This window comes from Posidoniimonas polymericola (assembly GCF_007859935.1).
Taxonomy (GTDB): domain Bacteria; phylum Planctomycetota; class Planctomycetia; order Pirellulales; family Lacipirellulaceae; genus Posidoniimonas; species Posidoniimonas polymericola.
In genome coordinates, this window is the sequence record NZ_SJPO01000005.1 from 115,344 (window position 1) to 230,686 (window position 115,343).

The window sequence follows — 115,343 nt, forward strand, 5'->3', positions numbered from 1 at the left end:
CGGGGTCGTCGTTGAACGAGCCCTCGTCGTCGGACTCTTCTTCCTCGTCGGGCGGGAACTCGTCGGCGTACTCGCTGTCGCCGAGGTCGTCGTCCCACTCCTCCTCGAAGTCGTCGTCGAACTCGTCGTCGAAGTCGTCGTCCTCGAAGTCGTCGAAGGGGTCGCTCGAACAGACCTCGCCCGGGGCCGCGGAGCCCCAGCGATCGCCGAGCGACTGCCAGCGGTCGCCCTGCTGCGGGGCGTCGGCCGGCCCCGTCACCTCAGAAAACGAGACCACGGCGGTCGCCAGAGGGTTCATCTCGGGCGCCACGCCGCCCAGCGGGGCGACTTCCATCGGGTTCCAAGAGTCAGACGCCTGGGTGACCATCACGCGATGCCTTGTTATTTTTAGGGTTCGGTTTTGCGGGTCCGCGTGCCGGCGGGCGACCGGCAGTTTGATAGAATCGTCATTTTGCCTTCTCGACGCCTGTCCGGCTATGCCCGACCCGGCCCCGGCGCTAAAAATTACCGCCTACAGGGCGTCAGAATCGGGCCAGCAACCAACTCACCGCGATATGCCAGAACCAGACACCCCCGACCTGCCCGAACCCCTGGACGTTATCGCCGTGGGCGCCCACCCGGACGACGTCGAGATCGGCTGCGGCGGCGTGGTGGCGAAGCTCGTCGAGCAGGGCTACCGGGTCGGCATCGTCGACCTGACCGACGGCGAACCGACCCCCGGCTCGCCCGGCCCGGAGGCCCGGCTGGCCGAGGCGGCCGAGGCGGCCCGCTGCCTGGGGGCCACGCACCGCGAGACGCTCGACCTGCCCAACCGGCGGCTGTTTGACGACTTCGACGCCCGGGTCGCCCTGGCGAAGGTGCTGCGACGCTGGCGTCCGCGGCTGGTGATCGGCATCAGCGACCGCACGCCGCTCGCCTCGCCGGACCACTGGCAGGCCCGGCAGATTGTTGACGCCGGCGTTTTCTATTCGCGGCTCACCAAGTGGGACGAGAAGTTCGACGGGCTGCCGCCGCACCGCATCGCGGCCCAGCTGTACTACCCGTTGTCGTTCTACTCGCTCGAGGCGCCGATCGACGGCAACTACTTTGTGGTCGACATCAGCTCGACACTCGAGCAGAAGATGGCCAGCATCCGGGCCTACGCCACGCAGTTCCCGCCGGAGAAGCAGGAGATCTTCGCCAAGGTCACGGCCATGGCGCAGCGGTTCGGCTCGGCGGCCGGCTACCAGGCCGGCGAGGTGCTCAGCAGCCCCCGCGCGATCGGCACCACCGACCTGATGGGCCTGGTGTTCGACGCCGGCCCGCGGCCCACCTGACCACCTTCCCCACGCCCCAACGAAAAGGAACGCCTGCCGCCGGGGCACGCGGCAGACTCCATGAGCGAATACCAAGCGATCAAAGAGGAGATGTGCGAGATTGGCCGGCGGATGTACGCCCGCCACTTTGTCGCCGCGAACGAGGGCAACCTCTCGGTGCGCGTCGACGAGGACCGGGTGCTCTGCACGCCGACCTTCTTCTGCAAGGGCGTCATGTCGCCCGACGACATTTCAACCGTCAACATGCAGGGGGAGCAGCTCGCCGGCAAGCGGAAACGCACCAGCGAGGTGCTGCTGCATCTGGAGATCATGAAGGAGCGGCCCGAGATCAGGGGCGTCGTCCACGGCCACCCGCCCCACGCGACCGCGTTTGCCGTCGCCCGCGAGCCGATCCCGACGGGCGTTCACCCCGAGGCCGACGTGTTCCTGGGCGAGGTGCCGATTGCCGACTACGCCACCCCGGGCGACGACCGCCTGGCCAGAACGATCCTGCCGTTCGTCCACAAGTGCAACACGATCGTGCTCGCCAACCACGGCACGGTGAGCTTTGATGTCTCCCTAGAGCAGGCGTACTGGTGGACCGAGATCCTCGACGCGTACTGCCGTATGCTGATCCTGGCCAGGCAGGTCGGCCGCGTCCAGCGGTTGTCCGACGCCGAATGCCGCGACCTGATCGAGCTGAAGCAGCGATTCGGCCTGTCCGATCCGCGGGCGGGCGAAGAGTTTGCCGACGCCGACCTGACCACCAGCCCGCTGTTCCGCGACACCTGGGCCCAATCGCGAGCCGACGCCCGGGCGTTCGGTCGGACCGACATTGAGGATGGTCTGGTCGACAAAATCGCCAAGCGGGTTGTTGAGCTCATGAAGCAGTAACCGAACTCCGCTCGTCACGCGAGGTTTGCTATACTTCTGGGTACCGGAGGTCCGTTTTGCTGATTCACTCTTCCCGGAGGCGAACGATATGATTGGTCGAATTCTCGTGGCGCTCGGCGGAACCGAGTACACGCTAGTGGCCATCGACACGGCGGTCGCCCTGGCCAAGCAGCACAACGCCGAACTAACCGGTGTAACCGTTATGAACACCGAGCGGCTGCGGCGGATCGGCCCGGTGCCGATGGGCGCCGGGGACATCGCCCAGCAGCTCCGCGACGAGCGGGTCGCCCTGAGCCGTGAAGCCGCCGAGCTGGTTATCTCCCGGTTCCAGCAGGCCTGCACCGAAGCGGGCGTCAAGCACAGCGTGCTGCATGAGGAGAACGACGAGGCGGCCCACTACCTGATCCAGCTCTCCCGATACCACGACCTGGCCGTCATCGGACTCAAAGCGGCCTTCGACTACGGCGTCGAGGGAACCGCAAGCGACCCGGTCAAGCTGCTCGACCGACTCATCACCGGCGGCGTGCGGCCGATCATCGCCGTGCCCAACACGCCGTTCGACGCCAAGCGGGCGCTGATCGCCTACTCCGGCAGCATGGAGTCGGCCCGCACCCTGCGGCACTTCCTCAACTCCGACCCCTGGCCCGGCGTCGAGACCCGCATCGTCACCTTCGGCAAAGACAACGAGGAGAACCAGGCCCTGCTGTCCGACGCGGTCGCCTACTGCGCGTCGCACGGCCGCACAGTCGAGGCCGAGGTGATCGACGCCTCGCCCAACAAGGGCCTGCTCGAAGAGGCCGACCGCTGGGACGCCGACGTTATCGTCCTTGGCAACAGTCACAAGAGCCTGCTGATGCGGCGCGTCCTCGGCGAGACCGTGCTGCACATCGTCCAAAACTCCGAGAAGGCGCTGTTCCTCGGCCAGTAAGAATCCTCCCTCCCCCTCCGGGGGAGGGCCGGGGTGGGGGTGAAGCGCGCCGCCGGCTTGCCCAACCTATCCGCGGCGCAGCCGCGTGTAGTCCTCTCCCCTCGTGGGGAGGGGATTCTCGACGACTACCCGAACATCTCGTCCAACTCCCGCAGGTAGTCGAGCGCCTCGTCGAGTTCGGGCGCCTCGGCGCCGGGCTGGCGGCCGGCTCGGTCGCACTCGCCCAGGGCGATCAGGTCGTGGTAATGCTCGCTGTCGCGGAGGCGGCGTTTGGCCCGTGCGCCCAGCGTGCCGTCAACCAGCTTGTGGCACAGCATGTGGTGCTCGATCAGCCAGGCGGTCCGCTCGGTGACGAAGCCGTCGAGCGCCTCGAGCCCCGCGGCGACGTGGTCGTACGGGTCGATCGCCTTGCCGACGTCGTGCAGCAGGGCGGCCGCCAGGAACTCCTGGTCGTAGGCGTGCTCGTCCCGCGCGTGATCGAACACCTGCAGGCTGTGGTACAGCGCGTCCCCCTCCGGGTGGTAGTCGGGGTTCTGCTTAACGTTCTCTAGCGGCAGCAGCAGCGACTCGTACAGCTGGTAGACGTCGACCTCGGCCTCGATGTCGGCGACCTCTGCCTCAAGGTCCACGCCCGGGTACTGCTGGGCCAGGAACTGCTCGAGCTGGGGGACGCTGGCCCGTTCAATCGGCTTGCCGGTGATCGAGCTCTTGAAAACGTAGTGCGCCTGGTCGGACGCGTAGAGCGTCAGCTCGAAGTCGAACCCGCTGCGGACGTGCACGTGGGTGTAGACCTGCTCCTCGCCCTGCTTGCGGACCAGCTTCTTCTCGACCGCGTACGTCAGTCCCTCCTGCTCCAGCAGGTGGGTGACCGACTCGACACTGTCGGCGAACAGGTGCAGGTCGATGTCCGAGCCCTCACGGGTGTGGCCGGTCAGCACGCTGCCGATCAGCCGCGGCCGCCAGCGTTCGAGCCGCCGCATCATCGCCAGGGCCGCCAGCCGCATCGCCCGCAGGTTCTCGGTGCGGGAATCCCCCTCGTAGAGCCGGGCGAACGACTGGATCTGGTCCCGGATCTCGGCGTTGCTGGGGAGGTCGGACGGCTTGACCCATCCCTTGGTGAGCTGGCGGGCGGCCTTCATCTTGGCCCGGTAGTACTCCGACTCCTGTCGGTCGTACATCAGGCGTGCGGCCTCCCAGGCAATCTGGCGGCGCAGTTTCGAGTTTCGCATTCAGAGCGGCGTCGTGAGCCCAGTTGACCGACGCGGGGCATAGCGTAGGCACAGCGTTACCGCTGGCGTGATCACCGGCCACGGCGGGTCCGGTCAGAGCAGTTTAGCAGGCGGTGCGGCCGGGAGAAGCAAGATCGTGGCCGGCGGCCCGTTTTTTTGCCGGCCCCCTCTTGCCGAACCTGCCGACATTTGGGATGGTCTAGGGCTCAGCAGAGATGCACGCCGCCGTGGCGGAATTGGCAGACGCGCATGGTTCAGGTCCATGTGCCCGCAAGGGCGTGGAGGTTCGACTCCTCTCGGCGGTACTCAGCTGCGAGCGGCCAGCTCGTGTTGTCAGCTTCTGGCGGCAAGCCTTGGGAAACCCAGGATTTGCCGCCAGGAGCTTTTTTTATGGATCCGCCGCGGCAAAACGGCGGGCAGGAACGTGCGCGTCGTGAGCGCAGCGGCCTCCGCAGCAGAACCCGGGAAGCGCTGCGGCTCTGCCGCCTCACCGTGCCGCCCCAACCGTGCCTCGTTGAACGCGCCGCGCGTGCCTCAGGCCTGTTGAGCGACGCGACTGCTCAGTTGAACAGGTTCGGGTTCTCGGCGTCGAAGTCGGCGTCGGTCAGGCCGGGGTTGAGCACGACGTCTGTGTGGAAGTAGCTCTCTTCGAGCTGCGGACCGTCACCTTGGTTCATCGGCCAGCTGTAGGCGTCGTAGCCGGTCGGGATGCGGTGCTCGTGGTCGACGAAGATCCGTGCGATGTAGAAGCGGAAGTTCTTCCGCGGCACCGGGTGCTGGACCTGGATCATTGTGCAGGGGCGCCCGTCGACGGGGACCACGGCGTACTTGGTCTCGCACTCGCCGTACTTGACGTCTTCCTTGGCGATCCGCAGCAGCTCTTCGGTCAGGTACTTCATGCCGGTCAGGGTGATCGGGTACCGCTGCCCGTCTAGCGCCATGCGGCCGTCGACCGGCAGCCAGACCTTGCCGATCTTGCGTTTCCAGCCGCTCCCCTCGAGCGCCACGAGCTTGTGCTTGTTGGTCGCCGAATTGTACAGCACCTCGCGGCCAGCAAACGGCTGGACAAACTTCACGTACACCGAGAACGGGTCGTGCCGCACCTTGAGGGCGATCCGCTGTGCCGGCGTCACTTTGCCGTCGATCCGCTCCTGCTTGGTCAGCGTGGCCGAGTAGCCGCGGATGTTGTTATTGATCTCAGCCAGCCCCTGCTCGGCCAGCCGGATGCACGGCATCAGCGGGTGCTCGCCCGGCAGCTCGTAGATGTCGAACGGCGATCCCTCCAGCCCTTCGGGTCGCGTCGCGCCGGCCGGCAGCGAGACCGGCGTCACGTGCGGGTCGACCCGCGGGCTCGACGCAGGAGCCGCCGGCATCGCCGCCTGGGCCAGCTGAACCGGCGCCTGAGCTGGCGGCGCCTGAGCCGGTGCGGCCTGCTGGGCGGGGACGCGGTACACGGGCTGGGTGATCTGCTGCGCCGCAGCGGGCGCCAGCGGCGCCATCGCCAACACGGCAGTAAGCAGGTAGCGGGCGGCGGGGGTCATGCGGGGGGTCTCCGTACGTAAGCAAGGTGGGCCGGCGTCGCCTGCCTCGTTTCTTGTCTTGGGCCACACGGCCGGACAGAGGCTTCACTACGCACCCTATGGCTGGTCAGGTTCACCAACTATCGTAGACGAAGCCCGAGAATCGCTGAAAGAGCGAAAAGCCCCGGGCGCCGGCACGATCATCCGCAACCGCACCGTCCCACAACATTCCCATGGATAGCAGCCCGATCCGCATTGAGCCCATTGTTTCGGAGTTTTTCGCCGAAAACGCGTACATCGTCTGGCGGCAGGGCGACTCGCGAGCGGTGGTCGTGGACCCCGGGTTTAGCCCCGAACTGATTATCGAGTTCCTCGGTCGCGAGCAGCTCACCCCGGACGCCATCCTGCTCACGCACGGGCACTCCGACCACATCGCCGGCAACCAGGCCCTCAAGGACAGCTGGCCCGACTGCCCGCTGATCATCGGCCACGGCGACGCCTACAAGCTGACCGACCCCCAGGGCAACCTGTCCGCCAACTACGGCGTCGCTTTGGTCAGCCCGCCCGCCGACCAGACTGTCAGCGAGGGTGATAGCATCGAGGCCGCCGGCATCCAGTTCGACACCCTCGAGACCCCCGGCCACTCGGCCGGCCACGTGGTGTTCCTCTACGAGTCCGAAGGCCGAACCCACGTCCTCGGCGGCGACGTGCTGTTCCAGGGCAGCGTCGGACGCACCGACTTCCCCGACGGCAGCTTCGACGACCTGCGGGCCTCGATCCACGACAAGCTGTTCCCGCTGCCCAGCGACACGGTCGTTTACCCCGGGCACGGCCCGACCACCACGATCGGCGAGGAGAAGCAGCACAACCAATTCGTCGGCCGCTCGGCCGGTTACGACCTCTAGAGAATCGAGTCCCCCACGATGCGCGTGCTGCTGATCTCCGCCGACCTGATGATTGCTTCGATGCTGGAGGGCGCCGCGCGCGGCGCCGGGGCCGAGCTGGTAGTAGCTAGCGTCGCGGTGGCGGCCGAGCAGCTGTCCGCCGCGCCGTGCCGGCTGGCGATCATCGACCTGGCGAGCGCCGCCGACGTGCCCGCCCTGATCGAGTCGCTCCGCGCCGCCGCGCCCGAGGTCAGGCTGCTGGCGTTCGGCCCGCACGTCCACAAAGCGAAGCTAGAGCAGGCCCAGCAGGCGGGCTGCGAATTTGTGATGAGCCGCGGCCAGTTCCACAACTCGGCCGGCGCGATCTTGGCCGAACTCGCCAAAGCGAATTGAGGAATCGCCGGCCCTCAGGCCCGAGGGTCCAGCTCGTCGACCTGCACGCCATCCACGTCGCGGCGGAGCAGCAGGTACACCGCCACCGCCGCCGACCAGGTGTAAGCCGCCAGCACAATGACCGGCAGCCGCGCCGCGAGTGTCGTAAACCAGAACGCCGCCAGACGGTCGGCGGGCGTCGGGTCTGTGGTCACGGCCGGCAGGCACTCGAGGGCGACCCACGACAACGCCTGGGCCACTGCCGACGAGGCAAGCGAAATGGGAGCCGCCACGAACAGGGCGGTCAGCAGGTACCCTAGCAGCCGCACCGGCCGCTGGGTCACATACGCGAACGCCCGACTGGTCGCGTCGAAGGCGTCGGTCTGCTCGACGGCGGGGCACGCCATCAGGATCAGCCAGTTCACAGCCAGCAGCACCAGCAGCACCGCGCCGACCGCGGCAAGCGCAAGCGGGATCGGCAGCAGCAGCGCCGACAACACCCCGAGCACCGGCACGCGCATCGCCAAGCCGTGCAGCCAGAGCGGGATCATCAACGCGGCCACCGCAAGCCCTACCGCGAGCAGCGGCAGGCAGCGAGTCAAGAGCTGGCGGGCCGAAGCCGCCATCGCCGCGAACAATGCGGCGGGGGGCCGGTGGGTCAGATCGGCGGCCGCGATCTGCGAGATGGCGCCCCCAACGAGCGACCACCACACGACCAGGCCAACCGCCCGGGCGACGCCGAGAATCCCTCCATCAGGAGCGAGCGTCAGGCCCGCTATCGCGCCGGTCAGCCACCGCCAGTAGGCGAGCGGTGTTAGGAGTACGCCCTCGAAGGCTCCCCCCCAGCTCACAAGATGCACACCACTCGACGCCGGCCCTGGGACGAGCCCGCTCGGGGGCGTCACGAGCACCGCTCCGACCGTCACCCCGACCGCGGCCAGCAGCAGCACCCGCAGCCGGAACGCGGGCGCCAACGAGCGGGCCATGAACCGCCACGGGAACAGCCCCTGGGATTCGTCCCCAGCGGGCCGTGCCTCGGGGGTGCGCGGCGTCTGCGGCGACTGCTCCACGGCGTCAGGTCCCTGCGTTAGTTGTTCCACTCGGGCGGCTGCTCGTCCGCTTCGGGGTCGGGGACCGTCGGCAGCGAGTACCCTTCGTCGAGCCACCGCCCCAGGTCGATCAGCTTGCAGCGTTCGCTGCAGAACGGCATCGCGGGCGTTTTTTTCGGCGAGAAATCGTTGTTGCAGACCGGGCAGAGCATGCGTTTCGCGGGGTTTGCGGTGGTCGGCGATTGGAGACGCTAGGACTTGTCCGACTTGCCTCTTGACGCGGGCTTCGATTCGGTCTTCGACTCAGTCTTCTTGGGGGAAGGCTTCGAGTCGCTCTTGGAATCGCCCTTGGAGGACTGGCTCTTCTTGTCCTTCTCGGCCGCCTTCTTGTACGAGTCGCTGCGGTAGTCGGTCTCGTAGAAACCCGAGCCCTTGAACACCACCGCCGCGCCGGTGCCGAACAGGCGCCGCAGCTTGAGCTTGCCGCACTCCGGGCACTTTTTCTTAACCGGGTCGTTGATCCCCTGGAACAACTCGAACTCGTGGTCGCACGCGTCGCACTGGTAGTCGTACGTTGGCATGGGCGTGAACTCTAGGCCTCGGAATAGGAACGGAACGGCGACCTACGCGTCGCCAGCCGCGGGGCCAGACGAAACGATCACCTGGCTCGCTCGCACGACGCGGTCGTGCATCTTGTAGCCGGTCTGGACGTCCTGCAGCACCGAGCCGGCCGGCACTTCGTCGGAGGGCTGCTGGAGGATCGCCTCGTGGAAGTCGGGGTTGAACGGCTCGCCGGCGGCGCTAATCGCCTCGCACTTGTGCTGGGTGATCGCGGTGAGCAGTTGCTGGCGGACCAGCTTGATCCCCTCGAGCAGGCCCCCCGTCGAGCCGCCTGCGGGGCCCTCTTTCTCGGCCGCGTCGATCGCGCGGTCGATGTTGTCGAGCACCGGCAGCAGGTCGCGCGCCAGCGGCAACGCGGCGTACTGACGCTCTTCCTGCATCTGCCGCGCGCCGCGGGTGATCTGGTTCTGCACCTCGGCCTGCAGCCGCAGGATGCGGTCGTTGGCGGCGGCCAGCTTGTCCTCGACGGTCGGCTCGATGTCGTCCGCCTGGATGTCTTCCACGGTGACGTCCAGGCCTTCTTCGGTGGGCTCTTGTTGTTCTGCCATCTTGCGGCTCCTTTACTCCCCTACTTAGATTCCTCTGCCTGGGCGGGCTCGTCCTCGTGCTTGAAGTACTCCTTCAGCTGACCGAAGAACGTCTTCCGCTCGGGGGCCACGTTCTTGTGCTCCAACTGCGCGAGCTCCCGGAGCTTCTGCTTTTCTTCCTTCGACAGCTTCTTGGGAACCTCGATCGTAACCTGCACGAGCAGGTCTCCCAAGCCTCGGCGACGCGGGTCGGGCATCCCCTTGCCGGGCATGCGGAATACCTCGCCGGACTGCGTGCCGGGCGGCACCTCGAAGTCGGTCTTGCCCTGCAGCGTGGGGATCTCCACCTTGCTGCCGAGGGCGGCCTGCGTGTAGCTGATCGGCACCCGGCAAACCAGGTGCTGGCCCTCCCGCTCGAACAGCGGGTGCTGCAGCACCGACACAAAGCAGTAGCAGTCGCCCCGCGGGCCGCCGGCGGGGCTCGGCTCGCCCTCGCCAGAGATCCGCACCCGCATGCCGTCGTCGACGCCGGCGGGGATCTTGACCTTGGTGACCACTTTGCGGAGCTTCTGGCCGGCGCCGCGGCAATCGCCACAGGGCCGTTTGACGGTCGAGCCCTCGCCGTGGCAGGCGGGGCAGGTGGTCTGCATGCGGATGATGCCGGCCGACTGGATCACCCGCCCGGCGCCGCCGCAGTAGCCGCAGGTCTCGCGCGAGCTGCCGGCCGCCGCCCCCGAGCCGCTGCAGGTCTCGCAGGTCTCGTGGCGTTGGAACTCGACCTCCTTCTCGCAGCCGTTCGCGGCCTCGTGCAGCGTGAGCGTGACATCGCACCGCACGTCGCGTCCCGGCCGGGCGCGGCCGGGGCCGCCGCCACCGGCGAACATGTCGCCGAAGATATCGCCGAACGCCGAGAAGATGTCGTTGACGTCGTGGAAGTGGCCGCCGCCCCCACCGCCGGCACCGTTCACGCCGGCGTGGCCGAACCGGTCGTAGCGGGCCCGCTTCTCGTCGTCAGAGAGCACCTCGAACGCCTCGGCGCACTCCTTGAACCGTGCGACCGCCTCGTCGTCTCCCGGGTTCTTGTCCGGGTGGTACCTGATGGCGAGCTTGCGGTAGGCGCTAGAGATTGTCCCGCCGTCGGAGGTCCGTTCGACGCCGAGCACTTCGTAGTAGCAGCGTTGGGTTGCCATCATTTCTCGTTTCGGTTCGTCGCGTTTTGACGCCGTCGCCTACTTAGCGCCAGTCGGAGGCAGAAACCGGACCTCGTAGCTTCCATCTTCAAACAGCCGCAGGTGGCTGACGGCGTTGTATGACCGGTACGCTTTCTGCGGCGAACCCTCAGGATGGAAATAGATGGATATCGAGTCGACTCTCTTCGCATCGGTCTCAAAACCGACTATCGCGAAGCTCGTCTGCGGGTTGAGCGGAATCGTGACGTGATCCGTCCCCTTGGGACTGGCGTAGGCGCCACGATTCTCTTTGGGATCCAGATCTTGTGACTTGATATATTCCAGCACGGCCGACACCGTCGATCCAACGCGGGCCGACAGGACCGCTTCGGCCGGCGAGCCGCGCCCGACGTGATGCGGCGTCACCGTCGGGGCCTCGCCCCGCGCGGACTGACGCGACGCGACGCTGATCGCGACGATTATTAGGACGCCCGTCGTGAAGCCGTTTACGCCCATCGAGAGGTCTTTCTCATTTGGCCGAGGTCGATCGGACTGCGACATTTAAAGACCGGGCCACCCCAACTGGAGTGGCCCGGTCGTCATGGCATAACTGTTGTAGCCGAGCCTTAGTGCACGCTGCCGATCACGGCCCGCTTGTCGTCGTCCTTCGAGTCGAAGTTCGTGACCAGGGCCTCGGTGGTGAGCATCAGGCCGGCGATGCTGGCCGCATTGGACAGGGCCGTCTTGACCACCTTGGCGGGGTCGATGATGCCGGCCTTGACCATGTCGACGTACTCGCCCTTGTTGGCGTCGTAGCCGAAGTTCTTGCCCTTCTGGGCGATCTCGTCGGCGACCACGCTGCCGGGCAGTCCGCCGTTGCTGGCGATCTGCTTGAGCGGGGCGTCGAGCACGCCGAGGATGATGCTGACGCCGATCTTCTCGTCGCCCTTGGCCGCGGCCTTGGCGGCCTCAACGGCCTCGCGGCAACGCAACAGCGCCACGCCGCCGCCCGGCAGGATGCCCTCTTCGACCGCCGCACGCGTGGCGTGCAGGGCGTCTTCGACGCGGGCCTTCTTCTGCTTCATGTCGGCCTCGCTCGAGGCGCCAACCGACACAATCGCGACGCCGCCGGTCAGCTTGGCCAGCCGCTCCTGCAGCTTCTCACGGTCGTAGTCGCTGGTGGTCGACTCGATGCCCTTGCGGATCTGCTCGATCCGCTTCTGGACCTCGGCGGCCTGGCCGGCGCCCTGGACGATCGTGGTGGCGTCCTTCGTGACGCTGATCTTCTTCGCCCGGCCGAGCTGCTCGAGCGTGACGCTCTCGAGCTTCAGGCCCAGGTCCTCGCTGATCAGCTGGCCGCCGGTCAGCGTGGCGATGTCGGCGAGCATCGCCTTGCGGCGGTCGCCGAAGCCGGGGGCCTTCACGGCGCAGACGTTCAGGATGCCGCGGAGCTTGTTGACCACCAGGGCCGCCAGGGCCTCGCCCTCGACGTCCTCGGCGACGATCATCAGCGGCTTGCCCTTCTGGCTCACCTGCTCCAGGACCGGCAGCAGGTCGCGGAGGCTGCTGATCTTCTTCTCGAACAGCAGGATGTACGCGTCGTCGAGGGCGCACTCCATGCTGGCGGTCTCGTTGACGAAGTACGGCGACAGGTAGCCCTTGTCGAACTGCATGCCCTCGACCAGCTCGAGCGTGGTCTCGGTGGTCTTGCCCTCTTCGACGGTGATGACGCCGTCCTTGCCGACCTTCTCCATCGCGTCGGCCAGGAGGTCGCCGATCACGCGGTCGTTGTTGGCGCTGATGGCGCCGACCTGGGCGATCTCTTCCTTGTCCTTGACCGGCTTGGAGAAGTCGTTGAGGAACTCAACCGCGGCCGCGACCGCCTTCTCGATGCCACGCCGGACCGCCATCGGGTTGCTGCCCGCGACGATGTTGCGGGTGCCCTCGCGGAGGATGGCGCGTGCCAGCACGGTGGCCGTGGTGGTGCCGTCACCGGCGAGCGAGGAGGTCTTGTCGGCGACCTCGTGCACGAGCTTGGCGCCCATGTTCTCAAACGGGTCCTCGAGCTCGACTTCCTTGCTCACGGTGACGCCGTCCTTGGTGACCGTGGGGCCGCCGAACGACTTATTGATGATGACGTTGCGGCCGGTCGGGCCCATCGTGACGGCGACCGCGTCGGCCAGCTTGTCGACGCCCGCGAGCATCTTAGCCCGGGCGGCGTCGTCGAACATGAGTTGTTTAGCCATTGGGAGGCTCCTGCTTGAGTGTTTTGGGTGAGCGGAAATCGCGGCGCCTGCCGCGGTTCGCTCCCTCCCCCGCGGGGGAGGGTCGGGGTGGGGGTGCAGCTAGTGCTCAGGCTGCTTGGGGCAAACCCGATTCTCTGGGCGCCCCCACCCTAGCCCTCCCCCAGCGGGGGAGGGGACCAGTGGACTAAACAGCGACCTTCGCCAGGATGTCGCTCTCGCGGAGGATCTTGTACTCGACGCCGTCGACTTCCACCTCGGAGCCGCCGTACTTGCCGTAGATCACCTCGTCGCCGACCTTGACCGAGAGCTCGCCGCGGGCGCCGCTGTCCAGCAGCTTGCCGATGCCGACCGCCACGACCTTGCCGCGCTGCGGCTTCTCACGGGCGGCGTCCGGCAGGACGATGCCGCCGGCGGTCATCTCTTCGGCGTCAACGGGGTGAACAACAACGCGGTCGTCGAGCGGACGCAGGTTAGGGGTCTTCGCCATGAGTTGGTTTCCTTACGTGTATGTGGGGTATTCGTTGTTGGTTGAGATTCGTCCTCGCGGACGACGCTAAGGGGTAAGCGGGGTGGCTTACATCATGCCGGGCATGCCGCCCATACCGGGCATGCCGCCGCCCATGCCACCCATACCGTGGTCGTGGTCGTGGCCGCCGGCCTCTTCCTCGGTCGGGATCTCGGTGATGAGCGAGTCGGTCGTCAGCAGCAGGGCCGCAACGCTGGCGCCGTTGAGCAGCGAGGTCTTCACGACCTTGGCCGGGTCAATGACGCCCGCGGCAACCAGGTCGCAGTAGTCGTCCTTGTCGGCGTTGTAGCCCTCGGTCTTGCCCTTGAGCTGACGCACACGGTTGACGACCACGGCGCCGTCAACGCCGGCGTTCTCGGCGATGTAGCGGAGCGGGTACTCGAGGACGTTCTTGACAATCTTGGCGCCGAGGGCCTCGTCGCCGGACAGGTCGAGCTTGTCGATGGCCTTCTCAGAGCGGAGCAGCGCTACGCCGCCGCCGGGCACAATGCCCTCCTCCAGCGCGGCCTGGGTAGCGGCGCGGGAGTCGTCGAACAGGGCCTTGCGTTCCTTCATCTCGCTCTCGGTCGCGGCGCCGACCTTGATCTGCGCCACGCCGCCAGCCAGCTTGGCCAGGCGTTCCTGCAGCTTCTCGCGGTCGTAGTCGCTGTCGGTGTTCTCAATCTCAGCACGGATCTGATCGGCCCGGCCGCTGATGGCCTCTTTGGTCCCGCCGCCGCTGACGATCGTGGTGTTGTCGCCAGAGATGATGACCTTCTTGACCTTGCCAAGGTCGGAGAGCTGGACCGCTTCGAGCTTGATGCCGAGGTCCTTGAAGATGGCGGTGCCGCCGGTCAGGGTGGCGATATCGCCCATCATCGCCTTGCGGCGGTCGCCGTAGCCGGGGGCCTTCACCGCACAGACGCTGACGATGCCACGCATCTTGTTGACCACCAGGGTGGCCAGCGCCTCGCCGTCGACGTCCTCGGCGATGATCAACAGCGGCTTGCCAGCCTTCGAAACGGCCTCTAGGACGGGCACCAGGCTCTTGGCGTTGGAGATCTTCTCCTCGCTGATCAGCACCAGGCAGTTCTCGAGAACCACCTCCATGTCGTCTTCGTTCGTGACGAAGTGCGGCGACAGGTAGCCGCGGTCGAACTGCATGCCCTCGACCGTGTCGACGGTGGTCTCTGAGCCGCGGCCTTCCTCGACCGTGATGACGCCGTCCTTGCCGACGCGGGTGAACGCGTCCGCCAGGATCTTGCCAATCTCTGGGTCGTTGTTGCCGGCGATGCTGGCGATCTGCTGCAGGCTCTTCTTGTCCTTGACGTCAATCGGGTCGGCCATCTTGGTGATCGCCGCGCTGACCGCTGCGACCGCCTTGTGGATCCCGCGGCTAAGCGCCATGGCGTCGGCGCCGGCGGCGATCATCTTCAGGCCCTCGCGGAAGATGCCCTCGGCCAGCACCGTGGCGCTGGTGGTGCCGTCGCCCGCGACGTCGTTGGTCTTGCTGGCCGCTTCCTTAACCAGTTGAGCGCCCAGGTTCTCGAACGGGTCGTCCAGGTCGATGTCCTCGGCAACCGTGACGCCGTCCTTGGTCACCTTGGGCGAGCCCCATCCCTTGTCGAGCACCGCGTTGCGGCCCCGTGGGCCGAGCGTGCTGCGGACCGCCTTGGCCAGCTTCCCAACGCCCGCGGCGAGCGCCTTCCGGGCGTCGTCCTCGAAAACCATCTGCTTTGCCACTGTTTGACCTCCTGAGGGTGTTTCTGGGCCCCACGCGCGGGGCCGGAGTCTTCTTCTGCCGCTTGGCCCTGAAAACCAAGCCGCCTGGGCAAGGCTCTGAAGGCAAGGGCGTAGTGAGCGGTAGCATCGACGCTCTATGTCGCCCCGGCGGCGAATCACAGCTAATCGTCGACCAATATTGGCAGGCGCAGCCTGTCCGCTTAAGGGAATGCAATCACCGTGCCAGCGGCCAAGAACCATTTGCAAACATAACTGCCACAACAACTTACAACGACCTCCACATCCGACCCCTGCCCCCAGGCAGCATGCGATCTGCCAAACTGGCAGCACCCGTCGCGAGACCCCGCCGCAACGTACGCCTGCCTGCCATTTCCGCCGGAATCGGCCTCGGGACCGTAAACGTTGTCGCTGTGGCCGCAGATAGGGCGATGTCTGTCCTAAGCGAGATGGCGCAAACCGCCTATACTCTCATCGATTGGGCGCCCGCCCCCGTCGGGTGAACGCCCCACCATGAACGCTCCCCCGAGGTGTATTCGTGCAGGTACTGCGAGACTGCTTCCACCCCGACAACGTGCTGCTCGACGTGCCGGCGCACGATCTGCCAACGGTGTTCCGCGTGGCGGTGCAGCACCTGGTCGACACGGGCCGCGTCGACGAAGACCGCGCGGCCGACGTCCAGACCGCCCTGCTCCGCCGCGAGGCCGAGGCCTCGACCGCCATCGGCCACGCGGTCGCGGTGCCGCACGTCTACCTGCCCGCCATCAAGGAAGCGGCCGTGCTGTATGTGCGGCTCGAGCACCCGATCAACCTCGGCGCGCCCGACGGCGTGCCGACCCAACACCTGTTCTTCCTGCTCGGCCCGCCGGACGCGACCTCGGCCCACCTCGACACGCTGGCCAGCGTTGCCCGGCTGATGGCGGACGACGAGTTCCGCTACGAGGTCGGTAAGGCCCGCACCACCGACGACCTGGCGGGTTCGCTAGAAGGCTACCTGCAGCGGACAACCATTACCGCCGAGGAAGAACCGCCCGGCGCCGTTGGGCTCGAGTGGACCGGCCGCCCCGCCGGAGGGCTGATTCAGGACATTGCCCGCAAGGCGCCGTGGTACGCACGCGATTTCATCAACGGGCTCAACCCGAAGTGCATCGGGTCGACCGTATTCCTGTTCTTCGCCTGCCTGGCGCCCGCCCTGACCTTCGGCGGCCTGCTGGCGGGCGGCACCGGCGACCAGATTGGCACGGTCGAGATGATCGTCGCGACCGCGGCCAGTGGGTTGATCTACGCCCTCCTGGGCGGGCAGCCGCTGATCATCCTCGGCTTCACCGGACCGGTGCTGGTGGTGACCGTCAAGCTGCACGAGCTCTGCCAGGCGTGGGACGTCGAATTTCTGCCAACCTACGGGTGGGTGGGGCTGTGGACCGCCGGCTTCCTGCTGCTGATGTCGTTGCTCGACGCCAGCTTCCTGATGCGGTTCTTCACGCGGTTTACGGACGAAATCTTCTCGGCGTTGATGTCGCTGATCTTCATCCAGTACGCGTTGCAGAAGCTGGCCGCCGAGTTCCAGGGCCTGGAAGCCAACGAGCACCACGACACGGCCTTGTTGTCGCTGCTGCTGGCGCTAGGCACGTTCTACATCGCGATGAGCCTGTCGGGCCTGCGCCGCAGCGACTACCTGCTGCCATGGATGCGTGAGTTCCTGGCCGACTTCGGCCCGATGATTGCGCTGGCCAGCATGGCGCTGGTCGCCTTCTGGATGGACGAGGTCTTCCTCGACAGCCTCAAAGCCCCCGCCGACGGCTTCGGGACCACCAACGGCCGCGACTGGCTGGTCGACCTCACCGCGGCGCCGGGCTGGGTCCGCTGGGCCGCCGCCGGCCCCGGGCTGCTGGTCGCGGTGCTGATCTTCCTCGTGCAGAACATCACCGCCAGGCTCGTAAACAGCCCCGACCACAAGCTGCGACACGGGCACGGCTACCACCTCGACCTGGGCGTGCTGGCGATCGTTACCGCTGTATTCTCGCTATTCGGACTGCCGTGGTTCGCGGCCGCCACGGTGCGGTCGCTCAACCATGTGCGTAGCCTCGCAACCTTCGAGGAGGTCGCCCGCCGCGGCGGCTCGCCCCACGAGCGGATCATCCATGTCCGCGAGAACCGCGTTACCGGCATCGCCATCCACCTGCTGATCGCGTTGTCGCTGCTGCTGCTGCCCTGGCTGCAGTACGTGCCGCTGGCGGTGCTGTACGGCGTGTTCCTGTTCATGGGCGTGGTGTCGATGGCGGGCAACCAGTTCTTCGAGCGGGTCAGCCTGTGGGTCAAGGACCCGGACCTGTACCCGATGACCCACTACATCCGCCGGGCGCCGATCTGGGTGATCCACTCGTTCACCGGCGTGCAGTTCGTCTGCCTGGGCGTGCTGTGGGTGATCAACCTCAACAAGAACCCGGCGATCAGTATCCTGTTCCCGGTGTTTATTGCCCTCCTGGTGCCGGTCCGCTTCGCCTTGAACCGGGTCTACCGCCGGCCCCACCTCGAGGCGCTCGACGCCGCCGAGGAGCCCGAGGACGAGACCACCCATTGGGCCGCGTAGAGTTAAGAACCGACTGCAGGTACCTGCAGCATTCGGCGTTCTGCTTCTACAAAAAAAAAGGGCCATCCGGGTTTTCCGTGGGTAACCTCGGAAGATCGCGGTTTTCTGACCTCAACACGTACAACAACGGGGGGTCGCCCCGACGCCATCCCCCTCGCATCAGCCGCGGCCGAGAGGTGACGGCCGATGCGAGGGCGACGACGACGGGGCTCAAGCGCGACCTGGATTCAGGAAAACCCCAGGAAAAACAGCTCGGTGAGCCCCTCCCGTCTTCGCCGTTGCGTCGGTCCTCACCGCTCGATGGGATCGACGCGACGGCGACGTCGGGTGGGGCGGCCCCCCTCTTGTCGAGCCCGAGCCGAGGGAATTCCACCCACGGAAAACCCGGATGGACCCAAAAAAAGCCGCGTGGGCAGCGCCCACGCGGCTTCAAAGGTTTCAAGTTGCACTGCGGATGCTAGACCTCTTCGGAGTCGTCGCTCTGCAGGGCCAGGGCGAGCTCTTCCTCAGTGATATCCTCGGACTCGAAGCTGGTGAACAGCAGCTCTTCGTCGTCGCCCGACTCGTCGTCAAGCTCGGCGAAGAACAGGTCGAGCTCACTGGCGTCCACCGCGGCGGCAACCGGGTCGGCCACCGTGGCAGAGCGGCTGAGGAACTGCGGCGCCTGCACCGGCCGAGCCGAAGACTGAGCCACCCACGTGTTCACCCCGGTGTCGACGACAGAGTCGACCACTGTGTCGACTACCGTGTCGACCGTCACAACTGGCGAGGCGGGGTTGGATGTGTCTCCCGCGGCGACAGGGTCGGAAACCGGCGCGGTCTGTAGCACGCGGTAGACCGGCACCCACCGGGCGTTGACGCCGGCGCCGATCTTCTGCATCTCAACTTCGACGCCCATGATCGCCAGCTGCTCGGGCGAGAACGGCACCTGGTGGTAGACCTTGCCAACCAACTCGGTCGAGTTCGTGCCAATATCGATCGGGTCGCCCTTGGGGACGTAGTTCTCACGCCACAGCGAGTAGTCGGCCGAGTCGACGCGGCCGTCGCGGTTGCCGTCGGCGGCCAGGTTTGAGCCCGTGGCGCCATAGGTCGACCGCCACAGCTGCTTGTCGTCCAGGTCGACAACTCCGTTGCTGTCAAAGTCGCCCTCGAGGACAAACAGCGCCTCGGTCGAGGCCTGGAACACGTAGTCCTCGACCTCGCCGATCGTGGCGGCGCCCGAGTAGTTCAGGCCGCCCACACCCCAGCGGAACCGGGCCGCCAGCGGGGCGCCCTCGGCCACGTCCGGAGCAGTAATGGTCGGCAGGCCGATCTCGCCGTCCGAGTCGAGCGTGACGCCCGCCACCCAGGTCCCCGGGTTGAGGTCGATGTCGTCGTAGACATGTTCGCCCGGGTCGTCCCAGTCGCCGTCGTTGTTGAAGTCGATCCAGGCATTGAGGAAGTAGCCTACGCCGGCGGTCTTGATGGTGAAGCCGAATTCCTCGCCGTCGCTGATGACGCCGTCGCCGCCGAAGCGGGGCACGACGCCGTCCTCGTCGTTGACGGTGTCGTCGTTGTCGTCGCCGTCGGCGGCGGCGGTCGGCTGACCATCAATCTCGCCGTCCACCGCGTCGCCCAGGTGGACGCCGGCGATCACCTGGTGCCAGGCGCCGCCTTCGGCCGCCAGGGTTGGGTAGTTGGCGAGGTCGCCGAAGTCGCGGCCCGCCAGGCTGACCACGCCAAAGCCGATGCCCGAGCTCACCACGCCGTTCTGAACCACAACAGTCCGCGAGCCCTCGCCGGGGTCGAGCGTGCCGTTGCCGTTGGCGTCGTTGAACGGGGCGGTCTGTACAAACGGCGAGGTGACGTCCACCGCGATCAAAACCGTGCCGGCCGTTTGAATCGACAGCTCATACACGCCGCCGCCGTTAGTGGTGGTGCGGCGTTCGCCGTCGTCCAGCGCGCCGTTGCCGTTGGCGTCGACGTAGACCGTCACGCCCGCCACGCCGAACTCGGTGTTTTCCTTGACGCCGTTCTGGTTGCTGTCGTGGAACACCAGCCCGGTCACCGAGGCGGGGCCGTCCCCAGTGGGATCGCCGTCGCCAACCTCAAACACAAAGTCGAACGACTCGCCCGTCAGGTTCGTCGGCGACGTGTACTCCAGGTAGGAGCCGCCGTCCGGCGAGACCACGGTGAATCCCGGCTGGTCCGCGACTCGGAACCGCACGAACTCCGGCGCGGCCAGGCCGCTCATATCGATCGCGTAGTTGCCGTTGGCGTCGGTCATGGCGAACGGCTCGGTGCTGAACTGGAACGAGCCGTCGTTGTTCAGGTCGGCCCAGACCAGCACGCCTTCCTTGGCGACATCACCCGCGGCGGGGCTGTAGACCAGATCAGAGTTGGCGTCGGTGTAGACCTGACCGGCAAACGTGGCCGACGAGCCCGAGCTGAGCAAGAAGTTGATGCCCCGCACGTCGTCCTCGACGCTGCCGCCCTGGTACAAGAGCGGCGTGCCAAACTCGTCGGTGAGGACGTCGTACATCGTCGTTGGGTCGAACGCGTAGATCGGTGAAGTGAACGCCCCAAAGTCCGCGACCTCAAGGTCGTACGTATCCATCTGTGGGGTGAACACGACGTCGGTGCGGATGTTGCTCGCGCTGACGAAGAAGTAGTTGCCGCCGAGGTCCTGCTCGACCGTGACCAGCTGGCCGAACTGGTCATAGATTTCTAGCAGGGCGTTGACATCGGTCACCCCACCGTCGGCGTCCGTAACTCGGTGCGACCAGTTGCCATTGATCTGGATGGTGACCGGCTCATCTTCGGGATCCAACGGGGTCCCCGTAATCTCACCCGTCATGCCATCGAGCGTGTACTCGATCTCCCCGTCGGGGTCCAGCACCGTAAGGCCGCCGTTGGGATCGGTCGGGTCGGTCGCGAGCAGGATGAATTGGCTAGCGTTTTGCCCAGTCGGGGTCGGATCCCAGTTGAGAATCACAGCAGCGTCACCGTTGGCGTCAACCAGCTCGGGGGTCGTGCCGGTGTAGGCGGCGACATCCAGGCCGGTCTCGTCGAAGAAGGTGATCTCCTGGCCCGCCGAACCGAGGCCCGAGACCATCGCCGTCAGCGCATTGCCGCTGGCGTCGAACAGGGCGCTCTCATACGAGAACGTATCGACGATGCTGAGGACGTTCTCTTCAAAACCAGAGAGCGGGTTCTCGGCGGTGACAAACTCGGGCGAGCGTCCCTGGTGGTCCCAGGCATAGAAATAGTCATCGGTAACGCGCCACTCGCCTTGGTACTTCGGCATGAAGTACGTTGGCTCGGGATCGGCCAGATCGGGCACCGGCACATTGGCATCGGTGTCGAGGACCGTCCGGCCCTCGCCGTCCACGACCTTGATAACGTAAGCAATCACATCGCCGGTGCCCGCGTCTCCTTCGTCGGTCGGCGGCACGACGTCGAAGTAGTAGTTTCCGTCGTCGCCAGTGATAAACGACTTATAGGGGGTGGATTCGACCGACGAGCCTCCCGAGCCGTCAGCGATCTCGCGGAAGAGCTGCACCGTGACGTTCTCGGCGAACGCCTCCTGTGTGAAGTCGAGCTCCCGCTCGACCTCGCCGAGCCGGTTGAACTCGATCCCGCCGTTGCCGAGCGATTCCGAGGCGATCCCGACCAGCTGCGGGATGAACTCGCCCGGGTTGAGCGGGTCCTCGACCTGAATCAGAGCCGTCGTGCCGTTGCCCGAATTGATATAGGGGATGTTCAACCGGCTGAATGTTGCGTTGTCGAGCCGGTCGTCGTTAGTCGGCGTGATGTTCGTCGGGTTGTAGATATCCTGCTGTACCTGGACCCAGCGGTCGAAGTTGAACAGGCCGTCCTGGATCACCTCGCTGGTGTCCCCGTCGCCATCGGCGTCGCGGAGGTCTTCGCGAAACTCATCCACGCCAACAAAGCCCTGGATCCGCTGCGTCGCGGGGTCGAGCGGCGAGCCGTGGAAGATCACCTCGTAGTCGATAATGCTGTCGGCAAGGCCGAAGCTCTCGAAGTGGACCTGCCAAGATCGCTCGGGGGCGCCGGGGTACGGCTCGCCCGTAGAGGGGTCGATGGCGACCGTGTTGTCACTCCGCTCTCCCCAGTGGCGGTTGGTCGAGAAGGTGGCCTCTTGGCTCAAGTCGCCGCCTAATGGGACGCCCACCAAGTTGGAAGCGATATTAAACTGGTAGCCGCGGCTGCCGCTGTCGAGGTCGAAGTAGTTGGTCAGCTCAGACTGCGTTCCATCGGGCGAAACCAGCGTGATCCGCATGTCGTCGACGCTGCCGAACACGCTGCTCAAACGCAGCTCAACCCACTCGACCACCATGTTGCTGTTGAACCCCTGCGACGGGTCGGTCGTCAGTGTCTCGGGAACAATGATCGGCAGGAAGTCGGCGCCGAAGCTGAAGGTGTTGCCGTCCGGGAATGCGGGGGTTTCCGAGAAGGCCGGGTCGATGGCCGTGGTCTGCAGCGACGAATCGAGTCGGCCCGGAACGACGAGGTACCCCGATGCCTGCGAGCCGATCTCCTCAAAACCGATCGGCTGATCTGCTGGCTGCTGCTTGCCGGTCGACCAGGTGAGCTCGTCATCAAGGTACTCGGTCCACTGCGAAGCAAGCTTGACCGCCAACTCGGCGTCCACCGTGCCGTGACCATAACCGACGGCGGTGCCGTATTGGCCGCGTCCGAGGCTGACCGTAAACCCGGCGCCGTTGGCGAACATGCTGGGGTCCATCATGTTGGTCAGGATGACCGGCGACGGGTCGGTCGCCGAACCCAGGGTAATGTAGTCGGGATCGATGACCGGGTTGTAGGCAACAGTAAGTGCGCTTCCCACGGACGAATCGATGAAGTCGCGTCCGGTGTCGGTGCGGCTGTCGTCGAACAACTCGAGGTAGTTGATCGTGCCGTCCTGGAGATAGACGAGGCCATCGGTCGAGTCGGGCGTGTGGAAGAACTCGTTCCGGTTGGTGATCCAGGTATTGTTGATCGTCACCCCGTAGGTGCCCGAAAACAGCCCGTCGCCCAGGTCCTCGAACTGCGCGTTCTGCCGGGCGGAGCGGACCAGGATGTTCTGGACGTCGCGGTACGAGAGGTTCGGGTTGGCCTCGAGCATCAACGCGATAACACCGGAAACCATCGGCGCGGCGGCGCTGGTGCCGTTCATTTTCGACGTGTACGACGGGTCCGCGAAGCGGTCGAAGATTAGGTCGTACGGCTCTTGCAGGCCGACGGTCGGGCCGTTGAAGCCCTCCTTGATGACGTCGGGGTTGAAGAGGATCGAGTCGGGGTCGAAGACTGGACTGGTAATGTCGAAGTTCGGATTGTAAATGTCGGTGGTCCAGATGCCGCTGCCAACGGTCAACGAACCGCCGATCTCCTGCACGTTCGAGCCGGTGGGGCCCGCTACCAGCACCGACGGCGATGCTTCCGGGTACGCCGTATAGGTGCCATCGACATTATTGTACTGGCCGTCGTGGTCGACGCCCGTCACCGCGATCGTGAAGCGTGAGTTCGAGAGGCCATCGTAGCCCGCGTAGTCCCAGATTCCGACGTCAACGAACAACGGGCTGGTGAAGCTGGGCGCCGCATCGTTGCCCGATGAGAAGACATGGATGGCGCCAAGCCCACCACGGCCTTCGGTCGCGGAGGTACGCAACGCCGCGAGAACTGGGTCGAAGGGCCCGAATGTGCCGGGAGCTCCGAACGCGGTTCGAGTACCGGGGCTGTAGCCCCAGCTGTGGTTGTAGATGTCGATCTGGTCGTTGCCGTAATAGATAGCCCGTACCACATCTTCGGGGGCGTTGGGGTACAGCTCGGTGATCAAGGTGATCGGGACGATGGTTGCGTCGTATGCGATGCCGGCGCCGCCGATGCCGTTGTTGCCCACCGCGGCGATGATGCCGGCCACCGCGGTGCCGTGGGCGTCTCCGGGGACAAAGAGGTCAGGACCACCCGCCGGCGGCAGGGCCGAAAACGGGGGCAGCTCGCCTGCTTCGTAGTCGAACAGGGCGTTGTAGCGGAGCGTGGGCGAGATGTTCGCGGCCAAGTCGGGGTGGTCGAGCTGCACGCCCGAGTCCACCACCGCAACGGTCACGCCCTTGCCGGTGTACCCCAGGGCCCACGCGCCGGCGACGTTGAGGTCCTGGCCCGGCACACCGTAGATGTCCTGCTCGACGCCGTCGCCGACAATCTGGCCGGTGTTGATCAGGTGCCACTGGTAGCCGAGGTAGGGGTCGTTGGGCAGCACGCCCGAGGCGCTCGAGGCGGCGGCTACAGCCTCGGCGATTGAGGCCATCTCGCTCTCCGAGACGCCGAGCGCCGCGTACGGATCGACAACCGGATCGCCGGTCATCAGGTGGCGGTCTTCGAGCCGCTCAAAATTCCAATTTTTGGCCCGGCCCTTGGTGGGGGCGCTGATGAGCTTCGAAGATGCCTGCAAGCCGATTCGTCGGTTGATCGTCACGTTTGGTTCCCTGTTCGCGTTGCCTTACGCGTGCTGCAATGCCGCTGCGGCCGAGGTTGGGTTCCTCGGCGTGAGTGGCTTCTCTGGTTCCGGGGTTGCTGCGCTACGCCACCCAGTGCTTCTGCCCAAAGAGTCTTATTGGGACGACTTGTCACTCGGAAGAGTTTCAGTCAACTAGGCGGGACGCACTGTTTAGGCCGTTTTGACCGGCTGTGCGCAACCCCTGCATCCTAATTGCCCTCGAAATAAGCGTCAAACATATTGCGACCCAAGGGTTTAGACCAAACCAGCCCCGCCCGCGGTCGCCCGTGCATTCAACGCCGCGTGGCGTCGGGCGGGCTGGGGAAAATCTGCCGGATGTTCCGGAACGACTGATTCGACCGGTATTTCTGGTCCGATAGTCTCTTCCGAGCGCCCGATCCAATCGGACAGGGCGTCCGGACCGTGGCGGGGGCTGAGCTCCAACAGACCAGCCCGCGGATGCGGTTCCTAAGCATGAACTATGCGATCCTGCCGATCGAACGGCGGGACACGACTCTGGGGGGGAGATCCATGACGATTCGCGTCACTGTTGCGTCCATCGCCGCGGCGATTGTGACCGCCGTGCTGGCTTGCCAGCCTACCGAAGCCCAGGTCCCCTATGGGGGGCCGCAGGGGTTTTATAACAGCGGGCCATCCCAGATGATGGACGCCCACGGCGACCCGGCCGTGATCCCGGCCCAGTACTGTCAGGGCGGCTGCCCTCCCGGCTACGGTGGCGGAGGCGGTTACGGCGACCCGGCGGCCAACTACTGCCCGATGACCGAGCAGTGCGGTCCGCACTACTTCGACTTCAGCGCTGAGTACCTGATGTACCAGCGGTCGGACTACGGCTCGCTAGAGAACCAGTCGCTGATGACCCTCAACGTGCTGCCGGGCGGCACCGAGGTGCTGAACATCGGCGACATCCCGTCCGACTACCAGTCTGGCTTCCGCCTGACCGGCCGGTACGACATCGGCGCGCTATCGGTGATCGAGGTCGGCTACACCGGCTTCTTCGACATGGGCGGCGGGGCCTCGTTCACGGACCCGGCTCCAGTCGACGCCACTACCGGCAACCTGTACTCGCTGTACAGCGACTTCGGGCAGAACCCGGTCGGCGCCGTGGGCGTTAGCGGGGCGACCTTGGCCGAAACCGACCAGGCGGTCAGCGCGTACACCACCATCGAGACCGTCCTGCAGAGCGCCGAGCTCAGCTACCGCAGGTACTGGGTTGGCCACAGCCCACGCGTGACCGGCACCTGGCTGTACGGATTCCGCTGGACCCGCCTGAAGGACGAGTTCAACTTCGCCACCCAGGCCAACGGCACGTACGTGAACTACATCGAGGCCGAGAACGACCTGGCGGGCTTCCAGCTCGGCGCCGACGCCTGGATGACGGTGATCCAGGGCCTGCGGATCGGCCTGGAGGGGAAGACCGGCATCTACGGCAACCAGGTTGATATCCGCAACCGGGCCAACACCAGCCCGGCGGCCACGGTTTCCATCGACGAGCGGTTCAGCAACGAGCAGGTCTCGTTCTTGGGCGAGGCCCGACTGATGGCGGTGGCCGACATCACGCCGTGCATCTCACTCAAGGCTGGCTACGAGGTGCTGTACATGTCCTCGGTAGCGACCTCGGTGGACAACTTCAACGCGGCGTCGCCTTACGCTGAGGGCCAGGGAATCCCGCGGCAATCGCTCTTCCAGGCCCAATCCGACGCCATGTTCCACGGCTTCCACGCCGGTTTCGAGTACGTCTGGTAACGGGGAGTTCGGCGGCGGTGGCCGCCGGATTGTCGGGCGGGGACGCGAACCCGGCTCTGCCGGGCCGTGTCCACCAGGGCGGAAAGGCCGCAATCGGGCGGCCTGAGGGGCGGAATCTGGGCCGTTTTGACGCCCCGATCCGCCTCGCGTAGCCCGCTTCAAATCTAGGCAGCCCCATCCGGGCGTTTATACTAGAGGCAGACGCGGAACACGGAGTTCTCCCCCCTTATCACCCCGCCAGGCGACAACTCACCTCGTGAAGGATCTCGAACGCCAACAGGGCGTAGCTAGCGAACAGGTTGTGCTGGTTGGCGTGCAGCTCGCAGGCCAGCCCCACGAAGAAGAGCCCCTCGAAGAATTGACCGGTCTGGCCGAAGCGGCCGGAGCCGACGTGGTGGGCCTGCTCACCCAGAAACGCGAGAAGCCCGACCCGCACAGCTACTTGGGGCGCGGTAAGCTCGAGCAGCTCACGCACATGGTCTCGGGCACCGAGGCCGATATCGTGATCTTCGACAACGACCTCTCGCCCGCCCAGACCCGCAACCTGGAGCAGGCGACCGGCGTCAAGGTGCTCGACCGGACCGAGCTGATCCTCGATATCTTCTCCACGCGGGCCCAGACGCTCGAGTCCCGCCTGGCGGTTGAGCTGGCGCAGCTCGAGTACTCGCTGCCGCGGCTCAAGCGGATGTGGACCCACTTGTCGCGTATGAAGATGGGCGTCGGCATGCGTGGCCCGGGCGAGAAGCAGCTCGAAACCGACCGCCGATTGGTCGAGAAGCGGATCTCGGACCTGCGCGGCGACCTCGACAAGATCCACCAACGCCGCGAACGCGAGGTCTCTGCCCGCAACGACCGGATGACGGTTTCGCTGGTGGGCTACACCAACGCCGGCAAGAGCACGCTGCTCAACGCGCTGACCGACTCGACGGTCATGGCCAAGGACCAGCTGTTCGCCACACTCGACACCCGCACCCGCCGCTGGCGGCTGCCGGGCTGGGGCCCGGTGCTGCTGAGCGACACAGTCGGGTTCATCAAGAACCTGCCCCACAAGCTGATCGCCAGCTTCAAGGCGACCCTCGAAGAGGCCCGCCAGGCGAACCTGCTGCTGCACGTCGCGGACGCGAGCAACCCGGCCGTGCTCGACCAGATCCACGCCGTGTACGACGTGCTGCTCGAGCTTGGCATCGAGCAGAAGAACACCATCCTCGTGCTCAACAAGGCCGACCTGGTCGAGGACGCTCACCAGCTGCACGTGCTAGAGGAACGCTACCCGGGCGCCGTGAAGATCAGCGCCCACACCGGCGAGGGTCTCGACCGGCTGGCCGCCGCCGTCAGCGAGACCCTCAGCGAGAACTTCCTGGACGTCGAGGTCGAGTTTGACGTCGCCGATGGCGGCACCCTGGCCTACCTGTCGCGTAACGCCGAGGTGTTCAGCCGGGCGTACTCCAACGAGCGGACCACGGTCCACTGCCGGATCCCGCGGGCCCTGCTGCGGCCGCTGGAACGCGAGGGGGTAATTGTCCGGGAACACGAGGGCGAGACCCCCGACGCCGAGATCCGCTCGCTCCCTTCGCAGCTTGACGACTCGATCGACGACGTCGCATGACACGCCGACGGCTAGACGGCGTCCAGGCGATTGTCACCGGCGCGTCGGGCGGCATCGGGCGGGCGATCGCGTTAGCCCTGGCGGAACGCCGCGCGGGCCTAATCCTTACCGCTCGCCGGCCCAACGAGCTTCAGGTAGTCGCCGCCGAGGCCGAGCGGCGCGGAGCCCCACCGCCGACCGTTGTTGTCGGCGACCTGACCGATGCCGGCCTGCGGCAGCGGCTGGCCGATGCGGTCGAGCTGACCGATAAACCGCTCGACCTGCTGGTCAACAACGCCGGCGTCAGCGCCCACGGGTTGTTCGCCGACGCGTCGCCGGAGCGGCTGGCGACTATTGTCGACGTCAACTTTACCTCGACCGCCGAGCTGACCCGGCTGGCGATCCCGCTGCTCACGGGCGCCGACGACCCGGCGATCCTGAATGTCGGCTCGATCCTCGGCCACCGTGGCATCCCCCACAACAGCGAGTACTGCGCCAGCAAGGCGGCCCTGCGGGCGTGGAGCGAGGCCCTGCGGGCGGAGCTTGCCGGCGTGGGGATTGACGTCGTGCTGCTGACGCCGGGCACCACGAACACCGATTTCTTCAGCCACCTGATCGACCGCCAGCAGGACGAGCTCCCCTGGGGCACGCCGCAGGGCATGCCCCCCGAGGCGGTCGCGCGGGCCGCAATCCGCGGGCTGGAGCGGCGACGGCGGGAGATCATCCCCGGCTGGCGGGCCAAGGTGTTCGTGCTCGCTGCCCGGCTGGCGCCGGGGCTGATGGACCGGGCGATGCGCCGCTATGGTGGTTAGCTTTGCCACCCGCCACTCCCCGCGCCGCGACTCATGCCCACGCTCGATGTCCTCTACGATGACGGCCCCTGCCTGGTGGTCAACAAGCCGTCCGGCCTGTTGACCCAGGCGCCACGCGGCATCGACAGCCTCGAGATCTGGGTCCGCAACTTCTGGAAGTCCCGCGAGGAGAAGGCCGGCGACGACAACATCTACGTCGGCATCATCCACCGGCTCGACCGGCCGGTGTCCGGCGCGACGCTGTTCGCCCGGCACGTGCGGGCGGCCCAGCGGCTGTCGGCCCAGTTCCAGCAGCGGACAGTCAGCAAGACCTACTGGGCCGTGGTCGAAGGCTGCCCCTCCGACGACGAGGGGACCTGGACCGACTGCCTGCACAAGCGGCACGGCATGGCCCAGGCGATTGTCGTCCCCGAGGACGACCCCCGCGGCAAGCACGCCGTGCTGCACTACCGGGTGCTGCAGCGGTGGGACCAGCAGACGCTGCTCGAGATCACGCTCGAGACCGGCCGCACCCACCAGATCCGCGTGCAGGCGTCCTCGCGGGGGCTGCCGGTGCTGGGCGACGAGCAGTACGGCGCGACAAGGCTGTTCGGACCGGAAACCGACGAGCCCCGTGATCGGGCCATCGCGTTGCACGCCCGCGAACTGGGATTCCGACACGCCATGCGTGACGAGCAGGTGCAGATCACCGCGCCGTTGCCGTCTGCCTGGGAGGCGTTGGAACTCGCCCCGACACTGCTGTAGCGTCGGAGCCGAAGGGGCGGATCGCCCGCCTACATGTCGTCCAGCACTTCGCTGTACGCGCGGCCGCTGCGACGCAGCGCGGCGCGGTATTTGTTGCGGGCGTCGATGTAGTTCATGCCGAGGTAGAAGTTCCAGGCGATCGAGCCGATCGCCGCCAGGGCGACTGTGCCGTACCACCACGGCTCCGAGCGGCTTTTCTGGTCCGTCACGTCGGTTGCCACGGTTGTCGTGGGCTGCTGTTGGGGCGTGGGATACGGGGCTCCCATGTTGCCCGCTCCCATATTGCCCGTTCCCCAGTCGGCCGGGTTGTCCCCGGGTGCGGCTGGCGGGTAGGAGGCATTCTGCTGCTGGTAGTTGCCGGCCCCGCCGTACTGTGCGGTCTGCGGCGGCGTCGTGTTGGCCGCCGGAGTGGTCGGCCAGCTGGGCCAGGGGGAGTCACCGGCCTGGCCTTGGTTGGTCGGCTGCCCGCTACTGGCGTTCTGGCTATTGGCGTTCTGGCTGCTGGGGTTCTGGGGCGAGCCGATTGGTGCGAACCGCTCGTCGTACGAGTCGTCGCGCTGCGAGCTGAAGTCGGTGTACGCCTGACCATTGCCGCCGCCCTGCGTCGACGCGTACTGCGACAAGTCCTGCGTGCCGCCCCGGTTCGGCTGCTGCTGATTGCTCGGCGGATAGGGAGACTGGTTCGTGGGCGCCTGATTCTGCCAGTTGGAGTTCTGCGGCGGATTGGCGCCGAGCGGCGGCGGTGCGGCGCCGCTGTTCCAGTTCTGCTGACCGGTGGCCTGCTGATTTGGGTTGACCGACTGGCCCTGCGTCGGAGAAATGCCGCTGACCGAACCGTACGGTTGATTGCTGGGCGTGTTTGACTGCGCGGCTGCGGGCGGGTAGGTCGGCTGACCGTTCTGACTATTTGTGGGCTGGTTGTACGAGTAGGGGGTGTAGCCGCTCCCGGGCTGAGGCGCGGCGCCGACAGCGGCCGTCTGATTCACGCCGGGGTTGATCAGGCTCTTGAGCCCGTCGTTGGCGTTGGCGATGGTCCCCTCGACCATCTGGCCGCCGTTGCGGAAGGCGCGGCCGGTCTCGTCGACTAGCTTCTCGCCAACCTTGGTGAGCTCGCTGCCGATGCTCTTCCGCTGCTGGTCGACCGTGGTGCTCCAGTCGTTGAAGCCGGCCTCCAGTGAGTTCGGCGCCGGGTACTGCTGTGCCGAGTAGTTCTGCGGCGGGTAGGTCTGCTGCCGCACCGTGTGCCGGATCGGGGCAAACTCTTCGTCATCGAGCGCCGGGTCGTTGGACGAGTCGTCCAGCACGGGCGGCTTCAGCACGCCGTGCCGCTGCGGCTGGGCGGCGCCCTCGCCCAGCTTCACCACGACGCTGCTGACGTGCTTGACGTTGTCGGGCACGTCGCTGCGGAAGGTGCGAGTGTCGCCGTCCAGCGCCGACTGCATCAGCTCGGGCTCGACGGTTACCACGTACTCGTGGCCGCCGTGCGGGTCGCCCTGCGGACGCCACTCGTAGGTGATCCCGGTTGCGGCGAGCGCGGCAAACAAGATGACGCTAGACATGCGATTCTTTCCGTTGAAGCAGCCAAGTTTGGGAACGATCCCGGGCGCGAATCCTTCGGCCTACGCGACAACTTATCACAGCAGGCCGCCACCGCTAACACCGATTGCGCGGCTAGGGGCCCTTCGGCGACCGGGCAACACACGCCCGGGGCGACTCTAGCGAAGCCAGGCAGATTAGAGAGAGCCCCGCGGGCGGTGCTAGCGTCGCTTCTTGGGCTTGGCTGCCGACTTGGCGGCGGGCTTCGCCGGCTGCGGCTCCGGCCGAGCCGAGGTGATCGACAGGCCGCCCTCCTCCTCGAGGCTCTCCAGCTCCTTGCGGAGCATCGTCAGCAGCGCCTGCAGGAACGCCACCAGCATCGGGCCGACCAGGATGCCGATCGGCCCCAACGCGGTGACCCCGCCCAGCACGCTGAGCAGCGCCAACAGCGGGTGCAGTTTCGACTGGCCGTGCAGCACGATCGGCTTGATGACGTTGTCAACCGTCGAGACGATCGCCGCGCCGTAGATCGCCAGGCCAATCGCGGCGCCGGTGTGCCCCTGAACGAATAGCACGATCGCCACAAAACCCCACACGGCCATCGCGCCGACAAACGGCACCATCGCCAGCACCATCGTGAGCACGGTGAGCAGGAAGATCGGCCCCTCGTCCATCGCAAAGTAGTAACCGATGCCGGCCAGCAGACCCTGCACAACCGCCGACAGGACGGTCGCCACAACCACCGCCCGGCTCACTTGAGCGAACTGCTCGAGCAGCTCCTCCTCGTAGGCGTCGTCGAGCGGCGAGAGGTGCATCATGGTTTTCACCATGTGCGGCCCGTCGACGAAAAAGTAGAACACCGACACCGTCATCACCAACAGGCCAAGAGCGATTGAGCCGACCGCCTTCAGGCCAACCAGCAGCGAATGGGGGCCTTCCTCGCCGGCGATCGACAAAGCCTGTCGCTTCAGGCGGTTGAATTCATCGGTTGTCAGCGGCTTGCCAACAACCTGCTTGTAGGCGTCGGCGATCTTGGTGAGGCGTGCGCGCTCTACCACGCCGACTGCCTCATCGGCGTTGTACTCCTCCGACTCGGGGTCCGGCTGTGGCTGGCAGAGCTTGTCAAAATCGGCGTTCCAGAGCTGACCGAACACTCCTAGCCGCGACGCTGGATCGATCCGTGGATCGGCGCCTGGCTCCCCCGACGAGACCGCCGTAAGCGGCGCGATCTCGGCGTACGCCTGCAACCCAAACAGAACGCAGGGAACCAACACCGCCAGCAGGATCACCGCGGTCGTGCAAAAGGCCGGCAACGCCTTCTTGCCGGGCAGCTTGTGCACAAACCACTTGAACAGCGGCTCGAACACCACCACCAGCACGGCCGCCAGGAACAGCGGCACCACAAACAACGCCATCACCTGGAAAAACAACACCGCGGTCAGCACCAGCACGCCTACCAACGCGATCAGCGAGACAACGCGGGGGATCGCTCGCGGGGCGGCGGTCTCTTTGGCAGGCTTAGATGGGTTTGTCATACGCGGGGCGTTCCTGGTCGGCGTTCTCGTCAGCCCGAGAGGCGGGTAAGCTTATGGGATACTTTGCCACGCGTCGCGTGGATTGCAAAGTGCAGGCCGACCAAGCCCCCCTCGAACGACCTCCCCAGGAACCCAATGGCCGCCGGCCCTTCGCCCCACCCCGTGGACAACCGTCCCGCTGCCCCGCACCAGCCGCCGATCCGCTGGGTCAAGCGCGGGATCGAGGCGACCGTGCTGGCGGTAGTGCTCCTGGCCTTCGGGCAAACCCTGAGCGACGCCGCCCGCGGCCTCTCTGCTTCGCCGCTGCGGCCGAGCCTCCCGGTGGCGGTCCTGTCGGCGCTGGTCTACGCCGCGTCGATGCTGCCGATCAGCCTGTACTGGCGGCGGGTGCTCGCCGCCTGGGGCCAGCCGGCGGCGCCCGGACCGGTGCTCCGCGCGTACTACATGGGCAACCTCGGCAAGTATGTTCCCGGCAAGGCGATGGTGGTCGTGCTGCGGACCCGAGCGGTGCGGGCGCTCGGCGGGCAAACAGCCCCGATCGCCGCGAGCGTGTTCGTCGAGACCCTTACCCTGATGGCGGTAGGGGGCGTGCTGGCGGGGCTGTTGCTGCTTGTCCCCGGCCTCGCCATGGAGCAGCCCTGGTGGACCAAGCTCCTGGCGTTTGGGCTCGCCGTCGGCTCGGCGGGGCCGATCTGCCCGCCGGTCATGAACCGGTTGATCGCGTTCATCCAGCGGCGCCGCAACCCGGACCAGGCCGAACCGCCGCGGCTCACCTGGCGGCTGTTCAGCGTCGGCTGGCTCGCCGCGGCGGCCAGCTGGGTTGGCATGGCGCTGAGCCTGTGGTTGGCGGTGCGGTCCGTTGTCGACACGTTCCCTCCCTCGGGGGTTAACCTGCTCGCCTGCCTGCTCGCGGTGACGCTGCCGGTCGTGGCGGGTTTCCTCTCGCTGATCCCCGGCGGGCTGTTGGTGCGCGACGGACTGATGGTCGCCCTGCTTGCCCCAGCCGCAGGACCCGAACCGGCGCTCGCCGCAACCGTGCTGGTCCGCCTGGCCTGGATTGGCTCCGAAGCCCTGGTTTGTGGTATCCTAGCAGCAGCGGGAGTCGCACGTCGCAGCCAGTAGAGCCGCGTCCCAGTCCCCGCGTGCCCGCCGTGGTGGCCGTTCATGCCTGCCGCAAACTCCCCATCCCAACCGACCAGGTGGTTGTATGACTAGCGTCAGCATTGTTGTGCCGGTCTACAACGAAGCGGAGAGCCTCCGCGAGCTGCTCCGTCAGATCAGCGAGGTCGCCGCCGCACGCGATTACGTGGTCCAGGTAGTGTTCGCCGACGACGGCTCGACCGACGGCTCGTGGGAGGTCATCGATGAACTGGCGGAGCAGGACAGCCGCGTCCTGGGCGTGAGGCTGCGGCGGAACTTCGGCAAAGCGGCCGCGCTGAGCGCCGGCTTCGAGGCCGCCGTGCACCCGTTTGTCGTCACGATGGACGGCGACTTGCAGGACGACCCGGCCGAGATCCCGCGGCTGCTCAAGCAGATTGACCGCGACCAGGGCGGCGCGTACGACGTCGTGAGCGGCTGGAAACAGGTCCGCCACGACCCGCTGCACAAGACCGCGCCCTCCAAAGTGTTCAACTGGCTGGTCAGCAAGTCGACCGGCGTCAAGCTCAACGACCACAACTGCGGCCTCAAGGCGTACCGCCGCGAGGTGCTCAACGAGGTCTGCCTGTACGGCGAGCTGCACCGGTTTGTCCCCGTGCTGGCCGCCGCCCGCGGCTTCAAGGTGACCGAGAGTGTCGTAAACCACCGCGAGCGGAAGCACGGCGCGTCGAAGTACGGCGCGTCGCGGCTGGTGAAGGGTCTGCTCGACATCCTCACCGTGCACTTCATCACCGGCTACGCGCAGCGGCCGCAGCACATGCTGGGTGGGTTCGGGCTCGGCTCGTTCCTGCTGGGCCTGCTCGGCCTCGTCTACCTGGCCTGCCGCTGGGTGCTGAGCCGCGTGATCGCCGGCTGGGAGCCGATTGCGCTGCACGAGAGCCCGGCGATGTACTACAGCCTCGGCTTCTTGATGATCGGCACCCAGTTCCTAGCGATCGGCCTGCTGGGTGAGATGATCACCGCCCGGCTGAGCCGCAGCGAGGACCACTACTCGATCGCCGAGTTCACCGACCCCAAGAAGAGCGAACCCCAGAAGTCCGACGCCAACGCCCCCACACCCGGCAACGCGTGATGCAAGAGACCCCAGGCGGCTCCCCAAACTCCCCCCTCCTCGCCGACGCGCGGCTGCGTTGGTCGCTCTACACGCTGCTGATCGCGGTTGCGATCGGACAGTGGTCCGGCCGCATCCTGGCGGTCAACTCGGTCGACAACGCGCGGCTCGAGTCGTACCGCATCAGCCAGCGGCTGAACGACTTCCGACAGGACCTCGCCGACCGCGGCCTCTCCGCAGCCGAGATCGAAGAGACCTCCGCCCGCAAACGGGTCGAGCTCGAAGAGAAGCTCGCGCTGCAGCGGCCGTTCCTCAGCAGCAACGACCGCAGCCGCTGGGTGGCGATGCGGGCGTTGGTCGAGGGGGGCACATTCGCTATCGACGACTACGTCAGTCAGCCGGGCTGGGACACCATCGACAAGGTGCGGCATAAGGACCAGAGCGGCGAGCTGCACTACTACAGCAGCAAGCCGCCGCTGCTGTACATCATGCTGGCCGGCGAGTACTGGCTGATCAACAAGGCGACCGGCTGGACCCTGGGCGACGAGCCGTACGCTGTGGGGCGGCTGATGCTGCTGACCTTTAGCGTGGCGCCGTTCGCGCTGATGCTGACGCTGGTCGCGGCGCTGGCCGAGCGATTCTGCGAGTCGCTCTGGGCGCGGCTATACGTCGTGGCGTGCGCGTCGTTCGGCACGATGCTCACGGCCTTCGCGGTGGTGCTCAACAACCACCTGTTCGCGGCCGTATCGGCCGCGCTGGCCGCCTACGCCTGGGTGCGGGTCCGCGAGTCGTCGGCGCCGCAGCTCCGCTGGTTCATCCTGGCCGGCCTGGCCGCGGCGTTCACGGCGGCCAACGAGCTGCCGGCGCTGGCGATGCTGGTCGGCATCGGGCTGTCGCTGCTGGTACGCTGGCCGCGTGCGACGCTGGTCGCCTACGCGCCGGCGGCGCTGCTGGTCATGGTCGCCTTCTTCGCCACCACCTACTACGCCCACGGCTCTCTCAAACCGCCCTACATGCACCGCGACGAGGAGAATGTCGAAGACAACTGGTACCGCTACCCCAACAGCCACTGGAACGATCCCCAGGGGATGGACGCCGGCGAGCAGTGCAAGGGCGTCTACACGCTGCACGCCCTGGTCGGGCACCACGGGCTGTTCTCGATGACGCCGATCTGGCTGCTGGCGGCGGCGGGCGCCGGGGCGTGGCTGATCACTGGCAGCGGCCTGCGGCGGGAGCTGGCGTTTGGCGTCACCGGCCTGACGGTTGTCGTGCTGGTGTTCTACCTCGGCCTGCGCCCACAAGTAGACCGCAACTACGGCGGGATGACCAACGGCCTGCGGTGGATGTTCTGGTTCTCGCCGCTGTGGCTGGCGGTGATGAGCCCCGCGGCAGACTGGGCGTCGCGGACGGCGGTCCGGCGGGCTGGGGCGATGGTGCTGCTGGCCTTCTCCGCCCTCTCGGCGGCGTACCCGACCTGGAACCCGTGGACGCAGCCGTGGATCTACAACTGGATGCAGTGGTGCGGGTTCGAGCTGCTGGGCTAGGCGGGTCTCCGCCCGACAACGATTAGTTCGACGCGCCCGCGCCGGCCGACTGGACCAGCAGCAGGGAGTCGATCTCGTCGTCGCTCAGCGGAGCGAAACCTGCCGGCGAATCGCTCTCGGGCTTGGGGTTCCCAAGCATCTCGAGCATCCGCCGCTCTAGTTCGTCTGTGGACTGAGTGTCGCTCATATCGCGGCTTGCATCGCTTGCGGTAGAAGAATTCCCCCCCTGGACGGACGCGTCCCCAACAGCGTTGAGGGCGGTCCGATTACGAAAGCATACGGCCCCCCGGGGATAGGGGCCGCGTGCATGGGGTCAAATGCGTGTTTTATGCGCGCGGGCCCCCATGACAGGCGGCACGACCGGCACGACTGGCCGTCGAGGCAATTGCCAGCCTAGGCGGGCCGTTGCTACCGCCGCACCACGGCGTAGACGTCGAGCTCGTCGGCGGTCTCGCCGATTTCGACCGCCTCCGCGGCGGCGTCCTCTGGGTCGTCCCAGCGGTACTCGATCTCCTCGAGGTCGACCCGCGGCGTTGAGAGGGGAGCCTCGCGCTCGATAACCGACTCGACCACAACCTCACTGCGTGGGGCGAGCTCCTCGTAGACCGCGTCGAGTTCCTCGAACTCTTCGACCCGCTCGACCGGCGTCAGGTCGAGGTAGTGGGCCTCGATCGGCTCGGGCTCGGGCGACTCGACGACCTCCTCGACCACTTCTTCAAGGATCTTCTCGACGATCTCCTCAGCGACCACTTCATCGACAACCGGCTCCTCGGCCTCGGGCACCTCTTCTACGACCAACTCGTCGTAGCGGCTCGGCAACCGACGGACATCGGCGTTCAGGCTCTTGAAGATCTCCCACACGTGCTCGTGGCAGGTGAACACGAACAGCTGGTGCCCCGCCTTGGCGAAGTCGATCATCACCTTGGCGGCGGTGCGGGAGCGTCCCGCGTCGAAGTTCACCAGGATGTCGTCTAGCACCATCGGCAGCTGGATGCCCTGTCGGGCGTACATCGCCACCAGCGCCAGCCGGACGCTGAGGAACAGCTGCTCGCGGGTGCCGCGGCTGAGGGCCTCGACGCCGATCGACTGCCCGTCGGCGTTGTCGACCAGCAGGATATCGTTGGCCAGCGGCGTCCACACGCGGGTGTAGCGGCCACTGGTCAGCTGGTTCATGTAACGCGAGGCCTCGACCAGGGTCTCCGGCTGGCGGTTGGCCTCGTAATCGCTGCGGATCAGCTCGAGCATCTGGCCAATGACCGCCCGCTCGCGCCACCGCTCGCCGGCCTGGGCGAGCTGGGCCTCGACCTCGCCGAGCTCCATCCGCCTGTCGGCAATCGTGACGTCCTCGCCGAGCAGCTTCTGCTGCTCCGCCAGTGCGCCCTCTTGGGTCTGCAGGTCGCGGAGCTCGGCCTCGATCGTCTCGTGCTGTTCGGTGAGGGACTGCCACTCGCTCTCGAGCTGGCCGATCTTCTCGGGCGCCAGCATCGGGGCAAAGTCGTCCTCGACGCCCAATCGGCCGATTGCGGCGGAGATCTCGCCGGTGACACGCTGGCGGCGGTCGCGCAGCTCGGCCGCTTCGGCCAGCTTGTCGGCCAGCCGGCGGTAGGCGTCCTCGTCCTCGCAGCGAGCGGTGCGGAACAGCGAATCACGGCGCCCCTCGAGGCTCTCGATCTCCGCGACGCGGCGTTGCTGCTTCTCCCTGAGCGACTTGCCCCGCTCCATCAGCTTCTTGCGGTGGTCGATGCGAGACTGCTGCAGGCGGCGTTCGCTCAGCAGGGCCTCGAGCTGCTCGAGCGGCGTCGCGTCCTCCACCACTAGGTCGGCCTCTTCGGCCAGCGAGGTGATCCGCTGCGTGACCCGCTCGTACTCACGGGCCCGGCGGTCAACCTCATCCTGGCGGTTCTCGGCCTTGAGCTGCCACTCGGCGAGCTGCTCGTACTGGTGCGCCATCGCGACCAGGTCCTTCGGCGAGATTGAGTCGGGCAGGCCGAGGCTCGCCAGTGCGGCCGACCAGCGGGCCAGCGCGTCTGCCAGCCGGTGCTTGGCGGCGTCGTGCTCGGCCTCGGCGGCGGCGACCTCCTCGTTGGCCTGGCGGCGCTGGGTCTCGATCGGCAGGGTCCGTTCGAGCTCGGCCAGGTGCCGCTCGGCGTGCTGCAGCTGCAGGCTGGCAGAGCCGTCGGCGATCTTCAGCTCGGCGCCAACCGCCTTGAGGTCCTGCTCGGCCTCCTTGATCTGTTTGGCCGCGACCTCCATCTGCCGCTCACAGCCGTCGAGCTCCTCGGCGGCGTTGTCTTCGCGGTAGTATTTGTAGAGCCACACGCTCACCGCCAGCACGAAGCCCAGGAAGGCAAAGAAGCCGCCGCCCAGCTCCTTGAACGCGGTGTCCGCGTGGGTGAGCCACCACCAGCTTATGATCACGCCGACCATGAACAGGCCGCCCATGAAGAAGAAGCCCTCCAGCGGGATCACCTGGCGGTCTTCCAGCTCGAAGCTCTGCTCCTCGAGTTCGCGGGCGTGGCGTTCGGCCAGCTCGAGCTTGTTCTCGGCCTGCTGGCGGCGGCGGAGCCGGGCGACCAGCTCGCCCGCCTCGTTGATGTCGGACGGCAGGCCCATCTTGCCGCCGGCCGCGACGGCGGTCTCGATCTTGGCCTGGTAGTTGCGCTCGCTGCTGCGGCGGCGGTCGAGGCTCTCGCGGGCCTCGGCCAGGTTCTTCTCGGCCTCGGCGATCGCGCGGCCCTGCGGCTCCAGCTCGTCGACCGTCTCGCGGGTTAGCACCGGCGCCTCTTCCGGGTCGTGCGACCACAGGGCGGCCAGGCGTGCGTTCTCGCTGTGGATGCGGGCGGTGAGCTGATTGAGCTCGGCGTCGCCGTGGTCGGCCTCGCGTTCGAGGGCCTCGATCCACTCGCCCTGTTCGCTCAGCGCGTCCAGCCGGCAGCAGCTCCGCATCAGCACCTCGTTGACACCCAGCTCGTCGGCCTCTTGGCGGATCTGGCGACGCTGGCCACGGAGGATGTCGCGCTGGCGGGCGTGTTCCTCGATCTCGCCGTTGAGCGCGTCGAGCTCTTCGATCGCGTTGTCACCCAGCACGTGCAGGTCGGCGTAGCCGAGCAGACGCTCGTCGATGCGGGCCCGCTCGGACCATTGCGGCTTGAGGTTGATGGCGATCTCAACGCGGCGGGCGGCGCGTTCGGCCTCCTTCAGGCGGCTCCGCGCGTCGCCGACCCGGGCGCCGATCTCGTCGATCTCCACGGCGATCTTCGACCACCGCCGGCCCTGGGCGGAGAGGTCGCTGATCGACTTCATCAGCTCGTCGCGGCGGCCGATCAGGTCGCCTATCACGGAGGTCGCCTCGGGCGACTCGAGCAATTGTTTGCGAGAAGACCGCAGCCCCTGGATCACGTCGTACAGCGAAACCCGGTCCAGCCCCGAGGTAAGCCGGTAGATCGCCTTGGCGACCTCGTCGCCGCTGAGGGCGCCGATGGTCTGGATCTCGTCTAGTCCAACGGAGAAAACGTTGGTGTAGGTCGGCTCGTCGACGCCGTCGAGCGCCTCGCGGAGCAGGCGGTCGCCCTCGGTCTCGCCGTCGGGCCTGAACACGGTGACGCGGCCGCGGTCGTCCTTGTCGCGTTCGGCGTAGCGGGTCGCCTCGAAGACGCCGGCGTCGCTGGTGAAGCCCATCCGGCCGCCCGGCTTGCCGCCCTCGCGGGGCGGCAGGTACCGCTCGCGGCGTTCTGCCGAGACGCCGTACAGCATGGTCCGCATGAACTGCATCAGCGTGGTCTTGCCGGCCTCGTTGGGGCCGTAGAACACGGTGATCTCCGGCGACAGCTTCTTGAGCCGCAGGTCGTGCCAGACGCCGAAGCCGTCTACGTGCAGGTCGGTGATTCGCATGGAAGGGTCGGGGGTCAGGGTGAGGGAGGGCGGCCGGGCCGCGCCCCTGGCTTCCTATTCGGTTAACAACGCCACGCCAAGCTTCTCCGCGCGGTCAAGCAATTCCTGCTTGTCCTGCGGGCGGATGGTCGCCAGCTTGGCGAGCGTCGCGTCGGGGAGTGGTTTGGGCAGCATGTCCCGCATGTCGAGCACGAAGGCCTCGCTGTTGCGGAGCAGATTAAACTGCCGCAGCAGGTCGCCGAGGATGGTCTCTTGGTCCATCCACTCGTGCGGGGCGACAAACCGGTCCTGGCAGATAACTTCGTAGCTCCAGCAGGCGGGCTGCTGGCGGCCATCGAACTTCTGCAGGTCGTCGAGCAGCTCTTGGCAGAGCCCGTCCGCCCGCAGCTTGGCGAGCAGTGGCCCGGCGCCCCGGAGCTTCCACGACACAAGATGATCAATGTCCTGGGTCGACTTGCGGAGCTTCTCCAGCCGCTCGCGCATCCGGCCGCGGAGCTGTTCGGACGAGGTGCCGTCGGTGAACTCGATAGTCTCGTTGGCCCACCGAACCACGTCGGTCGAGACGAACTTAGTCTTCGCCTTGCGGGTCTCGTCGACCTGCACGACCGCACAGCCGGCGGGGCCGGCCTCTTCCGGCGAGCGGCCCTGCGGGGTGCCCGGAAAGTGGGCCACGCCCGGCTCGTGGTCGACCGTCGCGCGGCGGTGGCGGCCGCCGAGCGCCATGTAGTGGACGCGGTCGCCCTCCTTGCCGGGGGCGTCGCTCGTGCCGTGGGCGACGCCGACCGTGAACAACCCGTGCGCGTCGCGGTGGAAGCCGCTGGCGTTGACCACGCCGTCCTCGTCGCAGCTCATCCCCTGCACCTTGGCGATGACCTTGCCGTCGCGGACGAGGTCGTGCTGGCCGACCTTGCCGACCGGGAACATGTGCACGTTCTCCGGCAGCGGCGTGCTGGGGGGCCACAGCTCCGGGCGGTCGACGCGGCCGCCGGCCCAGAAAACCGGGATGCCGCGGGCCTCGAGCCGGCGGAATTGTTCTAGCAGGAACACCACCGACCGCGGTCCGGCCAGCGGGATGTCGACCACGTCGCCCGCGAGCAGCAGCGCGTCGGCGTTTTCGGTGAGCGCGGTCTCGAAGACCTGCTCCGCCGCGTGGTACGGCGCGTCGCGCAGCAGCTCGCGGAGGTGTTCGGGGATGCTCGTCAGCCCAGAAAGCGGCTGCTCGAGGTGCAGGTCGCTCGCGTGAACGAACCGCATTGGCTTGTGCGACATCGACGCCTCCCTGCGTGCGTTTGTGGCCGGTTCGGCTGTTCGCTATCCCTGCGAGCGCGCATGCCTGACCAATGAATCCCCCGCAGTTTACCCCTTGGCTCCCGATCCACCAACTTCAAAAGACCGGTTCGCACGAAGGTTCGCCGAGAGAATCTCAGGCGGCTGCCCGAGTGCTAGCACCCTGCGGCCGAACAAACAGGCCACAGCCGGCCGCGCGAGTGCACAATCTGCTCGACCCGGACACCGTAGAGCCGAGACAACAGCTCCTCCGTGACCACCTCCGCGGTCGGCCCGGCCGCGGCGATCTGCCCCTGGTCCATCACCAGCGTCTGCTCCACGCCCGGCATGATCTCCTCGACGTGGTGGGTCACCATCAAGAGCGAAGGGGAACGCTCGTCCCGCAGCTGCGACTCGAGCCACGCCAGGAACCGTTCGCGGGCGCCGGGGTCCATTCCGGCGCACGGCTCGTCGAGCACCAGCAGCCACGGGTCGGTCATCCGGGCGCGGGCGACCAGCACCTTCTGCCGCTCGCCCTGTGACAGCACCCGCCACGGGGAGTCGACGATGGCGCCGCAGCCGATGTCGCGGAGCACCTGCTCGGCCTGCTCGTAGTGGGACGAGGTTGGGTCGACCTGTCCGATCAGCCGCAGGCCGATCTGGCCGATAGCGCCCGACGCCGCGATCTGCAGCGCCGACTGGTCAGGGGGGACGCGCGCGAGCATCTCGACGCCGACCCAGCCCATCCGGCTGCGGAGCGCGGTCAGGTCCGCCAGCTCCTGGCCGCCGCGGAGCACCTTGCCCGAGGTCGGCCACTCGTAGCCGCAGGCGACCCGCAGCAGGGTGGTCTTGCCACAGCCGTTGGGGCCCAGCACGGCCCAGTGCTCGCCCGGCATCAGCCGCCAGTCGACGCCGGTGAGGATGGGCGTCTGGCCCTGTTGGTAGCCGACGCCGCGGAGTTCAATCAGAGGGTTCATGCGCTGTCTTCAGTCGGGCCGCGGTGGTGCGAGCGAACAGCCGCATCCGGCGGCGCCTAGTGTGTTCTTCCAGAATCCTCGGCGTTCGCCGGCTCTTGGAACGGAACTTGGCTGTCCCCCTGTATTGTGGGTTTCTTCCGGGGGCGACAACCCAGCCTAAATTCCATTGGGGCGCCACGGCATTGGTTCGCCCTGGGCGCCACGCAATGGCCACAGCGGAATCAGCGGCACAGATTCTGGCCCTCTCGGTCAGGTTTCAGAGTATGCGAACCCGACACACCGGAGGACAGGGGGCGCCCGATAGAAGCCCTGCCGCCGCTAGAAACCCACCCTACCCAAGAACTCCCAAGCGTAGTTTCCCGCCGCAGGGCTCCTCGAATCGTGCTGAGAGTTAAGTTCGAGAGTCAACCACTTTGCTCAGCAGTCGACCAGGCGAACACGAATGAGTTCAAAGAACATCGTCCCGATCAATGAAGAGCGCGCCTTCGAGGTGCAGGAGCTCTTCTTCTCGGTTACCGACCTCAAGGGCGTCATCCGGTTCGGCAACGAGGTCTTCACCCGAATCTCCGGGTACGACGAGCCGGACCTGATCGGCAAGCCCCATAACGTCATCCGGCACCCGGATATGCCGCGAGCGGTGTTCAAGCTGCTGTGGGACTACCTCGAGTCCGACCGCCCCATCGCCGCGTACGTCAAGAACATGGCCAAGGACGGGCGGTACTACTGGGTGCTGGCGACCGTCATGCCGATCCCGGGGGGCTACCTCTCGATCCGGCTCAAGCCGACCAGCCCGCTGTTCGCCGCGGTTAAGGGGGTCTACGCCGAAGCGCTGTCGCTCGAGCGGACCGTCGAGAAGGAGACCGGCAACCGCAAGACCGCCATGGAGGCCGCTACCGGGCTGATCCTCGAGAAGCTCGCCGCCCATGGTTTTGCCGACTACGACGCCTTCATGAGCGAGGCCTTGTCGCAGGAGCTGGTCTGCCGCGAGGCCCAACTCCGCGAGGTGGGCTACACGGCCCCAACCAGATTCGGCGCCGCCAAGAACGCCTACGGGGCGCTCGAAGAGCAGTGCTGCATGCTGGCGTCGAAGCTGACGGCCGTCTTCTCCTCGACCGGCACCTTCAAGCAACTGAGCGAGGAGCTCTCCAAGAAGTACCAGGCAATCCAAGAGCTCGGCCCGTCGCTGCAGTTCCTGGCCCTCAACGCCCGCATGGCCGCGTCACGTCTCGGCGACCAGGGCGTGGTCCAGGCCGCCGTGGCGGACGCGCTGGGCGCCAAGAGCAAGCAGGCGGAGGGTTTCATCCACTCGCTGATCGAGCGGATGACCCCGCTGCAGCACGCCACGAACAAGCAGGTGTTCGACATCGCGGTCGCCCGGTTCGAGGCCGACATGGCCCACGCCTTCGCCGCCGAACTCAAGGACGCCCCGCCCGACTCCCACTGCCTGCGTGTGCGTGAGAGCCTGACCGCGGTGACCGACGAGCTCGCGAAGCGGTGCGGCGCGGTGATGGAGTCGATGCAGCTGCTCGACTACGAGACTCACAAGGCCCAGATCGACGTCCAGGAGCTGATCACCCGGATCGTCGAGATGAAGGCGATCCAGCTGAACGGCAAGATCGAGGCCGCCGCCAGCGACGCCAAGAGTGACTTCTCGGTGATCTTCGAAGAGGCGTCCCGCTACATCGAGGGGGGACGCACCGACTGCGGGGTCCTGCTCGACGTGCTGGAGGTCAGCAGCGACGAGATCAACTCGTTCCGTCAGCTCGAGCCCGAGCTGCAGTCCGACCTCCGCACCATGTGCGACACGACCGAGCGGGCCGTCAGTGGCGGGCTAGAAGCCGTGCCCGCGTAGCACAAGAACAGGCCCCACCGACCCGCCGCAGCGGCGGGCCGGTGAGCCTAATGGCAAACGCTACAAACGCCGGCGGCGGGCAGCCCCAACGAGGCATCCAAGCAGACCGAGGACCACCGCGCCCGGCTCGGGGACCGAGCGGAGGTTGGCGTCGAGCGCCGTGGTGATCAGCAGGCCATCAGCGGCGGTCAGATTGAGCGAGGTCAACACGCCGCTCAGGTCGATGTCGCTGGTGGTGTCGTCCTCGTAGATGGTCGCGTACAACGCCAGCGCATTGAGCAGCGTGCCCCGGTTGCTCGCGTGGTAGTTGACGTCGCCGTAAAAGTTGGCCGGCCAGTTGAGGTCTTCCCACGTGTCGCCAGCGGGCGCAAAGCGCGCGCTGCCGTCGCCCTCAACAGCGTTGATGTTGTCGGTCGACATTTGATAACCGTCCCGCAATTCTTGCTGCATCTGCGCGGGGCCGCCCGGGAACGCCGGGGCGCCCCCAGTGTAGTAGCTGTGCCCGTAGCCCCGGGCCCAGGTCTCGTACATCACGGCCTGGGCGCCGGGGCTGTGGTCCTTGACCTTCTGGTACAGCGCAAGAGACGAACTCAGGTGCAGCGGCAAGTCACCGATATGGGTCGGCTGGGTCGAGAAGTCCTGCAGCACGACATAGTCCCAATCCTGCCCCGCGGCGATCCCGGAAGTGATGATCGTCGTGTTGGAGTTCAGGTGGTACTGCAGGCTTTGGCCGTTGACCGACGCGTTGCGGTTGTAGGGGGCAACATGGCCCGCGGCGACCGCGACGTCCGACAGCACCAGCGGCACCGAGCGCGAGCTGCCGCAGCAGGTCGCGTTGGTGAAACTGTTTCCGTAGTAAAGAATGTTGAGCGGGTCCGCTGCCGCGGCCAGACCGGCCGACAGCAGCGCACCCAGCCCGAGCGACAGGGCGACGCCCCACCGCGAGGCAAACCGAGTAGCCATTGGGGTGTTCCTGGTTGAAGTCATCTACCTAGCAAGCACAAGGAAACACCGCTACCGACGGCGACGCAGCGACAAGAGCCCACCAGCGGAAAGCAGGGCCAGCGAGCCCGGCTCGGGCACCGTCGCGACGTCGACCTTGATGGCGCCGAGGTAGTAGAAGCCGGACCCGTTGTCGTTGGCCGGGCCCGGCTCAACGAGGATGGTGATCTCGCCGGCAGCGTCGGGGACGATCCCGCCCACGATCGCAACCTCGGACTCGTTGTTCGAGGTGTTGAGAAGCCCCACTCCGTTGCTAGCGCCGGAGACGCTGTACATGGTCTCGCGGTTGTCGCCGACGTTCATCCGTGAACCGAAGAAGGTCAGGTCGTACGCCGTCGCGCCCGAGCTATCCAGACCGGTCAGGAGAACCGTGCCCTGCGGGGTCAGCGGGTTCGTACCGAACGCGCCGGTGTGTCCGAACAGGTTGTCGCGGGTGGTCTGCACATCGAACTCGGCCGCGGCGCCGGTAGCGGCCTGCGTGCCGTTCTGGTTGGAACCATTAAAGAAGCCCGACGCAGAGATGCCGATGCCGGTCCCGACGCCGGCCGAGTCGACGGAGTTCGGCAAGCTGAGGACCGTCGGGGTGATGTTGTTGACGTTGCCCGCGGTAAGCTGCGCCGAGTCACCGAAGTCGATATACACCGGCGCGGCGATCGCAGCAGACGACGCGATGATGAGGGACGAAAGAACAGCAAACAGTTGCACCTTCATGAGACTCTACTCCCTTGCTTTCGGACGAAAATGCCCCCGCACCGCGCAGCACCGGCTGCGCGACTTCGCAGGAACACACACGAGAATGAACGAGAAGAAAACGAATCAGCGCGGCTCAGCGATGGCGCGCCCAAAGCCAACAATCCTCGAAACGAGTAGATAAGCCGGCCCGTGTCCGGGCGGTTGATGCGTCACCCCAGGGCGGCGCAACGGTCGCAGTATGGCAATGAGACCACCCGCATGCAAGCGCTTTCAGGATTGCGCCGAACGAGTGCGCAAAAACGTGACTCTTGCCGCCCTCGAGAGGCGTCCTGGCCCTGGCTGTCGGGCTTTTCGCGGCAACTCCGCAGCGTTGCGGTCATACACGCTGCTGCAATCGCTCGTCATTTAGAGCGGCTTCGGAACTTCACAACCGCAGCCGGTCGCGCGGCTCAAGCCCTCAGGCCAGCCAGCGGCCCGGTGCTGTCGCCGAACGCTGGAACCGGGGCGTTGGCCGCCTGCAACATCGACACAAACAGGTTGGCGGCGGGGGTCTCGCCCTGCAGCTTGAGGTGCCGCCCGGTGGCGATCGCGCCGCCGGCCTGGCCGGCCACTACGCACGGCAGCCGGTCGTGGTTGTGGCGGCGGCCGTCGCCGATGCCCGACCCGTACACAATCGCGCAGCGGTCGAGCAGGCGGCCCTCCCCTTCGCGGATCGAGGCCAGCCGCTCGACGAATTGCCGGAATTCGTCCAGCAGGTAGGCGTCGATCTGCTGCATCTGCTTGGCGGCCTCCTCACCCCGGTCATGGGTGATCTGGTGGTGGCCCGAGCGGACGCCGATCGCCTCGTACGCGCGGTTGGTGCCGGCGTTGGCCAGCATGTAGGTGGCGACCCGCGTGGCGTCGGTCTGGAACGCCAGGGCGATCACCTCGTACATCAGCCGCATCCGCTCTCCCAGGCCCTCCGGGTCTTCCTTCGGTACGCCGTTCTCGGGGACCTCCAGCGGCGGCATCTCGACAGTCTTCTCGATCCGCTTCTCGACCTCGCGGACGCTCTGGAAGTACTCGTCGATCTTGCGGCGGTCCGTCTGGCCGAGTTGGCCGCGGAGCCGCTGCGCGTCGCCCGAAACAAAATCGAGCACGCTCTGACGCCGTTCCAGCCGCTCAGCGACTTCCGGCGCGTCGGCGCCACCGCCGAACAACCGCTCGAACGCCCGACGGGGGCTGATCTCCTTGCCGCTCGGCTGGGTCGGCGACCGCCACGACACGTTCGACACGTACGCGCAGCTGTAGCCGGAGTCGCAGCGGCCGTTCTTCTGGTTCGGCTCCAGCCCCAGCTCGAGGGACGGCATCCGCGTGTCGCGGCCGATGTGCCGCGCGGCGACCTGGTCAACCGACTCGCCCAGGTAGATGTCGGCGCCGCCGGTCTTCTTGGCCTGCGCAGCGGTCAAGTAGGTCGCCGCGCAGCGGGCGTGGTCGCCGGGGCCGTCGCCGTTGGCCCGGGCGTAGTGGTGCGCCAGATTCGAAATCATCAGCACGTCGTCGCGGACCGGCTCGAGCGCGGCAGTGGTCTTATTGAATTTGAACTCACGGCCCTCGCCCTCGGGCGTCCAGAACTCGCCCGCCACGCCGTTGGGGGCGAACACCCAGGCCATGCAGACCGGCAGGCCGCCGGTTGGCGCCGCGGTGGACGACGCCATCGCCTCGAGCCAGGGTAGGCCCAGCGTGGCGCCGACGCCGTGGAGGAAGGTCCTGCGGGAGAGGGGCGTCATGACGGCTCCTTGCGGTTGACGGGGGCGGCGGGCGATTCGATCCGCCGCTGCCGGAACGGGCGGCTCAGCACCACCTCGCGGACCAGTTGCGAGAACTGGTAGTTGTCTGCTTTGATCGACTCCACAATACCCTCAACCGCGATGCGGTCGTAGTACTCCAGCCCGCGGCCGAGCGCGAAGGTCAGCATCTTTCGCGTGACGCACTCGGCGAAGGCCTCGTCGCGGGACTCGAGGATGCTGATCAGCTCCAGGGCGTTGCTGAACGATTCGCCGGTCGGCAGGTCGCCGGCGGCGTCGATCGGCTGGCCCTTGTCCTTGTCACGCCACTGCCCGATGGCGTTGTAGTTCTCTAGGCCGAAGCCGACGGCGTCCATCACCCGGTGACACGACGCGCAGGTGGCGTCGGTGCGGTGCAGCTCGAGCTGGTCGCGGAGCGGCAGGTCGGGGCTGTTGGCCTGGGTCTCGGCGAGATCGGGCACGTCGGCGGGCGGAGCTGGGGGCTCGTCGCCCAGCAGGTTTTCTAGCACCCACGCGCCCCGCCGCGGCGGTGAGGTCCGGTTGGGGTAGCTCGTTAGCGTCAGCACGCTGGCGTGCGTCAGCAGCCCACGACGCGGCTGGCCCGTCAGCGGCACCCGCTGAAACGAGTCGCCGCGGACCCCTTCGATGCCGTACAGCTTGGCGAGCGAGCGATTCACAAACGTGTAGTTGGCGGTGATCAGCTTCAGCACGCTCTGGTCTTCCCGGACGATCGACTCGGCGAGCATGAGGGTCTCGGTCTGCATGTCCTCCTTCAGCTTGCTGTCGACGCTGCGGAACACCTTCCGGTCGATCGGCAGCGACTCGAGCTTGCGCAGCCCCAGCCACTGGCCAAAGAACGACTCGATGAACCGCGACGACCTCGGGTCGTCCAGCATGCGGTTGATCTGCGAGACCAGGTCGGCCTCGCTGTCGAGCTTCGCGGCCCCGGCGGCGTCGAGCAGCTCGTCGTCCGGCGTGCTCCGCCAGAGGAAGTACGACAGCCGCGAGGCGAGCGATGCGCTGTCCACCTGGGCGGTTTCCTGCTCTCCCTCCTGGCCGGCCGGTTGGGGCGGCGCGAGGTCGACGCGGAACAAAAAGTTCGGGCTCACCAGGGCGGCCTGCACCATCGTGGCGACCGCCTGCTCGAAGGTGGCGCCGCCTTCGATCCGCTCGACCGCGTAGCCGGCGTACGACTGCACCTCGTCCTCGCTGACGGCCCTGCGCCAGCAGCGGGGCAGCACGGACCTGACGATGCGTTCGACCGCGCCGCGCGGCGAGTCCCCCTCGGCGGGTCGATCGAACAACAACGCGCGGGCTGCGGGCGGCCAGGCGTCGGGCGACGGGTCGCGTTCCCGGTGCAGCTCCATCCCGTTAAGTTTCAGAGGCTCGAGGTCCGCGGCCGATTGCGTCGACGACTCGCGCAATTTGGGCACAGCGTATTCAACCAGTATCGGGTGGCGGCCGGCTTGGAGAGTGATCTGGTCACCGACCAGCTGTCGTTCACCGTCAGCATCCTCGGAGATGGTGTACACGCCGAGCTCCTGACCACCGCAGCTCAGCCGCACCGCCGCCGAGCTTTTCCCCTCCGGCAGGTCGCGTTTCAGCAGCACACACTTGATTCGGTAGACGCCCGGCGAGGTTGCAACGATCGTGGTGGACACCGTGGCGCCCGGGGTGATCAGCAGCCCCCTCTTTTCCTCCTTGGGTTGCCCGTCGACCTGCAGGTGCTCCCAGGGGATCCAGTCGTGGAACCCGCGACTGCTGCTAATGAACAACCTGGCGGTGAGCTCTTCGGCCGCGGCCAGGTACTTTTCGAGGTGCAGCGGCGAGACGGTGAGCACGTCGCCGTTGTTGTCGAAACCGTAGCCGGCGTCGTCGTCCGGGAAGGAGTTCGCCAGTCCGAGGTCGAGGCCGAACAAGTCGCGGATCGTGTTGTCGTACTCGTCCTTGTTGAGGCGCCGGGCCGTGACGCGCCCCGGGTCGACCGGCTTGGTCGGGTCGACGTACGTCAGCAGCGACTCGAGCTGCCCAACAAACGCGGCGCGGTCTTCGTCGGAGACCTCCTCGCACCCATTGGGCGGCATCGCTCCGGCGCGGACCTGCTTCAGCACGCGGCCCCAGGTGTGACGGTCGCCCAGCACCTGGCCGACGCCGACAACGTGGTCGAGCATGACGCCCGACTCGGCGTAGCCTTCGCTGTGGCAGTCGATGCAGTTCTGCTGCACAAAGGGGAGCACCAGTTCCGAGTCGGGCAGCGGCTCGGCGTTCGCGCGGGCAGCGGCGATCGCGAGCGTCGCGGAAAGGGCCGTGACCAACATCCGCCAAGGTTGTGAATTGCTCGGAGTCACCGGAGGGCCTTCAGCGGAGCAGGCAATGGTAAGAGACGCTCTCAGCCTCGCGGGAGGTGAGCAGGGCGCGGGTGTGTCGGAGTAGTAGCGCCGGGTGGGGTAGGTCTACGATAGCCGATCGCGCCAGCGGATAGCAAATCCAAACCCGCTGATTTCGCCGGGGCCAGGCGATTGCCGCCGTGTCGCATTCGAACACCGACGCCCGGCAAGGGTGTCGGTTGCCCGGCCGCTTTGCGCAAAGAAACACCCGCCTCGCCAGACGCCGCATCAACTGGGCGGTCTAGAGCTTGTGGGACGACTGGAACTCGCGGATATCTGCAATATTGCCCAGTACAATCAGCGTGTCACCGGTCTCGAGTGGGTCGTCCGGGTTGGGGTTAAAGACCATCAAACCGTCGGCTTTTCGGATGCCGACCACCAGCAGGTTGTGCCGCTGCCGCGCAGCGACCTCCCTGACCGACTGGCCGGCGAGCGGGCTGCCAGCGACGATCGTTATCTCCTCGAGCCCGGCGTCGATCCGCTCGTGGTTGGTAAAGTGCTCCATCATCTCGGCCGCGTACGGGCGGGTGACCATCGCCGCCATGCGTCGCGCGCCGATCACCGCGGGCAGCACAACTTCGTTGGCTCCCGCCTGGCGGAGCTTTTTCTCGGTCGACGGCAGCTCGCCCCGCGCGATAATCCGCAGGTCGTCCGAGAGGTTCCGCGCGGTGAGCGTGAGGAACACGTTGTCGGCGTCGCCGTGCAGCGCGACGATCAGCGTCTTGGCCCGCTGGACGCCCGCGTCGCGGAGCGTCTCCTCGTCGGTGGCGTCGCCGGCGATCACCAGGTAGCCGGCGTCGGCGGCGTCGCGGGCGGCTTCCGGCTCCTTCTCGACCACCACGAAGTCCGCGCGGCGGCGGAGGAACTCCTCCGCAAGAGTCTGCCCTATCCGGCCGAAGCCGCAGATGATGTTGTGGCCCGACAGCTGCTGGATCTCACGTGTCATCCGCATGACTCCCAATGCTTGGTTGATCTGCCCCGCGATCATCGACTGGATGAACACGCCCAAGGTGTAAGCGACCGTGACGCTACTGGTCATGATGATCGCGATGGTCAGCAGCTGCACCTCTGGCGACACCGTGGAGCGTTCGCCGTAGCCGACCGTCGAGGCGGTAATCACGAAAAAGTAGAACGACTCCAACCAGCCGGCGTTGGTCACCAACTTGTAGCTCACTACCGACGTCACCAGCAGCACCGCGAGCGCTGTGAGACCACGACGGATGCGGAGCAGGACGGACAAGTCAGCGAAGGCCGGGGCTGGGGCGCGTAGTGGAGCCTGCCGCGGACCAGGCCCGGGCAGGCGGAACCGATTTGCTGAGCGACGACCTCAGCGACGCCTTAAGTGTGGTAGTCGGCGTTGAGTCGCACGTACTCCGCCGTCAGGTCGGTCGTCCAGAAGCGGGCCGACTCGGCGCCCTCTGACAGGATCAGCACCAGGCCGGTGTCGCGGTTGTCGCGGATCGATGCGCTGACCTCCTCGGCGTCGAACTTGACCGGCACGCCGTGCTCGTACACAAGCAGGCCGTTGATCAGCAGGGTCACGCTCTCGGGCTCGAACGGGATGCCCGCGTAGCCGGCCGCCGAGACGATGCGGCCCCAGTTGGGGTCGGCGCCGGCGATGGCGGTCTTGACCAGCGGGCTGTCGGCGATGGTCTTGGCGATCTGCACGGCGTCCTTGCGACTTTTGCAGCCGTGCACCTCGACCGTCACCAGGTGGGTGGCGCCCTCGCCGTCGGCGGGGATCGATTGGGCCAGGTCTTCGCACACCTCGAGGATCGTCGCCCGCAGGATCGACAGCGACTTGCCCTCAACAACCGGGCCGCCGGCGGCGCCGTTGGCCAATAACAGCACGGTGTCGTTGGTGCTGGTGTGACCGTCGACGCTGATGCAGTTGAACGACTCGTCGACCGCCTCGGAGAGCGCGGGGTGCGCGTCCTCGGGCCGGATCGCGGCGTCGGTCATGATCACACCGAGCATGGTCGCCATGCTCGGGCCGATCATCGCCGCGCCCTTGGCCAGGCCGACCACGCTGACCGGCACGCCGTCGAGCTCGAACGAGCGGCCGCGGATCTTGGGAACCGTGTCAGTCGTCATCATGCCCCGGGCGGCGAGCGTCAGCGAGTCGGCGCCTGAGCCGAGTTGCTTCGAAACGTCGGTGATGCCCTGCTTGATCTTCGCGAGCGGCAGGTGCTCTCCGATAATGCCGGTGGAGAGGACCAGGGCCTGCTCGCCGGGGAAGCCGCACGCCTCGCCGAACCAGTCGGCCATCTGTTTGGCGTCGGCCATGCCGCGTTCGCCGGTGCACGCGTTGGCGTTGCCGGAGTTGATCACCACGCCGCGGAACGCGTCGCCGGGGGTGCGTTGCCGGTCGAGCTGCACCGGCGCCGCGCAGACCAGGTTGCGGGTGTACACGCCGACGCCAACCGCCGGCCGGTCCGAGACGATCAACGCCAGGTCTTCGGCCTGGGCGTTCCGCTTGATGCCGCAATGCAGCCCAGAGCCCTGGAAGCCCTTGGGGAACTGATAATCCATATCGGGGGCGCCTGTTCGCGGGGCTACGTGAGACCTAGCGTCTCGTCTTGCCCGCTCATGAGATTGAAGTTCTGCACGGCTGCCCCCGCCGCGCCCTTAATCAGGTTGTCGATCACGCTCACCACCACGGCCCTGCCACGCGCGACGCGGGCAGTAATGTGGCAGTTGTTGGTGCCGGCCACGTGCTTGGTGGCCGGCAGCCCGTCTATAACTTGCACGAACGGCTCGTCGCGGTAGAAGTCGCGGAGCGCATCCATCAGCTTGTTTTGATCGACGCCATCGGCGAGCGTGGCGTAGCTGGTGCTGAGGATGCCGCGGTCCATCGGGACCAGGTGCGGCGTGAACAGCACCTCGACGCCCTGGCCCGCGGCGTCGGTCAGCACCTGATCGATCTCCGGCATGTGCCGGTGGGTCCCGACGCCGTAGGCGGCGAAGCTCTCGTTGCACTCCGGGAAGTGGAACGCCGGCTTCGGGTCGCGCCCGGCGCCGCTGACGCCCGACTTGCTATCGACGATGATACCCTCGGCCGAGACGAGCCCCGCCTTGAGCAGCGGCGCGAGCGCCAGGATGGCGGACGTTGGGTAGCAGCCTGGATTGGCGACCAGCTCCGACTCGCGGATCCGCGAGCGGTACAGCTCGGGCAGGCCGTAGGCGACCTTGCCAATCCGGTCTGGGTCGGGGTGGGTGACCTTGTACCACTGCTCGTACACCTCGCGGCTGGTCAGCCGGTAGTCGGCGCTGAGGTCGACCACCTTCAGCCCGGCGTCGAGCAGCTGGGCGATCAACGCGGCGCTGGCCGCGTGCGGCAGGCACGCGAAGGCGTAGTCGGCCCGCTCGCCGATTTCGGCCAGCGAGAGCGCCTCGAGCCGTAGGTCGAACGCGCCCCGCAGCGAGGGGTGCACGTCGGCCACGTAAGGCGCGTCGGTCTGGCGGGTCACCAGCGCGGTGACCTCCATGCCGGGGTGCCGCGCAAAGAGCCGCAGCAGCTCGAGGCCCGTGTACCCTGATGCGCCGATGATCGCGACTCTCGCCATGCTGGCGTGTGCCTCTCTGACAGCGGATATCCGAAACAGTCCTCGATTATAACAAGCCGACCGGTCCGCCGCAGCCCGGCTGCAACCCGAATCGCCACGCCCGAGCCGCGTGAACCCGGAAGGCCCGTCGACCTAACGTGGCCCCTCGATCAGCCGAGCCTGGATCACGCTGAGGATCCCCCGGGCGACCTCCTCCTTAGGCCCCACAAAGTGGCCCAGCACGTCGCCCGTGGGGGTCAGCACCTCGACGTCGTTGGTCTCGGAGTTCATGGCGGCCGCGCCGTTCGACACCATCAGGTCGCAGTGCTTGCGTTCGAGCTTGGCGAGGGCCCGCAGGCGGTGGTCTTCGGTCTCGAGGGCGAAGCCTACCACCCACCGCTGGCCCCGCTCCGGGTGGACCTTGTCGGCCGCCAGCGTAGCGACCACGTCGTCCGTTTCGACAAGCCGCAGCTCGAGAGGTTCGCCGGTCTTGGCGATTTTGTGCTCGGCCACCAGGCGGGGCCGGTAGTCGCAAGGCGCCGCGGCGCCGATCAGACCGTCGGCCGCTTCGAACTCGTGCTGCGCGGCCTCGAGCATCTCCTCGGTCGAAACCACCGGCACGACCCGCGCCGCCGCCGGGTAGTCGACCTCAACCGGACCGCTCACCACCACAACCTCGTGGCCCAGCTCCAGCGCCGCCTGGGCGAGGGCCGCGCCCATCCGGCCGCTGCTGGCGTTCGTCAGGTACCGGACCGGGTCGAGGTACTGCCTGGTCGGGCCGGAGGTGATCAGGATGCGGGCCATGGCGAGCGCGGCGTGAGTTGCGAGGAGCGAGGACCCGGCTGCTAGCGCCGCCCGCGCTCCGCGTTCCGCTCCGGTAGGTCGTTGAGGGCCGCCTGGATGGCGGCGACGATCTCTGCGGGCTCGGACATGCGTCCGGCGCCCTGGTCGCGGCAGCTCAGCCAGCCGCTACCGGGGCCGATGACGCCCGCGCCGTCGCCGCGGAGGGTCTCGACGTTGCGCTGCACGGCCGGCTTGGCCCACATCTCGGTGTTCATGGCGGGCGCGAGCAGCAGCGGTCCCGTCAGCGAGAGGGTGAGCGTTGAGAGCAGGTCGTCGGCGACGCCGTGGGCCGCCTTGGCGAGGTAGTCCGCCGTGGCCGGCGCCACACACATCAGGTCCGCGCGGCGGGCCAGCTCGATGTGCGGGCCGAGCGGCATGTCGTCGGCGCCGAACGATTCGCAGTAGACCTTGCGGCCGGTCAGCGCGCAAAAAGTCGCCGGGCCGATGAACTCGCGAGCGGAGCGGGTCATCACCACCGTGACGCCCAGGCCGTCCTGCACCAGACGGCTGACGACCGCCGCGGTCTTGTACGCGGCAACGCCGCCGGTCACGCCGATCAGGATCTCATGAGCCATCGCCATACCGCCAACACCTGGCAGCCTACAGACTGTCCAGGTCGAACTCGGGCGCCTCGTCGGGGCCCGGGTCGTGGTCGACGACGGTCTTCACGCGGTTGGAGGAGTCGAGGAAGATCTTGTCCTGCAGGATCTCCTGCACGACGATCTCCATTTTCTCGGTCGTGTCCATGTCAACCAACGGACGCGCGCCGCTGTTGAGCGCGACCAAGCGTTTCTGGATCAGGGTCGACAGCTTGAAACGCCCGCCGACCTTGTTGACGATCTCTTCTTCTTTTAGCGCTTCGATCATTCGATATCCCTTGGTCTGTCGGTCGCGGCTTGCCGGCCGCTACGACTTAGTTCTTACACCGCCGCCGCTTTGTTCATACACCGCCGCCGGACGTGTGTCGTGGATTGGGTCAGCCGTCGGTTCGGTCGGACGGCTTGAGCCCCTGCTCTTGCAGCACCGAGCAGATCTCCGCGACCGCCCCCTCAATTGTGTCGTTCACGATGCGGAACCGGTACTCTCCGGCTCGCTGCATCTCCTCACGCGCCACCGCCAGCCGCCGCTCGATCGCCTCCTCGGCGTCGGTCTTGCGAGCCCGCAGCCGACGCTCGAGCTCGTGCATCGAAGACGGCTCGATGAAGATGGTCAACGCCTGAGGGTACTGCTCCAATACCCGGCGGGTCCCGTCGACGTCGATCTCCAGCATAACCCAGACGCCCCGATGCAGCCTAGGGAGTACTTCCTCGGCGAGCGTGCCGTACCAGTGCCCGCGGCCGAACACCTCGACCGACTCCAGGAACTCGCCGGCGTCGAGCCGGCGGCGGAACTCGCTTGATCTCAGGAAGTGGTAGTTTCTGCCGTCGACCTCGCCCGGCCGGGGGGGTCGGGTCGTGGCCGAGATGCTCGGCGCCAGCCTGCCGCGGAAGTGCGACAGCACCAGCGGCACGATGGTCGACTTGCCGACCCCCGAGGGGCCGGAGATGATCACGAGTTTTCCGGGCTGCTCTGACATAGCAATCTGCCTGTGCGGTAGGGCAGCCGGCCAGCAGGCCTGCGGCCGACCGCTACTCGACGTTTTGAACCTGCTCGCGGATCCGCTCCAGGGCGGTCTTGATCTCGACCACGCGTTTGGAGATCTCGGTGTCGTTCGCCTTGGAGCCGATGGTGTTGGTCTCGCGGCCCATCTCCTGGGCGATGAACTCCAACTTCTTGCCGCTGATCGCCGGGTCTGCCAGGGCGGCGTTGAACTGCTCGATGTGGTGCCGCAGCCGCACCACCTCCTCGGAGATGTCGCTGCGGTCGGCGAACAACGCGACCTCGCGGAGCAGGTCGCTCGGCTCGACCGTCACGTTGAGGTCGGACATCGCCTTGTTGACCCGCTCGGTCAGCCGGTCGCGGTAGCTGCTGGTGACCGACGGCGACCGCTCCTCGATGCCGGCGAGCTGCGCGGCGATCACGCCGCAGTTGGCCGACAGGTCGTCGGCCAGGGCCTGGCCCTCGCGGAGCCGCATCTGGCAGACCTCGTCGATTGCCGCCAGGACGATCGGCTCGATCTGTGGCCAGGCGGCGCGGGCGTCGACGCCGGCGGAGCCCTGCTCGGACACCACGCCGGGGAGCGTCAGCAGCGCGTCGAGCGGCACCGCCGCGCCGGCGACGCCGATCACCTCGAGCTGCTTGTGGTAGCCCTGCAGCACCTCGGCGTTGATCCGGAAGTCGTCGGCCTGGTTCAGACGAGACACCCGCAGGTTCATCTGCACGGTGCCGCGGCGGAAACGCGAGCGGATGGCGGCGTCGATCTCCGGCTCCAGCGCGCTGTAGCCCTCGCTTGCGCGGAGGCTCAGCTTGTAGTGCCGGCTGTTGATGGTCCGCACCTCGACCGCGACGGCGAGCCGATCGGTCTGGCCGTGGGCCTCGCCAAAGCCGGTCATGCTGGCGAGTGCACGGCTCGAGTCGTCGGCGCCGGGTCGGTCGTTCTTAGACACAGAGGATCTCCCGAGGGCCGGTGGGCTACTCGCCCTCGGCGGGCGTGTCGGCGTCGGCAGCCGGCTCAGCGGCGGGCGCTGCGCTGTCGGCGGCGTCGCCGGCAGCGGTCTCGTCGCCGGCGGGGGAGTCATCGCCCGCGGCCCCCATGCCGTTGCCCGTGAAGTCGATCGTCGAGGTTGCGGTGGCGGGGTCGGCGTTGCCGAGCGCGTCGCCGCGGTGCGACGCCCAGTACGAGGCCGCCACGCAGGTCACGATCCAGATGGACGCGGCCCAGACCGTGATCTTGGTGAAGGTGTCGCCGGCCTTGGCGCCGAAGGCGCTCGAGCCGCCGGCGCCGCCAAAGGCGCCCGCCAGCCCACCGCCCCGGCCACGCTGGATCAGCACCAGCAGGATCAGGAAGACCGCCATCAGGAGGAGCACGATCAGGAACAGGTTTTCCATAACTACTTTGTCCGCGTTTGTGTTGAACCTAATGGCGGGTTGTCCAAGCCTTAGCCGGCCGCCTTTGCGATCCCGATGAAGTCCTCTGCCTTGAGAGCCGCGCCGCCGATCAAGCCGCCGTCGACGTTCGGCTGCGAGAGCAGCTCGGCCGCGTTGCCGGGCTTCATCGAGCCGCCGTACAGGATCCGCACCTGGCCGGCAATCTCGGCATTGTAGCGATCGGTGAGCAACTGGCGAAGATCGGCATGCACCTCCTCCGCCTGCTCCGGCGTGGCGACCTTGCCGGTGCCGATTGCCCAGACCGGCTCGTACGCGATCACGACGCTGGGGACCTGCTCGGGCGTGACGCCCTCGAAGGCGGCCTCGAACTGGCGGCGATTGACCGCGGCGGTCTCGCCGGCCTCACGCTCCTCGAGCTTCTCGCCGACGCAGACGATCGGAGCGATGCCGGCCTCGAGCGCCTTGAGGGTCTTCTTGTTGACCTCCTGGTCGGTCTCGCCGAGGACGTGCCGTCGCTCGCTGTGGCCGAGGATCACGTACTCGGCGCCGACGTCGTTGAGCATCGCCGCGCTCAGCTCGCCGGTGAAAGCGCCGTTGTCCTCGAAGTACATGTTCTGGGCGCCCAGCGCCACTGCCTTGCCGGCCAACGCCTGGGCGACCGGCGCCAGGTAGACGCTCGGCGGGCAAACCAGCAGGTCGACGTCCTTCAGGTCGGTCGCCTGCTCGGCGATCGCCGTGGCCAGGGCCACGCCGGTCGAGCGGTCGGTGTTCATCTTCCAGTTACCGGCGATTAGGTAGCGTCGCATGGCAGTGGGGTGGTTGAGTTGAAGTGGTTGCCTGTGAATTGACTTGGTTGCCCTCGATCAGAGGGCCGCGGCCGCGCTCGGCTAGATCGTCTTGCCGATCGCCAGGGCGACCTTCTTGAGCTGCTCCATGAGCTCGGCGTACTGATTAGGCAGCAGCGCCTGCGGGCCGTCGGACATCGCCTCCTCGGGGCAGTTGTGAACCTCGATGTGGATGCCGTCGGCGCCGGCGGCCAGCCCGGCCAGGGCGCAGGCCGGGATCAGCTCGGGCCGGCCGGTGGCGTGGCTCGGGTCGACGATGATCGGCAGGTGGCTCATCTGGTGCACCTGCGGAACCGCCGCGACGTCGAGCATGTTGCGGCAGGCGTTGTCGAAGCCCTTCACGCCCCGCTCGCACAGCACGACGTCGGTCGTTCCGTTGGCGATGACGTACTCGGCGCTCATTAGCAGGTCCTTGACCGTGGCGGCCATGCCCCGCTTCATCAGCACCGGCTTGTGCGTCTTGCCGACCTCGGTCAGCAGCACAAAGTTCTGCATGTTCCGGGCGCCAAGCTGGATCATGTCGGTGTACTCGGCGATCAGCTCGACGTGCCGCGGGTCGATCGCTTCGGTGACGACCGGCAGGCCGTGCTTGTCGCCGATCTCGCGGAGGATCTTCAGGCCCTCTTCGCCCAGGCCCTGGAACGCGTACGGGCTGGTCCGCGGCTTGTAGGCGCCGCCGCGAAGGATGTTGGCCCCCGCCTTCTTGATCTCACCGGCGATCTCGTCGAGCCGCTCGGCCGACTCGATCGCGCACGGGCCGGCGATCATGCCGAGGTGCCCGCCGCCGACCTTCGTCACCGCCTTGCCCGACCCGACCTCGACAATCGTCGGCTGCGGGTGCGCCTCGCGGCTGGCCAGCTTGTAGGCCGGCATCACCGGCACCACCTTGGCCACGCCGGGGATCGCCTCGGGGCCGATCGCCTGGAGCTTGTCCTCGTCGCCGATCACCCCGATCACGGTGCGGTAGGTGCCGCGGCTCAGGTGGGTGGCCAGGCCTAGGCCCTCTACCCGCTCGACAACGTGGTCAATCTGAGCGTCGGTGGCCGATTCTTTCAGGATGATAAGCATGTTAGCGGAGCTGGTTTGTCGGATTGGGGTTGGTTGGCCCGGGGTCGGATCAGGCCGAGAATCGATCAGGATTGACTAACAAGACTCAGGGCCCAGTTCTCGGGGCCCCGCGGGCGGGGGCCTGCTGTAAGCGGAGCCAGAACCGGCCTGTGGCCGCCACTCCCCAAATCCGAGCCCCCTACTTTAATCGATGGGCTCGGCCTGTGGATAGGAGCCGAGCACCTCTAATTGGGTCGCCTTCTTCGCGAGCGACTCGAGCGCCCGGCGGACCCGTACCTCGGCCTGGTGGCCTAGGAACTCAACGAAGAACAGATAGCGGCCGCGGCTGCCGGGGATAGGGAACGACTCGATCCACGTCAGATTGAGCTTCTGACGCTTGAAGATCGCCATCACATCGGCCAGTGCGCCGGGCTCGTGCGGCACCTCAAGCCACAGGGAAGTCTTGTCGCGGCCGGTCTTGGGCGGCGTTTCACCCCCAATTACGGCGAACCGCGTCACGTTATCCAGCTGGTCCTCGATGTTCTCGGCGAGCATCTTCAAACCGAGCGGTCCGGCGGCCGATGCACTGGCGATCGCCCCGACCGCGGGGTCCTCTTTCGCCATTTTGGCCGCCTCGGCCGTGCTGGCGACCGGACGCGGCTCGGCGCCTGGCAGGTGCTGGGCCAGCCAGTTGCGGCACTGCGAGAGCGCCTGGGGCTTGCTGCAGACCGTGGTCAGCTTGGCCCGCGGGCCGCTGCCCAGCAGGCAGTGGTGGATCCGCAGCGGCAGCTCGCCGCACACAGTGACCCGAGTCTTGGCAAAGCAGTCGAGCGTGTCGGTGACGCGGCCGTCGGTCGAGTTTTCTAGCGGCACGACGCCAAAGTCGCTCGAGCCGCGGTCGACCTCCTCGAACACCGCCGCGATCGAGCCGACCGGCGCCAGGTCCGCCGCAGCTCCAAACCGGCGGATTGCCGCCTGGTGGCTGAATGTGTGCTCCGGCCCGAGGTAGGCGATCCGCACGCCACGAGGACCGACACGGCAGCCCGCCATGACCTCGCGGAAGACGTCCCGCACGTAGTCGGCGGGCAGCTTGGTAGCCCGCTCGGCGAGGGCCTCGATCGCGGCGTCCTCGGCCGCGAGCCGCTCCGATGGAGAGAGCTCGCCCGCCCCCGCCTGGTCGGCAGCCAGCTGCCGACGCTCGGCCAACAGCTTCAGCAGCTCGCGGTCGAGTTGGGCCATTTGTCGCCTAGGCCCCGGGGGGCGACTCGGGGATGTCTTCTTCTTTGCCATGAGCGGGAGTTCGGCGCTGCGGGCCGGGTCCCAAAGCGTGAAATGGTTTTTGGTTAGGAACCGGGCCTGCCAAAATGACATCCCCCGGGGAGGCGTGCTGGCAGGCCAGGCCGGCCGTGACTGCGACATTGGCAGCTACGCCCCGGCCGGAGCCCGGTCGCAAAGTCCTCTCGTAGGGCGTCCGATTTGACACAAGTATTTTTCGGCAGGGGAGTTATGTCAACTGCAACCAGTTCCACCACGCCACGGCATGGCCTTTGCTACTTTTCGTGGGCAGGCTGCTCGTGCGGCCCCACCTAAGCAATAAGCGGCCCAGCGGGCCGGCGTGTAGAAGAAGGCCAACTGGGTTTTAAGTAGGAGCATTTCTCATGGCTGAAGGCGAAAAAATCATCGGCATCGACCTCGGCACCACCAACTCGGTGGTCTCCGTAATGGAGGGCAAAGAGGCCAAGGTCATTCCCAATCCCGAGGGCAACCGGCTCACGCCGAGCGTCGTCGCGTTCACCGACAAGGGCGAGGTCCTGGTCGGCGAGCCCGCGCGTCGGCAGGCAGTGACCAACCCGACCAAGACCGTCTACTCGATCAAGCGGTTCATGGGCCGCCGCCACGACGAAGTGGCCAACGAAGAGAAGATGGTCCCGTACGAGATCACCGGCGGAGCCAGCGATTACGTCAAGGTGAAGGTCGGCGACAAGGAGATGACCCCGCCGGAGATCTCGGCCAAGGTCCTCCAGAAGCTGAAGGAGTCCGCCGAGGCGTACCTGGGTCACAAGGTCAACAAGGCCGTGATCACCGTGCCGGCGTACTTCAACGACTCGCAGCGTCAGGCGACCAAGGACGCCGGTCAGATCGCCGGCCTCGAGGTCGCGCGGATCATCAACGAGCCGACCGCCGCGTCGCTCGCCTACGGGCTCGACAAGAAGGCGCAGGAAACGATCTGCGTGTTCGACCTCGGCGGCGGCACGTTCGACGTGTCGATCCTCGAAGTTGCCGACGGCGTGTTCCGCGTCATCGCCAGCAACGGCGACGGCCACCTCGGCGGTGACGACTTCGACGAGGAGCTGATCAACTTCGTCGCCGAGGAGTTCCAGAAGGAACAGGGCATCGACCTCCGCAAGGACACCATGGCCCTGCAGCGTCTGCAGGAGGCGTGCGAGAAGGCCAAGAAGGAGCTCTCCAGCGCCCAGAGCACCGACATCAACCTGCCGTTCATCACCGCCGACGCCAGCGGGCCGAAGCACCTGCAGATGAACATCACCCGCTCCAAGTTCGAGCAGCTTGTCGACAAGCTCATCGAGCGTTGCCGCGGCCCGGTGATGCAGGCGCTCGAGGACTCGAAGCTCGACAAGTCGAAGATCGACGAGGTCGTGCTGGTCGGCGGATCAACCCGCATCCCCAAGGTGCAGGAGTTCGTCAAGGAGATCTTCGGCAAGGACCCCCACAAGGGCGTCAACCCGGACGAGGTTGTGGCGATCGGCGCCGCGATCCAGGGCGGCGTGCTGGCCGGCGACGTGCAGGACATCCTGTTGCTGGACGTCACCCCGCTGTCGCTCGGCATCGAGACCCTCGGCGGCGTGATGACCAAGCTGGTCGAGAAGAACACCACCATCCCGGCCGAGCGCAAGCAAGTCTTCAGCACCGCCGACGACAACCAGTCCGCGGTCACCGTGCGTGTGTTCCAGGGCGAGCGTGAGATGTGCGCCGACAACCGGCTGCTCGGCCAGTTCAACCTGGAGGGCATCCCGCCCGCGCCGCGGGGCGTGCCGCAGATCGAGGTCAAGTTCGACCTCGACGCCAACGGCATCCTCAACGTCGCGGCCAAGGACCTGGGCACCGGCGTCGAGCAGACCGTCAAGATCGAGCAGTCTTCTGGCCTCAGCGAAGAGGAGATCAAGAAGATGCAAGAGGACGCGGCCGCCCACGCCGACGAGGACAAGAAGAAGCGTGAGCTGGTCGAGGCCCGCAACAACGCCGAGTCGCTCGCCTACCAGGTCGAGAAGACCCTCAAGGACCAGGGCGAAAAGGTCAGCGACGCCGACAAGAAGCCGATCGAGGACGCCGTCACTAAGGTCCGCGAAGCGGCCAAGGGCGAGGACGTCGCGGCGATCAAGTCGGCGACCGAGAACCTCAGCACCGCCAGCCACGCCATGAGCGAGGCGATGTACAAGGCGGCCGCCGAGGCCGGCGGCGGCGGCGCCCCCGGCGCAGCCCCCGAGGCCTCAACCGAAACCGCCGACGACGACACGATCGATGCGGAGTTCGAGGTCAAGGAAGGCTAAGGGCTACGCCCGAGAGTTCGATTGCTACCCACAGGGAGCGGCCAGCGATGGCCGCTCCCTTTTCTTGTGCGCTGCCTCGTTCTTGCGAGCAGGTCCGGAGGGCCGACGGTGTCTAGCCAGGGGCGCGAGCCCCTGGATCATGGCGGCGGGTAGCGCAAGGCCCCAGCGGGGCGGCAGCGACCAGGGCTCACTCTAACCGCTTTCACCCCTTCGGAGCTTATTCTCATCATTGCCTCTTTCACTAGGGGCCATCGCCCCTGGCTACGCGATGGCGTCCCTCCGGAACCGCCCTGGGTAGGCCGGGAAACGACAGAAAACCAAATGCAAAACCAGCCGCCTGCGCTCGTCGAGCACAGGCGGCTGGTTGTCTGGATGCAAGATTGTCACGTGCCTACCGACGCCGCGCGAGGCAGAGGCCCCCAAGCGACGCGACGAGCAGCGCTGCGCTGGCGGGCTCGGGGACGGGAACGTAGTCGAACAGCGCGGCCGACGCCCGCATCGAGACAAAAGTGTTCGACCCGGAAGACTGGGACAGCGTGTACCGCTCGTTGGCGTCGAGATAGCCGGACCCGACAAGCACCCACTCGTCGCCCGTGGTGTTCTGGTCGAGTGTGGTTGAGAACACGACGCCGCCGCCGGAGTTGGTGAGCTCGAAGGTGGTGTCGCCGCCGCTGACGTTCTCGGTGTACGGCCAGGTAGCGTAGACGTTGTAGTCGCCTGAGGCGCCGGCGAGTGCGCCCGTAGCGACGTCGCCGTCGTCGTTGAGCGCCGTGCCGGCGGCGAGCGCCAGGTTGTCGCCGTCGGAGCCGGGCGTGTAGAAGTACCGGTAGGTGTCGAGCTCGGCTGTGCCGTTGCCGCCGAAGATGCTGTCGCCGCCGGTCAGGCCGACTGCGGCGCCCGCGGCGCTCTGGCTGGCAGTGGTGGTGTCGCCGCCGAACGCGAAGCTTGGGTTGTAAGTGAGGACGCCGTCGTCGAGGCCATCGGTGTCGATTTCGACGAGGTAGGCGGCTTGAGCGCCGCCAGAGAAGAGGAGCGCCGCCAAGAGGGCGGGCACAATGTGGGGTCGTCTCATTAGTACTACTCCGATCAGAAGATGCATCCGTGGGACCGGACCGAGTCCGCTCCTCCCACCCCTGAGGATAACCGAAACAGCAGCAATCTTCCAACTTCACACTTTCGCATTCGCGCACAGAGCTATCAGGTCGAGAGCTGCCATTGCGTCCATCTACCCGCGAGATCAGTCACGGGGCTGGCTTGCTGTGAATGGTCGAAGTAGCATCGCCGCGATCATGCACGACGACGACACCCTCACTGCCTATCATGAAGCGGGCCACGCCGTGGTGGCGTACGCGCTTGGGGCGGCTGTCGAGCAGGTGCGGCTCGGCGGTTTCGATGACCCAGACGACTTGCCGCATCGGTTTGGCGATGTGCGGGTCAACTGGGGCCGCGTCGACCCCCGTATTGCTGGCACCCGTGGTGCTGGGACCCGTGGTGCTGGGAAGGGGGCCGATTGGCAGCTGCAACGCGAACTGCTGACGGTCCTCGCCGGGCCCGTGGCCGAGATGATCTACCGCGGCGAGCCGGCCCACCCTGCCCTGCACGGTCCGAGCCAGGGCGACTGGGCCCAGGCGTGGGAGCTCTGCCGGGTAGCGGTTCCCCACCCCGAGCTCCGCACCCGGCTGCTCGAGACGCTCACCACATCGCTACGGCAGGCGATAGAGCGCGAGGCGTGGTGGGCCGCGGTCGCCGCGGTTGCCGATGAGTTGCTCGCCCACGAGACGCTCGACCAGGAGCAGACCGAAGAGATCCTCGGCTTCTGGATTGGGCGGATGTAGGCCGGCGACAAGCGCGTCTTTGGGGAACGTCTTTCGCCGCAGATTTCTAATGAAAGTAGCCTATTGATCGGTTCCAATAGACGACCGGGCACGGCCCTTAGCAACGATCGCGCAGCCGAGGAATTTTGTCCTCTGCTTGTCCCTAATGCGCGCTTAGAATGGACAAAACTCGCCGCGCCCCACAGAGACCGATTCATGGAAGCCATTACCCAAAAGCGATTTACGAGAACGCTCACGGATAGCCCCCCCGACTTTTGTCCCTATCAATGCGTTTTGGCAAATAGCGGACAAAAGTCGCTTCACTGGGCGTGGCTGCGGTCGCTGCTGGTGCTGACCGCCGTTTGCACCGCGTGCCAGCGCAGCGAGGCGCAGCCCGCGGCGGCAGTGCAACAACCTGCGGTCAGCAGCCCTGCCGCCGGGAGCGTCCGCCCCGGCATCAACGACCGCTACCTCGACCCCGACCTCGACCCCGACGAGTGGGTCGAGCGGTTTGAGGTCGAGAGCCGCGAGGTGTTCCGCGCCCGGCACGCGGTCGCCGCGGCATGCGGCCTGCGGCCGGGCGACAAGATCGGCGACATCGGCGCCGGCACCGGGCTGTTCACGATGCTCTTCGCCAAGCAGGTCGGACCGACCGGCAAGGTGTACGCGGCCGACATCGCCGAGAAGTTTGTCGAGCGGATCGGACGCATCGCCGAGGACCAAGGGCTCACGCAGATCGACGCCCTGGTGGTTGGCGACCACGACAGGCGGATGCCGTTCGCGGAAGTTGATTGCCTGTTTGTGTGCGACGTCTACCACCACTTCGAGTACCCGCAGGTGACCGACGCCGCGCTGCTCCGCGCAGTGAAGCCGGGCGGTCGGCTGATCCTGGTCGACTTCGATCGGGTTGAGGGGGAGTCGAGCGACTTTGTGATGGGGCACGTGCGGGCCGGCAAGGAGGTCTTCCGACGCGAACTCGAGGAGGCCGGCTTTGTGTTTGTCGGCGAGAAGTCAATCGACGGGCTCTCGGAAAACTACTGCCTAGAGTTCCGCCGTCCCGAAGACGGCCGATAGCATGAAACTTTCAGGTCGTTCCGATTCGACGCCCCGGTTCCTTGCCCGGCTTGGTCTGTTGGTTGCCGCGTTTTCGGCCCCCGCCGCGGCGGACGGAGCCACCGCAGCGACCTCCGACGGTCCGGTGCTGGTCCGCGACTGGGGCTACCAGCTGCAGGGCGGGCCGGGCGAAGAAGGCCTGCAGCCGGCAGGCCTGGCCGCCGCGCCGCACGACCTGATCGTGATGGATTTTTCGGCCTACGGCGATGAGGGATCGAAGTTCACCGCGCAGCAGATCGCGGACGTTAAGCACAGCGTCGGCGGCGATGGGTCGCGCAGGGCGGCGGTTGCGTACGTTTCGATCGGCGAGGCCAGCGAGTTCCGCAGCTACTGGGACGCCGGCTGGACCGCGTCCGGCGCCGCCGACAGCCCGCTGACCGCCGCCGCGCCGAACTGGCTGGGACCGACCAACCCCGATTGGCCCGAGTCGCGGAAGGTCCGGTACTGGGACCCGGCCTGGCAGACGGCAATCTTCAACGAGGGCGGAACGGGCTGGCTCGATCAGGTAGTCTCGCAGGGCTTCGACGGCGCCTACCTCGACATCGTCGACGCGTACTACTTCTGGGGCAACGAGGCGCAGCCCGCCGACGCCCGCCCTGGCGATCCGCTCAATGGGCAAGCCGCCGCGCGGCGGATGGCAGAGTTTGTTGTGGCCATGACGGCCCACGCCCGCCAGACCAACCCGCAGTTCTTTGTCATCCCGCAGAACGGCGAGTTCATCCTCAGCGACCTCGCCAATGGCCCCTCCCCGCAACCCGCGGACGGCCAGTTGCGGGCCGACTACCTGGACGCGATGTTCGCCATCGGTATCGAAGACATCTACTACCGCGGCGACGCGGACGTCAACAACCCACTTAACGTTGACGCCGACAAGGTGCAGGTGCTGAAGGACGACTTCCTGGCCGCCGGCAAGGCGGTGTTGGTGGTCGACTACCTCAGCACGCCGGGGTCGGTTGCCTCGTTCGAGTCGCTCGCCCGGTCGGACCAGTTTGTGCCGTACGCGGCGCCGACGCGAGATCTCGACCGGCTCGGGCCGCCGGCGCCCTCGTTGGCGGCCGACTTCAACCAGGACGGGGTGATCGACGCCCAGGACCTGGCGGTGTGGGCCGCTTCGTACGCGGCCACGGCCGGTCTCGACGCCGACGCGAATCACGACGGCCGCATCGACGCGGCCGACTACACCGCGTGGCGCGACGCGGCGGCCGCTTTGAATCCGGCCCTGACTTCGACCCCGGAGCCGAGCGGGACTGCAATTCTGGTCGTGTTACTCGCACTGTGGCCGCGCCAAAAACTCAGGAGAATCGCCCTAACCCTTTGCCAGAAAAGCACTTGCCGGCGCCGGCCAACCGCCGGTTGGGACTCCAGCCGCGCCGCACGTAACGGGCGGCGGCGGTTGCCGTATGAGGGTGCAGTCGTAGTATCGGGCGGTAGTGATTCGTAGCCAATTGCCTATAATACCGGGCTTAGCTAGCAGCACTCCCATGCCGCGCCACCAACGCCTACCGACCTCACCTACCTGTCAGCGGTGCGTGCTTTGAGCAGATGGTTGGCAAGCCGAGGCCCCCACGCCACGCGACGCCGAGCCAGGTGACGGAACGCCGAACAGCAGAGAACCAACTATGCAACCTAGCGTCACGAGGCAACCTAGCGTCACGAGCCGCGCTACCCAGCTCGCCACTTCCCCGGGCGGGTCGATGACCTCGGCGGCCGAGTCCGCCCCGAGCCTGGTGCACGCGCTCTCTGCCATGAGCGAGGCGGTCCCCACCAACATCGCCTACACCTTCCTTGCTGACGGCGAGCAGGACGAGCAGCACATCACCTTTCGCGAGCTCGACTGGCGGGCGCGTTCCATTGCAGCGCGGCTGCAGCAGTTGGGCGAGTTTGGCGATCGGGCGGCGTTGGTGTACGAGCCGGGGCTGGAGTACATCGCGGCGCTCCTGGGCTGCTTCTACGCCGGGTTCGTCGCGGTGCCGATCTACCCGCCCGACCCGATGCGGATGCAGCGGACCCTCAGCCGCCTGCACGCCATCATGGACGACGCGCAGGCCAAGTTCGTGCTGACCGGCCGCAGCGAGTCCCAGCGGTTTGGCGCCGCGACCGCCGGCGCCGGCCAGATGGTCGTTACCGACGACATCCCCACCGAGGACGGCGCCGACTACCGCTCGCCCGAGTCGCTCGGCCACACGATCGACGGCGACACGCTCGCCTTCCTGCAGTACACCTCCGGCTCGACCGGTCGGCCCAAGGGCGTGATGCTGACGCACGCCAACCTGATGTTCAACTTCGAGCACATCAAGAAGTTCGACGAACCCGACGCGGTCGCCGTGTCGTGGCTCCCGATGTACCACGATATGGGCCTGATCGGCCTGGTGCTGCAGGTGCTGCAGAGCGGCCGGCGGACGGTGCTGATGTCGCCGCTGTCGTTTGTGAAGCACCCGGCGCGGTGGCTCATGGCAATCTCCAAGTACCGGGCGTACGCCACCAGTGGGCCGAGCTTTGCCTACGACCTGTGCGTGCAGAAGATCAGCGACGAGGAGCTCGCCGAGCTCGACCTCAGCTGCTGGACCCTCGCCTGCAACGGCGCCGAGCCGGTGCGGCCCGACACGCTCGAGCGGTTCGCCAAGCGGTTTGCCCCGGCCGGCTTCCGGGCCGAGACCTTCTACCCCTGCTACGGCCTGGCCGAGGCGACCCTGATCGTCAGCGGCGGCGACAAGCACGCCGCCCCAATCGTGCGGACCTTCGACGCCGAGCTGCTGACCAAAAACCGCGTGCGGCGGGTCGACGCCTCATCAGAGAGCGCCCGTGAGATTGTCGGCTGCGGCGTCAGCGTCGACGACCAGGAGATCGCGATTGTCGACCCGCAGACCTTGACCCGCTGCGAGGGCGATCAGGTAGGCGAGATCTGGGTCCGCGGCCCTGGCGTGGCCAAGGGCTACTGGGGCAACGAAGAAGCCACCGAGCAGACGTTCAACGCCCGCATCGCCGGCGCCCCAGCCAATGGTGACGAGGGCCCGTTCCTGCGGACCGGCGACCTCGGCTTCCTCGACGACGGCGAGCTGTTCGTCACCGGACGTCTGAAGGACCTGATCATTATCCGCGGCCGCAACCACTACCCCCAGGACCTCGAGCGGACGGTCGAGGGCTGCTGCGCGTCGCTGCGACGGGACCACGGCGTGGCGTTCGGCGTCGAGGTCGACGGCGAGGAGCGGCTGGTCATTGTGCAGGGCGTGCAGCGTCCCCAGAAGCTCGACCTGGAACAGGTGATGGCCGACATCCGCGCGGCCCTGATTCACGAGCACGAGGCCGCGCCGTACGCGGTGCTGCTGGTTAAAGGCGGCGAGATCCCCAAGACCAGCAGCGGCAAGCTGCAGCGGCGGGCCTGCAAGGAGCTGTACCTGGCCGGCGAGCTGGCGGTCGCCGCCCAATGGCGCGCCGACGACCAGCCCAGCGAGGCCGCCGAAGCCGAACCAGAGGCGGCCGCACCTCAATCGGCGGCGGCGCCCAATGGCGTTGGTCGTCGCGTGTTCGACGACGTCGAGTCGATCATCCGCGAACTCAAGAACGGCTCGACGCCCGCCAAGATCAGCGAGCAGTCGTTGTTCTTCGCCGACTTGTCGATCGAGTCGATCGACCTGGTGATGCTCAACGAGATGGTCGAGCGGCGGTACGAGCAGCAGTTCCCGTTCTTCGACTTCATGGCCGACCTCGGCCGGCAGAACCAACGGGACGTGTCGATGGGGCAGTTCGTCGAGTTCATCACGGTCAATCTGCCGAGCGACGCGGCGAACAACTAGCGAGCCCAACAGAACCACGCGCGGCGGAACCGCGACGCTTCCTCACCGTCAGCTTTCCTCCTAAACCGACCGTATGCCGCACACGCAAGCTACCGACGCGAGGCTGTTCTATCAGCAGGTCGGCCCCGCCGGCGCGCCGGACGTGGTGCTGATCCACGGCGTCACCGGCAACATGGCGGTGTGGATGCTGAGCGGGTTGCTGCAGAAGCTGTCGACCCAGTTCCGGGTCACCGCGTACGACATGCGGGGCCACGGCCACAGCGACACGCCCGACGCCGGCTACACCACCCGGCACATGAGCGACGACTTCGCCGCCCTGCACGAGGAGCTGGGCCTCGGCCCGGCGTACGTGCTGGGGCACAGCTTCGGAGGAGCGGTGGCGTTGCACGCGGCCGAGCGGTTCGCCGACCGCGTGCGGGGGCTGGTGCTGTCGGACCCGTTCGTCCCGGCCCTGCACTACCTGCAGAAGGACCCCCGCAAGTGGAAGGGCTACCTCAAGTACAAGATCAACGCGGCGACCGCCGGCATGTTCATCGGCGGCGACCTGTGGAACCTCAGCGCGATGCTCGAGCAGGCCGCGAACCTCTCGCCCCGACGCCGGGCGATGTTTGTCAAACGCGCCGGTCAGGGCGCGCTCGACCGGCTGACGCGGCTGCACCCCACAACCTGCGGCGTTGACGTGGCCGACCCGGCGGGTCTTGAAGAGCCGGACCTCAGCGGCATCGAATGCCCGGCGGTCTGCCTGTTCGGCGAGCACTCGCCGTTCATGCCGATGGGCGAGCGGCTGGCCGAGCTGCTGCCGGCCGCCACGACCGACACGGTCCCCAAGGCGCAGCACTTCGGCTTTGAAGAGAACCCCGCCGAGTTCGTCGACCGGGTCGAGAAGGCTTTGTGCGGCATGGCGGGCCTGGAACCCACGGCGCCGTCGAAGCCGTTGGCCGCGGCCCGGTCAAACGTGATGACCAACTCGCAACAGGTTTAGGCCGCGGGCGGAGCGGCTCGAAAGCAAAGGACGCGACTCGTGGGCAGCGGAACGGCGAACCAGCAACGGCTTCTCCTGGCGGTAGTCGCCACCGCGGTCGCCACGCCGTTCCTGATTATCGGCGCCATCCGCACGATGGACGGCATCCACACTTCGGCGCTGCACTGGCTCGACGAGGCCGAGCCGGCCCGTATCGAGTACGAGATTTTTACGCAGCAGTTCGAAGGGGGCAACTTTGTCCTGATCTCGTGGCCCGGCTGCACACTCGACGACCCGCGGCTCGCCAAGCTAGAGTCGACCCTCGACCACTACTCCAAGGCGACGGCGCCCAAGCCCCCGCTTGTCGAGCGGGCGTTCTCCGGCAGCAGCGTGCTCGAGGACCTGCTGCGGCCCGACCTGCAGCTCACACGCCCGCAGGCGATCGCACGGCTCCAGGGCTCCCTGATCGGACCCGACGGCGAGAGCACCTGCGTGGTGGCGGTGCTGTCGGAACGGGGCGGCCAGCAGCGGGCCGAGGGCTTCGCGTACCTTGTCGCGACCTCCGAGAAAGTCACCGGCGTCGCCAGAGAAGAGCTGCGGATCGCGGGGCCGTCGGTGGACGCCTACGCGGTGGACATCGAGAGCGATCGGAGCGTTGACTACTACGCCGCCCCCTCGGCGTTCATCTCGTTTCTCGTCTGCTGGTGGTGCCTGCGGTCGCTAAGGTTCTCGGTCGCCATCCTGGCGGTGGCTGGCTTCGGCGAACTCCTGATGCTCGGCTCGCTGCACTACTTTGGCGTCACGATGGACGCCGTGCTGATTGTGCTTCCGCCGCTGGTGTTCGTGCTGACGGTCTCGTCGGGCATCCACCTTGTGAACTACTACTACGATCAGGTCCGCGCCGGCGCAGGCCCGGACGCGCCGCGGCTGGCGGTCCGCCACGGCTGGGCGCCGTGCGGCATGGCCGCGCTCACCACGGCGCTCGGGCTCGGCTCGCTGCTGGTCAGCCGCATCGTGCCGGTGGCGACTTTCGGGCAGTTCGCCGCCGGGGGCGTGGTGGTCGCCGTGCTGCTGCTGTTCTTCTCGCTCCCCGGGGTGATGTCACGCTGGCCGGCGGCGCCCGAGGACGTCGCGTCGGGCTCGGCGACCAGCACGCTGGTGGTCTACCTGGTCCGCATGGCTCAGGTCGTGTGCCGGCACGCGACGCTGATCACCGCGGGCGGCATGGTGTGCCTGATTGTCGGCGGCGTCGGCCTGGCCCAGCTGCGGACCTCGATCGGCGTGGGCAACCTCTTCCCGCAGAGCCACCGGGTGGTGCAGGACTTCCGCTGGATGGAGGAGCACGTCGCGCACCTGGTGCCGCTGGAGGTCGTCATCCGCTTCCCGTCGGACGACGGGCTGCGGATGATCGACCGCCTGACGCTGCTGAACGAGATCGAGGCCTCGGTCCGCGGGGTCGCGTCGGTAGGCGGCGTGATGTCGGCCCTGACGTTCTGCCCGGAGGTTCCGACCACGCGCGGCAGCAATTCGGTGGTGCGGCGGGCTCAGTTCAACGCCCGGCTCGAGGCGAACCGCGGGCAGCTGGTTGAGAGCCACTACCTGCACGAGTCTGACGACGGCGGTCAGGACTGGCGGATCAGCGCGCGGGTATCCGGGATCCAGGACCTCGACTACCAATTGGTGCTCAACGAGCTCCGCGAGCGGGTCGACCCACTGCTGGACGAGTACGCCACGCGGCACGACTTCCGGCCCAGCGCCAGCTACACCGGCACGATGCCGTTGGTGTACGGCGCCCAGCACGCGCTCTTGCAGGACATGTTCTACAGCATGCTGCTCGCCTTCGTGCTGGTGTGGTTGGTGATGAGCCTCATGCTGACCGACGGCTCGGCGCGTGGCGCGGCGCGGGTCGCCTCGCTGCCGAAGGGGCTGTGGCTCGGGGCGCTGGCGATGCTGCCCAACCTGTTCCCAATTGTCGTGGTGTTTGGCGTGATGGGCTGGCTCGACTGGCCCGCCGACATCGGCTCGACCATGACCGCCTGCGTCGCACTCGGCATCGCCGTGGACGACACGCTGCACTTCCTCGCCTGGTACCGCCGCGAGACCGCCAAGGGCGACTCGCCTCAGCTCGCCATCCGGCACTCGTTCCAGCACTGCGGTCGGGCCATGATCCAAACCACCGTGATCTGCGGGTTCGGTATGCTGGTTTTCGGCCTGAGCGGCTTCCTGCCGACCCGGCGGTTCTCGCTGCTGATGTTCACGCTCCTGAACTCTGCTCTGCTGGCGGACTTAGTGTTCCTGCCGGCGATCCTCGCCAGTCCACTCGGCAGCGTGTTCGCCATCCGGACCAAACCGGGGAGCGACTCCCCCGAGGCGGCCGTGCTCTGAGAAAACACGGGCGCAAGTGCTTGAAGTTGGCATCCCGCCCGCCAAGAATACTGAGAGCCGCCCACCAACCGTTACCACTGCTCGCCCCTCAACCGCGCCTGCGTGTATGAGCATCACCACCTTCACCGAAGAAGAAACCCGCGCGATCGCCAACCGCCGGACCCTGCGGCGGTTCCTGTTCTTCCCGGTGCAGGTGCTGGCGATGGCCGCGATCGCGTACCCCTGGCCGGTCGACCACTGGGCGGTGCAGGCGTTCTGGGTGCTGGTGACCAGCTACCTGATGTTCTGCTGGACCAGCTGCTTCCACGAGACGGCCCACCAGACGCTGTTCCTATCGCACCGCGTCAGCATCGGGCTCGGCCGGCTGCTCGGCTGGCTGATGCTGGTCCCGTACACCGCCTACCGCGAGACCCACATCCGCCACCACGCGTACCTCAACAAGCCGACCGACTGGGAGCTGTGGCCCTACTCGGACCCGAACGCGTCGCTTGCGTTCCGCCGCGTATTTGTGTGGCTCGACCTGCTGCTCGGAGCCTTCACGGCGCCGGTGGTCTACGCCCGCATCTTCTTCCACCCCGACTCGCCGCTGAAGCCCGATCAGAAGCAGGCGGTGCGGTGGGAGTACGTCGGGATGGCGTGCTTCTGGTCGGCCGTGCTCGGAGTGGTCGGCTACTACGGCGCGTGGTCGACCTTCCTGCTGGTCTATGCGCTGCCGTACTACCTGGCCGGCGTCTACCAGAACGGACGCAAGCTTACCGAGCACCTCGGCATGATCAGCTACGACCCGCTGCTCGGCACCCGCACGGTGGTGGGAGACAACCTGGGGACCCGGCTCTGCACGTTCCTCAACTTCGACATCTTCGTGCACGGTCCGCACCACCGCCACCCGCGCGTGTCGCACGACCAGCTGGAGGAGATCACGAGAGAGTACGTGGCCGCCGCCGAGAATGAGTCGCTGCCCGTGTACCGCACCTACAGCGCCGCCTTCCGCGACATGGCTCCGTGGCTGGTGCGAAACCCGGGCGTCGGCGTGAATGTCGGCGCCGACCCGCCGGGCGGAGCAGGCAAGGAGGTCGACAACTTCGCGGCGGACGTCACGGCCGAGGTGGTTGGCGCCTAGCACCAGGCGCCGATCAGCGGCTGCGAACGCCGCGCCAGTGGCGGGTCCCCACGAGCGGTGACACTGAGTCATCGTCGAGTCCGGCAGCCGCGTCGTTGGCGGCTGACTGATCCGCTTCACGACCCGAATCGTCGTGGCTGGCGCCACGTCGGGCAGTCAGGTCGCGGGCGAGATGCAGCAAGAGGTAGCGGTCAACGGGCCGCGGTGGACCGAGCGGCTCGGTGGTAGGGGCAGCCGAGTCTTCCACATCGAAGCTGGTCGGCTCAACCGCGTACAACGCGAACACCGCGTCGGAGGTGGTTGGGGCAGAAGCAGCGATCGGAGCGGCCACAGGGCTGGCTGCGAGCGTCTCGCCGTAGTGCAGCCGCCAGAGGTCGCCGTCCAGGCTGTCGACGCGGCCGTCGCCGTTGCCGTCGGCGCTGCTGTAGGGCAGCACGCTGGCGCCCTTGGCGTCTCGGTACAGCGAGTAGTCCGCGGCGTCGACGAGGCTGTCGCCGTTGTAGTCGCCCGGCAGCACCGGCGGGCTGGCAAGCGCGCTCACCTCGCTGCCGCTGAGCGCGTGGCCGTAGATGCGGAACTCGTCGATGGCGCCGTCGAGCGCGGGGTCGGGCCACTGGCTCTTGCCGAGGTAGTTGGCCGAAGTCTCGCCGAGGTCGGCCGGCGTGAGGGTCATCGACGCGTTGGTCCCCCGCATCACGCCGTTGATGTAGAGCCGCGCGACCCCGCCGCTCTGCGTCACCGCGACGTGGGTCCAGCGGCCGATCGGCATGGCCACCGAGCTGTCCACGACCTGCTCGCCGATGCTCGGCGTGCGGATCGCGAACCGCGGCCGGCCGGTGCTCGCCTGTGGCGTGAGGAACATGTAGTTCGAGGTGTCGTCGCCGAAATCGAAGACCCGCTCCCAGTTGTCGAGGCTGTCGAGCTTGACCCAGGTCGAGATCGTGAAGTCGTCGAGCCCGCTCACGATCCCGGCCGGCAGCGTGGCGTAGCCGCCGCTGAGGTCCAGGGCGTTGTCGATGCGGCCCTCGCTAAAGCTGTACGCACCGGTGAGGGACGCGTCGGCGCCGGCGCCGGACGAGTCGGCCAACGTGGCGCCGCCGGTCTCGTCGGCCTGGTACTGGGCGACGAACGCCCGGCGGCTGACGGTCAAATGGCTGGTAGCCGAGTTGCCATCGGCGTCGGTAATGGTGACCAGCAGGTCGTAGTCGCCCGACTGTGACAGCATTGCCGTCGTATTCTTGGCGGCATTCGTGCCGTTCACCGTGAACCCAAACGCGCCGGGGGGGCTGCCGACGACCGACCAGGTGTAGGTAAGGTTTGCCTCGCCGCCGTCGTCGTCGCCCAGCACGCTCAGGCTGACGATCCCGTCGGGTGCCGGGCTGGGAGAGGCGGCCGCCGGGCTCACCACGACTGGCGCCTCGCCGAGCACCAGGACGGTCGCCTCGGCGGTGGCGCCGCCGCTCGTAGCGGTGATGGTGAACGCCCCCGGGGCGGCCGGGGCGGTGAAGCGGCCGGTCTGGTCGATCGCACCGCCGGTTGCCGCGAAATCTACGTTGGCGGCGATCGGGGCGCCAAACTGATCGAAGCCGAGCGCCGTAAAATCGATTGATTCGCCGGCGGCGATCGCGACGCTGCTCGGCGAGAGCGTCAGCGATTCGAGCCGCGGCGCGTTAGTCAGGCTCGCGGTCGGGACGAGATCGATGGCGTCGTACACGACGTTGGGGCTGAGGAATCCGCTGCCGGAGCTGCCACTCACGACCGGAAGGTCGATCGTGTTGACGCCGGCCCGCAAGGCGCCGGCTGGGATGTCGTAGGTGTACACCTGGTTGGGCCCACGGTAGGTGCCGCGGGTAATGCCGCGGCTCTGCAGGTTGATGCTTGCCGCAGGGATGCCGCTGGTCCATGAGTATGCCTGCCCGGGGTTGACCGTGATGCGGTTGCGACCGCCGGCGAAGCCGAGCGTGATGCCGATCCGCAGCGTCTGGGAGGCAGCCGCCTCGGCCGCGGTCAGCGTAAATTGGATCTGCTGGGCGTTGTTGACGTCCATGAACTGAGCCATCGGCCACTCGGAAGTCGCGTCGGTCCCAACGACGTATGCGCCGCTCACCCACGGGGCCATCCGCACGTCGGAAGGGTGCATCGTGGCGATCAGGTCGGCATTCATGAACCCGGCCGGCGTGCCGTCCCACTCGCCAATCCGCCAGGTGGCGGCGGGCAGGTAGTAGGTGTTCGCGATGTCGACTAACAGCTCCGACTGGGCGGCGATCGCAACCGTGCGGACGCCGACCTCGAGCTCTTGGTCGTACAGCGTCATGGTGTACTCGCCGGCTTCAATGCCGTCGATGCTGTAGGCGCCGGTGACCGGGTCGGCGATGGCCCAGTATTGCGCGTCGGCGTTGCTCAGCCCGACGACCGTCTCGTGCGCCGGGTCGGCAATGTCCGCCACGCCGCTGACGCTGCCGCGGTTGGACTCTGGGACCCAGCCCTCGAGGCCGAGAAACTCCATCCACGAGTAGTCGACCTCAACCGGGTCCGAGCCGTCGGTGACCTGCATCGCGTAGGGCCCCTGCATACCATAGCGGTAGGGCTCGGTCTGGGTGTGGCCGCTGAACAGCACGTTGTAGATCTCGGTAGCGCCGCCGGTCGTCTGGAAGTCGATGTCCTTGAAGAACGGCCCGCCCGAACTGTTCTCGCGGTTGCCCATGTCCATCCAGACGCCGACGTCGATCGACCCGGCGGCGCCGGTAACGCCGTGCACCTGGTTCTCGATCATTCGTCGGGTGTTGTAGAACTTCGACCGCGTCGTGCCGTCCGCCAGGAAGAACACGTCTGACCCCTCGACAACGCCGACGTTGGTCGAGATGTCCGACGGCTCCTCGATGTCGGTGAACACGCCGCGGCTGAGGTACGCGATGAACCGCCCCTCGCCCCCGGCCGTGACATGCGACGCCATGTAGAGGTTGTTGTCGTCCTTGCGGACCGCGTAGTACTGGATGACGCCGTTGGCGGTGTCGTCGCAGGTGACCACGATCCACGTGCCCCGTCCACCGATCGAATAGCTGATGCTGGTTCCGCTGCCGAGGCCCTGCTCGTAGTGCGAGTAGCGGCTGGTCGCCGAGTACGGCGCCAGCAGCTCCTGCCCTTGGTAGGTGATCGACGAGAGGTCGCCCAGGTGGATCGTGCTGCTCAGGCCGCCGCCGTTGATGACCGCGAACGTGAGGTCGTCGCCGTTGTCGATCACCAGGGTCGACTGTCCGGTCGGCGTCGCCCCCGCGGTGACACCGAACGCGAGCAGCTCCCGCGCCTCGAGCGGTTCAAATCTCAGCCGCTTGCCGCGGAGCGTGGGGGCCTGGGACATATGCCTTCGGTTTTTCTCTGTTTCGTGGGCGCCCGATCGGGCAACCGGGGCCGCGGACCTGCGAACGCCCAGCGGGGTCGCCGGCGGGCGCGGGCGTCGCTCGGCGGGTCGCCGGGGGTTCCGGTCCCCGGCGTGAGTAGGGCGGAACGTGCGCAGCAAGGGTGCGCCGGCCGCTACTTCGACTCTATCCAAGGGCGAAGAATCACGCCACTCAATCCGTGGCCCGCGGAGGTCCGTTCGTTGCAAACAGTCCGACAGGAGCCGTAGGCCCGAAGCGAACGTGTCGCGGAACTCGGCATTCCGCAGCCTCCCGCACGATCGGGCCACCTACCGCAACAGCAACCACAGCAGCACGCCAACCAGCGGCGCCACCAAACCGGCTCCACAAACGGTGGCGAGGTTCTGGTTGAGCTTCCGCTCGAGCAGGCTGCGGGTCGCCTGGAAGTCTTGGTACTCTCGGGTCAGCTCGCGGAACTGCTCGGCGAGCCGCTCGAACACGTGCAGGTCTTGCTGCAACGCCTTGCCGCCCTGGTGGGCCATTGCCCGCAGCCGGGTCGCGCCGTTGAGCACCTTGCGGGCCTGCGAGATCTTGAATCTGGCGGCGGCCTCCTGGCGGTCGATCTCGACCTCGCGTTCGGTGACGCCCGCCTCGGGCTGGAAGGCGAACTGGTCAAGTCGGGCCTCGCGCCACTGGGTCAGTTCGATGATCAGCTCCGGCGGGATGCTGGGGATGCCGGCCAGCAGGTGTCCCTCGCAGTCGTTGGCGGTCTCGACGCCGTAGGACTGGAGGATGGCGATGTGCCCCCGCTGCAGCCCGGGGATCTTGCGGCGGTACTGGCGGATCTCGAGGCTGCGGAGGTAGTCCTCACGCTGTTCAAACCGGAGCTGCTTGACGATGGTCTCGAGGTCTTCGGCGTCGGCCGAGTAGCGTTCGCGTCCCGTATTGACCACGGCCGCGTAGGTGTCGAACTCGGCCTCGCGCTCGCGGTGCCGCGCCATGACATTGGCGCCGGTGGTTTCGACCTTGTCGGAGAGGTCGTCGATTCGCTCGAGGTACTCGGCGCTGGTGGAGCGGCGGGCCTTCGCGCCGGGGTGCAACCATAGGGTGGCCGCGACCGCGAGCGACACCACCGCGCCGCCGGCCAGCACGGGCCAGTAGAAGGCCCCGCCCAGGCAGAGCGCCGCTGCCAGCGGGACGCCGACCGCGATCCAGTCGGCGCCGCGCATCGGGAAGCCCTTCTCGGCCTTCTTGATGATCGGCATCGCGGGGACGCGGACCGTCTTCCTGGCCAGGTCGGGGAAGAAGATGTCCTCCACCTGCGCGACGCAGCGGTCGTAGGCCTCGAGCCGCGACTGCATCGAGCCGCCGACCAGCGCCTGGTTGATGAAGAACGCCGGCCCGCCGTTGGCCTCGATGCGGCACCACGGACACTCCGGCGCGCCGTTGTAGTAGATGTGCGACGAGTCGATGTCGCACTCGCGACGGTTCTTCAGCAGGTTTTCCAGCGCCGTGACCCACTGGCGGGCGGACGGGCGCTGCTGACCGGCGGCCGGGTCGCAGCGGAGGGCGGCCTCGAACATCTCGGCGATCTGCGGCGGCAGGTCCGTCAGGCTGAGCGACGCCGGCGGCGGGTCCATCTGCGTCTGGTTGCGGTACTTGCTGAACGCGAAACGGCCTTCGCTGATCGCCCGCTCGATGTGCATGTCCCCCTCGCCGCGGAACCGACCGGCAAACGGGTGGCGGCCGACGAACAGCAGGTGGAAGACCAACAGAGCCAGGCCGAACGCGTCGTGCTGCGGTGTGCGGACCACCTCCGACAGCCGCTGAGACTGCAGCTCCGGCGGGGTGAAGTGCGGCGTGCCAACCAGGCACGGCAGCACCTTCTTGCCGGCCTGGATCTGGAAAGAGTCGCAGTCGATAAAGCGGACGCACATCTCCTCGTCGACCAGCAGGTTGCCCTGGTTCACGTCTCCGATCACGACATTCCGCGTGTGCAGGGCCTCGAACGCGGCCGCCGCGTTGCGGGCGGCGAGCACCAGGTGATGCCAGTAGGCGTGCGGATAGTGCCGAGCGCGGGTCGACGCGCCGTACAACTCGTGCAGCTCGCGGGCGTCGGTGACGCGGGTCATCACGATGCCGCACGGCTGGTCGTTCTGGGCGTCCAGCAGCAGCTTCTGCGGCCAGGCCGCGATCGGCGCCAGCTCCTTGGCGCCGATCTTCAGCATCGCCTTAAGCTTGGTGAGCTGCAGCCCGCTGAGCGGGGTCTTGTGGTAGACCTTAGCGGCGCAGTCCGGCTCCTTGGTCACCTCAAAGACACGCCCCTCCCCGCCCACCCCGATCGGATCGCCGAGGGGCACCACGTTGCCAAGGTGGTCGGTGACCAGCGGCTTCTTAACCGGGATTTTTAGCAGCGAGGACGAGGGTCTTGTCATCGTCGGACCTGTTTTGGACAACCTCAGAGGTCAAAAACCCCTGCAGACCCTCGTTGAGGGACGCGAGGTCGTCTGTTTGGCGGACCGCCTGGAATAATGGGTCAAAAAACGGCGCGTGGGCGGTCTGCCCTTCGAAGCTCAACGCGAGCCGCTCGAGCCCGTCGGTGAACAGGGCGACCTCGCTGAACGCGGTCGGCAGCGCGACAAACTCAACACGGTCTTGGTAGCCCTCCTGGGTGAGGAAATTGGTGCTGTTGGCGTACTCGCCCGACTGCGGCCAGAACACCACCCCAAAGCAGCCGGAGCGGCGGGCGACGATCGCGCCGTCGCCGATCTGGAAGAACACCGACCCGGCCTCGGAGATTAGCGCGCCGCTCAGCGTGCAGGCGTAGTCACGCGGCTTCTGGCCGTCGGCCTCGGCCCGCTCGCCGATCTGCGACCGGGCGTGGTCGCACCAGACGAGCACGTCGTCGCGGCTGGCGGTGTGAAAACCGCCCTCTCGGGCGAGGTGCTGCGCGGCCTTATCGGCAATGGCGTCGCAGGCAATCCGCGACCCGTGCTGGCTGTGGTCGGCGCTGCCGGCGCCGTCGGAGATGCACGCGATTAGGCCGCCGCCGTTGTCGACGTCGACAACGCGGGCCACGTGCGAGTCCTGGCACGGCTCGTTCCCTCGTTCATGCGAAGCACCGCGCACGCTCCGGGCTATGTGTCGCCACATGGCGGCTGTTCCTTCGCTGCGTGCTAGACGGCCGCCCAGCCGGTGGGGCCGGAGGTGGGGTCTTCGAGCGGCACGTCTTCGCCGGGCGAAGAACGCGAGACCGACTGCTGGGAGTTTGAGAGCCAAGTGAAGAGCTCTGCGAACTTCAGCCCCTGCAACCACAGCGGCTTGCGGACGCTCAGCTCGGTTAGCACCTCCATGTTGGCCCCCTCGACGCCAACGCAGAAGAAGCTGAAGCTCTTGGCCTTCTCGCCGGCCTCGATGCGGCTGATGACCGGCTTCCAGTGGTCGTTGGGCTCGCCGTCGGTGATCAGGAAGGCCCACGGGCGGTAGTAGGCAACGCCGTTCTCCCGGTAGGCGTCCTTGCGCTGCTCGATCATGTCCAGCGCGATCGAGACCGCCTCGCCCAGCGGCGTGCCGCCGATGGCGTTGAGCGTGGGGGGATCAAACGCCTCGGCGGTGACGAAGTCGACCACGGTCTGCACCCGGCCCCCAAAGGTCACCACCGCGACCTCGACCCGCTTAGCGGCGAGCGGGTCGGTCAGCAACGCCTGGCGGTAGATCTGGAGCCCCTTGTTGAGCTCGTCGAGCTTGGGGCCGTGCATACTAGTCGACGTGTCCAGCAGCAGCACGCAGGGGACACGGGGCTCTGGGTTCTCAGCGAACTCAACGTTGCTGAAAACGCTATCAGCGCGAAGCTGGTCCATTGGTAGGTCATCTCCGGGAATATACGCAATCGTCGATCTGCACTGCCCCGCTGTGTGCATCTCACGCCGAGGTGGACGCCACTGTGAGGACTGCTGATTCCCTGTTCCACCATCTATATTGCGCACTTCCGCGGCAATCACGCAAGCCTTCTCGAGTGCAACCTTTGCAATTCCTCGCGGACGCTAGCCGAACTCTCCGATTGAGGTCGACTTTGTCGGCCGCCGGCGCGGTAGTTTTCCGCGGGGCAGCGTCAAGAATCACTTAGCCTAAAGCGTGAATCCAGCACGCCGAGCGACGATCGGGTAGAATCCAGCCCTGCCGCCACCCCGCAGCTGGCAGCCTCGCGACCACACCTGCCGTACCGCCGATGCCAATCTCGCCGCCAGAACTCCTGCCGCCCGACCTGATGAGCCAGCTCGAGCGGCTGGAATTGGTCACCCGCAAGGTGTTCCGGGGCCGGATGAAGGGCGAACGACGCAGCAAACGGAAGGGCGAATCGGTCGAGTTCGCCGATTACCGCAACTACACCCCAGGCGACGACCTCCGCCGGGTCGACTGGAACCTCTACGCCCGGCTCGACAAACTGATCCTCAAGCTGTTCCTTGAAGAGGAAGACCTCCACTTCTACACGCTGATTGACGCCTCGCCGTCGATGGCGTTCGGCGAACCGACCAAGCTGGAATACGCCAAGCGCCTGGCCGCTGCCCTTGGGTTTATCGGCCTGGTAAAAAGCGATCGAGTCGTGATCGAGACCCTCGGCCAGGGGCTGCGGGACCGCTCGCCCGTGCTGCGCGGCCGCAAGAGCGTCTGGCGGATGCTGGAGCAACTCTCACAGATCGAGCCCGACCAGGACGGTTCGCTTTCAGAAGGAGTGAAGCGGTTCTGCCTACGGAACGCGGGCAAGGGGGTCGTGGTTCTGATCTCCGACCTGATGGACAAGCAGGGCTACGAGCCGGCCCTAAAGTACCTGATGGCCCAGCGGGTGGACGTCTACCTGATCCACGTGCTCAGCCAAGAGGAGATCGACCCGGACGTCACCGGCGACCTGAGGCTGGTCGACTGTGAGGACCAGGACTTTGCCGAGATCACCGTCAGCGCCCCGCTGCTGTCGCGGTACAAGCAGACGCTCGCCGCGTTCACCGCCGGCGCCCAGGAGTTTTGCTCCAAGCGCGGCATGGCGTACCTGTTGGCGAACAACCAGATGCCGGTCAACGAGCTGATGACGAACTACATGCGCCGCCGCGGGCTGGTGCGTTAGGAGCCGCAAGGAAGGCCATGCTGGACGGACTGTTTCGCAACACGCTGTCGCCGCTGCAGTGGTCGCTCATGCTGGCGATCCCGCCGGCGATCCTCGCGCTGTACTTCCTGAAGCTCAAGCGGATGCCGATCGAGGTGCCGAGCACCTACCTGTGGCGAAAGTCGATTGAGGACTTGCGGGTCAACAGCTTCTGGCAGCGGCTGCGGCAGAGCATCCTGCTGCTGCTCCAGTTGCTGCTGGTGGCGTTGGCGATCTTCGCCCTCCTCCGGCCAGGTTGGGAAGGGACCGAGCTAGGCGGCGAGCGGATCATCTTCCTGGTCGACAACTCGGCCAGCATGGGGACCGAGGACGTCGCGGACGCGAAGGACCGGCTGGCCTCGGCTAAGAAGAAAGTGGCCGGGTTAATCGATCAGCTCGACTCGAGCATGTCGGCGATGATCATCGCCTTCGCCGACACGCCGCACGTCGTGCAGCAGTTTACTGGCAGCCAGGGCGTGCTCCGCGAACGCCTGGAGTCGATTGAGCTGACCTCGCAGCCGACCAACCTACTCGAGGCGCTCAAGCTGGCCGGCGGGCTCGCCAACCCGGGCCAAATGACGCTGCAGGACTCCGGCGTGGAGGTCGAGGTGATCGAGCCCGTCACCACCAGCCTGTACATCTTCAGCGACGGCCGCTTCGAGGACGTTGAGGGGTTCGACCTGGGCGGGCTCGACCCGAGTTACGTGCCGCTCGGCTCGACCGACACCGCCAACCTGGCGGTTACCGCGTTCAGCACCCGCCGCAACGAGGTCCGCCCCGAAGAGCGCGAGGCGTTCGTCCAGGTGACTAACTTCACCGAGGCCGACCAGGACGTGGTGGTCGAGGTCCAGCTAGACGGCCAGTTCCTCGACGCCAAGCAGGCGAGCCTCGAGGCCGGCAAATCGGCTTCGCTCAGCTTCCCGCTGGCCGACGCGCCGCCGGGCAGGCTCACCGCCACCATCGACGCCGAGTCGCTCACCGCCGCTTCCGACAGGCTTAAGATCGACAACGAGGCCTACGCCGGCCTCAACCGGCAGGAGCAGGGCAAGGTGCTGCTGGTCACTCAGGGGAACAAGGTGCTTGAGGCCGCGCTCTCCACCGAGCGTGCCGGAAGGATCGCCGACCTAACCGTAATCACGCCCGCGGGGCTCGACACCGAAGAGTACAAGCGGGACGCCCAGTCGGGCGAGTACGCCCTGATCATCTACGACGTCTGCGCGCCGGCCGAGATGCCGCGTTCGCACACGCTCTTTATTGGCAGCCGCCCGCCGCTCGCCGGCTGGCAGGGCAAGCCGGAGGTCGATGCGGAGCGCTTCCCTCAGGTGATCGACTGGAACCGCGCCCACCCGCTGCTGGCGTACGTCGAGTTGAGCGACCTGTGGATCTACGAGAGCCAGCTGGTCGATCCGCCGCAGGGAGGGACCGCGCTGATCGACTCGAGCAACGGGCCCCTGATGGCGATCGCCCCCCGCGACAGCTACGAGGATGTTGTGCTCGGCTTCCCCATCATCGTCTACCGCGACGGGTCGGCCATGGGCAACACCCGCTGGTTTCGCCGCCGCAGCTTTCCCACGTTCTGGCTCAACACGCTCAGCTACCTGGTTGGCCAGCTCGCCGGCGACGCGGCAAACCAGGCCGAACCGGGCGAGCCGATCGAGTTCCGCCCGGTGACCAACGTCCCTGAGGTCGTGGTGCGCTCGCCCAGCGGCGCCAAGACCACCCTCACCCGCTCCGGCGACACCACCTTCCAGTTCCAAGACACCGCCGAGCCAGGCGTGTACGAGGTGCTCGAGCGAGGCCAGGTCAGCAAGCGTTTCGCGGTGAACCTGTTCGACCGGCAGGAGAGCGACGTGCGTCTACGGGCGTCGCAGCAGGAGGCCGGCCCCGGGATCGACTCGATCCGCATCGGCTACACTGATGTCACCGCCGAGGCCGGCGGGGCGCCGGCCCGCAAGGAGCTGTGGCAGCTGCTGCTGGCGCTCGCGCTGGTGGTGTTGATGGCGGAGTGGTACGTGTGCAACCGCCGGGTGTACATCTGACGGCGCTACTCGCTCACCCCTTCGGCGGTTGCGACCGCCTCGGTTGTCGGTTCTTCTTCGCCCTGGATGTAGGTCTGGCCGCGGTAGAACTGCGACCAACCGACGTACAGCACCGCGGTCGCCAGCATGGCCGCCGTGAAGAACCAGTAGTAGCTGGCGCCGGGCAGCATCACCGACCCGTCGTCGCGGGTAATGAAACCGTTGACGACCGCTGTAAAGACGTTTCCGATCGACACGCTCAGCATGCAGAACGCCATTACGAACGACTTCATCGCCCGCGGCGACTGGGTGTAAAAGAACTCGAGCATGGTGATCGACACCATAATTTCTGCCGATGTTAGCACGGCGTAAGCGGCCACCTGCCACCCGATGGAAGGGGTTTGCCCCGCTTGGATCCTGGCCTCGGCCAGCCCTGCGATCGCAAACGACCCGGCGCAGATGAACAGGCCAAGGCCAATCTTCCTCAGCGGCGTGACAGTGACCAGCCGCCCAATCGCCGGGTAGATCAGGTACGAGAACAGCGGAATCATCATCATCACAAAGACGGGATTGAAGGCCTGCAGTTGCGATGCCGAAGCGGTGACCTGGACCGGGCCGGGCCCGAAGAGCGTCTCCGCGAACGATTGGGCGCCGCTGCTCCAGCCGGTTGGGTCGAACGCGAGCAGCGTGCGATCCATCTGTTCGGCCTGCAGCACCCAAGCGCTTGCGGTCTGGTCGAAGAGGGACCAGAACATCGCTACGAAAAGCAGCAGCGGCGTCAGGTTGGCCACCGCCCGCAGTCCGTCGGCACTGAAGGTCTCGGTCCAAAAACGCGGCCCGGCGGCCGGGATGTGAACGAATGTGTTGCGGCCCATCCAGAACAACAGCGTCGCCAGCCCCATCAAGATGCCGGGCACCCCGAACGCCCACCCCGGGCCGTAGTGGATCAGCAGCAGCGGCGTCAGCAACGTCGAGATGGTCGAGCCGAGGTTGATCGAGAAGTAGAACCAGCTCATTGCGCGAGGAATCAGCCCCTGGCTGGCGGCGCCGAATTGGTCCCCGACGTGCGAGGTCACGCACGGCTTGATGCCGCCGGCGCCGAGCGAGATCAGCCCGAGCCCGACGAACATCACCCACTTGGAGTGCACGGCGGTAGTGAGCGGCGTGTCCATCAGGGCCAGCACGAAGTGCCCCAGGCAGTAGACGATCGACAAGTACAGGATCGTGCGGTACTTGCCCAGGTAGCGGTCGGCGATGATCGCCCCCAGGAACGGGGTGGCGTACACCGCCGCGACGAACCAGCCGAGGACCTGCTTGGCGCCCTCGCCGGTCAGCGGGTCAAGTTGCCCGCTGACGTCGAAGAGGTGCTTGGTCATGAAGACGGTTAGGATCGCCTTCATCCCGTAAAAGCTGAACCGCTCGGCCGCTTCGTTCCCAACAATGTAGGGGATGCCGCGGGGCATGCCGCTGGTATTGTCGGGGGTTGTGCGGTAGGCAGACGCGTTTGAATTCTCAGACATCCGCTTCCGGTTGGCTGGGGAGGGGCGGCAGGCAGGTGTGCTCCGTTTGGCCCATCGGCAGTGTCTTGCCGCATTGAGCGTGCAACGGCAGCAGGGCAGACGCCCAGTCTAACCGAGCGACGGGCCACGCACAGCGCGGGCTTTCGCGTCCCCGGTCAATTCGGGGGAGCGAGCATCAGGGGAGAGTCCGCGGCGGCGTCTGTCGACTCGAATGGCGGGGGCGGCTCGGGCGTTGGGGCGAACCGTGGCCAGAGCAACCACGCGCCCACTAGCACGCTGGCCGCGATCATCCACGGTGCGTGCCGCCGCCAGGCAAGCTCCTCGCCGATAATCGGCCGGCTCGCCGCCAGGGCGCCGGTGCTCACCCCCAGCCGCTGCGCCAGCTGGAGCAGCACCGCGAGCAGCGCCGACGGATCCGCGTAGCGGTCCTCGGGGCGTTTGGCCAGCATCCGCGCGATGGTGCGGGCCATGTCGCGGGGGACCGAGGTGCGAAGCGTGCGGATGTCGGGAGCCCGGTCCCCCTGGTGCTGCAGCAGCTTCTGCAGCGCGGTCCCCTCTGGGAACGGAGGGCGGCCGGTAAGCATGAAGAACAACGTGCAGCCCAACGAGTAGATGTCGCTGCGCGCGTCGGCGTTGCGCGGGTCGCGGGCCTGCTCGGGGGCGATGTAGTCGAATGTGCCAAGGGTTGCGCCGCTGGCGGTCAGGTCGTGACGCTCCTCGTCGACCTGCTTCAGCCGGGCGAGCCCCATGTCGACCACCTTCACGCGGCCGTCGCGGGTAATGAGGATGTTCGAGGGCTTGATGTCACGGTGCACGACGTCGCGGCGCCAGGCGTGCTGCAGCGCGTCGGTGATCTGGATCGCGAAGCTGAGCGCGTCGGCCACCCCCAGCGGACCATTCTCCGCAACGAGATCGCGTAGGTTGGCCCCCTCGACGTACTCGAAGATGATGTACCGCAGCCCGCGGGCCTCGCCTACCGAGTACACCCGGGCGATGCTCGGGTGGTCCAGTCGGGCGGCCGACTGGGCCTCGACCTCAAACCGGCGGCGGGTCTCTTCATCGGTGGCGTGGTGCGTCGAGAGAACCTTGAGAGCGACCGTCCGCTGCAGGGCCAGGTCGATGCCGCGGAACACGGCGCCCATGCCGCCGCCGCCGACAAACTCTTCGAGCAACACCTCGTTGATCGTCTGCCCACGCAGCGCCAGCCCCAGTTCCTTCGGCCGCAACCCAGAGTAGGCGGCGTCCTCCGCGATTGGCTTGCCACTTGAGAAGACGGTGTTCTCGATCTCGCTAATCAACGCCGAGTCGTCGCCCGGCCCACTCAGTCCCTCCGGACCGGTCACGCCGGTTGCCGAGACAGTCGGCGTGTCGTCGGTCGGCGGCTCAGGGGGCGGGGTCGGCACGGGTAGGTCTGACTCGGCTTGTTCGGGCTCCCGACCGTTAGAATGGGCCGACGAATATCCTGTTTAAGAGTCTAGGCCCGGCTATCCGAGGGGTCAAACAAGGTCAGCCAGCGGCTCAATTGCCGCGGACTTCCACCCGCTCGAGGGTCCCGACATGCCCGTTCTCGGCCGACGCACCGGCCACAACCAGCAGCGACTGCCCGTCGGCGGGCACCAGCCGGTGGAAGAATCGCGGGTCGGCCAGCTTGCCGACCGACTTCCATTCGGACGCCCCCGGAGCCAGGGCGTAGACCTCGCCCTGCATGCCCGAGGCGTACACGACGCCGTCCAGATTCCAGGCCGACACGCCGAAACCGCTGATCCCCTTGCCGGGAAGCTTGGGGAGTTCGGACCACGCGTCGGTCGCGGGATCGTAGGCGTCGACCCGATTGGTAACGCCCTCGTCTTGCAGCATGCCGCCGAGTACGACGAGCTTGCCATCAAGGTGCGAGGCGGCCAGGGCGCGGCGGTGGAACGGCGGCTCGGCGATTGCCTGCCAGCCCTGCTCAGGATGGTCGAACTCGTAGCGGAGTGCGTCGGTGCTCCACTCACCCGGGCTCTCGCCGGAAAGCTGCCAGCCGCCGACAACGTACAGGCTATCGCCAATCACAACGGCGTCGTGCGACGAGCGGGGCGTCGGCAGCGGCTGGAGGGCGGTCCACTCGCCGCTCGATGGGTCGAAGCAGGCGAACTCGTCGGTGCTGTGCATGTCCTCGGTCTCGCCGGCCGCGTTGCGCGAGTGCACGCCGCCGACGCGGTAGACTTTGCCGCCGTGCTCCACCAGTGGCAGGCCCTGCAGCGTGGTCTGCATCGGCAGACTCTCCCACGCCTGCCCGCCATCGAGTTTCAGACGACAGAAGTGCTGCGAGAGGTTGTCGCTAGAATGCTCGTGCTCGGTGCCGGTGTGGCCGCTGTAGACGTACACCCAGCCGTCCGCCGCGACCGCGCCGAAGCTGGCGACCGGCGTGGGGAGCTCTGGGTAGGCGCTCGCGGCTTGCATCTTCTCGGCCTGGGGCTGGTAGTTGGTAGTGAGCGTGAGGTAGTAGCTCTCACTGGTGTAGGCGTCGCCCTGGTACTCGCCGGCCGCGTCCTTCACCGTGTGGCCTACCAGCAAACCTACCTCACCAGCGGCAAGGCCGACGAACTTCGCGACGCCGTGCTTGTTGGTCTTCGTGGTGGTCGGATCGCCGGTCGAGTCGGTCAGAGTCACCTCGGCTCCCGGCAGCGGCTCGCCCTGGAAGGTCGCCAAGACACGCAGGGTCTCGCCGTCCCGCCACGGCAGCGCCGCGATGGTCTCGCCGGCGTCGCCCGACGCGGTGGGCTGCTCGTCGGCCAGCGGTGTTCGGTTTACCTCGTAACGCAGCATCGTGCCGTGGTAGACGCCGTACTCGATCGAAGACGTCAGCCGGGCCTCGGCCGAAACCGGCTCGACGCTGACCATGCCGTTCAGCCCGTCCTCCTCGACGCGCTCCATCTTCACAGCCTCGGCCGAGGCGCCCACGCCCCGCATGACTTCGGCGGTCACGACGCACTCCGGCAGGCGGTAGGCGCGTTCGCCGATGCCCTCAGAGAAGAACAGCACGGCGTGGCCGTCTTCATTCGCAGAGAGCCAGGCGAAGTGGGCGGAGGCGGGGGCGGTTAGCAGCGTCAAGAGCAAGCACGCAGTTGCGGCGTGAGTGACCATCGTAGGTTCCTGTTCTGTCGCCGCCGTTGCACGGCGCGACGGTTGGTTGGGGGGTGAGGAAGGCCGGGCCTAGGGAATCTCGACCAGTTCGCCATCGCTAGCGTGGGCGAGGGCTTCGAGGGTCTCGTGGGGTGTCTCGGTCGGGATCAGCCGTGCTGAACCATCGACGAAAAGCATCTCGACGCCGCCCGGGTGGTCTCCGCGAAAGGTTTCCCACTCGTAGAGCTTGGTGACAATTCGGTCGCTGTTGAATTTACCGACGACCGAGGCCCAGGTGACCCCCGGGTAGGCGAAGGCCCACTGCGTAGAACCACCCGGCCCCGCGGCGCCGTGGGACCTCTCGTACAGGTTCGTCAGGCCGTAGTCGAGCTCGCCGACGAGGAACGTCTTCGACGCACCGTCGGCCGCAGAGATTCCGCTGACCGAAGTCTTGCCGCGGCTGGGGTCGATGATGGCGCCGTTGTGACAGAACAAGTTCGGCTCGCCAGTGTAGCGGTTGAACGGGTCGCGGTTGTAGCCGCTGCCGGTCGACACCCCGTAGCTCGCCGCACCCGGCGGCACGTCGCCGCCGACGAAGGTCATCGACGGGCACAGGAACACTTCGAGGCTGACTTCGGTGATCGCGGTGTTGGGTTCCTCACTAGGACGAACGGTGAAATCGTACTCCCCGTAGCGGGACGCCTCGTCGAGGTAGGGCAGCAGCCAAACAAACGCGCTCGCGTAGCGATCCTTGCCGGGGGGCTTGGCGGGCGGCAGCCGCTTGTGAGCGTCGTTGTACTGGTGCATCGCCAGCCCGACCTGCCGGAGATTGTTGATGCACGAGCACCGCCGCGCCGCCTCGCGGGCCGACTGCACCGCCGGAAGCAACAGGGCAATCAGCACCCCGATGATGGCGATTGTCACCAGCAACTCCACCAGGGTAAACCCGGCACGCTTTGAGCTAGGCGGCATCTTGGGGTCCTTTCTCTCGGTGGCGGGGAGCGATCGCCCGGTGGGACCCCCAGCAGAATAGCATGGCAATCCCGAACTGCCACGCAAGCTGAACCGTGCCCGGCTCGGGGACGGCGCTAACGGACAACGCCCCGCCAGCGGTCGCGGCGCGGTCGCGCCAGTAGACGTAGTCCGCCGCGTCAACCACGCCGTCGTTGTTACCATCAGCGGCTGGGCCTGCGCTGCCGTAGGCGGTGCTCCACAGCGTGTAGTCCGCGGCGTCGACAGCCCCGCTAGCGTCATAGTCCCCCTCGACCGAGGCGCCGGGCGCGGCGAAGATGTCGATCGCCAGATTGTCGAGACTCGTGGACGCGTCCGCCGCAGCGAACGACAGCACGTACTGGTCGGCATTCCAGCCAACGAGGTCCCAGACGTAGAGGGTTTCCTGCAGCGTGCCGCCGAAGCCGCCGACAAGGTCGCGGTGTGCGAGCTCCTGCTGAAGCTGCGGTTCGACGGCCTGCGGCTCGCCATCGATTTCATACTCGAGCAAGAAACTCGCCGGGTCGAGAAGGAACCCGAGGGTCCCGACCTGCACGACAACACGGGTGTCGTACCCTGCGCCCAGTCCGTAGCTCGGGACCGTCGCTGCGATCTCGATCGCAACCGCAGGCGAGTAGATATTGCCACTGCTGGGCACGAAAGCGGCTCCGGTGGTCTCGATCAGATTGGCGTCGGACAGCCCCGGTCCGAACGATTGGTTGGGCGGATTGATCTCGGAGACCGCAGCGGATTCTGGGTCACCAACGAAAGACTCGAAGAACGCGAAACTGGAGTTGGCGTCGCCGCGTGACCAAGCCTCAAACGGCGCGGTCTGCCCGTTAGGAGTCAGGAAGGCCGCGGTCTCTGCCCGGACGGGCGTCACGGCCGCGTTGCCGGCAAGCATCAGCGCCGCGAGCAATTGGCCAATTTGGATGAATTTCATTGGGAACGTTCCGTCGTGCTAGGGGAATTCAACTTGGCTGGCGACGGCTGGCGCAATGGGAGAGGGAAAACAGTAGTAAACGGCAGTTGCTGGCGGTCCCCTTGCGGGGCCCGCCAGCAACCATGACCGCAAGGCCTCCTAGCCTTAAGACACCCGACTTCTCTGTGTCAGTGAGGCCGCTCCGCCGAGCGCCAGCAGCAGTGCCGCCGCCGGCTCGGGAGCACCCAACGGAAAGGCGGAGAAGCCGTCGTTCTGCGTGTACGTGTCAATAACGACCTGGTCCAAACTGAAGTGGGGCCCGCTGCCGGCAAAGGTGAGCACATAGCCATCAGCGTCCGCAGCGACGTCCCAGGCGAACAGGTGCTGCTCGACCGCGCCGAAGCCGACGCCCGTCGCAGCCAGCGTGCTGTACATTGGCGGGTTCGCGACGCCGTTGGCGGGCGTCAGGAACACACTGCCGGCATCGAGCGTGGCGCCCAAAGACTGCACCTGGGCGACGATCCGCGTCGTACCCACAGGAGCGGAGGCGAGCTGTGGAATCGCTACCGCAAGCTGGGCGGCGGCGGCCGGGGAGTAGATGTTGCCGCCCCCGGTCAGCACGGCCCCGGGAGTCCCCTGCAGGAGCGTCGCGTCGGCAAGCTCTACCTCGCCCGCGTCGGGCAAGTTGGGCGAGCCGAACGCCGAACTAAAGACGTCCCACTCGGCGTAGGTCGAGCCGAAAAACCCACGCGACCAGTCCTCGAAAGGGGCCGCTACGCTGTCCGGGACAATTACGGCCGCGTTCACGCGTGCCGAACCCACAACAACCGCCGCCGCAACGAGCGCGGTTCGAATCATCAACTTCACGGGATCGCCTCTCTTCTCAAAAGCCAATTGAGCTGAGCGGCGGCGCACGTCGCCGCCGCATGTAAACCACCTCGAGTCGACGCCTAGGGGCAGGCACGGCTGGACGTGCCCTCCGCGGGAGGGCAGCGGCGCACCGCAGCCATCGTTCAACTCGTTGGACCGGTGGCTGGCGGCTGATGCTGGCGGCGGCCTTGCGACTGAGTCGCAATAGCATTAAGTTACACCTCTCGCCTTTTTTGGCAACCCCTAATGCCAAATTATCAACGCCCACCATCACGCAACGAGCTCCACGTGCCCTCTCCACCTTCAAAGCCGCAGGGGTCGCCCCCGCTTGAGCCCAAAGAAGTCGACAGCAGGCAGCTTATGGAGGGTCAGCGCCAGCTCATCATCCGCCACGATGGTCAGCCCTACCGGCTGATCATCACCCGGAATAACCGGCTGATCCTGCAAAAGTGACCCCCGGACAGGCCGTTCGACGTTGCAACCGGCCCATGTTTGCGCCGTTTGGCGAGCGCGCAACGGCCGTTCGGTTGCGTTCAGACGGACGCGGCATACGTTTGATTGAACGTGCGTACCGCGTCGTTTCTCCTCCCTGCCCAAATCTGGCCCTACCACAGCTCCTGTGGTTCGCAACCACACAAGGAACCGCTCCCCATGCGCAACCGCCGCTTGTGCCACACGACCACCATGGCAGTCATCGCAGCCGCGATGGGGATGGGCATCGGTCATGACGCTCCGACCGCACACGCCGCCAACGCCATCGTCACGGTTCTTGCGCCACTCGACTGGCCCGTCAAATCCACCATTAAGCGAACACAGGGGCAGCGGCAGGCGATTGTGTTCGCCGACCCGAACGACGGCTCGGCCAGGGCCGCACTGAGCCAAGCCATCGAGGTCAGCGCCCGCAGTGGAGCCCCGTTTACGTTCTGCTTTGTCGGGCCCGCAGGCGCCGACGAGTCGTACTTTGATACGCCACTGGTTGGCTCCGCGTTCCGGATGGGATTGGGGGTCCAATTCGACCCGGGCGGCGTTGAGGCCGGGTACTTTGGCGCCTCGACGTCGGGGGTCTGCGTCGCCTACGACGCTCGCGGGCGGCTCTGCTTCTACGGCGACCTCGCCCCCTCGGGAGACGGCTACAGCAAGGACGACGGCTCCGAGGCCGCCGTCAAAGGGCTCTCGCGGATCCGGGCCAAGTCGGACCACCTGTTCCTCTGCCCCATCACAGGGCCGCCCTTGAGAGCAGCGGCGGCGGCAGAGTAGCCCAATCCCAGGCCCATGGCGCCCGATGCTTGATCCGGGGCGGGGCATCCGGTTCAATTATGGAATGGTAAAGATCCTCATTACGGCCTACGGCCCGTACGACGACTGGCCCGAAAACGCCAGTTGGCTGGCGTTGCAGGCGTTCTTGCGGGATCTCCCTGACGGTGTCGAGCTGACGACGCGGCTCTACCCGGTCGACTTCCAGACGCTGCGGTCCCGGCTCGAGCCGGACCTGGCCGAGGGGCACGACGCCGTCCTTCACCTGGGGCAAGCGCCAGGCGCCGCCCGCATTGAGCTCGAGACAATCGGCCTGAACATCGGCCGCGAGCGAGGAGCCCCGCCGTCGGAGGACTTTCCGCTCGCCAGCGACGGCCCCCTCGCCTACCGCAGTGGGCTGCCGCTGCCCGAGTGGGAGGCCCTGCTACGCTGCAATGGCATCCCGGCGGCGGTCTCGTACCACGCCGGCGAGTACCTCTGCAACGCGGCGCTCTACCTGACCCACTACTTCAACGAACAGGCCGGTCGGCCAACCAGCGCGACCTTCCTGCACCTGCCGCTCGACACCTCGCAGGTGGTCGATCAGGGCCGGGACGCGCCGTCGCTGCCGGCAGAGGAGTCGGCCCGAGCGATCCGGCTGATCATCGCCGACCTTCAGCAGCGGCGCCAGTATGTAGGCGAGCAGGCAGGGATTGCATGAGCAGTTTTGGCGTGATTCTAGTCGCCGCGGGTGGCAGCACCCGCTTTGGCGACAAGCAGTACAAGAAGCCCTTCGCAAATCTCGCCGGCCGGGCGGTTTGGCTGCATTCCGCCGAGCTGTTCCTCAACCGCGACGACGTTGAACAGCTAGTGGTCGTGATCGCCGAGGACGACCGCGAGGACTTTGATCGGAGGTTCGGCGCCAACCGGGCCATTATGGGTTTCGACGTCGCGATTGGCGGGCAGCAGCGGGCCGACTCGGTGGCGGCCGGGCTCGCGAAGATCAAGCCGTCGATCGGGTTTGTCGCCGTTCATGACGCAGCCCGGCCCTGCCTGTCCGCCAAGAGCGTCGACGCCGTGTTCGCCGAGGCTCAGCGCAGCGGCGCCGCGATTCTTGCGGCGCGGGTTTCGTCGACGCTCAAGCGGGCCACAAGCGTCGACGGCAGCCCGGTTGTCGAAGCGACGGTCTCGCGAGAGAACCTGTGGGCGGCGCAAACCCCGCAGGCGTTCGCCCGAGAGCTGCTAGTCGAGGCCTACGCCCAGTCCGACGCCGCGTCAGCCACCGACGACTCCCAACTTATGGAGCGCCTCGGCCGGCCGGTCTCGCTGGTCGAGAACACCCCGTTGAACCTAAAGATCACTACCAAGGCCGACCTGAAGCTGGCGGAGCAGATCCTCAAAAACCGACCGGCCGCCAAGCCCAAGGTCTTTGGCCACCCATTTGCCGACGACAACCTGTGGCGCTAAATCGCACTCCGCCCTTGTAATCGCGGCTACTTCTCACACGAGAAGATCAGCGCCGAGTACGGGGCCAGCGGCAAACCGGCGCTGTGCGAGAGCCCGTCCCACCCCCGCCCTTCCGGCGTAACATCGTCGGCCGGGGTGTCGTCGAATTCGTCGCTGTAGACCTTGGCGTCGCTGTTGAAGCGGACCTTCCACGGGCCAGGTCCTGGGAAGCCGACGCGGTAGTCGTCCCAGCTTTTGTTGGCGAAGTTCATCACCACCAGCACCTGGTTGCTCGCACAATCGCCCGACCAGCGGGTGAACACGATCACCTTGTCGAGGTGATTGACGTGCGTGATCGCGATGTGCTGACCGGTTAGCCCCGCGGTCGTGCCGTCGCGGTTCAGTCGCAGGTTGATGAGGTCGTGGTACATCCGGACGATGCCACGGAACTCCTGGGCTTGGTCCCAGTCGATAGGGTTGCCGTCGTCGAACCAACCATTGCGGAGGAACTCCTGCCCCTGGAAGAGCATCGGGATGCCGGGGGCGGTGAACATCAGCATGGCGGCGAGGGTCGATCGCTTCTGCGCAAAAAACCCGGTCGGGTCGTTCGGGTCGATCTCCGAGGGGACCCGCTGCTTGCCGTTGGCGACCTCGTCGTGAGACTCGCTGTAGATAATCCGCTCGAAGGCATCGTGGTTGTAGCGGTGCAGCAGAGCGCCACAGACCTTGTCCATCGACCGGTGGGCGTCGTCGGCGACTTGCACCACGTCACGGACCGGGTGCACAAAGCCGGCGTCCCACTGGCTGTTGAAGCCGGCGCCGCCGAATTCCTCGGGCTTGGTGATCCAGTCATTGTTCTGAAGGTCCTCAGCGATAGTGATCGCCTTGGGGAACTCGGCGGCGAGGGTCGAATTGACCCACTGGGCGAGCGACCACCCCTCGGGGATTTCATCGCCACCGTTGACCGTGCGGATGTACAAAGTCATGTCGTACCGCAGGCCGTCCATGTGGTAGTCGCGAAGCCACATCCGTGCGTTGTCGTGGATGTACGCCCGGACCTCGCCGCGGCCGTAGTCGGGGCGTGTGTCGCCCCACGGCGTGGTGCTCCGCCAGTCGTTGTAGAAGTAGATGCCGCCCTTGCCGTTCTCGCTCCAGCCGTCGAACTGCCAGATGTCGAGGTCGCTGGGGCCGAAGTGGTTGTAGACGACGTCGAGGATCACGCCGATGCCGTGCTCATGGGCTAGCCGCACGAATCGCTTCAGGCCGTCGGGCCCGCCGTAGGCCGATTCGACAGCGTAGATGTGGGCCGGGTTGTATCCCCAGGAGTAGTCGCCGGCAAACTCCGCAAGCGGCATCAGCTGCACCGCGTTGACGCCGAGCTTCTTTAGGTACGAGAGCTTCTTGGCGGCCAACGCAAACGTGCCTGGCGAGTCTTGGTCGCCGGCGTTGAACGTGCCGATGTGCATCTCATAGATGACCAGCTCGTTGAACGGCGGGAGCTCGAAGCTATCCCCCTGCCAGTCGAACTCGCCGGTGTGTACGACCCCGTTTCCGACCGAGTTGGTCACCTCGCGGGCATACGGGTCAATCCGGCTTAGACGCTGGTCGCCGTTGACAATCAAAAAGCGGTACTCATCACCCGGCTTGGCGTCGGGGCTGTCCAGACTCCAAGTGCCGTGCTCCTCGCGCAGCATCGGGCTGGCGTCTTCGTCCCAGTTGTTGAATGAGCCAATCAGGTAGACGGCCTCTGCGTGCGGAGCCCAGACTCTAAAGAACGCGCCGCTCTCGTGGGGAATGCAGCCCATCCCAGCGATTGGGGCCCGCGATCCAGAGGTTGCGTGATCGGAGGACGCAGCAGATGTTGGGCTCTTGGGAGCCTCAGGAAGACCGACAGACATGACACGTGTCCCTAGGTAGTGAGGACCCGCATCTCCGCCCGTTTCGACGACGCCTGGAACGCCGCGGGGGGAGGCGGTGGTGGACGTAAAAAGCTTACTCGACAAACACTTACCCTACTCCCGCCCTGACCTCTCAAATCGGTTAGGCGCTCAGCAGCTGACGCCGCGGCGCCGCGTTGCGGAACAGGGCGTCCTGGGCCGCTTTGGCTAGCACCACACGGCGCTGACGTTCGACGGGCGACCACTCCTTGCGAATCGCAGCGCACCGCTGGGCGATCGTTTCTGTTTCCTTCATTACTTGCAGCATTGTCATCGATCCGTCCTCTGAAGAAACCGAGTGTGTGTTAGTTGGATCCGCACAAAGCGAATCGCGTGCCACAACCCTCAGGAATTTTTCAGCCGACTGACTCAGCCCCCGTTTTCTCGATCCTTTTGGCAAAATCCCGTTCGCGGATCTCTGCGAATGGTCGCTAAACGACCAGGTCACTTGGCCTCTGCTGGAACAACTGCTCCCAGACTGAGAGCGGCCCGGGACAATCAACGCCACCCCCGCAGCGACCCGATTTCTGAAGCCGTTCCTTTTCCCTGGCACTACATTGGCGAAAAAAAAGGGGCGAACCACGGCGGCCCGCCCCTGTTGCTCAATCAAACTACCCGCCCTGCCCTACTTGTCCACGCCGAACGAGTAGATGCAGGTTTGAGTGTAGGTCTCACCAGGGCGGAGCACCACGCTGGGCCAGCCTTCCTTGCCTTGCTTATTGGGCGAGTCCGGGAAGTGCTGGGTCTCCAGGCAACAGGCGCTGCGGTGAGCGTAGGTTTTGCCGTCCTTGCCCTCCTGACCGAACAGGAAGTTGCCGCCGTAGAACTGCACGCCCGGCTCGGTGGTTTTCACCGTCAGCTGCCGGCCTGACTCGGGGTCGGTCAGCACGGCCGCGGTAACCAGTTCGCCCGCGGCGACGCCGTCACGGTTGAGCACTAGGTTGTGGTCGTAGCCGATCTCGGGCGAGTCGTTGTACTCGTCGACGCGGTCGCCAATGCGGGTCGGCTTGCGGAAGTCGAGGCCCGTGCCCTCGACCGACTTGATCTCGCCGGTGGTCATGATCGAGTCGGCGCTGCCGGGCGTGTACTTGTCGGCGTTCAGCATCAGGACGTGGTCGTTGATGGTGTCGGACCCGGCGCCCGCCAAGTTGAAGTAGGCGTGGTTCGTCAGGTTGATGACGGTCGGCTTATCGGTAGTCGCCTCGTACTCGATGCGGATCTCGTTGTCGGCGGTCAGCGTGTAGACAACCTTGACCGTCAGCTCGCCGGGGTAGCCCTCCGAGCCGTCCGGGCTGGTGTGGGTAAACGTGACGCCGGAGCCGTCGGGCCCGGTGAAGGACTCTGCGTTCCAGACCACCTTGTCGAGGCTTTCTGCGACGCCGCCGTGCAGGTGGTTGCCCTCGTTGTTGGCGGCCAGCTGGTAGTCCTTGCCGTCGAGCGAGAATTTGCCGGCGGTGATGCGGTTGCCGTAGCGGCCGACGATCGTGCCGAAGTACTGGTTCTTGTCGGATTCGTACTCGGCGACCGAGTCGAAGCCGAGCGCCACGTCGGCCACCTTGCCGTCCCGGTCGGGGACCTGAATACTCACCAGCGTGGCGCCGCGGGTCATCAGTTCGATCACCATGCCGGCGTCGTTCTTGACGGTGTAGAGGTCGACCGCCTCGCCCGAGCTGGTCTTGCCGAACGACGATTTGTCAACAGAAGCAGCGGGTGCGGGCATGGCGATAACGACGAGCAGGCAAAATAACAGTGGTTTCAACATTCGTGGTTCTCCGTCGAAGAAAGATACGTCCGTCGGTGGTCGTTCTGCCAGGAGGACCTGTTGGCTGGACGCGAAAAGCACGGGCCGGCGACTGCCGGCTGGCTGTGGCCCCCGCCACGGGCGGCCACAGGGAATCCATTGTACCCACTCAGGCGGCGGGCGGCTCCCGCCATCAGCCCTTCCTGGCCGATTGTCGGATAGCGATCAGGTCCTTCATGACGCCCCCCAGATCGGCGGCCCCGATCTGCCCTCCAAAGGCGTCGTGCAGCAGCTTGTAAACGACGTAGAGCCGCTCATAAACCGCTACGTTTTCGGCAATCGGCTCGTAGACAGTCTCTTTGACTCCGGTCATGGCGGCCTGGGCCGACGGGACGTCTTGGTAGGCGCCGCCCACAACGGCGCCGAAAATCGCGGCCCCTAGGGCGCAGGTCTGGGCCGAGCGGCTGACCTTCATCGGCCGGTTGCAGACGTCCGCGTAGACCTGCATCACGAAGGCGTTCTTCTCGGCGATCCCGCCGCAGTTGATCACTTCCTTGACCTCCACCCCGTACTCCTCGAAGCGGCGGATGATGGTCAGAGCGCCGAACGCAGTGGCCTCGACCAGCGCCCGGTAGACCTCCGGAGCGGTAGTGTGCAGCGTCTGACCGATCAGCAGTCCGGTCAGCCGTGGGTCGACTAGCACCGTCCGGTTGCCGTTGTTCCAGTCGAGCGCGACGAGGCCCGACTCGCCCGGCTTCAGCTGGGCGGCGTCCTCGGTCAGCTTGACGTGGGCGGCGCCGTCGTTGCCGTACTCGGCGGGCGAGAGTCGACGCACGAACCAGTTGAAGATATCGCCTACGGCCGACTGGCCCGCCTCGAGCCCGTACTTGCCCGGCAGGATCGACTCGGGGACCACGCCGCACAGGCCCGGGATGTCCGGCAGGTTGGCGTCGAGCGGCGCGGGGACGCAGTCGCAGGTGCTGGTGCCCATGATCTTGACCAACACGCCGTCACCGCAGCCGGCGCCAACCGCGCCCATATGGGCGTCGAACGCTCCGGCGGCGACCGGGATGCCAGCCGGCAGGCCGATCTCCTTGGCGACTTCAAGGCAGAGTTGACCGGCGGCCTGGTCGGACGGCACGGCCGCGGTTTCGTAGCGGTACCTCGACAGCCCGGGCTCGAGCGCATCGAGGAAATCGGCCGACGGCAGGCCGCCCCAATCGGTGTTGTACATCGCCTTGTGGCCGGCCGCGCAGATGCAGCGAGTGAGCGTGGCCGGGTCGGTGTTGCCGGTGGCGTAGGCCGGGATGTAGTCGGCCAGCTCGACCCAGCTCGCCGCGGCCGCGGCCACCTTGGGCTCGGTCCGCAGGCAGTGCAAGATCTTTGACCAGTACCACTCCGACGAGTAGACGCCGCCGCACTTCGCCAGGTAGGGCTCGCCCCGCTCCTGGGCGACGCGGGTGATCTCTTCGGCCTCGGCGTGCGAGGTGTGGTCCTTCCACAACCACGCGTACGAGGCGAGATTCTCCTTGTGCTCCTCCAGCAGCGACAGCGCCGTGCCGTTGGCGTCGACCGGGATCGGCGTGGAGCCGGTCGTGTCGACGCCGAGACCCACGACCGCCTCGGGCGAGAAGCCGCTGTCCTCTGCCGCGGCGGCCTTGACCGCCTCGCGGACCGAAACGCGGAACCCCTCCAGGTAGTCGGCCGGGCTCTGGCGGGCCAGGTTCGGGTCCTTCGGATCCAGTAAGATACCGGCGTCGCCGCTAGGGTATTCGTAAACGTGGGCCGCGACCTCACGACCATCGGAGGCGTCAACCACCAGGGCCCGGACGCTGTTAGTGCCGTAGTCTACTCCGATTGCATAACGAGCCGTCATGCCGCCCTCCGGGTCCTGTCGAAAAGAATCAAGAGTATTTAGGTTAATGAGGAACCGGCGTCTGTGCTAGCGCCGGCCCCGCGACAATTCTGCCTCAAGGCAGCCTCAAATCAGGACATTCGTGCTTCCATGGCCCACCGGAACGAACCCCTGAACGTGGTTGGCGTCGTGACCCCCCCGGGCGTGAGCCAGCGGGCAGAGCTGCAGGTCTCGCGGATGCCGACCGGCACGACCCTCTCCGTGCCGCTGCAGGTGGTGAATGGCTCGAAGCCCGGGCCCGTAATGTGGATCAGCGCCGCGGTGCACGGCGACGAGCTGAACGGCATCGAAATCGTCCGGCGGGTGCTGGAGCGGGTCAAGCCGAAGCAGCTCGCCGGAGCGCTGATCGCCGCCCCGCTGGTCAACGTGTTCGGTTTTATCGGGCAATCCCGCTACCTGCCGGACCGCCGCGACCTCAACCGGTCGTTCCCCGGGGCGGCCACTGGATCGCTGGCCAGCCGGCTCGCCCAGAAGTTTATGAGCGAGGTCGTGACCCACTGCCAATTCGGCATCGACCTGCACACCGGGTCGCACTACCGCACCAACCTGCCCCAGATCCGGGCCAACCTCGAAGACGAGCAGACCCGCGCCTGCGCCGAGGCGTTCGGAGCCCCCGTAGTGATGCACTCGCAAACCCGCGACGGCAGCCTGCGGCACGCGGCGACCAGACGCGGCATCCCGGTTCTGCTCTACGAGGCCGGCGAGCCGATGCGGTTCGACGAGGACGCCATCACCAAGGGGGTCAACGGGGTGTTGCGGGTGATGTCGAAGCTCGGTATGCGTTCCCGCAAGACGCCGCTCAAGCCGTTCGGCGGGGTGCAAGTCCAAAGCAGCGTCTGGGCCCGCGCCAAGCGGGGCGGCATCCTGCGGCTGTCGGTGCAGTTGGGGCAGCGGGTGTCACGCAAAGAGCCGCTCGGCGTGATAGCCGACGTGTTTGGCGCGGAGGAGCGGGTCGTGACCTCGCCGATCGCCGGGATCGTCATTGGCTTCACCACCAACCCGCTTGTCCATCAGGGCGACGCCGTGATCCACATCGCGCAGACCGCGTCCGGCGGCGCCCCCGAGGCGGCAACGTAAAGGTGACCCAGCGCAGATCTCAAGCCGATTCGAGCACCATATTGGCGTACTGAGTCGTGTCGCCGGTGCGGATCAGGCCGATGGCGTTCGGCACGCGTCGCTTGAATGCCTCGTGCGGCTGACGGGTCAGCGGGAGGCCCTCGAGGGCGGCATCGAACGCAGAACGCGTTGGCTGGTCGTTGTGGTCAAAGAACTCCTGGGCCATCGCCACCCGTCCAAACACGCACCCCGCCCGCACGGCCCGGAGCACTTCGAGGACGGTGGGGATGTCGTCAACCAGCGAGATGTCGATCGTCTCGATCTGCGGCCAGTACGGGAAGCCCCGGTCGGCGATCACCAGCGTGTTGGTGTGCCGAACGCGGCTCAGCAGCGAGTTGATCTGGGGATTCAGGATGCCTGAGGTGAGCATGCGGGCAGCGTTTGATTGGGTCGCGGCGACGCTAGAAGGGGCCAAGCGTCATCACTTCTTCGTAACTTGTGAGTCCCTTCAGCAGCTTCTCGACCGCGTCGTCGATGAGCAGGGAGCCACCGGACTCAGGGGTGGCGTCGCGGATGTCTGACTCGCTGGCGTGGTCGTTGATCAGTTTCTTGATTCTGTCGTCGACGACCATCAGCTCGAACACGCCGACCCGGCCGTGGTAGCCCCGCCCGCCGCACTCTTGGCAGCCACCAGGGTCATACACCGTGACGCCCTTGACGCCCGACCGCCCCAGCGACTCGGACTCGAGTGCGGTAAGCTCGCGGGGTTTGCGGCACCGCATGCACAGGCGGCGGACCAGCCGTTGGGCGACCGACAGCCGCACCGTGGCGGCCACCAGGAACGGCTCGACGCCCAGGTCGATCAGCCGGGTCGCGGCGCCCGCCGCCGAGTTGGTGTGCAGCGAGCTCAGCACCAGGTGGCCGGTGAGCGCCGCCTTGACGCCGGTTGACGCCGACTCGTAGTCGCGCATCTCGCCAATCATGATCACGTCGGGGTCACTGCGGAGGATGTTCCTCAGGACGGTTCCGAAGGCGACCTTGTCGGCCGTGTCGACCTCGACCTGCGAGACGCCCACCATGTCGTACTCGACCGGGTCCTCGACCGTGATGATCCGGCCGGGGCGGTTGGCCAGCCGGTGCTTGAGCGCGGCGTACAGCGTGGTGCTCTTGCCGGCGCCGGTCGGGCCGGTAAGCAGGATCATTCCCTGCCGCTGCGTGAGCTCCGACGCGAACACGGCGCGGCCCTGCTCGGACATCCCCAGCCGGTTGAGCGTCAGCCGTCCCGCCTCGGTCGCCAGCAGCCGCAGCGTGAGCCGCTCGCCTTGCGTGGTCGGCAGGCAAGCGGCGCGGATGTCGACCTGCTGGCCCTTGTCGCCGTACTCGAAGGTGAAGCGGCCGTCCTGCGCCATCCGCTTTTCGGCGATGTCCATGTTCGAAAGCACCTTGAAGCGCCCGAGCACCGCTGGGTGCAGGTCCTTGGGATACTTGCGGAACACCTCCAGGACGCCGTCGACTCGGAGCTGCACTAGAACGATGCTCTCTTCCGGGTCGATATGGATGTCGGACGCGCGGCGCTCGATCGCGGCGTTGAGGATCTCGCGGCACGCATCGGTGGCGTTGGTAGGCAGGGACGCCGCCGGCGGCTCCTTGTGCTCGACTGGCGGCGCCGCCTTGGTCTTCGCCTTGCGGGACAGGCTGAGCGGGCCGCGGCTCCGCTTGACGCCGTCGGCCGGTTCGGCCGGCTTGACTTCGGGGGCGGCGGTGGTGAGCTCGAGCCCCTTCACGTAGGCGGCGATGACCCACTCGTCGGACTCCGCATGGCGGACCCGGTGCGTCGGCATCAGGTCGCCAGACTCGGCCCACTTGCGGAGCTTGTCGAGTGAGAACGGGCCGTAGACCTGGCCGTCGCCGATCTCAAAATACCACTGGTCGAGCATGCCGAGCGTCGCGAGGAAAAGGAACAGGAGCCGGACGGTCCGCTTGCTACAAGATACCAAGCGGCCGTCCCCGATGCGATCTTTAGCGCGAGCGAGCCTCGCACGAGAGGACCGAAAACGGCCGGTTTTGCGAATATGCTAGAGTTTCATTAGCCGGGGATTTCTATCGATCAGGGGGGCAAATGGACAACCAGAACAAGGGCCGTCGGCCCAGTTTCCGTGGCGCCCTGTCGGCGTGGCTCCAGGGCCGTTTGCAAGAGTGCACCCACTGCCGTGTGTGTAGCCACGACGTCACGCCTCTGGACCACTACTGCGCGAACTGCGGCCAGCAGGACCCGGCCCTCGTGTCTAAGTCCGCAGCCCTCTCGGTGGTGGTGCTAGCGGGGCTGCTGGCGTGCGGCGGCGTCACGGCTTTGGTCGGAATCTAGGGCGCCCGGCCAGCCACGCGTCACCGGTATCGGGGCCGTCACAACCGGCGCGACCCGACCGGCGGGCCTCCCGCGGATTGCGTCAAAACGCCGGAGGCCCGGGCGGACCCTGTCCTATGTTTGCCAGTACGGTCCCTCTTCCATCCCCCTCACTAGTGAAACCTCAAGGCTTTGGAAATGGCGCACATCCTCGTCGTAGACGACTCTCGGCTTACCCGACGAATGATCGCCGGCCCCTTAACCGCCGACGGGCATGAGGTCCGGCAGGCGGGCAACGGCGTGGAGGCGCTTGCCGCCTGCGGTGAGGGCCTGCCCGACCTGGTAATCACCGACCTGCTGATGCCGGAGATGGACGGCTTCGAACTGAGCGAGCGGCTCGCCGAACTGCACCCCGAGCTTCCCGTCGTGGTTGCTTCTGCGGACATTCAGGAGAAGTCCCACGAGCGCTGCCGGGCGGCCAATGTGCGACAAATCCTGCAGAAGCCCTTTACCCCCGAGCAGGTCCGCGCCGCCCTCAGCGAAGCTCTCGACAGGGAGGCGGTGAACTCGTGAGACTCTCGCAAGATCAAATCGACGCCCTGACCGAGGTCGTGAACATTGGCGTCGGCCGTGCGGCTGGCTCGCTCTGCTCGCTGATCGACCGCCACATCGAGCTGCACGTCCCGCAGGTTGAGTTGGTGCCGGCCAACGAGATGAACGCCCGCGCCTCCTCGCACAAGAGCACTCTCGACACCTCGGTCATCCAGGACTTCGACGGGGTCGTGAACGGCCGAGCGGTGCTCGCCTTCCCCCGCGCCAGCGGCGTGCTGCTCGCCCAGATACTCGGCGAGATGGAAGAAGAACAAGACGAGCTCGACCTCGACCTGGCGGGCGTGCTCGAGGAGGTCGGCAACATCGTGCTCAACGGCGTGCTGGGGACCATGGCCAACCTGTTCAAGGGCGAGTTTCTTTACACGGTTCCGCGGCTCGAGTCCGACATGGACGCCCTGCACCTGGTGCTGGAGCACAGCTCGGCCCGCGAGAGCGCGGAGCCCGCGATCCTGGTCGCCGACGCCCACTTCAGCGTCGCGGAGAGCGACATCTGCGGTTCGCTGCTGCTGGCATTCAGCCTGGATGACATGGCCGAGCGTCTCGAGGCGCTGCTGGAGTCGGTTGCGTGAGCGCACCGTCGTCCATCGCCGGCTGCGGCGTCACGGTCGACATGCTGCCGATCGGCGTGCTGGTCTTCGACCGCGACTTCCGGGTGCACGAGTGGAACGCGGTGCTGGAAGACTGGACCGGACTGAGCCGGGAGAAGGTCATCGGCTTATCGCTGAAGGAGCACTACCCGAACCTGGCTGAGCCGGCGCTGAGGGCGCGTCTCGACCAGGTGTTTGACCAGGGCGCCTCGGTGGTGCTGTCGTCGGCCCTGCACCGCAGCTTCCTGCCGGTGCGTCGTGCGGGCGACGCCCTGATGCCGCAGCGGACCAGCATCCGCCCGCTGCCGGACAACCGTACGCTCGCGTTGGCCGTGATCGAGGACCAGACGCACTCCTTCAAGCAGCTCGAGGAGCTGCGCGCCGCGCGGCGGCGTTCGCAGGCCGCCAGCATGGCCAAGAGCGAGTTCCTGGCCAACATGAGCCACGAGATCCGCACCCCGATGAACTCCATCATCGGCCTCACCGGCGTCGTGCTCGACGGCGAGCTTGGGGCGGTGCAGCGTGACTACTTGCAAACGGTGGCCTGCTCCGCCGAGTCGCTGCTGGCGATTATCGACGACATCCTCGACTTCTCCAAGATCGAGGCCGGCAAGCTCCGCTTGTCAGCCGAGCCGTTCGATCTGTACGAAGTGCTCGGCGCCACGCTCAAGTCGCTCGCGCTCAGCGCCGAACAGTCGGACCTAGAGGTGCTGCTGCGGGTCGACCCCCGCACCCCGGAGCGACTAAGCGGCGACTCGGCCCGACTCCGGCAGGTGCTGGTCAACCTGATCGGCAACAGCCTCAAATTTACCCGCCAGGGCCAGGTGCTGCTCGAGGTGGCGCCGGCAGACGCGGCGGACGCCCCAGAGGGGCAGATTGACCTGCATTTTCATCTCCTTGACTCGGGAGTTGGCATCGCCAGAGAGAAGCTCTCGATGATCTTTGAGGCCTTCGAACAGGCCGACACCAGCTCGGCCCGCCAGTTCGGCGGGACGGGCCTTGGCCTGCCGATCAGCAAACGGCTGGTCGAGCAGATGCACGGCCGGATGTGGGTTGAGAGCCAAGTCGGAGTTGGCAGCTCGTTCCACTTCACCGCCCGACTCGGCGAACTCGAACACGCACCGCAGGCAGGCGTTCCGCTCGCCGACCAACGCCTGCTGGTGGTGTGCGGCCATCCCATCCTGCGCGAGCTGGTGGTGGAAGAACTCTCGCGTCATGGGGCCGAGGTGCGCGAGGCCTCGGACTTGGCGTCCGCCGAAGAACTGATCAACCAACAGGCTAGCAGCGGACGATACTTCAGCGGGGCCGCGTTCGACTCGCACGTGCTGCAGGCATCGCCGCCGGACTCGCTCAGGCTCTTGGAGGGCTTGTCCGCACACCGGGCGGTCGTCGCCATGCTGGCGCCGCCGAGCGTCTCGGCGGCGACCATGGGGCTCGAGTCCCTGCAACACGTGACGCGGGTCTCCAAGCCGGTGCTCCCACGGCAGCTGGTCGCGGCGTTCTGCCCCTCTACCGAACAGGCCGACGACGACGCCAGCTCGCCCAACCTCGTCGGGCACGAGGGCGTGACTGGCGGAACCAACCAACCGCGGCGGCTCCGCGTGCTGCTGGCCGAGGACAGCCTCCCAAATCAAAAACTGGCGATCGCGTTGCTGGCCCGCGAGGGGCACGAGTGCGTCGTCGCCGAGAACGGCGCCCAGGCGGTCGCCGCACTCGAATTCAACGCCGCCGGCTTCGACGTCGCGCTGATGGACATCCAGATGCCGGAGATGGACGGCCTGACCGCAACCTCCGTGATCCGCGAACGAGAAGCAGCAACCGGGGCCTCTCGGATACCCATTGTCGCGATGACGGCCCATGCCCTCAAAGGCGACCGCGCCATGTGCCTCGACGCGGGCATGGACGACTACGTCACCAAGCCGGTCCGCCGCGAGGCCTTGCTGAGCGTCCTCGAGCGGGTCACCAGCCCCGCCGCGGCGGCATTCCTCTAACCCCGCCGCGCCCCGGCAAACCGCCGCCACCTTTGTCAGTAACCCGCAGCTGGTGTCCGTGCAATGCCACAAGACCGCCCCAACCTGCACGCGGAATGCGTCCGCCGTCACAACAGAATGTACGGGCCGCCTATTGTTGCAAGCGGCTTGGTGCGACCTATCTTTGCAGACAGCAAGGTCTCCCTTTTAGCCGTACTCTCCAGCGGCGTCAGAATCCCCATCATGAACAAATCTCGCAAATTCCTGGTGATCGACGACAGCCTCGCAGACAGTGTGCTGCTCCGGGCGTTGCTCACCCACATCTGGCAGGATCGCGTCCAGTTGGCCCACTGTCGTGACGGGGAATCCGCGATGGACACCCTCGAGAACAACCAGTTCGACTGCGTGTTTCTGGACTACAAGCTGGGCAACGACAGCGGCCTTGATGTGCTGCGGATGATCCGCGACTCGGGCAATGACGTGCCGGTAATCATGATGTCTGGCTGCGGCAGCGAGGAGGTCGCGGTGCAGGCCCTGCAGCTCGGCTCGCAAGACTACGTCAGGAAGGGCTCCGACGGCAAGTACCTGACTACCGAATCCCTCGCCGCGGTCACCAAGAACGCTATCGACAAGGTCGAACTGGAGCGGCAGGTCCACGCCCAGGAGGTCCACCTGCAACACAAGCTGGCGGACCTCGATACCGAACTAGCCATCGAGCGTCAATCGGGCGACACGTCCGACGGGAGCCTCGCGGAGCTGCAGAACATTGTGAGGTCGGTAGCCGACTCGTTAAGCCTGGTCGACAGCCTTCTGGCCGCCACCTCCGAGCTGACTGCCGAACGAGAAGAGGGTCGCACCGACGCCGGCTTGCTCTCGCGGCTCAAGTCGCTCGACTCTACAGCCAAGGAGCTGAAGTGCTCTCTCCTCAAGGCGTGCGGGGCCACTGGCCGCGACGCCCTCGCCGCTGCGATGGACGAGAAATAGTAGAAACAGTAATCCGGGGGACCCGCAATGGACGCCCACTCTGCTGCGTGCAGCTCGTCCCTCGCGCCATTCTACATCGACTGGCAAGACCTGCTCGACTCCGTGGGTGGAGACGCCCAAGTGCTGCGTGAGGTGGTGGCCGCCTACGCGACAGAAATCGACAGCGAGCTCGAGCGGCTCGACCGCGGCCTGGCCAGTAACGACCTGACCACCGCGGAGAAGGCGTCCCACAAATTGAAGAGCGCGATGCGGTTCTTCCGACTAGAGCCCGTCGCCGCCGCCGCCGAACGGGCCGAGGCGGCAGCCGAAAACGGCGACCACAGCGCGGCCTCGGCCGCTTGCGCCGAGTTCGGCCCGGGCGCCTTACGCCTGCTTTCGGCCATCGCCGCCTGGCTCGACTAGAACCCGACCGCGGACGCGGTTTCGAGTGCGGCCAGCTGCTCGTCGCGCTCACGCATGCGGGCCGACTGACGCTTCGTCCAGCTCGGGGCCATGTCGCGGGCGTGCGTGTGCTCAAGTTCCGGATCGATCGCGAGCGACCGCAGCAGGTCAACGCCGGCCTGGGTTTCGAGCGTGCGGCGCTCGAGCCACTGGTCAACTTCTTGCTCGTCAACAAACACCGGCTGGCGGTGGTGGCCATGGCTCATTACGTAGTCGCCCGCGGGCCGCATAAGCAGCGACATCGTGACCACACTCGACTCTCCGTCCGGTGAGCGCCAGGTGCGGTAGATGCCGGCCGCGAGCAGCAGGTCGTGGTCGGGGCGGTGGAAGTAGACCTCGGAGCCGGCGGTCTCTCCCCAGTAGCAGGGCTCGCGGAAATCGGTCATTGGCACGACGCACCGCGAAGTCCGGAAGGCATCTTTCCAGGGCCATTTGTGAATCGACTCGACACGGGCGTTGTTGAGCGCTCGCTTCGGATCGCCGGGCGACTCGCACCCGGGCGGGCAGAAGGCGAACTGCAGCCCTGCAAGCACACGTTTACTCTGCTTGTCGAACAGTAGCCCCGGCACGCTCGAACGCGGCAGGCACTCGACGCCGAGCTCGAAGTCGTCAATCAGGCGGGCGTTGAACCGTGCGGCGATGTTTTCCAGCTTGGCCTTGATGAGGTAGCGGTTGCACATGCCGATGCTCCGAGCCAAAGCCTAGAGTCTAGCGGACCGGGCCGCCTACAGGCTAGCTGCCGGCGCCCGGACCGAGTCGAGCGCCTCGGCAATCCGCCGCGGAACCGGCGACACCAATAGAGCCGGCCCGCCGTTGAGCCTGCACCAGGCGTCGGCAGCGGCTTCGCAGGCGGCCTGCCGTTTGGCCTCAAGTGGGCTTACGCCGAACGCGACCAGCTGGTGGATCCGCTCTTCATCGACCTCAATCGCGTCGCGGCCGCGGAGCCATCTCTCGCAGAACTGTCGGGCGGCGTCGACGCCTCCGTTGGCGCCGCTCGATGCGAACCCGCACGCAACCCGCAAAATCGTCCTGATGGCTTGATCGTCCTTGGCAATTCTCATGGCTTCGGTTCCGACGGGCAGTGGTGCAGAGCGCTCGGCAACAACGCTAAATTTAGTGCGACCGGCCATATTGCCAACAGGAACCGGAAGCGCCTTCCTATCGCGCTGCGACAGGTTCGTCGTGCCCGGGCAGGCCCGGCATTGATAGAAGAACCATGTCGTTGCAGATGAACGCACTTCGCGTGCCATTCGGAGGGGCCTAGAGACTATCCAGGGATGCTGGCGCCTGTTCCACGGCCGTCGACGTCGGAAACTCCACTAAGAACGAGATTTGTATCGTCCCCAGAGGGCGAAATTGGCGAATTGGAGGCCAGTTTGATCTGGTATACACCGCGGCGTTCAACAGATCATTTACCCCGTGGTCAGAATAATTGCGTCCCAAATCGGCAAACCGAAAACCTAATCTATGACTCAAGCTGCTGGGTGGTTTTTCGGGCTCCAATTAGCGGACTCTTGGCGACCAGATTGCCGTATGACCGTTGATCGGGCCCGTAAATTTAATTGGCATCCCGGTTCAATTGGATTGGAATAGGTGCTCGCAGTAGCGTCCTCAGATCTACGACTCTCTCGAGCGTCTTTATCCGTGACCTTGCGAATACACAAACTCTCTCTTGAACTGTTGGGTGCGATTGCTCACGACTCTCGGACAGCGGCGGGAGCCGGACCGACTGAGCGAAGCGAGCGTTGCACGGCGCCCTCGGTGCCGGAAGGCGATAGTACGTCGGGCGAACTGTAGGGGTCTGCTTTCCATGGTCCCCCAATTCGCGATGCCGAAGTGGGCGACGGCGTCCCGCGTGAATTGACGCCGGATCACCAAAAAGGAATTCGACCGGATGGTCACCGCGGTTTGGAAGGTAGTCGGCAAAGGCAAGGCTGCGTCGTGGACGTCACTGCTGCGGGTCCTGTGGTGCCATGTGATTGACACCACAGGTCCGGCGTGGGCCCTTGGGGGGAGCAAGTATCGGTTAAGATCCGGCAAACCTAAGTACACCCCAGAAAATGCGCACCTCTGACCTTCGGATTCCTTCTCGAATTCGTATCCGTCGAGGGCGTTCTATGCAACTTCACGGCAATCACCGGCGAGTGGCGTGTCTTGCGAGGAAAAATGACTATCTACAACCACACGGCGATATTGCCAACGTTGCACGAGATGCCTCGAATTGCTGAGTCCGGTTGGAGGCACACCTGTTCCGGCGGCCTCCATTGCCTACCCTAAGATGGCGTCGCGGTGGAAGGTCGCGCCGCCTCTTCAGCAAATTCGGTCGGATGGCCGATGGATCGTACGAACGCTGCCGCGCGGGGAGCCTCAACAGCTAAGGGCCGGCCGAGGTGGCGCTTGCATTACCGGCGAGTTCCCGCGCAGACGATTGCATAGCGGTGGGTGTCGGACGGTTGGCGCTGCGTTGCAGCTAGGAGACCGGCGGTGCTAGTGCGGCGAGCCGATTGACTTCGGGACAGCGGCACAGCCATCGAGAGGCCCCGCCAGCGAGACCTTGGCTACAGGGTCGTTCACTGCGAGTTCCGCTACCAACCGAACAACATTGGTCCTGCCTGCCCCGATGGGGCAGGCAGGATTTGAAGACCCAGGCCAGCGGAAATCACCGCTTCCACCGCCGGGCTGCAACTCCACCGACCGCAATGAACCCAAGTAAGCTCAACGAAGCAGGCTCTGGCACGTCTGACGAAACTGAGAACGATGCTACGTTGATCTCAGCCGCACCGTCGCCTGCTTGGATGCGCAGCCGGTTGATCGCGACTCCCGGGTCGTAGGTGCGGAAGATCGTGTCGGACGTGACGCCATCGTCGACCGTGAGCGACGCGTTTCCGCTGTCGAAATGGTATGTAAATACGCCGCTGACTGCCTCGGAGCCAATTGCGGAGATCGCAACTCCGCTCCCGCCGGCAAACCCGTCGAGCGTCCAGCCGGTCCCTAGTACATCATTGCCCCCCGCGGGATCGCCGACGAAGAACTTCTCATCGCCGCCCACATACAGCGAGATGCCCGCGTAGCTGTTGCCGCTGACGCCGTCGCTGAACATGTCGCCAGCGGTGGCGAGGGTCTCGAAGGTCATGGTCAGGGTCTCGCCTGCGGCGAGTGCGCCGGAGAAATCAACAAAGGCCCCTTGGTGGCTGTCGCCGAACTGTGCCGTGTCGTAGGCACCTCCTTGAATCTGCCCAGAGTCGGGCGCAGCCCAGACGCCACCGACGTCGGCCGTTTTGCCGTTCAGCAGGGCGCCGTCGCCCTCGCTGAAGTCGTCGGCGCCGAGGACCCCCGCGTCGACCGATAGCGGCGCGGCGACGACAAGTGCCGCGGCGAGGAGAGTAGAGTAGTGGAAAGTCAGCTTCATTAGAATCAATCTCCAGAGAAGTAGGCCAAGCCAACAATAAAGAGACAAGAACAAGAGCAGCGAAACCAGGACCGCCGGCCCTGGACGTTTTTCGCTACAGGCTGGACGCGTCCACGACCTCCCCGCCGGCCACGGTGCCAATCGCCGAGAAGACATCCTGGTCGACCCCGTAGGTCACTGTGTGGACCGAGCCGTCGCAGTAGACAAACTGGCAGCCGGCGGTGTGGGCACTGCCGAAGATCGAAAGCCGGTCGTCGCCGGTGATGCTGGCTGGGAATTCGCTGGAGTCCGCAAGCGGCGGCCGCTTGGTCCAGCGGTTGACGTCGGTGTCGAAGCCGAGGTCCCAGCCCTGATCGTTGCCGGGGTACGTGCCGGTGTCGTACTCGCCAAACGGGATGTGCTTCTCGCCGACGAGCATGGTTTGCGATGAGCCGTCGGTGACCTGCGACAGCCGCACCTCGCTGAGCGCGAGCACGACGCCGTTCCCCCGCGAGATCTGTGGGCCCTTGCTCGTCGAGTATGGGAAGCTCGAGTAGTCGGAGACACGCGGCACGGCCGGCATTAGCGTGCTGCGTTGCAGCGGCCCCGCCCAGATGGTCCCGGGGAACAGGCTGCCGGAGTTGGCCGCGTAGTCGTTGCGGCCGAGCACGGCGGGCTTGTCGGCGTTGAAGTAGTTCATCCCGTCGCTGCGGACGTACGGGTAGGCGGCTCCGCCCCGGCGCGAGGGGCAGATGAACAGGTCGATCGTGGTCTCGATGCGTTGTTTGGCGAGCGCCTTCTGCGTGGCGGTCACCGCTTTATAGTCGCCGTCCTGGCCGAGGTCGTGCACCTGGGAATTCTCGGTGTAGGCCAGGATGTTAAAGTACCAGCCGCCGGGCTGCTTCTCGCCGTAGCCGGCGTCGGCGTCGCCCGCCCAGCGCCAACCCCAGCCGCCGGTCGGGAAGTGGCCCTGCACGTCGTAGTGGGTCAGGGCGGCGAGTCCAAACTGCTTGAGCTTGTTCTTGCACTCGGCGCGCCGAGCCGCCTCACGGGCCGCCTGCACGGCCGGCAAGAGGAGCGCGATAAGCACGCCAATAATGGCGATCACCACCAGCAGCTCGACGAGGGTAAACCCTCGGCGCCCCGATGCCGTGTGACGCTTCGGGCAGGGTACGGCTGTCGGGCGTTTAATGCGTCTCATCTAGTTTAATTTCCTCTCTGGGTCGTCCTGTGCGGCATGGGCGAGATACCCGGCGACTGCGCGAATGCCCCAACGCGCAGCCGCCAGGTCTCGATTGAGGGCGTCAGTCGCGGCGCCTGGCGAACAACGCCGACGCCCCCAGTAGCAGCGTCAGCCCCAGTGCAACCGGCTCGGGTGCGGCGGTTGCGGATGATAGTTGGGCCGCTCCCGCGACGTACCGCACGTCGCCCACGACGAGCTCGCCGTTGCTGCGGTACTGGAAGAACAGGTTTTGGCTTCCGCCGGGGCCGCCGCCGTAGGCCTTCCCCAGCGAGATCGGTGACGCCGTCATGGTCGACTCGCCAATCAGGCGGTACTCCTCGACCTCGAAGCGGCTCGGGTTGGCGCCCTCTTCCCAGCCTGCGCCGTCGCCGCTGCCCTGTGGGAAGTCGGCGACCGCCGTGTCCCGTTCGGCTAGGCTCTCCCACCCTTCGTCGGCGCCGGCGGTCCGGCCGTAGTTGGTGTGCCACAGGTCGTAGTCGGCCACGGTGACCGTTGCGGCCCCAGAGCCGTTTCCACTCAAAACCGCCGCGTCGCCGCCGTCGTTGTCGCGGTAGATGGTGTAGTCGGCGGCGTTGACGGCCCCGTCGGCGTTGTAGTCGCCCGCGAGATCGCCCGTGAACAGCACGCCCGTGGCGCTGCTGATCGTGTACGCGCTGATCCCAACGTCCGTGCCGGTGACGTTCTCGATGAGAACCTCACCGGTCGACTTGTTGACCACCAGCCCGAGCGTGTCCGCCGTGGGCTGTGCGAAGATCAGCGACTCCTCGGCGGCGTCGGTGATCAGCAGGTTGTCCGCGATCTCCTCGTTGCCCGCACCGCTGAATCGGAGCGACTGCCACGGGGCGTCGATCGAGCCCTGCCCCGGCACGGTGACCGTGGCGTCGGGGCTGCCTACTAGGAAGTTGTCGACCCAGATGCTGTAGACCGTGTCGGCGCCAGTCTGATCGATGGCGCCGATGATGGTGTGGAACTGAAGGTCGTAGGGGATTCCCGAGTCGACCAGCGACGGCCCGGCCTTCTCCTCGAACGCGTAGTTGTTCGTGCCGCCCGGGTTCGGGCCGGCGAAGAACGACTCCTGCCCGGTAGCGTTAATCCCCTCGAAGAAGGCGAACCCGCCCCAATCGTTGCCGGTCCCCTGCGCCTGACGGTAGTCGAACCGGATGTAGGTCAACGCATTCTGCGGGTCGATCGGGGTTGAGAAGTTGCGGCTGCTGAAGGTGTTGTTCGCGCTGCCGTTTGGGTAAGTGGTGAGGAAACCACCGGCGTCACGGGTCTCCCACGCGTCGCCCCCCGCCCAGCCGACGCCAGAGTTGTCGGCGCTGAAGTCATCGGACGCGTAGATAACCGCCTCGGCACGGCCCGAGAGCCCAAACATCAACAGCATGGCTCCGACGCCGGCCAGCAAGCCGCGCCGCCTGCTGAGTCCGCAGGCCGTAACGCAAGCCGCCAGCATCGCACACGCAGAAGGCTCGGGGACGCCGGCTATCGCGGCCGCGAACGCGCCGGCCCCATTCGCTAGGTCGAACGCGTCGGCAAACAGGTCAAAGTCCTCGAGGTCGTGCGTGAGGTTGCCGTCCATATCGCCCATCCGGTAGGCCTCGATCGGGGTCATGCCATTGTTGACGACTCCCTGGCCCGTTTTGAAAGCGGTCCAGTCGTCGGTATCGATGTCGCCGTCGCCATCGAGGTCGCCTTCCGCAATCTCGCCGCCGACATAGGATACGTTAACCGCGAGGGGCGTTGCCGTGCCGCCGCTGTCGACCGTGATTGTCGCGAAGAGATCCTCCAGCCTGGTAGGGACCGCCTTCCAAGCTGCGCCCAGCCCCAGTGGGGTGCTGGTTAGGGTCAGCCCATCGCCGGGAGTCGCATCGGTAGTGGCCTCGCTCAGGTGGGTGGTGCTGCCAGCGACGCTCACAACGTCCCAGTCATCGTTGTCGACCGAACCGTCACCGGCGGGGACAGCGTCGGTGGCGTCCCGTCCGTCGATGGTCACCCACCCGCCCGGGTCGAACCCTCCCGAATTCGACCGCAGCGAGTACCCCACAACGTTCGACACGCTAGAGGCGCCGGCGAGGTTGATTTGGCCCGTAGCGCGGTTTACGGTCACGGTTGCGTTGACGGCGGCGGTAAGGCCAACGTCAGCCGGCGAGTCAGCGATCACTAGGTTGTCGACCGCAACGAAGGTCTGCGATCCGACATCCGACGCCACACGGGCGGACTGCCAAGCACCGGCGACGACGAATCCGTCGAGCGCGACTTCGCCATTGGGCGAACTCTCGTTGAAGTTGTCGACCCACAGCCGGTAGGTGTCGTCCGCCGCGCCAAACTCGATCTGAACGATCATCTTGTGGACCTCGCCGCCCACAATCGGCACGCCGGAATCGAGGTAGCCCTGCCCTGCCTTCAGGTCGACGCCATAATTCTGCAACCCGTTGGGCTGACCAGCAAAGAACGTCTCGGCGCCGCCGTCGACGCCCTCGAACAGCGCTAGCCCGCCCCAGTTGACGGCCTGGCTGCTGCTGAAGTCGAAAGCGATGTAGACCGATCCCGACGACGCGGCAAGCGGGTCGAGGGCCGGTTCGAACGCCCGAAACGCGGGATTCCCTTGCTCGGTGTTGCTCGCCCCCGTGAGGAGGTTGCCCCACTCGTCTGCCGCTGCGAACCCGACGCCGCCCCCCTCGGCATTAAAGTCATCCGACGCGATTACCAACGCCGTTGCCGTGCGCGTGGCGCACGCCGAGATTGCCATGGCGCCGCACAAGAGGGCCAGCAGACTCCAGTTCTTAACCATCGAAAAGCTCCTCAAAGTGGATTCCTTAAGCGGACGCGGCCCAGAACACCGATCGCGAACG

92 protein-coding genes and 1 tRNA gene (1 of these 93 only partly in view) are annotated in these 115,343 nt (G+C 66.5%); 36 read left to right on the forward strand and 57 right to left on the reverse strand.

The features are described from left to right. On the reverse strand, window positions 1-370 hold the 5' portion of the coding sequence (locus Pla123a_RS11495) for a hypothetical protein (RefSeq protein ID WP_146587038.1). It extends 17 nt beyond the left edge of the window; 370 of the gene's 387 nt are visible here — the first part of the coding sequence; the start codon lies at window positions 368-370; its stop codon lies off the left edge, out of view. A gap of 184 nt (window positions 371-554) precedes the next feature. On the opposite strand from Pla123a_RS11495, the gene Pla123a_RS11500 reads away from it, so the two are divergent. From Pla123a_RS11500 to Pla123a_RS11510, 3 genes are all read left to right on the forward strand, one after another. Beyond that, complete coding sequence (locus Pla123a_RS11500; protein ID WP_146587040.1) at window positions 555-1,316, forward strand: PIG-L family deacetylase; 762 nt, start codon at window positions 555-557, stop codon at window positions 1,314-1,316. A gap of 60 nt (window positions 1,317-1,376) precedes the next feature. Further along, window positions 1,377-2,189 carry a class II aldolase/adducin family protein gene (locus Pla123a_RS11505; protein ID WP_146587042.1) on the forward strand — a complete coding sequence of 271 codons (813 nt, stop codon included), beginning with the start codon at window positions 1,377-1,379 and terminating at the stop codon, window positions 2,187-2,189. An 88-nt stretch (window positions 2,190-2,277) separates the two neighbouring features. Next, window positions 2,278-3,117, forward strand: a complete 840-nt coding sequence (locus Pla123a_RS11510; protein WP_146587044.1) for a universal stress protein — start codon at window positions 2,278-2,280, stop codon at window positions 3,115-3,117. 125 nt (window positions 3,118-3,242) lie between these two features. Here the strand turns inward: Pla123a_RS11510 and Pla123a_RS11515 are convergent, their stop codons facing one another. Further along, on the reverse strand, window positions 3,243-4,346 hold the full coding sequence (locus tag Pla123a_RS11515) for a tRNA adenylyltransferase (protein WP_146587046.1): 1,104 nt from the start codon (window positions 4,344-4,346) through the stop codon (window positions 3,243-3,245). A 221-nt stretch (window positions 4,347-4,567) separates the two neighbouring features. Between Pla123a_RS11515 and Pla123a_RS11520 the strand changes: the two genes are divergently transcribed. After that, a tRNA-Leu gene (locus tag Pla123a_RS11520) sits at window positions 4,568-4,651 on the forward strand. A gap of 255 nt (window positions 4,652-4,906) precedes the next feature. Here Pla123a_RS11520 and Pla123a_RS11525 read toward each other — a convergent pair. Continuing rightward, window positions 4,907-5,887 (reverse strand): DUF1571 domain-containing protein, encoded by a 981-nt coding sequence (locus Pla123a_RS11525; protein WP_146587048.1) that lies wholly within the window; start codon window positions 5,885-5,887, stop codon window positions 4,907-4,909. A 212-nt stretch (window positions 5,888-6,099) separates the two neighbouring features. On the opposite strand from Pla123a_RS11525, the gene Pla123a_RS11530 reads away from it, so the two are divergent. Then, on the forward strand, window positions 6,100-6,771 hold the full coding sequence (locus Pla123a_RS11530) for an MBL fold metallo-hydrolase (protein ID WP_146587050.1): 672 nt from the start codon (window positions 6,100-6,102) through the stop codon (window positions 6,769-6,771). Window positions 6,772-6,789: 18 nt separating this feature from the next. After that, window positions 6,790-7,143, forward strand: a complete 354-nt coding sequence (locus Pla123a_RS11535; RefSeq protein WP_146587052.1) for a hypothetical protein — start codon at window positions 6,790-6,792, stop codon at window positions 7,141-7,143. 14 nt (window positions 7,144-7,157) lie between these two features. Here Pla123a_RS11535 and Pla123a_RS11540 read toward each other — a convergent pair whose 3' ends face one another. The 9 genes from Pla123a_RS11540 to groL (Pla123a_RS11580) all read right to left on the reverse strand — a co-directional run bounded on the left by Pla123a_RS11540 (window position 7,158) and on the right by groL (Pla123a_RS11580) (window position 14,982). Continuing rightward, window positions 7,158-8,222: a hypothetical protein gene (locus tag Pla123a_RS11540; protein ID WP_146587054.1), complete on the reverse strand. Its 1,065-nt coding sequence runs from the start codon at window positions 8,220-8,222 to the stop codon at window positions 7,158-7,160. Then, window positions 8,210-8,383 (reverse strand): DNA gyrase inhibitor YacG, encoded by a 174-nt coding sequence (locus tag Pla123a_RS11545; RefSeq protein ID WP_146587055.1) that lies wholly within the window; start codon window positions 8,381-8,383, stop codon window positions 8,210-8,212. Before Pla123a_RS11545 ends, Pla123a_RS11540 begins: the two co-directional genes overlap by 13 nt. A gap of 39 nt (window positions 8,384-8,422) precedes the next feature. Continuing rightward, complete coding sequence (locus tag Pla123a_RS11550) at window positions 8,423-8,752, reverse strand: FmdB family zinc ribbon protein (protein WP_146587057.1); 330 nt, start codon at window positions 8,750-8,752, stop codon at window positions 8,423-8,425. 42 nt (window positions 8,753-8,794) lie between these two features. After that, complete coding sequence (locus Pla123a_RS11555; RefSeq protein ID WP_146587059.1) at window positions 8,795-9,340, reverse strand: nucleotide exchange factor GrpE; 546 nt, start codon at window positions 9,338-9,340, stop codon at window positions 8,795-8,797. A gap of 20 nt (window positions 9,341-9,360) precedes the next feature. Further along, window positions 9,361-10,509: a molecular chaperone DnaJ gene (dnaJ, locus tag Pla123a_RS11560; protein ID WP_146587061.1), complete on the reverse strand. Its 1,149-nt coding sequence runs from the start codon at window positions 10,507-10,509 to the stop codon at window positions 9,361-9,363. A gap of 39 nt (window positions 10,510-10,548) precedes the next feature. After that, window positions 10,549-11,049, reverse strand: a complete 501-nt coding sequence (locus tag Pla123a_RS11565) for a hypothetical protein (protein ID WP_146587063.1) — start codon at window positions 11,047-11,049, stop codon at window positions 10,549-10,551. 65 nt (window positions 11,050-11,114) lie between these two features. Then, a complete protein-coding gene (groL, locus tag Pla123a_RS11570) occupies window positions 11,115-12,734 on the reverse strand; it encodes a chaperonin GroEL (RefSeq protein ID WP_146587066.1) in 1,620 nt (539 codons plus the stop codon). A 184-nt stretch (window positions 12,735-12,918) separates the two neighbouring features. Then, window positions 12,919-13,221, reverse strand: a complete 303-nt coding sequence (gene groES / locus Pla123a_RS11575; RefSeq protein ID WP_146587068.1) for a co-chaperone GroES — start codon at window positions 13,219-13,221, stop codon at window positions 12,919-12,921. A gap of 87 nt (window positions 13,222-13,308) precedes the next feature. Beyond that, on the reverse strand, window positions 13,309-14,982 hold the full coding sequence (gene groL, locus Pla123a_RS11580; RefSeq protein WP_197527885.1) for a chaperonin GroEL: 1,674 nt from the start codon (window positions 14,980-14,982) through the stop codon (window positions 13,309-13,311). 535 nt (window positions 14,983-15,517) lie between these two features. Here groL (Pla123a_RS11580) and Pla123a_RS11585 point away from each other — a divergent pair. Then, window positions 15,518-17,569 carry a PTS sugar transporter subunit IIA gene (locus tag Pla123a_RS11585; protein ID WP_146587070.1) on the forward strand — a complete coding sequence of 684 codons (2,052 nt, stop codon included), beginning with the start codon at window positions 15,518-15,520 and terminating at the stop codon, window positions 17,567-17,569. 457 nt (window positions 17,570-18,026) lie between these two features. Here the strand turns inward: Pla123a_RS11585 and Pla123a_RS11590 are convergent, their stop codons facing one another. Then, entirely contained in the window at window positions 18,027-24,047 is a 6,021-nt protein-coding gene (locus tag Pla123a_RS11590) for a S8 family serine peptidase (protein WP_146587072.1), read from the reverse strand. A 552-nt stretch (window positions 24,048-24,599) separates the two neighbouring features. Here Pla123a_RS11590 and Pla123a_RS11595 point away from each other — a divergent pair. The 4 genes from Pla123a_RS11595 (at window position 24,600) to Pla123a_RS11610 (ending at window position 28,973) form a co-directional block, all read left to right on the forward strand. Next, complete coding sequence (locus Pla123a_RS11595; RefSeq protein WP_197527887.1) at window positions 24,600-25,832, forward strand: BBP7 family outer membrane beta-barrel protein; 1,233 nt, start codon at window positions 24,600-24,602, stop codon at window positions 25,830-25,832. Window positions 25,833-26,088: 256 nt separating this feature from the next. After that, the gene (hflX, locus tag Pla123a_RS11600) at window positions 26,089-27,438 is read left to right on the forward strand and encodes a GTPase HflX (RefSeq protein WP_146587076.1); all 1,350 of its coding nucleotides are present in this window, start codon (window positions 26,089-26,091) and stop codon (window positions 27,436-27,438) included. Further along, window positions 27,435-28,229 carry an SDR family NAD(P)-dependent oxidoreductase gene (locus tag Pla123a_RS11605; RefSeq protein ID WP_146587078.1) on the forward strand — a complete coding sequence of 265 codons (795 nt, stop codon included), beginning with the start codon at window positions 27,435-27,437 and terminating at the stop codon, window positions 28,227-28,229. The genes hflX and Pla123a_RS11605 overlap by 4 nt, the downstream gene beginning before the upstream one ends. Before the next feature lie 33 nt (window positions 28,230-28,262). Next, window positions 28,263-28,973, forward strand: a complete 711-nt coding sequence (locus tag Pla123a_RS11610; RefSeq protein ID WP_146587080.1) for an RluA family pseudouridine synthase — start codon at window positions 28,263-28,265, stop codon at window positions 28,971-28,973. Between the two features lie 29 nt (window positions 28,974-29,002). Here Pla123a_RS11610 and Pla123a_RS11615 read toward each other — a convergent pair whose 3' ends face one another. Both Pla123a_RS11615 and Pla123a_RS11620 read right to left on the reverse strand, forming a co-directional pair. Beyond that, window positions 29,003-30,532 carry a hypothetical protein gene (locus Pla123a_RS11615; RefSeq protein ID WP_146587082.1) on the reverse strand — a complete coding sequence of 510 codons (1,530 nt, stop codon included), beginning with the start codon at window positions 30,530-30,532 and terminating at the stop codon, window positions 29,003-29,005. Between the two features lie 198 nt (window positions 30,533-30,730). Continuing rightward, on the reverse strand, window positions 30,731-32,044 hold the full coding sequence (locus tag Pla123a_RS11620; protein WP_146587084.1) for an AI-2E family transporter: 1,314 nt from the start codon (window positions 32,042-32,044) through the stop codon (window positions 30,731-30,733). A 135-nt stretch (window positions 32,045-32,179) separates the two neighbouring features. Between Pla123a_RS11620 and Pla123a_RS11625 the strand changes: the two genes are divergently transcribed. The 3 genes from Pla123a_RS11625 to Pla123a_RS11635 all read left to right on the forward strand — a co-directional run bounded on the left by Pla123a_RS11625 (window position 32,180) and on the right by Pla123a_RS11635 (window position 35,797). Further along, window positions 32,180-33,166 (forward strand): lysylphosphatidylglycerol synthase transmembrane domain-containing protein, encoded by a 987-nt coding sequence (locus Pla123a_RS11625; protein ID WP_146587086.1) that lies wholly within the window; start codon window positions 32,180-32,182, stop codon window positions 33,164-33,166. A gap of 85 nt (window positions 33,167-33,251) precedes the next feature. After that, window positions 33,252-34,274, forward strand: coding sequence for a glycosyltransferase family 2 protein (locus tag Pla123a_RS11630; RefSeq protein ID WP_146587088.1), 1,023 nt, complete (start codon window positions 33,252-33,254; stop codon window positions 34,272-34,274). Next, entirely contained in the window at window positions 34,274-35,797 is a 1,524-nt protein-coding gene (locus Pla123a_RS11635) for a hypothetical protein (RefSeq protein ID WP_146587090.1), read from the forward strand. Before Pla123a_RS11630 ends, Pla123a_RS11635 begins: the two co-directional genes overlap by 1 nt. Before the next feature lie 22 nt (window positions 35,798-35,819). On the opposite strand, the gene Pla123a_RS24605 is transcribed toward Pla123a_RS11635, so the two are convergent. From Pla123a_RS24605 to Pla123a_RS11650, 4 genes are all read right to left on the reverse strand, one after another. After that, window positions 35,820-35,984 carry a hypothetical protein gene (locus Pla123a_RS24605; RefSeq protein ID WP_197527888.1) on the reverse strand — a complete coding sequence of 55 codons (165 nt, stop codon included), beginning with the start codon at window positions 35,982-35,984 and terminating at the stop codon, window positions 35,820-35,822. A 221-nt stretch (window positions 35,985-36,205) separates the two neighbouring features. After that, a complete protein-coding gene (locus Pla123a_RS11640; RefSeq protein WP_146587092.1) occupies window positions 36,206-39,688 on the reverse strand; it encodes an AAA family ATPase in 3,483 nt (1,160 codons plus the stop codon). 54 nt (window positions 39,689-39,742) lie between these two features. Then, window positions 39,743-40,957 (reverse strand): metallophosphoesterase family protein, encoded by a 1,215-nt coding sequence (locus Pla123a_RS11645; RefSeq protein WP_146587094.1) that lies wholly within the window; start codon window positions 40,955-40,957, stop codon window positions 39,743-39,745. A 173-nt stretch (window positions 40,958-41,130) separates the two neighbouring features. Then, a complete protein-coding gene (locus tag Pla123a_RS11650) occupies window positions 41,131-41,931 on the reverse strand; it encodes an ABC transporter ATP-binding protein (protein ID WP_146587096.1) in 801 nt (266 codons plus the stop codon). Between the two features lie 442 nt (window positions 41,932-42,373). Between Pla123a_RS11650 and Pla123a_RS11655 the strand changes: the two genes are divergently transcribed. Continuing rightward, the gene (locus Pla123a_RS11655) at window positions 42,374-43,783 is read left to right on the forward strand and encodes a methyl-accepting chemotaxis protein (RefSeq protein ID WP_146587098.1); all 1,410 of its coding nucleotides are present in this window, start codon (window positions 42,374-42,376) and stop codon (window positions 43,781-43,783) included. Between the two features lie 60 nt (window positions 43,784-43,843). Here Pla123a_RS11655 and Pla123a_RS11660 read toward each other — a convergent pair whose 3' ends face one another. The 16 genes from Pla123a_RS11660 to pheA all read right to left on the reverse strand — a co-directional run bounded on the left by Pla123a_RS11660 (window position 43,844) and on the right by pheA (window position 60,159). Next, entirely contained in the window at window positions 43,844-44,746 is a 903-nt protein-coding gene (locus Pla123a_RS11660; protein WP_146587100.1) for a hypothetical protein, read from the reverse strand. A gap of 51 nt (window positions 44,747-44,797) precedes the next feature. Next, a complete protein-coding gene (locus tag Pla123a_RS11665; protein ID WP_146587102.1) occupies window positions 44,798-45,496 on the reverse strand; it encodes a PEP-CTERM sorting domain-containing protein in 699 nt (232 codons plus the stop codon). A 431-nt stretch (window positions 45,497-45,927) separates the two neighbouring features. Next, window positions 45,928-47,247 (reverse strand): DUF1552 domain-containing protein, encoded by a 1,320-nt coding sequence (locus tag Pla123a_RS11670; protein WP_146587104.1) that lies wholly within the window; start codon window positions 47,245-47,247, stop codon window positions 45,928-45,930. Continuing rightward, window positions 47,244-49,583: a DUF1592 domain-containing protein gene (locus tag Pla123a_RS11675; protein ID WP_146587106.1), complete on the reverse strand. Its 2,340-nt coding sequence runs from the start codon at window positions 49,581-49,583 to the stop codon at window positions 47,244-47,246. Before Pla123a_RS11675 ends, Pla123a_RS11670 begins: the two co-directional genes overlap by 4 nt. 310 nt (window positions 49,584-49,893) lie before the next feature. After that, complete coding sequence (locus tag Pla123a_RS11680) at window positions 49,894-50,892, reverse strand: potassium channel family protein (protein WP_146587108.1); 999 nt, start codon at window positions 50,890-50,892, stop codon at window positions 49,894-49,896. Window positions 50,893-50,990: 98 nt separating this feature from the next. Next, window positions 50,991-52,184 carry a bifunctional glutamate N-acetyltransferase/amino-acid acetyltransferase ArgJ gene (gene argJ, locus Pla123a_RS11685; RefSeq protein WP_146587110.1) on the reverse strand — a complete coding sequence of 398 codons (1,194 nt, stop codon included), beginning with the start codon at window positions 52,182-52,184 and terminating at the stop codon, window positions 50,991-50,993. Between the two features lie 23 nt (window positions 52,185-52,207). Beyond that, window positions 52,208-53,218, reverse strand: coding sequence for an N-acetyl-gamma-glutamyl-phosphate reductase (gene argC / locus Pla123a_RS11690; protein WP_146587112.1), 1,011 nt, complete (start codon window positions 53,216-53,218; stop codon window positions 52,208-52,210). 132 nt (window positions 53,219-53,350) lie between these two features. Further along, a complete protein-coding gene (locus Pla123a_RS11695; protein ID WP_146587114.1) occupies window positions 53,351-54,001 on the reverse strand; it encodes a phosphopantothenoylcysteine decarboxylase domain-containing protein in 651 nt (216 codons plus the stop codon). A gap of 41 nt (window positions 54,002-54,042) precedes the next feature. Next, window positions 54,043-54,621, reverse strand: a complete 579-nt coding sequence (locus Pla123a_RS11700) for a flavoprotein (RefSeq protein WP_391542317.1) — start codon at window positions 54,619-54,621, stop codon at window positions 54,043-54,045. 19 nt (window positions 54,622-54,640) lie between these two features. After that, a complete protein-coding gene (locus Pla123a_RS11705; protein ID WP_146587116.1) occupies window positions 54,641-54,907 on the reverse strand; it encodes a DNA-directed RNA polymerase subunit omega in 267 nt (88 codons plus the stop codon). Window positions 54,908-55,016: 109 nt separating this feature from the next. Then, window positions 55,017-55,616 carry a guanylate kinase gene (gene gmk / locus Pla123a_RS11710; RefSeq protein ID WP_146587117.1) on the reverse strand — a complete coding sequence of 200 codons (600 nt, stop codon included), beginning with the start codon at window positions 55,614-55,616 and terminating at the stop codon, window positions 55,017-55,019. Window positions 55,617-55,668: 52 nt separating this feature from the next. After that, window positions 55,669-56,586: a YicC/YloC family endoribonuclease gene (locus Pla123a_RS11715; RefSeq protein ID WP_231956399.1), complete on the reverse strand. Its 918-nt coding sequence runs from the start codon at window positions 56,584-56,586 to the stop codon at window positions 55,669-55,671. Window positions 56,587-56,611: 25 nt separating this feature from the next. After that, window positions 56,612-57,028 (reverse strand): preprotein translocase subunit SecG, encoded by a 417-nt coding sequence (gene secG, locus Pla123a_RS11720; RefSeq protein ID WP_146587119.1) that lies wholly within the window; start codon window positions 57,026-57,028, stop codon window positions 56,612-56,614. A gap of 50 nt (window positions 57,029-57,078) precedes the next feature. Continuing rightward, window positions 57,079-57,834: a triose-phosphate isomerase gene (gene tpiA / locus Pla123a_RS11725; RefSeq protein ID WP_146587122.1), complete on the reverse strand. Its 756-nt coding sequence runs from the start codon at window positions 57,832-57,834 to the stop codon at window positions 57,079-57,081. A gap of 81 nt (window positions 57,835-57,915) precedes the next feature. After that, window positions 57,916-58,941 carry a 3-deoxy-7-phosphoheptulonate synthase gene (aroF, locus tag Pla123a_RS11730; protein WP_146587124.1) on the reverse strand — a complete coding sequence of 342 codons (1,026 nt, stop codon included), beginning with the start codon at window positions 58,939-58,941 and terminating at the stop codon, window positions 57,916-57,918. A 183-nt stretch (window positions 58,942-59,124) separates the two neighbouring features. Further along, a complete protein-coding gene (gene pheA / locus Pla123a_RS11735) occupies window positions 59,125-60,159 on the reverse strand; it encodes a prephenate dehydratase (protein ID WP_231956400.1) in 1,035 nt (344 codons plus the stop codon). A gap of 419 nt (window positions 60,160-60,578) precedes the next feature. Here pheA and dnaK point away from each other — a divergent pair, with 419 nt between their 5' ends. Further along, a complete protein-coding gene (gene dnaK / locus Pla123a_RS11740) occupies window positions 60,579-62,489 on the forward strand; it encodes a molecular chaperone DnaK (protein WP_146587127.1) in 1,911 nt (636 codons plus the stop codon). 391 nt (window positions 62,490-62,880) lie between these two features. Here the strand turns inward: dnaK and Pla123a_RS11745 are convergent, their stop codons facing one another. Further along, the gene (locus Pla123a_RS11745) at window positions 62,881-63,561 is read right to left on the reverse strand and encodes a PEP-CTERM sorting domain-containing protein (protein ID WP_197527889.1); all 681 of its coding nucleotides are present in this window, start codon (window positions 63,559-63,561) and stop codon (window positions 62,881-62,883) included. Between the two features lie 187 nt (window positions 63,562-63,748). On the opposite strand from Pla123a_RS11745, the gene Pla123a_RS11750 reads away from it, so the two are divergent. The 7 genes from Pla123a_RS11750 (at window position 63,749) to Pla123a_RS11780 (ending at window position 73,676) form a co-directional block, all read left to right on the forward strand. Next, on the forward strand, window positions 63,749-64,324 hold the full coding sequence (locus Pla123a_RS11750; protein ID WP_231956402.1) for a cell division protein FtsH: 576 nt from the start codon (window positions 63,749-63,751) through the stop codon (window positions 64,322-64,324). 384 nt (window positions 64,325-64,708) lie between these two features. After that, entirely contained in the window at window positions 64,709-65,377 is a 669-nt protein-coding gene (locus Pla123a_RS11755; RefSeq protein WP_231956404.1) for a class I SAM-dependent methyltransferase, read from the forward strand. Between the two features lies 1 nt (window position 65,378). Continuing rightward, window positions 65,379-66,857, forward strand: a complete 1,479-nt coding sequence (locus Pla123a_RS11760) for an endo alpha-1,4 polygalactosaminidase (protein ID WP_146587134.1) — start codon at window positions 65,379-65,381, stop codon at window positions 66,855-66,857. Between the two features lie 178 nt (window positions 66,858-67,035). Continuing rightward, the gene (locus Pla123a_RS11765) at window positions 67,036-69,210 is read left to right on the forward strand and encodes an AMP-binding protein (protein ID WP_146587136.1); all 2,175 of its coding nucleotides are present in this window, start codon (window positions 67,036-67,038) and stop codon (window positions 69,208-69,210) included. Window positions 69,211-69,283: 73 nt separating this feature from the next. Then, window positions 69,284-70,192 carry an alpha/beta fold hydrolase gene (locus Pla123a_RS11770; protein ID WP_146587138.1) on the forward strand — a complete coding sequence of 303 codons (909 nt, stop codon included), beginning with the start codon at window positions 69,284-69,286 and terminating at the stop codon, window positions 70,190-70,192. Between the two features lie 39 nt (window positions 70,193-70,231). Continuing rightward, the gene (locus tag Pla123a_RS11775; protein WP_146587140.1) at window positions 70,232-72,556 is read left to right on the forward strand and encodes an efflux RND transporter permease subunit; all 2,325 of its coding nucleotides are present in this window, start codon (window positions 70,232-70,234) and stop codon (window positions 72,554-72,556) included. A gap of 106 nt (window positions 72,557-72,662) precedes the next feature. After that, window positions 72,663-73,676 (forward strand): fatty acid desaturase family protein, encoded by a 1,014-nt coding sequence (locus Pla123a_RS11780; RefSeq protein ID WP_146587143.1) that lies wholly within the window; start codon window positions 72,663-72,665, stop codon window positions 73,674-73,676. A 13-nt stretch (window positions 73,677-73,689) separates the two neighbouring features. Here the strand turns inward: Pla123a_RS11780 and Pla123a_RS11785 are convergent, their stop codons facing one another. The 4 genes from Pla123a_RS11785 to Pla123a_RS11800 form a co-directional block, all read right to left on the reverse strand. After that, window positions 73,690-77,034: a rhamnogalacturonan lyase B N-terminal domain-containing protein gene (locus Pla123a_RS11785; RefSeq protein ID WP_146587145.1), complete on the reverse strand. Its 3,345-nt coding sequence runs from the start codon at window positions 77,032-77,034 to the stop codon at window positions 73,690-73,692. A 327-nt stretch (window positions 77,035-77,361) separates the two neighbouring features. Then, window positions 77,362-79,467 (reverse strand): protein kinase domain-containing protein, encoded by a 2,106-nt coding sequence (locus Pla123a_RS11790; RefSeq protein ID WP_146587147.1) that lies wholly within the window; start codon window positions 79,465-79,467, stop codon window positions 77,362-77,364. Then, window positions 79,427-80,185, reverse strand: a complete 759-nt coding sequence (locus Pla123a_RS11795) for a PP2C family serine/threonine-protein phosphatase (protein ID WP_146587149.1) — start codon at window positions 80,183-80,185, stop codon at window positions 79,427-79,429. The genes Pla123a_RS11790 and Pla123a_RS11795 overlap by 41 nt, the downstream gene beginning before the upstream one ends. A 23-nt stretch (window positions 80,186-80,208) precedes the next feature. Next, complete coding sequence (locus Pla123a_RS11800; RefSeq protein ID WP_146587150.1) at window positions 80,209-80,892, reverse strand: vWA domain-containing protein; 684 nt, start codon at window positions 80,890-80,892, stop codon at window positions 80,209-80,211. A gap of 368 nt (window positions 80,893-81,260) precedes the next feature. Here Pla123a_RS11800 and Pla123a_RS11805 point away from each other — a divergent pair, with 368 nt between their 5' ends. Further along, on the forward strand, window positions 81,261-82,151 hold the full coding sequence (locus tag Pla123a_RS11805) for a DUF58 domain-containing protein (protein WP_146587152.1): 891 nt from the start codon (window positions 81,261-81,263) through the stop codon (window positions 82,149-82,151). A gap of 17 nt (window positions 82,152-82,168) precedes the next feature. Next, a complete protein-coding gene (locus tag Pla123a_RS11810) occupies window positions 82,169-84,208 on the forward strand; it encodes a vWA domain-containing protein (RefSeq protein WP_146587154.1) in 2,040 nt (679 codons plus the stop codon). 5 nt (window positions 84,209-84,213) lie between these two features. On the opposite strand, the gene Pla123a_RS11815 is transcribed toward Pla123a_RS11810, so the two are convergent. The 6 genes from Pla123a_RS11815 to Pla123a_RS11835 all read right to left on the reverse strand — a co-directional run bounded on the left by Pla123a_RS11815 (window position 84,214) and on the right by Pla123a_RS11835 (window position 91,591). Beyond that, a complete protein-coding gene (locus tag Pla123a_RS11815) occupies window positions 84,214-85,707 on the reverse strand; it encodes a POT family MFS transporter (RefSeq protein WP_146587156.1) in 1,494 nt (497 codons plus the stop codon). A gap of 155 nt (window positions 85,708-85,862) precedes the next feature. Then, entirely contained in the window at window positions 85,863-87,110 is a 1,248-nt protein-coding gene (locus Pla123a_RS11820) for a serine/threonine-protein kinase (RefSeq protein ID WP_146587158.1), read from the reverse strand. Window positions 87,111-87,225: 115 nt separating this feature from the next. Then, a complete protein-coding gene (locus Pla123a_RS11825) occupies window positions 87,226-88,833 on the reverse strand; it encodes a Kelch repeat-containing protein (RefSeq protein WP_146587160.1) in 1,608 nt (535 codons plus the stop codon). Between the two features lie 69 nt (window positions 88,834-88,902). Beyond that, window positions 88,903-89,784: a DUF1559 family PulG-like putative transporter gene (locus Pla123a_RS24610; RefSeq protein ID WP_197527890.1), complete on the reverse strand. Its 882-nt coding sequence runs from the start codon at window positions 89,782-89,784 to the stop codon at window positions 88,903-88,905. Further along, window positions 89,774-90,745, reverse strand: coding sequence for a hypothetical protein (locus tag Pla123a_RS24615; RefSeq protein WP_197527891.1), 972 nt, complete (start codon window positions 90,743-90,745; stop codon window positions 89,774-89,776). Before Pla123a_RS24615 ends, Pla123a_RS24610 begins: the two co-directional genes overlap by 11 nt. Window positions 90,746-90,889: 144 nt before the next feature. Beyond that, window positions 90,890-91,591, reverse strand: a complete 702-nt coding sequence (locus Pla123a_RS11835) for a hypothetical protein (protein ID WP_146587164.1) — start codon at window positions 91,589-91,591, stop codon at window positions 90,890-90,892. Window positions 91,592-91,840: 249 nt separating this feature from the next. On the opposite strand from Pla123a_RS11835, the gene hemP reads away from it, so the two are divergent. From hemP to ispD, 4 genes are all read left to right on the forward strand, one after another. Beyond that, window positions 91,841-92,047 (forward strand): hemin uptake protein HemP, encoded by a 207-nt coding sequence (gene hemP / locus Pla123a_RS25280; protein WP_146587166.1) that lies wholly within the window; start codon window positions 91,841-91,843, stop codon window positions 92,045-92,047. 231 nt (window positions 92,048-92,278) lie between these two features. After that, entirely contained in the window at window positions 92,279-92,851 is a 573-nt protein-coding gene (locus tag Pla123a_RS11845) for a hypothetical protein (protein WP_146587168.1), read from the forward strand. 64 nt (window positions 92,852-92,915) lie between these two features. Beyond that, on the forward strand, window positions 92,916-93,548 hold the full coding sequence (locus tag Pla123a_RS11850) for a pyroglutamyl-peptidase I (protein ID WP_197527892.1): 633 nt from the start codon (window positions 92,916-92,918) through the stop codon (window positions 93,546-93,548). After that, on the forward strand, window positions 93,545-94,294 hold the full coding sequence (gene ispD / locus Pla123a_RS11855; RefSeq protein ID WP_146587172.1) for a 2-C-methyl-D-erythritol 4-phosphate cytidylyltransferase: 750 nt from the start codon (window positions 93,545-93,547) through the stop codon (window positions 94,292-94,294). The genes Pla123a_RS11850 and ispD overlap by 4 nt, the downstream gene beginning before the upstream one ends. Before the next feature lie 26 nt (window positions 94,295-94,320). On the opposite strand, the gene Pla123a_RS11860 is transcribed toward ispD, so the two are convergent. The 4 genes from Pla123a_RS11860 to Pla123a_RS11870 form a co-directional block, all read right to left on the reverse strand. Further along, entirely contained in the window at window positions 94,321-96,078 is a 1,758-nt protein-coding gene (locus tag Pla123a_RS11860; protein ID WP_146587174.1) for an alpha-amylase family glycosyl hydrolase, read from the reverse strand. A 235-nt stretch (window positions 96,079-96,313) separates the two neighbouring features. Further along, complete coding sequence (locus Pla123a_RS24620; protein ID WP_197527893.1) at window positions 96,314-96,484, reverse strand: hypothetical protein; 171 nt, start codon at window positions 96,482-96,484, stop codon at window positions 96,314-96,316. A gap of 351 nt (window positions 96,485-96,835) precedes the next feature. After that, window positions 96,836-97,972 (reverse strand): aldose epimerase family protein, encoded by a 1,137-nt coding sequence (locus Pla123a_RS11865; RefSeq protein ID WP_231956408.1) that lies wholly within the window; start codon window positions 97,970-97,972, stop codon window positions 96,836-96,838. A gap of 172 nt (window positions 97,973-98,144) precedes the next feature. Next, on the reverse strand, window positions 98,145-99,827 hold the full coding sequence (locus Pla123a_RS11870) for a ribulokinase (protein WP_146587176.1): 1,683 nt from the start codon (window positions 99,825-99,827) through the stop codon (window positions 98,145-98,147). 129 nt (window positions 99,828-99,956) lie between these two features. Between Pla123a_RS11870 and Pla123a_RS11875 the strand changes: the two genes are divergently transcribed. After that, the gene (locus Pla123a_RS11875; protein WP_146587178.1) at window positions 99,957-100,943 is read left to right on the forward strand and encodes a succinylglutamate desuccinylase/aspartoacylase family protein; all 987 of its coding nucleotides are present in this window, start codon (window positions 99,957-99,959) and stop codon (window positions 100,941-100,943) included. Between the two features lie 19 nt (window positions 100,944-100,962). Here Pla123a_RS11875 and Pla123a_RS11880 read toward each other — a convergent pair whose 3' ends face one another. Together Pla123a_RS11880 and Pla123a_RS11885 are read right to left on the reverse strand one after the other, a co-directional pair. Further along, complete coding sequence (locus tag Pla123a_RS11880) at window positions 100,963-101,352, reverse strand: RbsD/FucU domain-containing protein (protein ID WP_146587180.1); 390 nt, start codon at window positions 101,350-101,352, stop codon at window positions 100,963-100,965. Window positions 101,353-101,383: 31 nt separating this feature from the next. Beyond that, window positions 101,384-102,919 (reverse strand): ATPase, T2SS/T4P/T4SS family, encoded by a 1,536-nt coding sequence (locus Pla123a_RS11885; RefSeq protein ID WP_146587182.1) that lies wholly within the window; start codon window positions 102,917-102,919, stop codon window positions 101,384-101,386. A gap of 122 nt (window positions 102,920-103,041) precedes the next feature. Between Pla123a_RS11885 and Pla123a_RS11890 the strand changes: the two genes are divergently transcribed. The 6 genes from Pla123a_RS11890 to Pla123a_RS11915 all read left to right on the forward strand — a co-directional run bounded on the left by Pla123a_RS11890 (window position 103,042) and on the right by Pla123a_RS11915 (window position 107,821). Beyond that, window positions 103,042-103,287, forward strand: coding sequence for a hypothetical protein (locus Pla123a_RS11890; protein ID WP_146587184.1), 246 nt, complete (start codon window positions 103,042-103,044; stop codon window positions 103,285-103,287). Between the two features lie 177 nt (window positions 103,288-103,464). Then, on the forward strand, window positions 103,465-103,839 hold the full coding sequence (locus tag Pla123a_RS11895) for a response regulator (protein ID WP_146587186.1): 375 nt from the start codon (window positions 103,465-103,467) through the stop codon (window positions 103,837-103,839). Continuing rightward, entirely contained in the window at window positions 103,836-104,447 is a 612-nt protein-coding gene (locus tag Pla123a_RS11900) for a chemotaxis protein CheC (RefSeq protein ID WP_146587188.1), read from the forward strand. Before Pla123a_RS11895 ends, Pla123a_RS11900 begins: the two co-directional genes overlap by 4 nt. Continuing rightward, on the forward strand, window positions 104,444-106,456 hold the full coding sequence (locus Pla123a_RS11905; protein WP_146587190.1) for a response regulator: 2,013 nt from the start codon (window positions 104,444-104,446) through the stop codon (window positions 106,454-106,456). The genes Pla123a_RS11900 and Pla123a_RS11905 overlap by 4 nt, the downstream gene beginning before the upstream one ends. A 222-nt stretch (window positions 106,457-106,678) precedes the next feature. Beyond that, the gene (locus tag Pla123a_RS11910) at window positions 106,679-107,419 is read left to right on the forward strand and encodes a response regulator (RefSeq protein ID WP_197527894.1); all 741 of its coding nucleotides are present in this window, start codon (window positions 106,679-106,681) and stop codon (window positions 107,417-107,419) included. Between the two features lie 27 nt (window positions 107,420-107,446). Further along, entirely contained in the window at window positions 107,447-107,821 is a 375-nt protein-coding gene (locus Pla123a_RS11915; RefSeq protein ID WP_146587194.1) for an Hpt domain-containing protein, read from the forward strand. Here Pla123a_RS11915 and Pla123a_RS11920 read toward each other — a convergent pair. The 5 genes from Pla123a_RS11920 to Pla123a_RS11940 form a co-directional block, all read right to left on the reverse strand. Then, the gene (locus Pla123a_RS11920) at window positions 107,818-108,540 is read right to left on the reverse strand and encodes an SOS response-associated peptidase (protein WP_146587195.1); all 723 of its coding nucleotides are present in this window, start codon (window positions 108,538-108,540) and stop codon (window positions 107,818-107,820) included. The genes Pla123a_RS11915 and Pla123a_RS11920 overlap by 4 nt on opposite strands. 45 nt (window positions 108,541-108,585) lie before the next feature. Continuing rightward, a complete protein-coding gene (locus tag Pla123a_RS11925) occupies window positions 108,586-108,921 on the reverse strand; it encodes a hypothetical protein (protein ID WP_146587197.1) in 336 nt (111 codons plus the stop codon). Between the two features lie 1,598 nt (window positions 108,922-110,519). Continuing rightward, window positions 110,520-111,269 (reverse strand): PEP-CTERM sorting domain-containing protein, encoded by a 750-nt coding sequence (locus Pla123a_RS11930; RefSeq protein WP_197527895.1) that lies wholly within the window; start codon window positions 111,267-111,269, stop codon window positions 110,520-110,522. Window positions 111,270-111,363: 94 nt separating this feature from the next. Then, a complete protein-coding gene (locus Pla123a_RS11935; RefSeq protein ID WP_146587201.1) occupies window positions 111,364-112,449 on the reverse strand; it encodes a DUF1559 family PulG-like putative transporter in 1,086 nt (361 codons plus the stop codon). Window positions 112,450-112,552: 103 nt separating this feature from the next. Further along, complete coding sequence (locus Pla123a_RS11940) at window positions 112,553-115,282, reverse strand: hypothetical protein (protein ID WP_146587203.1); 2,730 nt, start codon at window positions 115,280-115,282, stop codon at window positions 112,553-112,555. Between the last annotated feature and the right edge of the window lie 61 nt (window positions 115,283-115,343).

Bases quoted from the DNA above. Each gene is read 5' to 3' on its own strand.
- Pla123a_RS11500 (WP_146587040.1), top strand. From the start codon at position 555: ATGCCAGAACCAGACACCCCCGACCTGCCCGAACCCCTGGACGTTATC.
- Pla123a_RS11505 (WP_146587042.1), top strand. From the start codon at position 1,377: ATGAGCGAATACCAAGCGATCAAAGAGGAGATGTGCGAGATTGGCCGG.
- Pla123a_RS11510 (WP_146587044.1), top strand. From the start codon at position 2,278: ATGATTGGTCGAATTCTCGTGGCGCTCGGCGGAACCGAGTACACGCTA.
- Pla123a_RS11515 (WP_146587046.1), bottom strand. From the start codon at position 4,346: ATGCGAAACTCGAAACTGCGCCGCCAGATTGCCTGGGAGGCCGCACGC.
- Pla123a_RS11525 (WP_146587048.1), bottom strand. From the start codon at position 5,887: ATGACCCCCGCCGCCCGCTACCTGCTTACTGCCGTGTTGGCGATGGCG.
- Pla123a_RS11530 (WP_146587050.1), top strand. From the start codon at position 6,100: ATGGATAGCAGCCCGATCCGCATTGAGCCCATTGTTTCGGAGTTTTTC.
- Pla123a_RS11535 (WP_146587052.1), top strand. From the start codon at position 6,790: ATGCGCGTGCTGCTGATCTCCGCCGACCTGATGATTGCTTCGATGCTG.
- Pla123a_RS11545 (WP_146587055.1), bottom strand. From the start codon at position 8,383: ATGCTCTGCCCGGTCTGCAACAACGATTTCTCGCCGAAAAAAACGCCC.
- Pla123a_RS11550 (WP_146587057.1), bottom strand. From the start codon at position 8,752: ATGCCAACGTACGACTACCAGTGCGACGCGTGCGACCACGAGTTCGAG.
- Pla123a_RS11555 (WP_146587059.1), bottom strand. From the start codon at position 9,340: ATGGCAGAACAACAAGAGCCCACCGAAGAAGGCCTGGACGTCACCGTG.
- dnaJ (WP_146587061.1), bottom strand. From the start codon at position 10,509: ATGGCAACCCAACGCTGCTACTACGAAGTGCTCGGCGTCGAACGGACC.
- Pla123a_RS11565 (WP_146587063.1), bottom strand. From the start codon at position 11,049: ATGTCGCAGTCCGATCGACCTCGGCCAAATGAGAAAGACCTCTCGATG.
- groL (WP_146587066.1), bottom strand. From the start codon at position 12,734: ATGGCTAAACAACTCATGTTCGACGACGCCGCCCGGGCTAAGATGCTC.
- groES (WP_146587068.1), bottom strand. From the start codon at position 13,221: ATGGCGAAGACCCCTAACCTGCGTCCGCTCGACGACCGCGTTGTTGTT.
- Pla123a_RS11595 (WP_197527887.1), top strand. From the start codon at position 24,600: ATGACGATTCGCGTCACTGTTGCGTCCATCGCCGCGGCGATTGTGACC.
- Pla123a_RS11605 (WP_146587078.1), top strand. From the start codon at position 27,435: ATGACACGCCGACGGCTAGACGGCGTCCAGGCGATTGTCACCGGCGCG.
- Pla123a_RS11610 (WP_146587080.1), top strand. From the start codon at position 28,263: ATGCCCACGCTCGATGTCCTCTACGATGACGGCCCCTGCCTGGTGGTC.
- Pla123a_RS11615 (WP_146587082.1), bottom strand. From the start codon at position 30,532: ATGTCTAGCGTCATCTTGTTTGCCGCGCTCGCCGCAACCGGGATCACC.
- Pla123a_RS11620 (WP_146587084.1), bottom strand. From the start codon at position 32,044: ATGACAAACCCATCTAAGCCTGCCAAAGAGACCGCCGCCCCGCGAGCG.
- Pla123a_RS11625 (WP_146587086.1), top strand. From the start codon at position 32,180: ATGGCCGCCGGCCCTTCGCCCCACCCCGTGGACAACCGTCCCGCTGCC.
- Pla123a_RS11630 (WP_146587088.1), top strand. From the start codon at position 33,252: ATGACTAGCGTCAGCATTGTTGTGCCGGTCTACAACGAAGCGGAGAGC.
- Pla123a_RS11635 (WP_146587090.1), top strand. From the start codon at position 34,274: ATGCAAGAGACCCCAGGCGGCTCCCCAAACTCCCCCCTCCTCGCCGAC.
- Pla123a_RS24605 (WP_197527888.1), bottom strand. From the start codon at position 35,984: ATGAGCGACACTCAGTCCACAGACGAACTAGAGCGGCGGATGCTCGAG.
- Pla123a_RS11640 (WP_146587092.1), bottom strand. From the start codon at position 39,688: ATGCGAATCACCGACCTGCACGTAGACGGCTTCGGCGTCTGGCACGAC.
- Pla123a_RS11645 (WP_146587094.1), bottom strand. From the start codon at position 40,957: ATGTCGCACAAGCCAATGCGGTTCGTTCACGCGAGCGACCTGCACCTC.
- Pla123a_RS11650 (WP_146587096.1), bottom strand. From the start codon at position 41,931: ATGAACCCTCTGATTGAACTCCGCGGCGTCGGCTACCAACAGGGCCAG.
- Pla123a_RS11655 (WP_146587098.1), top strand. From the start codon at position 42,374: ATGAGTTCAAAGAACATCGTCCCGATCAATGAAGAGCGCGCCTTCGAG.
- Pla123a_RS11660 (WP_146587100.1), bottom strand. From the start codon at position 44,746: ATGGCTACTCGGTTTGCCTCGCGGTGGGGCGTCGCCCTGTCGCTCGGG.
- Pla123a_RS11665 (WP_146587102.1), bottom strand. From the start codon at position 45,496: ATGAAGGTGCAACTGTTTGCTGTTCTTTCGTCCCTCATCATCGCGTCG.
- Pla123a_RS11670 (WP_146587104.1), bottom strand. From the start codon at position 47,247: ATGACGCCCCTCTCCCGCAGGACCTTCCTCCACGGCGTCGGCGCCACG.
- Pla123a_RS11675 (WP_146587106.1), bottom strand. From the start codon at position 49,583: ATGTTGGTCACGGCCCTTTCCGCGACGCTCGCGATCGCCGCTGCCCGC.
- argJ (WP_146587110.1), bottom strand. From the start codon at position 52,184: ATGGATTATCAGTTCCCCAAGGGCTTCCAGGGCTCTGGGCTGCATTGC.
- argC (WP_146587112.1), bottom strand. From the start codon at position 53,218: ATGGCGAGAGTCGCGATCATCGGCGCATCAGGGTACACGGGCCTCGAG.
- Pla123a_RS11695 (WP_146587114.1), bottom strand. From the start codon at position 54,001: ATGGCCCGCATCCTGATCACCTCCGGCCCGACCAGGCAGTACCTCGAC.
- Pla123a_RS11700 (WP_391542317.1), bottom strand. From the start codon at position 54,621: ATGGCGATGGCTCATGAGATCCTGATCGGCGTGACCGGCGGCGTTGCC.
- Pla123a_RS11705 (WP_146587116.1), bottom strand. From the start codon at position 54,907: ATGATCGAAGCGCTAAAAGAAGAAGAGATCGTCAACAAGGTCGGCGGG.
- gmk (WP_146587117.1), bottom strand. From the start codon at position 55,616: ATGTCAGAGCAGCCCGGAAAACTCGTGATCATCTCCGGCCCCTCGGGG.
- secG (WP_146587119.1), bottom strand. From the start codon at position 57,028: ATGGAAAACCTGTTCCTGATCGTGCTCCTCCTGATGGCGGTCTTCCTG.
- tpiA (WP_146587122.1), bottom strand. From the start codon at position 57,834: ATGCGACGCTACCTAATCGCCGGTAACTGGAAGATGAACACCGACCGC.
- aroF (WP_146587124.1), bottom strand. From the start codon at position 58,941: ATGCTTATCATCCTGAAAGAATCGGCCACCGACGCTCAGATTGACCAC.
- pheA (WP_231956400.1), bottom strand. From the start codon at position 60,159: ATGGCCCAACTCGACCGCGAGCTGCTGAAGCTGTTGGCCGAGCGTCGG.
- dnaK (WP_146587127.1), top strand. From the start codon at position 60,579: ATGGCTGAAGGCGAAAAAATCATCGGCATCGACCTCGGCACCACCAAC.
- Pla123a_RS11745 (WP_197527889.1), bottom strand. From the start codon at position 63,561: ATGAGACGACCCCACATTGTGCCCGCCCTCTTGGCGGCGCTCCTCTTC.
- Pla123a_RS11760 (WP_146587134.1), top strand. From the start codon at position 65,379: ATGAAACTTTCAGGTCGTTCCGATTCGACGCCCCGGTTCCTTGCCCGG.
- Pla123a_RS11765 (WP_146587136.1), top strand. From the start codon at position 67,036: ATGCAACCTAGCGTCACGAGGCAACCTAGCGTCACGAGCCGCGCTACC.
- Pla123a_RS11770 (WP_146587138.1), top strand. From the start codon at position 69,284: ATGCCGCACACGCAAGCTACCGACGCGAGGCTGTTCTATCAGCAGGTC.
- Pla123a_RS11780 (WP_146587143.1), top strand. From the start codon at position 72,663: ATGAGCATCACCACCTTCACCGAAGAAGAAACCCGCGCGATCGCCAAC.
- Pla123a_RS11785 (WP_146587145.1), bottom strand. From the start codon at position 77,034: ATGTCCCAGGCCCCCACGCTCCGCGGCAAGCGGCTGAGATTTGAACCG.
- Pla123a_RS11790 (WP_146587147.1), bottom strand. From the start codon at position 79,467: ATGACAAGACCCTCGTCCTCGCTGCTAAAAATCCCGGTTAAGAAGCCG.
- Pla123a_RS11795 (WP_146587149.1), bottom strand. From the start codon at position 80,185: ATGTGGCGACACATAGCCCGGAGCGTGCGCGGTGCTTCGCATGAACGA.
- Pla123a_RS11800 (WP_146587150.1), bottom strand. From the start codon at position 80,892: ATGGACCAGCTTCGCGCTGATAGCGTTTTCAGCAACGTTGAGTTCGCT.
- Pla123a_RS11805 (WP_146587152.1), top strand. From the start codon at position 81,261: ATGCCAATCTCGCCGCCAGAACTCCTGCCGCCCGACCTGATGAGCCAG.
- Pla123a_RS11810 (WP_146587154.1), top strand. From the start codon at position 82,169: ATGCTGGACGGACTGTTTCGCAACACGCTGTCGCCGCTGCAGTGGTCG.
- Pla123a_RS11815 (WP_146587156.1), bottom strand. From the start codon at position 85,707: ATGTCTGAGAATTCAAACGCGTCTGCCTACCGCACAACCCCCGACAAT.
- Pla123a_RS11825 (WP_146587160.1), bottom strand. From the start codon at position 88,833: ATGGTCACTCACGCCGCAACTGCGTGCTTGCTCTTGACGCTGCTAACC.
- Pla123a_RS24610 (WP_197527890.1), bottom strand. From the start codon at position 89,784: ATGCCGCCTAGCTCAAAGCGTGCCGGGTTTACCCTGGTGGAGTTGCTG.
- Pla123a_RS24615 (WP_197527891.1), bottom strand. From the start codon at position 90,745: ATGAAATTCATCCAAATTGGCCAATTGCTCGCGGCGCTGATGCTTGCC.
- hemP (WP_146587166.1), top strand. From the start codon at position 91,841: ATGCCAAATTATCAACGCCCACCATCACGCAACGAGCTCCACGTGCCC.
- Pla123a_RS11845 (WP_146587168.1), top strand. From the start codon at position 92,279: ATGGCAGTCATCGCAGCCGCGATGGGGATGGGCATCGGTCATGACGCT.
- Pla123a_RS11850 (WP_197527892.1), top strand. From the start codon at position 92,916: ATGGTAAAGATCCTCATTACGGCCTACGGCCCGTACGACGACTGGCCC.
- ispD (WP_146587172.1), top strand. From the start codon at position 93,545: ATGAGCAGTTTTGGCGTGATTCTAGTCGCCGCGGGTGGCAGCACCCGC.
- Pla123a_RS11860 (WP_146587174.1), bottom strand. From the start codon at position 96,078: ATGGGCTGCATTCCCCACGAGAGCGGCGCGTTCTTTAGAGTCTGGGCT.
- Pla123a_RS24620 (WP_197527893.1), bottom strand. From the start codon at position 96,484: ATGACAATGCTGCAAGTAATGAAGGAAACAGAAACGATCGCCCAGCGG.
- Pla123a_RS11865 (WP_231956408.1), bottom strand. From the start codon at position 97,972: ATGTTGAAACCACTGTTATTTTGCCTGCTCGTCGTTATCGCCATGCCC.
- Pla123a_RS11870 (WP_146587176.1), bottom strand. From the start codon at position 99,827: ATGACGGCTCGTTATGCAATCGGAGTAGACTACGGCACTAACAGCGTC.
- Pla123a_RS11875 (WP_146587178.1), top strand. From the start codon at position 99,957: ATGGCCCACCGGAACGAACCCCTGAACGTGGTTGGCGTCGTGACCCCC.
- Pla123a_RS11880 (WP_146587180.1), bottom strand. From the start codon at position 101,352: ATGCTCACCTCAGGCATCCTGAATCCCCAGATCAACTCGCTGCTGAGC.
- Pla123a_RS11890 (WP_146587184.1), top strand. From the start codon at position 103,042: ATGGACAACCAGAACAAGGGCCGTCGGCCCAGTTTCCGTGGCGCCCTG.
- Pla123a_RS11895 (WP_146587186.1), top strand. From the start codon at position 103,465: ATGGCGCACATCCTCGTCGTAGACGACTCTCGGCTTACCCGACGAATG.
- Pla123a_RS11910 (WP_197527894.1), top strand. From the start codon at position 106,679: ATGAACAAATCTCGCAAATTCCTGGTGATCGACGACAGCCTCGCAGAC.
- Pla123a_RS11915 (WP_146587194.1), top strand. From the start codon at position 107,447: ATGGACGCCCACTCTGCTGCGTGCAGCTCGTCCCTCGCGCCATTCTAC.
- Pla123a_RS11920 (WP_146587195.1), bottom strand. From the start codon at position 108,540: ATGTGCAACCGCTACCTCATCAAGGCCAAGCTGGAAAACATCGCCGCA.
- Pla123a_RS11925 (WP_146587197.1), bottom strand. From the start codon at position 108,921: ATGAGAATTGCCAAGGACGATCAAGCCATCAGGACGATTTTGCGGGTT.
- Pla123a_RS11930 (WP_197527895.1), bottom strand. From the start codon at position 111,269: ATGAAGCTGACTTTCCACTACTCTACTCTCCTCGCCGCGGCACTTGTC.
- Pla123a_RS11935 (WP_146587201.1), bottom strand. From the start codon at position 112,449: ATGAGACGCATTAAACGCCCGACAGCCGTACCCTGCCCGAAGCGTCAC.
- Pla123a_RS11940 (WP_146587203.1), bottom strand. From the start codon at position 115,282: ATGGTTAAGAACTGGAGTCTGCTGGCCCTCTTGTGCGGCGCCATGGCA.